Genomic DNA, 113694 nt, shown 5'->3' on the forward strand with positions numbered 1-113694 from the left:
GAATGCCGAGGCGGAACCGTATGCCGCCGTCATGCACGTGGCTGCCGATGGCCGCAAGACGGTGGTCGGCAGTGACTTGACGGGTGGCAAAGCCAATGTCGACGTGAGCACCTTGCCGGCCGGCGGCCGTTTCGAGGTCAGCCTGTCGTCGTCCGTGGGCGCACGCCTGATGAAGGTGCAGCGCCGCTAAGCTAGCGGGGCGGATGCAAAAAAGGCTTGCCGCGGCAAGCCTTTTTTTATGGCCATCGGGATGATGGCGCGGTGCAATCCGGTGAAGTCAGGCGCAGCGCTTGCCTTCGAGGGGGAAGCCCTTGATGAATTCGGCCGCAGGCAGGCGCTTGCCGCCCGGTTTTTGCAGTTCCGTCAGGCGCAGCGAGCCATTGCCGCAGGCCACGACGATGCCGTGCTGGGCGTCGGCCGCCAGCACCTGGCCCGGCGCTTCCTTGCTGTCCGCCTCGAGCACGTCGGCGGCCCAGATCTTGATGGTGGTGCCATCGACCTGGCCGCAGGCGCCGGGAAACGGATTGAAGGCGCGGATTTTCAGGCCCAGTTCCAGCGCCGGCAGGCTGAAATCGAGCGCCGCTTCTTCCTTGGCGATTTTTGCCGCATAGGTGACGCCCGCTTCAGGCTGGGGCACGGCTTCCAGCGCTTGCTGCTGCATCTTGCGCAGGGTCTCGACGATCATCTTGCCGCCCAGGGTGGCCAGCTTGTCGTGCAGGCTGGCGGTGGAATCGCCCGCCTCGATGGGCGTGCGCTCGATGGCCAGCATGGGGCCCGTATCGAGGCCTTCTTCCATCTGCATGATGGTCACGCCCGTTTCATCGTCGCCGGCTTCGATGGCGCGGTGGATGGGCGCGGCGCCGCGCCAGCGCGGTAGCAGGGAACCGTGGATATTGATGCAGGGTTTGATGTCGAGGGTGCTGCGCGGCAAGATCAAGCCGTAGGCCGCCACCACCATCACATCGTAGTCGGTGGCCAGCAGGCGCTCGTGCGCTGCTTTTGCCTCGGCGGCGCGCTGCGGGTCCTTGCTGTCCATGCGCAGCGACAAGGGCTGCAGCACCTCGATGCCGTGCTGCAGTGCATATTGCTTGACGGCCGAGGCGTGCAATTGCATGCCGCGTCCGGCAGGGCGGTCGGGCTGGGTCAGCACCAGCGGAATCTCGAATCCCGCTTCGTGCAAGTCTTTCAGGGCCGTGGCGGCAAATTCAGGCGTGCCTGCGAAGATCACTTTCATATGGTTCCTTGACGTGAGGTGCGCAGGCCCGCGCCGAAGGCGCCAGGCTGGCAGGGTGTTACGGTCAGTCTATCAGCAGTACTGCAAAAGCGGCTTAGAAACGGCGGTTCTGTGCGCGCAGGCTCGCTTCGCGTTCGAGACCACGGATTTCCTTGATCATCTTGGTCTTGATGCGGTTGCGCTTGAGCGGCGACAGGTATTCGACGAATACCTTGCCCAGCAAATGATCCATCTCATGCTGGATGCAGACGGCCAGCAAGCCATCGGCTTCCAGTTCGAACTGCTTGCCGTGGCGGTCCAGGGCGCGCACCTTGATGCGGGCAGGACGCTCGACGCCGTCGTAGACGCCAGGCACGGACAAACAGCCTTCGTCGTAGACCTGCTTTTCCTCGCTGGCCCAGGTGATTTCCGGGTTGATGAACACTTGTAGCTGGTTTTTTTCTTCGGTGATGTCGATCACCATCATCTGGATATGCGCGTCCACTTGCGACGCGGCCAGGCCGACGCCCGGGGCGTCGTACATGGTTTCAGCCATGTCGTCGATCAGGGTTTGCAGGCGCGCGTCAAATTCGGTGACAGGCTTGGCGATCGTGTGCAGGCGAGGATCGGGGTAACGCAGGATATTTAATATGGACATACGGATTCGACTGGTTAAGGTGGGCGCCGGTGCGCCGGATTATTCATGCCTGGGCCATGCGAACGATGGCAGGGCTATTTTCTGTTGGGTACGCCATGCTTGGGCGCGTATGGCACAACGGCGCGGCAGATGCGTTTGCCAGTGCGCTAATCGTTTTCTGCAAAGGGAAATTTTATCACAGACGCCCATGCTCCTGTGGATGGGAGGCCGTTTTGCACGCGCATTGCACGCATCCTTGCGCGCGTCGGTATCGCGTGCGCGCCATGGCGCTAGCATGGGAGGGCACAGTACACAGCGAGGTGATCATGCATGCACTTGCAACGACGGCAGACACGGCCACGGAATTGGCAGGCTGGCTGCGCCTGCAGCATCTGCCCGGCGTGGGGCCGGTGGCGGCGCGCGCCTTGCTGGCCCGCTTCGGCTTGCCGCCGGAGATCTTCGCCACGTCCTTCGAGTCCTTGCGCGAAGCGGTGCCGGCCAGCGTGGCGCGCGCCATCGTGCAGCCGCCCAAGCCCGTGGCCAACAGCCAGCTGGAACTCACCCTGCAGTGGCTGCAGCGGCCCGGCAACGCCGTGCTGACCCTGGCCGATGCCGCGTATCCGCCTCTGCTGCTGGAAATCGCCGATCCGCCGCTGTTGTTATATGTACGGGGGCGGGCGGAACTGCTGTCACGTCCCGGCGTGGCCATCATCGGCAGCCGCAATGCCAGCGCGCAAGGCATGCAGAATGCGGCCGCTTTCGCGCAAGCGCTGAGCATGGCGGGCCTGACCATCATTTCCGGGCTGGCGCTGGGCATCGATACGCACGCGCACGAGGGCGGCTTGCGCGGCGCGGGTGGCACGGTGGCCGTGATCGGCACGGGCGCCGATCTGGTGTATCCGCGACGTAACCTTGATCTAGCGCAAAGAATTGCCGAACAGGGTTGCATCGTCAGCGAGTACGCGCTGGGCTTGCCCGCCATGCCAGCTAACTTTCCGCGCCGCAACCGCCTGATCAGCGGCCTGGCGCGCGGCGTGCTGGTGATCGAGGCGGCCGCGCAATCGGGTTCATTGATCACGGCGCGCCTGGCCGGCGAGCAGGGGCGCGATGTGTATGCCTTGCCCGGTTCCATTCATGCGACCCTGGCCAAGGGCTGCCATGCATTGATCAAGCAGGGCGCCAAGCTGGTCGAGTCGGCCGATGACGTGCTGCAAGAGTTGCAATGGCTGGGCGGCGTGCCCCAGGTGCCGCCAGCGGTGGAAGACGAGCCGCCGCTGCTGGCCGCGCTGGGCCACGATCCCCTCGATGCGGATACCCTGGCCGCGCGCAGCGGCCTGGCCATGGGCGCGCTGATGGGCGAATTGCTGGCGCTGGAGCTGGCGGGCCGGGTGGAACGCTTGCCGGGAGGACTGTTTCAACGCTGTAAATGACAGCTTGTCACTTGTGTGGCGGCCTTGCCGCACGGGGGCGCTTTGTCGGCGCGCACCCTTGTGTCGCAGCGAACTTAGCTGATAGAGTAGAGCCATGTTCGATATCCTGGTGTACCTCTACGAGACTTACTATCGCCCCGATGCCTGCCCCGAGCCGGCAGTCCTGGCGCGCAAACTGTCGGCCGTCGGTTTCGACGACGTGGAGATTTCCGAAGCGCTCGTCTGGCTGACGGACTTGAACGCCATGGCCGGCGTCGAACAAAGCCTGACGGCCAGCTCCACGGGCACGCGCTTCTATGTACAGCAGGAAAGCGACGTGCTGGGCACGGCCGCCATCGGTTTCATCCAGTTCCTGGAAAGCGCCAAGGTGCTGTCGCCGCTGCAGCGCGAAATCGTCATCGAACGGGCGCTGGCGCTCGACGAGGCGCCCGTTTCGCTGGGCAAGCTGAAAGTCATCGTGCTGATGCTGCTGTGGAGCCAGGGCAAGGAACCGGACGCCCTGATGTTCGACGATCTGTTTGTCGACGACGAAGACCTCCCGCCGCGCTTATTGCACTAATATATAGACGTCGCTGGCGGCCGCTGTCGCTGCCGGCCTGACCCTGGCGCCGCTGTCGCGCCATCCCCATTACCATGTGCTGCACCAGCGCGCCCGCCAGCCTGTTGTGTTTGCGCTTGCGCATTCTTGCTTGCAGATAACTTGCCGAATTCTTCAATAGGCGCTTATCATTGGCCGCTTGACAAGACCACAAGTCACAAGGCCTTGCGCAGACAAAAGCGTCGGCGCCTGGCAATGCACTGTATGATGCGCATGCTGAAACTATCCTAGAGCATTTTTCGAGACTAAAAAATATGACAAAAACCCTCATCATCGCCGAGAAGCCTTCTGTCGCGAACGATATCGCGAAGACGCTTGGCGGCTTTACCAAGCACGATGAGTACTTTGAATCGGATGAATACGTCCTGTCGTCGGCGGTCGGCCACTTGCTGGAGATCGCCGTGCCGGAAGAATTCGACGTGAAGCGCGGCAAATGGAGTTTCGCGCACTTGCCGATGATTCCACCGTATTTCGCGCTGAACCCGATCGCCAAGACGGAAGCGCGCCTCAAAGTATTAAACAAGCTGATCAAACGCAAAGACGTCACCACCCTCATCAACGCATGCGATGCGGGGCGCGAAGGCGAGCTGATTTTCCGCCTGATCGCGCAAAACGCGAAAGCCAAGCAACCGGTCAAGCGCCTGTGGCTGCAGTCGATGACGCCGGGCGCCATCCGCGACGGTTTCTCGCACCTGCGCAGCGACGAAGAAATGCTGCCGCTGGCCGATGCGGCCCGCTGCCGTTCGGAAGCCGATTGGTTGATCGGTATCAATGGCACGCGCGCCATGACGGCGTTTAATTCGAAAGAAGGCGGTTTTTATCTGACCACCGTGGGCCGTGTGCAAACGCCGACCCTGTCCATCGTGGTCGAACGCGAAGACAAGATCAAGAAATTCGTGCCGCGCGACTTCTGGGAAGTGCGCGCCGAATTCGTTTGCGCGGCCGGTATCTATGAAGGCCGCTGGCTCGACACGAAGTTCAAGAAGGACGAGAACGACCCCGAGAAGCGCGCCGAGCGCCTGTGGAGCAAGACGGCTGCCGATTCGATCGCCACCGCCTGCCGCGGCCGCCAAGGCAATGTCACGGAAGAGTCGAAACCGACCACCTCGATGGCGCCGGGCCTGTTCGACCTGACCAGCCTGCAGCGCGAAGCGAACTCGCGTTTCGGCTTCTCGGCCAAGAACACGCTGGGCCTGGCCCAGGCGCTGTATGAAAAGCACAAGGTACTGACGTATCCGCGTACCGATTCGCGCCACCTGCCGGAAGACTACATGCCGACCGTGCTGCAGGCGCTGGAAACGGTCAAGGACAACAGCAACTACCACCAGTTCGCCAAGCAGATCATCGACAAGGGTTGGGTCAAGCCGAACAAGCGCATTTTCGACAACACCAAGATCTCGGATCACTTCGCGATCATCCCGACGACGATCGCGCCGAAGAACCTGTCCGAGCCGGAACAGAAGCTGTATGACCTCGTCACGCGCCGCTTCATGGCCGTGTTCTTCCCGCCTGCGGAATTCCAGGTCACCACGCGCTACACGGAAGTGTCCGGCCATCAGTTCAAGACTGAAGGCAAGGTCATGACCAATCCGGGCTGGCTGGCCATCTACGGCAAGGAAGCGTCGACGGACGCCGACAAGGAAAGCAATGGCAACGGCAACCTGGTGCCCGTCGCCAAGGGCGAGAAAGTGCAGACGGAAAGCGTCAACGCCAACGGCCTGGTGACGAAGCCGCCTGCGCGCTTCACGGAGGCGACCTTGCTGTCGGCCATGGAAGGCGCCGGCAAGCTGATCGACGACGACGAGTTGCGCGATGCGATGGCCGGCAAGGGGCTCGGCACGCCGGCGACGCGCGCGGCCACCATCGAGGGCTTGCTGACGGAACGCTACCTGATCCGCGAAGGCCGCGAATTGATTCCGACGGCCAAGGCATCGCAGCTGATGACTTTGCTCAAAGGCCTGGGCGTCAATGAATTGACGGCGCCGGAGCTGACGGGCGAGTGGGAATACAAGCTGTCGCAGATGGAAAAAGGCAAGATTTCGCGCGAAGAATTCATGCGCGAAATCGCGCAGATGACGCAGATCATCGTCAAGCGCGCCAAGGAATACGATAATGACACCATTCCCGGCGACTACGCGACCCTGGAAACGCCCTGCCCGAATTGCAGCGGCGTGGTGAAGGAAAACTACCGTCGTTTCGCCTGCACCAAGTGCGAATTCTCGATGAGCAAGACACCGGGTTCGCGCCAGTTCGAAATCGCCGAAGTGGAACAATTGCTGAAGGACCGCACCATCGGCCCGCTGCAAGGCTTCCGCTCGAAGATGGGCCGTCCGTTCGCCGCCATCCTGCGCATCGTGCGCGATGAAGAGATCAAGAATTTCAAGCTGGAATTCGATTTCGGCCAGAACGACGAGAGCGAAGATGGCGAAGGCGTCGATTTCACGGGCCAGACGCCCGTGGGACCGTGCCCCAAGTGCAACGCCGGCGTGTACGAAATGGGCCTGGCCTATGTGTGCGAACACAGCGTGGCCAAGCCGAAGACGTGCGACTTCCGCAGCGGCCGTATCATCTTGCAGCAGGAAATCTTGCCGGAACAAATGGCAAAACTGCTCAACGATGGCAAGACGGACTTGCTGCCGGGCTTTGTTTCGCAGCGTACCCGCCGTCCGTTCAAGGCATTCCTCGTGCGCGGCAAGGATGGCAAGGTGAGCTTCGAGTTTGAAGAGCGCAAGGCCAAGCCGGGCGCGAAGACGAAGGCAGCAGCGGCCGAGGCCGAAGGCGAAGAAGGCGCGGCACCAGCAAAGAAAACGGCCGTCAAGAAAGCGGCAGCCGTCAAAAAAGCGCCGGCCAAGAAAGCTGCGGCCGTGAAAAAGCCGGCCGCCAAGAAGGCGCCGGCGAAGAAGGCGGCAGCGGCGGAGTAATCCGGCGCCCGCCGGTCAGGCAAACAAAAGCCAGGGATTTCCCTGGCTTTTTTTACGTCCCGAGGCTGGCTAAGAGCCTGCCCCAGTAGATGAATACATCCCCCGCTGGCGCGCCTCAGAAGCGGGGACTGCGTTGATCGTCGTCGCGTGGCTCGCCACGCGTCCTCCTCACGCCTTGTCCGCGCTCCTGATGTGCTGCCAGCAGAAGACGCTCCCTACTGGGATAGGCTCTTAGTCCAGGTAGTCCGAATACTCGCGCTGCGCGTAGTTCTGCAAGTTGGCCCACGGCTGCGCCTTGCTGACGGTGGGCTGCAGCTTGACGTCGACCCGGCGATAGAAGGTATTCGCGCGGTCGCCGCTCTCGATGATCAGCGGAATCTGTTTTTGCTCATCCCACAGGATGCGCTGGAACACGCCATTCTTTTCCACTTCGCGCCAGCGCGCGCCCGTCACGTTCGATGCCTGTTTCGACAGCGGCATGGCGGCCACCAGTTTCGGGTCCAGCAGATAAAAACTGTTTTCCCAGGAACCGTCGAAATTGACGTTTTCGTACTCGGCCTTGGGGATGGCGACGACGATCTTGTCATGCGCATCGATGTATTCCACGCGTACGGTGTTCTTTTCCAGCATCACGTGGCGCGGTATCAGCACGGGATTGAAGTGCTTGTGCTCATGCTGCGTGGCCGCGGTCGACGTTTTCAATGCCACTTTCTTGTTTTCACCGTGGCTGTGGCCCGCATGCGCATCGGTCGACGGCGCCAGCACGCGCTCGACCCACACGTGGCCGGGGCGGCGCAGCATCTTTTCTTCGTAGCGGCTTTCGCGCGTCACGCCTTCGGGCGTCAGGACGCGGCTGTAATAGGTGATGCCCAGGTCCAGGTCGGCAGGCGTGGCAGGAGCGGCTTGCGCGCTGGCGGCAAAGCCGGCGGCGAGGAGGACGGCGATCAGGGACGATTTCATGGTGTTGCCTTTACGTGCAGAGGGGCGGAGGGCATACGCCATCCGCCCCGGTGGGGTTACCGTGTTGATGTGGATCAGAAGCCGAAGGCCGCCTTCAGCAGGTCAAACACCTTGGTGTTGTCCAGGGTGCCCTTGAAGGCCTTCGCGCCGGCGCCCGTGGCCAGCAGCTTGACGTCGCCGCCGCCGTGGGTTTCGCTGGCCAGGCGCACGCCTGTTTCTTGCAGGTAGTTGTCTTTCAGGGCCGTGGCGCTGTCGACGTTGCTGCGCAGGGCAGGACGGTTCGGGCCGTTGCCGAACACCAGGGTGGTGTAGGTATTGCCATCGGCATCCTTGCTCGGCTGGTTATCCTTGTAGCCGCGGTTGATGTCGAGGATGTGGTTGCCGCGCTTGCCGTAGCCGTTGAAGGCCAGGGTGTGGTCATGGTCGGCCGTGACGACGATCAGGGTATTTTCCAGCTTCGGATCGGTTTCCTTGATCTTGGCGATGGCCGCCTTGATGGCGTCGTCGAAGGCGATGGTGTCCGTCAGCGCGCGCTTGGCGTTGATGCCGTGCAAGGCGTGGTCGATACGGCCGCCTTCGACCATCAGGAAGTAGCCGTTCGCGTTTTTCGACAGCAAGTCGATGGCTTTCAGCGTCATTTCCGACAGGCTAGGCTGGGTCGCGCCTTCGCCCAGCGGCGGCGTGGCGGTGCGGTCCAGTTCATATTCCAGGTGGCTGCGGGTGCTGTACAGGCCGATGAATTTCTTGCCGCTCTGCGCCGCAGCCATTTCCGCCTTGTTGGCGGCCACGGTGTAGCCCTTGGCGGCAAATTCCGTCAACAGGTTGCGGCCATCGGCGCGGCCATACTTGTTGCTGGCCGACCAAGGCGTAAAGTGGTTGCGGCCGCCACCCATCAGCACGTCGACGCCGTCGCCCAGGGCCGTGTTGTAGCCCGCGCCGCCCGGTACCGTTTGTGCGGCGATCGCGTATTGCGCATTGCGGTTGCAGATGTGCGAGAAAGTCGTCGCCGGCGTGGCGTGCGTCAGTTCCGTGGTGGTGATGGCGCCCACGGCCTTGCCCTTGGCTTTCGCCAGTTCCAGGATGGTCGGCGCGCTCTTGCCGCCGGCCGGGCAATTGTCCACGCCCAGGTTGCCGTTGACGTCGCGGCTCGGTTCCTTGGCGATGGTGTCCTGCGCCATCGAGATGACTTCATTGTTCATCTTGACGCCGGTCATGTAGGCGGCCATCGATGGCGCGCTGTCCGTCGTTTGCGCATCGTTCGAGAACGTCTTGATGCGCGCCGTGCGCTCCAGCGTGTCCATCGTCAGGTTGCCGTCTTCCTGGTACTGGTAGATGCGCGCTGCCGTCACGACGGACGGGCCCATGCCGTCGCCGAGGAAGAAGATGACGTTCTTGGCGTCGGCGGCGTAGGCGCTGGCGACGCTGGCGGCCACGAGCGTGGTCAGCAAGGAGAGTTTCAGGGCCGATTTCAGTGCGGCGGGTGTCGATGCAAGTTTCATGTGCTTGTCCAATTCTTGTCTCTTGGGGATTACAGACCGCCGGCGGTCTTGACCAGGCCGAATACTTTGGTGTTTTCGATGGTGCCTAGGAAGGTTTCCGAACCCTTGCCGATGGCGCCCAGGAAGACGTCGGTGCCGCCGTGGGTTTCATTGCCGACCGCGGTGCGGATCACTGCTTCCTGGTGGTAATTATTGGCGCTGGTGACGGTTTCATCGAGGCTGGCCATGGCGGCGCGGCTCGACTGGGTGCGGTTTTCGCCATTGCCGAAGCCGATGATCGAATACGGTGCGCCATCCAGGTCTTTCTCGACCGCGCCGGTCACGTAGTTCTTCACCACGCCCAGCACGCCAGGGTTGCCGGCAGCCGTCTTGCCCGTGCGCTTGGCGTAGCCGTTCAGCACCAGCGTGTGGTCATGGTCGGCCGTGACGACGATCAGGGTATTGGCCAGGGTCGGATCGGTCAGCTTGGCTTTTTCGATGGCGGCCTTGATGGCGTTGTCGAACGCGACGGTGTCTTGCAGCGCTTTCTTGGCGGTCGTTTCGTGCAGCGCATGGTCGATGCGGCCGCCTTCGACCATCAGGAAGTAACCCTTCTTGTTCTTCGCCAGCACGTCCATGGCCTTGGTGGTCATTTCCGCCAGGCTAGGTTCCTTCGCTGCGTCGCGGTCCAGGTCGTAGCTCATGTGGCTGGACGTGAACACGCCGAACAAACGGTCCGTCTTGGCCGCATCGACGGCCTTGAAGTCGGTGGCGTTGTTGGCGACCGTGTAGCTTTTGGCTTTCAATTCGGCGATCAGGTCGCGGCCGTCGGAACGCTTGCCGCCATCCTTGAATTGCGTGAAGAATTGCGCGCCGCCACCGAGGACCACTTCCAGGCCGGTGGTGCCTAGGGCGCTGTTGTAGCCCGTGCCGCCCGGCACCAGGGCCGCGGCGATATCGTTTTCCAGGTCGCGGTGGCAGATGTGCGAGTAGGTTGCGGCCGGCGTGGCGTGCGTCACGCGCGCCGTGCTGACGACACCGGCGGCGAAGCCCTTGGCCTTGGCCAGTTCCAGCAAGGTGGTGGCGGGCGTGCCGTTGCCGGTGCCGCATTTGTTGACCAGCTTGTTGTTATTCGCATCCGTGCCCGGATCGATGGCGACCGTGTTGGCCGACATGGAAATGACTTCATTGTTCATCTTGACGCCGGTCATGTAGGCGGCCATCGATGGCGCGCTGTCCGTCACTTGCGCGTCGTTCGAGTACGTTTTCACGAAGGCCGTTTCCGGCAGGGTGTCCATGGTCAGCGCACCCTCTTCGCCCACGGAATAGATGCGCGCGGCCGTCATGGTGGTCAGGCCCATGCCATCGCCAAGGAAGAAGATGACGTTTTTCGGCGGCGCTTCAGCCACTGTCTCTTCTTTTTTTGCGTCGCTGCCGCAGGCGGCCAGCATCAGGGTGATGGCGACGCTGCAGCCAGCGACGGAAATTTTTCTGCGTGTCATGTGGTTCATCCGGCTAGGTTTGAAAGAGCTAGCAAGATAACAATCCAATGTGACACCCTCATGACGCTGTGACACATTTTGCGACGGCACTACGCCGCCGCAGTGGCGTGACTTTGGCACGCGCCGTCGTTGGAAAAATACGCCGTAGCGTGTTCGTCATCGCGTGATTGCATCGATATAAGCAACAAACTATTGCGCTTTACCTAGTTTTTCTACCGCTTTGAGCAACGTAAGATGCAGTCATCCCAATCATCTTGTGAAGGCGCATCATGTTCTCCAAATCCATCAGCAGCGTTCTTGTCTCCACCCTGTTTGCCGCCGGCGCCGCCTCGGCCGCCGCCAGCGCACCCCTGACCCTGGAAGTCTTCAATCCGGGCGAAGCGGCCATCTTTCCCGTCGCTTCCGTGCTGGTCGCGGGCAAGCATGACGCCGTGCTGATCGATGCGCAATTCTCGCGCGCCGAAGCGCAAAAACTGGTGGAAAAGATCCGCGCCAGCGGCAAGAAACTGACGACCGTGTACATCAGCCACAGCGATCCCGATTTTTACTTTGGCCTCGACGTGATCAAGGCTGCGTTCCCGCAGGCGAAAATCGTTGCCACGCCAGAAACCGTCGCGGAAATCCGCCGCAAGGCCGACGCCAAGGTCGCCTACTGGGGCCCGATCCTGAAAGACAACGCGCCGCACGGCATCGTCATCCCCGACGCGCTGAAGGGCAAGCGCATCAGCCTGGAAGGCCAGTCGCTGGACATCGCCGGCCCGACGCCAGCGCGCACCTATGTGTGGATTCCATCGATCAAGGCCGTCGTCGGTGGCGTGGTGCTGTTTGGCAACTTGCACGTGTGGACGGCCGATACGCAAAGCCTGCAATCGCGCCAGGACTGGCTCAAGACCCTGGACGGCATCGCCGCCCTGAAACCCGTCACCGTCGTACCGGGCCACTTCAAGGTCGGTTCGCCCCTGACGCCGGACAGCATCGGTTTTACGCGTGACTACCTGGTGACGTTCGAAGCGGAAACGGCCAAGGCCGCCAATTCGGCCGCCCTGATCGAAGCGATGAAACAGCATTATCCGAAGCTGGGCCTCGATGGCGCGCTGGAGACCAGCGCGAAGGTCGCCAAAGGCGAAATGAAATGGTAAGCGGCAACAAGGAGTCAAGCATGCCCACACTGCACTATATTTTCGACCCCCTGTGCGGCTGGTGCTACGGCGCCGCGCCGCTGGTCGAGGCGGCACGCGCCGTGCCCGGACTGACGCTGGCCTTCCACGCCGGCGGCATGATGACGGGCAGCAATCGCCGCCAGATCACGCCCGCCTGGCGCGGCTATGTGCTGCCGCACGACCGGCGCATCGAGCAATTGTCTGGCCAGCCCTTCGGCGACGCCTATATTAACGGCTTGCTGAACGACACCACGGCCATGATGGATTCCGAGCCGCCGATCACGGCCATCCTGGCGGCCGAATCGCTGGCTGGCAAGGGCCTGGACATGCTGCAACGCGTGCAGCGCGCCCATTACGTGGACGGCTTGCGCATCGCCGACCTGCCCGTGCTGGTGGCGCTGGCGCAAGAACTGGGCATGGACGGCGCCGCCTTCCAGGCCGCATATGCGCAACAGGCGGGCGCCGCCACGCAGCGGCATATCGAGGCCAGCCGCGCCTTGCTGGCGCAGGTGGGCGGACAGGGCTTTCCTACCTTCGTGCTCGACGATGGCAGCGGCAAGCTGTCCGTGATCGATATCGGCGGCTTCCTGGGCCAGCCGGCGAAACTGCAGGCACAACTGGGTGGCGTGTGCGATGCGCAAGGTTGTGCATTGTAAATATCTATCGGTTCGATAAAATCAATTAGCTTTTCCTTTGTTGTTGACCTCGTTACACTAGTTCTATTAGTCAACAACGAAGGAAAAGCAGCCATGAGCCAACAGCCGCCATTCAGTACCGCCTCGGGCATCCCCGTCGCCGACAACCAGAATTCCCTCAGCGCCGGCCCCCGTGGCCCCTTGCTGCTGCAAGACTTCCACCTGATCGAAAAACTCCAGCATTTCAACCGCGAGCGCATTCCCGAGCGCGTGGTGCACGCGAAAGGGTCGGGCGCCTACGGCACCTTTACCGTCACGCACGACATTTCACGCCATACCAAGGCCAAGCTGTTCAGTGAAGTGGGCAAGCAGACGGCCACCTTCGCGCGCTTTTCCACCGTCGGTGGCGAACGCGGCAGCGCCGACACGGAACGCGACCCGCGCGGTTTCGCCGTGCGCTTCTATACGGAAGAGGGCAACTGGGACCTCGTCGGCAACAACACGCCCATGTTCTTCATCAAGGACCCGATCAAGTTCCCCGACTTTGTCCACACGCAAAAGCGCGATCCGCAAAGCAACTTGAAATCGGCGGAAATGATGTTCGATTTCTGGAGCCATGCGCCGGAAAGCTTGCACCAGGTCACCATGCTGTTCTCGGACCGCGGCACGCCGGATGGCTACCGCCACATGGATGGTTTCGGCAGCCACACGTATAGCCTGATCAATGCCGACGGCCAGCGCGTGTACGTGAAATGGCACTTCAAGACGCGTCAGGGCATCAAGAACCTGCCTGCCGCGGAAGCGGGCCGCCTGGCTGGTGCCGACCCCGACTACGCCCAGCGCGACCTGTTCGGCGCCATCGAACGCGGCGATTTCCCCCAGTGGGAAGTCAAGCTGCAGGTGGCGACGCAGGAGCAACTCGATGCATGGGAGCAGCGCACGGGCTGGAACCCGTTCGATTTGACGAAAGTGTGGCCGCATGCGGACTTCCCGCTGCTGCCAGTCGGTATTTTCGAGCTGAACCGCAACCCGGACAATTACCACGCGGAAGTCGAGCAAGCGGCCTTTTCACCGGCCAACGCCGTGCCCGGCATGGGGTATTCACCGGACAAGATGCTGCAAGGCCGCTTGTTCGCCTACCATGACGCCCAGCTGTACCGGGTCGGCACCAACCACCAGCACTTGCCCGTGAATGCGGCCCGCTGCCCCTTCCACAACCAGCAGCGCGATGGCGGCATGGCGATCAACAATGGCGGCGCGGCGCGCAACTATGCGAACGTGGCGGCGGCCGGCACGCAGCCGCAAGGGCTGGGCCACGGCGAGCCGGCGCTGGACCTGGCCGGCGGCGCGGCGCGCTACGATGGCCGCGGCGTGGAAGATGATTACACGCAAGCCGGCAATCTGTTCCGTTTGATGTCGGTGCAGGCGAAGCAAAACCTGTTCGACAACCTGGCCGGTCCCTTGAGCCAGGTGCGGCCGGAAACCCTGCAGCGTCAGCTGGGCCACTTCGACCGTGCCGATGCCGCGTATGGCGCCGGCGTGCGGGCCGCCTTGCAGGCGCGTGGCGTGGTGCTGTAATTATGTGTTGCAGGCGGAACAAGCTTGTTCCGCCTGTTGTTGATACAGCACAAATTAGAGGGAGATACCAAATATTGCCGTATGGACATATTTGCCGCCCATGCGTAGACTTGTCGGTCTGATGATCGCGCGGCCTTCCTGGCAGCGTCCTGACTAGAAAGTCTTGTAATATGAATATGGCGAAGCTGTCGGTGCATGGGGACGACCCCACGCTCAAATCCATCCTCGAAGTCTTGCCCACGGATCCCGAACGGCAATGGCGCAAGGGCGAGGCGAAGGGCGCGGGCCGCGTGCATCTCGATTCCGGCTTCGAGGTGCTGATCGCGCAGGCATCCAAATCGCAAGTGTTGCCCTCGCGCATACGCAGCTACCTGGCCGAATGCCGCTCGCGCGGCGTCAGCTTCACCATGCCGCGTATCGTTGCCGAGCTGCAACTGGAGCTGAATGGCGACGACACGGTCGACTCTCCGCTGGATCTGACCCTGGCCGACATGCAGCACCTGACGGAAATGGGTATCAGCCTGAGCCTGGTGACGCGTTGCGCCGAGGCTTGAAAAGCGCCTGAGAGTAAAAAAATGGCCACCTTTCCAGGGTGGCCATTTTTTGTCATGGTTCGGCGATGTCGACGGTGACCATATTGTCATCGGGCTTGCGGTCGATCAGCTTGTTGTCCGGATCGATGCCCGCCTTGCCGGGACGGCTGCCCACGATGACGGTATAGCTCGCTTCGCGCGCCGTCATGCGCAGGCGTTCGCGCAGCAGCGGATGGCCATTCGCGTCGTCGACGCCGATCTCGATCCAGTCGTGCAGGGGCGCGTCGTGCTCCTCGCCCTGTTCGCCGGCCGTCAACTTGCTCGCCTGCACTTTCACGGTGACGGCGTACTTGCCGTCGCTGCGTTTCGTGGCCGTGGCCGACAGGGCACGGTTGTCGAACAGCACGATTTTCTCGAACAGGTCGTCGATCAGGTAAGCCTGCTCGGGCGGCGTGACCTGGCGCAAGCCGGCAATCAGTGCCGTCACGCTGGCATACGGCGGGCCTTTCTGGCCATGCGTCTTCAGCAACTCGCGCAGCACGCCGTTGACCTTGTCTTCGCCGATGATGTCTTGCAGCAAATACATGGCCAGGCTGCCCTTGTTGTAGTGGATGTAGGGCTGGTTTTCATTCTCGGCCAGCGGCAATTCCTTCTTGCGCTCTTCGCTGCGTCCCATCAGGTATTGATTCAGGTCATAGCGCAGGAAGCGGCGCATCTTGGCCGGCCCCACGGTTTTCTTCATCACCATCAGGGCCGAATATTCAGCCAGGGTTTCGCTGAGCACGGTAGCGCCCCGTGTATTGCCGCCCACCAATTGATGCGCCCACCACTGGTGCGCCACTTCATGCGCCGTCACGTAGAACGGATAATCGATATCCTTGGGATTCTTGTCATCGACCCTGGCGATGAAGCCCAGCCCTTCCGAGTACGGTATCGTGTTCGGGAACGATTGCGCAAACGTGGCGTAGCGGGGGAATTCGACGATGCGCAGGACCTTGTGCTGGTAGGGGCCGAAGTTCTTCGTGTAGTACTCGAGCGCTTCCTTGCTGCCGCGCACGAAGCGATCGAGGTTGTATTCATGGCCAGGGTGGTAATACACGTCGATGGCCACGTCTTGCCAGCGCTCGTGCTTGACGGCGTAGCGGGCCGACTGGAACGCGTAAAAATTCAGGATCGGCTGTTCCATCGTGTAATGGAAGTAATGGCGGCCCTTGGCGATCCAGTCGTTGTCCAGCATGCCCGGCGCGATGGCCGTCTGGCCGTCGACGGTACTGACGGTGGCGTCGAAGTTGATGCGGTCGGCGTCGTTGCTGATGTAATTGTCGGCCAGCCCCCGTGCATCGTCGCGCGGCAAGGCCCGTTCGCGCGCCGGCAAGCCGTGTTTCTTGCGGTCGCGCGGGTCCGTCAATTCCTGCTGCGGCTGGTAGCCGATGTGGGGCAGCACGGCATTCGTGAAGAAGGTGCCGTTGGCCACCACGGGCGTGTCCTGGCCCAGGCCGAAGATGCCGCGCGGCGCAAAGCGGACGTCGAAATCGAGGCCCAGGGTGGCGCCCGGCGCCAGCGGCGCGGCCAGGCGGTAGCTGTAAAAGCCCAGCTTGCCGTCATCGAGGCCGGGATGCACGCGCGCGTCAAAACGCAGGCGCATGGTGGAGCTCGGATCTTGCTGCACAAAAATGTGGCTGATCGGCAGGCTGGTCTTGTTTTGCAGCACATAGCGGCCCGTGACGGCCAGGGTGCGCTGCGCCGGGTAGATGGCCACGTCGAGTTTCACGTCGGTGATTCTCGGCTGCGGCGTGGCGGCAAACTTGCGGTACTGGCGCTCGACTGTGGCGCGGTCCGCATCGCGGGCGAATTCGGACTTGTAATCGTTGGCCACGTGGTAGACGTAGAACAGCACCGCGCCGGCGCCGACGAAGATCAGGGCGCCGCCGGCAAAGCTGGCCAGCACGCCCTGCGTCAGGCCGTGGCGCGCCAGGCGCAGGCGGATGCGCCAGCTGTCCTGCGCGCCGCGGGGCCAGAACAGCAGCGACAGCACCGTCAGCATGACGGCCGCGCCGCTCCAGTACAGCAAGTACCAGCGTTCGCGCAACAGATAGTGGCCGGCGCCGTTCATGGCCGAATACACGAAGTCCGGCGTGTTGCCGTACAGCAGCAGCGGATCGCCCAGGCCCAATGAGGAAAAGCTGATGCTGGCGATGTGGTACAGGATCATGGCGAAATACGCCAAATACTTGTGATTGATCAACACCTGCAAAAAGATGGCCAGCACGGCGATCAGCGCGTAGGACGGCAGGTGCGACAGGAACAGCGATTCCAGGTACAGGCCGGGGTCGAGGCGGTAATAACCCTTGAAGACCTGGATCGACATGCCGCACAGCATGATTACCAGGCTCAGCAAGGCCTGCAGGCCGATCAGCGCAAACAGTTTCGACAGCAGGGGCAGCCAGTTCGGCACGGGCAGGGCGTCGAGCATCAAGTGCGTGCCCGCCTCGCGTTCGCGCCACACCAGTTCGCCCGCATAGAAAGTGGTAATGATCAGCATGAACAGGGCGAACGAGGCGCTGACCATGTCCAGCACCCTTTCCGTCACGGGATACGTATTCGTGCCGTAGATGGAGCCCATGTCGAGCGCGCCGCCATACATGGTCAGCACGCCGGCCAGCACGATGACGACAAAATAGATGTTCTTGATGGTTTCGCGCAGATTCAGCCAGCTCATCTTGAGGAGCAGGGCGGCCAGGTTGCGCTGCGCGAAGTCCGGTGTTTCCTGCGTGGACAGCGACGCGTTCGACAGGCGCAGCGGGACGTCGCCCTCGCTGCGGCGCTTGCCGGCGCCCGCGTCCGTCGTGGCGTGGAACTGGAAGCGCCAGTAGCCGAGCAGCAATGCCACGAGGGCGAAGCCGGACCAGATGGCGCGGTTCAGCAAATACACGCCTTCCAGGGTCACCAGGCGCGTGTTGCGCTCCGCGTTCGGCCAGTATTCCGTCAGGCGTATCAGCGCCGTGGTGCCGAAGGGGTCGATCAGGGCGGCCAGGGTCTTGTAGTCGAGGTCGCGCGCCAGGGACGGGGCCACCAGGTAGCCGATCAGCATGACCACCGAGCTGATGTAGACGGGCAGCATGCGCCGCGTCAGGGCCGCGATGACGAAGAAGATGGCGCCAAAGATGAACAGGTTCGGCAGCAAGGTAAACACATACGGCATCAGGTAGGCCAGCGCCCGTTGCGGCCCCAGCCGTTCCGGGTCGATGCCGGGCAGCCAGGCGCCCAGCCAGGCACCGATGACGATGCTGGAAAACACGACGGCCAGCACCAGCCAGGCGCCGAGGAAGCGGCCGAACACGTACTGGTATTTCCGGATCGGCGCGCTGAAGAAGAAATGCTGCATGCCGTATTCGAAATCCTGCTGCACCGAACGGCCCATCATGGCGGCCACCACGACGGCGCCGAAACAGCCCAGCAGGCTGCACGTGAACGCCAGCGAGCGGGGCGCGTTGATCAGGAACTTGCCGCCGAAACTGATGCTCGCTTCCTTGAAGACGCCGCCGGCGGCGGCCATCCACAGCATGGCCAGCGCCAGGAACATGGCGAAATACACCCAGGTGGACAGCAGCTTGAGCCGCTGTCGCGCTTCAAAGCGGGCGATGGCAAACATGGCGCGCCCCTCAGTCGCACTGCGGGGCGACGCGGTGGCGCCCGGCAATGGTGGCGAAATACAGGTCTTCCAGGTCGCCGATGGCTTCCTCGAAGCCGTCGCCCGGGTCGTCGTCGCTGTAGACGTGGATCAAGGTACGGCCCGACAGCAAGCGCGTGGAAATGACGGCGTGGCGCTGCTGGAAGCTGGCCAGCTCTTTCTTCTCGACGAAGCGCGCCCAGATCTTGCAGCTGACTTCGTCGATCAGTTCCTGGGTCTTGCCGCACAGCAGCAAATGGCCCTTGTTGATGATGGCCATGTTGGCGCACAGGTCGGCCACGTCGGACACGATGTGGGTCGACAGGATCACCGTCTTGTCTTCGCCGATGTCGGACAGCAGATTATGGAAGCGGACTCTTTCCTGCGGGTCGAGGCCGGCCGTCGGCTCGTCGACGATGATCAGTTTCGGGTCGCCCAGCAGGGCTTGCGCGATGCCGAAGCGCTGGCGCATGCCGCCGGAAAAGCTGCCCAGGCGCTGGTGGCGCACGTCGAACAGGTTGGTTTGCTGCAACAGGCCATCGACGACCTCGCGCCGGCGCGCCCGCTGCGACAAGCCTTTCAAGGTGGCAAAGTGGTCGAGCAGCTCGTAGGCCGTCACTTTCGGGTACAGGCCGAAGTCCTGCGGCAGGTAGCCGAGCATGCGGCGGATCTCGTCCTTGTCGTCGAGCACGTCGTAGTCGCCGAAGAAAATGGAGCCGGAATCGCATTCCTGCAAGGTGGCCAGGGTGCGCATCAGGGTCGACTTGCCGGCGCCATTCGGGCCCAGCAAGCCAAACATCCCGGGCGGTATCGTCAGCGACACGTTATCCAGCGCCACCACGCCATTCGCGTAGGTCTTCGACAATTTGCGAATCTGCAATTCCATACAACTCCTAACTCATGCGTTGCAGCCCGATGGTGCAGGGCTTCTGTATGCTGGCATTGTATTGAATTTAAGACGTACTGGGCAGTTGCATGCGATACACGGCATTTTCGCGTGACCAGAGTGCAATTGGGCGGAGTGGACGGCGCGCCCGTATGGGACTTCCGTGGGGGCCTGTTTCGCCCCGCTGGCGCGCCGCGTGACTATCAATTACGGAATAGCACCGATTCGCGGTTAAACCACCAGCGGCACAGCATCAGCAGGGCGCCCGCGATCACCGTGGTCGAGGCGAGGATCACGCCGAACATGCGGTAATCCATGGTGCCCTTGACCAATTCCTTCATGGCCAGCGACACGTTGGTCAGCGGCACCATGGCCCACATCCAGTTCAGCTCGACGCCGGGCAGCATGGCCGCTACCGTGGGCAGGATGACGAACAGCATCAATGGCGTGATCATGCCGGCCGCTTCCTTGTAGCTTTTCGCGTAGATCGAGATCGACAGCAGCAGCGAGGCGAAGATGGCGGCCGTTGGCACCAGCATCAGGGTCACCATGGCCAGGTCGGGCAAGCCGATGCTGCGCACCATGACGGCCATGTTGCCTTCCAGCGAACTGCCGAAGATGGCCAGCAGGGCACCCATGCTGCCCACCATCAACACGGCCGACGTCATGCCCACCGTAAACAGCACGAGGAATTTGGCCAGCACGATGGCGCTGCGCGGCACGGGCGCTAGCAGCAGGGTTTCCAGCGTGCCCCGCTCCTTTTCGCCGGCGCCCAGGTCGATGGCCGGATACATGGCCGCCGTCAGGCATACCATCAGCAGCAAATAGGGCAGCATGCCGCCGACGATGGCGCCCATCTGCTCGCGCTCGTTGGCCGTCGACTGTTTGTCGAGCACGATGGGGTGCAGGGCAAAGGCCAGCTGGGCCGGACTCAGGTTCAGGGCCGACAGCGCGCTTTCGCGCAGGCTGGCGTTGTACGCCTCGACGATCTCGCGCACCCGCTGCTGGGTCACGTCGACCGTGCTGGCGCTGTTGTAGTGCAGCACTACCTTCGTTTGCTGCTGTTGCTGCAGCGATGCTTCAAAATGCGGCGGAATGACGACGGCGAACTTGATGGTGTCGTCGCCGATGGCGCGGCGGATGTCGCCCTCGCTGGCCAGCGGCACTTCGCGCAGGTTGTGCTGCTGGGCAAAACGCCCGCTCAAGCCGGGCGAATGGTCCTTGCCGAACAGGGCGTAGCGCATTTCCGCCGTTTTCGCGTTCTTGAACATATTGCTTGAAACATAAGCGAAGCCGCCAAAGATCAGCGGCATGGCAAAGATGGGGATGAGGATGGTGAAGATCAGCGTCTTGCGGTCGCGCGTGAGTTCCAGCAACTCTTTCACATAAATGGTCCACATGGCTCAGGCTCCCTGGTTGATGACGCTGACAAAGGCGTCGTACAGATCGGCACTGCCGCCCAGGTGGCGCAGTTCGCTGACCGTGCCATTGAAGGCGGTGGTGCCGCGGTTGATGATGCAGACGCGGTCGCACAGCTTTTCCACCTCGTGCAGGTGGTGCGTGGAAAAGATCAGCGGCACGCGCAGCGCCTTGTAGCTGGCGATGAAGTCGAGCAAGATCTTGGCCGACATCACGTCCAGGCCCGTCGTCGGCTCGTCGAGGATCACCACCTGCGGTTCGTGCACGACGGTGCGGGCGATCGCGCACTTCTGTTTCATGCCCGTCGACAATTGATCGGCCCGCTTACTACCGTATTCCTCCATTTGCAGCAGGGAAAACAGTTCGTCGCAGCGGCGTTTCAGCTTGTCGGCCGGCATGCCATGCAGGCGGCCGAAATATTCCACGTTCTCGCGCGCCGTCAGGCGGCCATACAAGCCTGTCGAGCCGGACAGGAAGCCGATGCTCTGGCGCGCCACCAGCGGCTGGCGCAGCACGTCGACGCCGTTGACGAGGGCGCTGCCCGCGTCCGCCTGCAAGGCCGTCGACAGCAGGCGCAGGGTGGTGGTCTTGCCGGCGCCATTCGGGCCCAGCAGGCCCAGCACTTCGCCGGGGGCGCAGCTGAAACTGACGTCGCGCACGGCGTGAAACCAGCCCTCGTGTTCGCGCGGATCGCTGACGTGCGCGGCCTTGCCCTTGTGGGGCGGCATGCGGAAACGTTTTGCCAGGTGCTTGACCTCAATCATGTGCTTCATCCATTTAACGGTGAAGAATGAGAGTAGCATGCAAAAAATGTAACTTGCAAGGTGGAAATATCGTTTGGTCTATTGAAAAAAACAGCATCTTCATGCAAGCTGGCCCGGTGGGCGCCGGCGGACGGCGCGGGAGAGCGCAATGCAAACGATCGATCAGGCGATGCAGGACAAGGTACTGGCCGTGGCGCGCGCCGGCATGACCAGTGCCGAAGCCATCGGTTTCTTCCGCGTCAGCCTCGGGCTGTACTACCTGGCGGGCCTGATGACGGAGGAAACCCTCGATTTCAAGCAGATCGACGCGAAGTACAACCGTTTTATCTACCACTCGATAGGTGGCGGGCACAGCATCGCCAGCGTGCTGCAATTCATGAGCGGCGAGAAAGTCTTGCGCGTGCTGCAAGCGGAGCGTTTTCGCGCCGCGTTTGCCGAACATTGCCCGGACATCCCCGTCGACAGCATTTCCTTCCTGATTTCACTGAACCTGGGCGTGGCGAAAAGCCTGTCCGGCCTGGACGCCGTCGGCCCCGTGGTGGACTGGATCGAGCGGGAAAAAGCGCGCACAAGTCAATAAAGCCCCGTTCACCCTGCGCGCGGCGTGGGTACGGCTGGCCCTGATCGTCCTATAATCCATGTTTTCCCTTACATGAATAGCCACGATGACCGCGAACCGCCACTTTGACCCCCTGGATCGTTTGATTGTTGGCGCCGACAAGGCCCTGCGCGTCATGGCGGGCGTGGCTTCGGCCTCGCGCCCCACGCCGGCCGTGCATGCGCCGGATGCGGAACTGAGCGCGGCCGAACAGCGCCACAGCGCCGGCTTGATGCGCGTCAACCATGTGGGCGAAGTGTGCGCGCAAGCCTTGTACAACTCGCAGGCGCGCTATGCGCACAGCCCGGCCATCCGCGCCCAGTTCGACGAAGCGGGACGCGAAGAGGAAGACCACCTGGCCTGGACGGCGCAGCGCCTGACGGAGCTGGGCTCGCGTCTGAGCCTGCTCAATCCCCTGTGGTATGCGGGTTCGTTTGCGCTGGGCACCATCGCCGCGCGCATGGGCGACGGCCGCAGCCTGGGTTTCGTGGTGGAAACGGAACGCCAGGTGGAAGCGCACCTGGCCAGCCACTTGCAGGAATTGCCGCCGCAGGACGCCAAGTCGCGCGCCATTGTGAAACAGATGGCCATCGATGAGGTGGAGCACGGCGCCGCCGCCCAGCGACTGGGCGCCATCGGCACCCCGGCGCCCGTGAAGGCGTTGATGGGCATTATGGGGAAAGTGATGACGAAAACCGCGTATTACATTTAAAACAAAGGCGCTCTGAAGAGCGCCTTTTTTATGCATGCCTGAGCCGTGAAACGCCTGACAAAACCGTAGCGAGCGGAAGGGAGAGGTGGTCGAGAAGCGCAACCGTGCTGGTGCACGGTGAGCATCGCAGGCCGCCTATACCGACGCGCAGTAGGTTTGGTCAGGCGCTTTCTTCGATGATCTCGAAGGAATGGGTGATCTCCGCCGTCTTGGCCAGCATGATCGATGCCGAGCAATATTTGTCATGCGACAAGGCTACGGCCCGTTCGACTGCGGTGGGTTTCAGGGCCTTGCCGCGCACGGTGAAGTGGAAGTGGATCTTGTTAAACACTTTCGGGTCGGTGTCGGCGCGGTCGGCCTTCAGGGTCACTTCGCAGCCGCTGACGGCTTCGCGCCCGCGTTTCAGGATCAGCACCACGTCATAGGCGGTGCAGCCGCCCGTGCCCAGCAAGACCATTTCCATGGGGCGCGGCGCCAGGTTGTGGCCGCCGCCGTCGGGCGCGCCATCCATGGTTACCAGGTGGCCGGAACCCGTTTCTGCCCGAAAACTCATGCCCGACGGGCCATTCCAGCTGACTTTGCATTCCATCGTACTCTCCGAAAATTGTAAGCGTTTTGTATTGTAATAGAGGAATGCCCATCCATGTGCCGCCCGCCGGGCCGCAGCCGGCCTCGATTGCAGCTTGACGCGGCAAGGCAAAGCCGCTTATACTTGTCGGCTTTCCGTTCGCTCAGGAAAAGTAAATAAGGCAGAGTCCGCATAGCAGCATCGGCGGAACCACCATTTGAGCGTGTAATCTATTAGGAAGTCAACATGAAAACATTTTCCGCTAAAGGACATGAAGTCCAGCGCGATTGGTTCGTGGTTGACGCGACGGACAAAGTCCTCGGACGTGTTGCCAGCGAAGTGGCACTCCGACTGCGCGGCAAACACAAACCAGAATTTACTCCTCACGTCGATACCGGCGACTTCATCGTCGTCATCAACGCAGGCAAACTGCGTGTGACCGGTACCAAAGCTACTGAGAAAATTTACTACCGTCACTCTGGCTACCCAGGCGGCATCTACGAAACCAACTTCCAGAAAATGCAACAGCGTTTTCCAGGTCGCGCGCTTGAGAAAGCGGTCAAAGGCATGCTGCCTAAAGGCCCACTCGGCTACGCAATGATCAAGAAGCTGAAAGTGTACGCGGAAGGTTCCCATCCGCACGCTGCTCAGCAACCTAAAGCACTTGTTCTCTAAGGAACTGACATGATCGGTAATTACAATTATGGAACCGGCCGTCGCAAAAGTGCAGTGGCTCGGGTTTTTATCAAAGTTGGCACAGGCTTGATCGTTGTTAACGGCAAACCAGCAAACGAATACTTTTCGCGCGAAACGGGTCTGATGGTCATCCGTCAACCACTGGAACTGACCGGCAATGTCGAGCGTTTCGACATCAAAGTCAACGTCCATGGCGGCGGTGAGTCGGGCCAGGCTGGTGCAGTTCGTCACGGCATCACCCGCGCTCTGATCGACTACGATGCAGCGTTGAAACCGGAACTGGCGAAAGCCGGCTTCGTGACCCGCGATGCACGTGAAGTCGAGCGTAAAAAAGTTGGTCTGCGCAAAGCACGTCGCGCAAAGCAATTCTCGAAGCGTTAATTTCTACGCTACAGCACCTTCCGGGGTGCTGGTCGAAAAGCCGCTGGACTTCGGTCTCGCGGCTTTTTTGCATTTCAGCGTGACTCGGCGTTGCGCTGTAAAATACGCGGAAATCCCGTGGGGACTGTCTCCCCTCCATCTCTATGCAATATATACACAAGGAAAGAACATGATCAAAGTTGGCATCGTCGGCGGCACTGGATACACGGGCGTGGAATTGCTGCGCTTGCTCGCTACCCATCCAGATGTCGAGTTGACGGCGATTACTTCGCGCAAGGAAGATGGCTTGCCCGTTGCTGACATGTATCCTTCCCTGCGTGGCCACGTGAAACTGGCGTTTTCCTCGCCCGACAAAGCCAATCTGGAGCAGTGCGACGTGGTCTTCTTTGCCACCCCGCACGGTGTTGCGATGGCGCAAGCTCCAGCCCTGCTGGCCGCCGGCGTGAAAGTCATCGACCTGGCCGCCGACTTCCGCCTGAAAGACCAGGCCAAGTTCGAGCAGTGGTACAAGATTCCCCACACGGCGCCCGAGCTGATCGAACAGGCCGTGTACGGCTTGCCGGAACTGAACCGCGAAGACATCAAGCAAGCGAAGCTGATCGCCAACCCCGGTTGCTACCCGACCACCATGCAGCTGGGCTTTTACCCGCTGCTCAAGGCGGGCCTGGTCAACGCGGGCGGCTTGATCGCCGATTGCAAGTCGGGCGTGTCCGGCGCCGGCCGCAAGGCGGAAATCGGCATCCTGTTCTCGGAGGCAAGCGACAGCTTCAAGGCCTACGGCGTGGCCGGCCACCGCCACTTGCCGGAAACGACGGCGCAATTGCAGCGTTTCACGGACGAGAAAGTGGCGCTGACCTTCACGCCGCACCTGGTGCCGATGATCCGCGGCATGCATTCGACCCTGTACGCGCAGCTGAACAAGGATGTCAGCAATGAAGAATTGCAATCCTTGTTCGAAGAGCAATACAAGGATGAGCCTTTCGTCGACGTGATGCCGTTCGGCTCGCACCCGGAAACCCGCTCCACGCGCGGCTCGAACATGCTGCGCCTGGCCTTGCACCGTCCCGAAGGCGGCAATACCGTCGTCGTGCTGGTGGTGCAGGACAACCTGGTCAAGGGTGCAGCGGGCCAGGCCGTGCAATGCATGAACTTGATGTTTGGCCTGAAAGAAACGGCTGGTTTGCAACATATCGCCGTGATGCCTTAAATATAGGCACAGGCGTTTGCGCAGGTCCGGCGCCTTTTTGCCGGACCTGTGATAAATTGGACTGCCACGTACCCCGACAGGATGACGTTCATGTTCGAGCGCAACGCGAAAAACCCCATCGATACCCTGATCGGCGCTTCCACGCGGATCGAGGGCGACTTGCTGTTTTGCGGCGGTCTGCGCATCGACGGCCATGTGCGCGGCAACGTCACGGGCGAGCCGGGCGACCCCACCTATGTGGTGCTGGGCGAGGCGGGCCGCATCGATGGCGAGGTGCGCTGCTCGAGCCTGGTCGTCAGCGGCGAGATCAACGGCCCCGTGTATGTGTCCGAAATGCTTGAAATCCAGCCAAAAGCCCGCATTGTAGGAGAGGTCTATTACAAGGTGCTGGAAATGCACAGCGGCGCGCAAGTGCAGGGCAAGCTCAGCCGCCACGACAGCGCCGACCCCGTGCTGCACCTGGCCGTGTCGGAAATGTGAGCAGGAACAACACCCGCCAGCCGCGCCAGCGGCGGCCGCAGCGTGACTTGCGCCAACAGTCTATAATGAGGCTATGTTTTCTGAGGAGTCTGAAATGAATGCAGTCGCTGAAATGCAAGATGTGATCCCTTCGCCTATCATCTTTACCGATAGCGCCGCCGAAAAAGTCGCGCAGCTGATCGAGGAAGAAGGCAATCCCGACCTGAAATTGCGCGTGTTCGTGCAGGGTGGCGGCTGTTCCGGCTTCCAGTACGGCTTCACCTTCGACGAAATCGTCAATGAAGATGACACCACCATGGTCAAGAACGGCGTCCAGCTGTTGATCGATTCCATGAGCTACCAGTACCTGGTCGGCGCGGAAATCGACTACAAGGATGACCTGGAAGGTGCGCAGTTCGTGATTAAAAACCCTACCGCGACGTCCACCTGCGGTTGCGGTTCGTCTTTCTCGGTATAAGCACACCCGAGAAAACGCCCATGGCGGCGTTGCATTGCCTCGCCGTACTATTCGTACTGTCTTCGGTAATGCGCCTTGCCCTGAACGTTTTTCATGCGCGCCGGTTTACAGGCGCAGCGTAAAAATAGCGGATCGATGATCCGCTATTTGTGTTTCTGGAATACTTGTTCCTGATCAACGCGGTATCAGCGCGGGTATAGCGCGCCCAGTACCCGCAAGCCCTGCGCACCCGTCACGGCCGGCAAGTTGCCCGGCTTGCGCTGCGTAAAGCGCCAGGCCAGCCACGCAAAGGCCAGCGCCTCGACCTGGCTGGGCGCCACGCCCAATGCTTGCGTGGACTCCACCGCCATGCCCGGCAATTCGGCGGCCAGCGCCGCCATCAGGCTGGCGTTCTGCGCCCCGCCGCCACACACATACACGGTTTCCGCCTGCGCCCCGTCGCGCAGGATGGCGCGCGCCAGGCTGACAGCCGTCAGCTGGGTCAATGTCGCCTGCACGTCGGCGGGCAGGGCGGTGGGGTAATTGGCCAGCTTGGCGCTGAGCCAGTCGGCATGGAACAGGTCACGGCCCGTGCTTTTCGGCGCCGGCAAGTCAAAATAGGGCTCATCGAGCAAATCCGCCAGCAGGGCGGGGATGACCTGGCCCGTGGCGGCCCAGGCGCCGTTGGCGTCGTAGGGCTGGCCCAGGTGCCGCAAGACCCAGCCATCCATCAGCGCATTGCCGGGACCCGTGTCGTAGCCCGTCACCGTGCCATCCGCATGCAGCACGCTGATATTGCTGATGCCGCCGATATTGGCCAGCACGCGCGTGTGGCCCGGCAGATTGAAAATGGCCTGGTGAAAGGCCGGCACCAGCGGCGCGCCCTGGCCGCCGGCCGCCACGTCGCGGCTGCGCAAGTCCGCGATGACGTCGATGCCCGTCAATTCGGCCAGCAGGGCCGGATTGTTCAACTGGCGCGTAAAACCCAGCTCGGGGCGGTGGCGGATGGTCTGGCCATGCGCGCCGATGGCGGCGATGGCGTCCGCGACGATGCCCGCGTTGCTTAAAAGCATGGCGACGCAATCGGCGTAGTGGCGCACGAGTTGATTGGCCGCCAGCGCTTCGCGTTCGATTTCATTCTGGCCGGCACTTTGCAAGGCCATCAGGTCGTCGCGCAGGCTGGCGGGGAAGGGAATGTACGCATCGCCCAGGCTGCGCGTGCCCTCGTCGGAAAAGTCGACCAGCGCGCCGTCGACGCCATCGAGGCTGGTACCCGACATTAAACCGATATACAGCATGGGGTTTTCCTTGAATACGTAAGTGGTGAGGTGCATTGTGCCGCATTTGTGCCGCACGCAAAAGCGCGCGGGGAAAACAAAAGCACGCGGGAAAAAACAAAGGCACCGGCCATCTGCATGGGCGGTGCCTCTATTGTTGCCCGAAGGCCGTGTTGCTTAACGCGACGCCAGGGCCGTGTCGTTCGGACGCAGCAGGGTGAAGCGGTGCATCATGTCAGCCGACACCATGCGGAAGCGGCTCAGCTCGGCGGCCGTCAATGGCGCCTGGGCTTGCACATTCAGCTTGCTTGGGTCTTGCGCCACGCCGCCAACGCGGAATTCATAGTGCAAATGGGCGCCCGTGGACCAGCCGGTGGTGCCGACATAGCCGATCACATCGCCCTGGCTCACTTTTTGACCTTTTTTCAGGCCCGAAGCGAAGCGGCTCATGTGCGCATAGGCGGTCGTGTAGTTGGCCCAATGTTTCAGAACAACAACATTGCCGTAGCCGTTTTGGCTGCCGACAGAATCGACCACGCCGTCGCCCGAAGCGCGGATAGGCGTGCCCGTTGCTGCGGCGAAATCGATGCCCTTGTGCGCTTTCCAGTTGCCGGAAATCGGGTGCACGCGCATGGAGAAGCCGGACGAGATGCGGGAGAATTCGAGGGGGGATTTCAGGAAGGCTTTTTTGAGGGACTTGCCGTCGAAACTGTAGTAACCGCCGCCTTGCTTGCTGGCTGGGTCTTCGAACCAAACGGACTGGTAAGTCGTGCCGCGGTTGGTGAATTCACCGGCCAGGATGCGGCCCGCTCGGACAAATTCGCCATCTTGCCAGAATGTTTCATAGACAACATTGAACGAGTCGCCGCGTTTCAGGTCGGAGCGGAAGTCGATATTGGTGGAGAACATTTCCACGATTTGCGCGGAAATCGAGTCTGGCAGGCGGGTGCCGTCCAGGCTGGAGTCGGTGGCGGCGAACAGGGTGGAGGTAATCTTGCGCGCGTGCATTTCAACGCGGCGTTCCAGCTGGGCTGCCACTTCCGTTGCCACGAACTTGTCGCCCTTGCGGGTGATCAGGATGTTCTTGACCGATTTGTCCGTGCCGTCGACGAGGGTGGCGCGCATCCAGTTGAGGTCGCCGTTTTCGGACGTTTGCGCTTGCACGCGCTTGCCCGATTTCAGCAACATCACGCCGCGCGCGATCTTGTCGGTTTTGATGAAATTGGCGGCCACCGGATCATCCACGCCGAGACGGGTCAGCAGGGTGGCGAGGGTATCGCCGGCGCGGACTTTTTCTTCGTGGGTGAAATTCTGGTCTACCTGTTCCATCGCGGAAATTTGCGAGGCGAGATCAGGCATTTCCAGGTTTTGGGCGATGGACGTCACCGGCAAATCGGATGCGTCGGGCGCCATGGGCGACACAGCGACCGCGCCGAAGGCGGCCACGGCGAGCAGCACTGCGGACACGCTGATAATGCGTGCCTTGCGTGTCGTCGCCAGCTGTGTGTACAAGCGTGAGCCTGTGATTTTATGTATAGGGTTCATGCAATCAGTTAAAATTTGCCCTTGAACGATTCGTGAACTAGTGCTCTTTGTTATTGTTATTTTGGTTCGTTTTCATACGGCAAGATTGATGGGATCGAGCATTATAGCAAACTCCGCAAACCTACTACCATTTTGAGATCTACAGTCAAATTTTATGGAAATCAACACCACCGCATCGCCTACAAAGGCTAACGCCGCTCAGACCGCGCTTCCGCTGTCGGACAGAGTACAAGAAGCCCTCGCGATTACCAAGCGTGGCGTCGACGAACTCTTGATCGAAAGCGAATTTGCGCAAAAATTAGCACGCTCCGAGAAAACCGGTGTTCCACTGCGCATCAAACTGGGCCTGGACCCGACTGCACCCGACTTGCATCTGGGCCATACCGTCGTGCTGAACAAGATGCGCCAGCTGCAAAACCTCGGCCATCAAGTCATTTTCCTCATCGGCGACTTCACATCCATGATCGGCGACCCTTCGGGCCGCAACGTCACGCGTCCGCCCCTGACCAAGGAACAGATCGAGATTAACGCGATGACGTATTTCGCGCAAGCATCTTTAGTGTTGGACGCCAGCAAGACCGAAATCCGCTATAACTCCGAGTGGTGCGATCCGCTGGGCGCGCGCGGCATCATCCAGCTCGCTTCCCACTACACGGTGGCGCGCATGATCGAGCGCGACGACTTCACCAAGCGCTTCCAGGGCGGCATTCCTATTTCCGTACATGAATTCCTGTACCCGCTGATGCAGGGCTACGACTCGGTGGCCCTGAAATCGGACCTGGAACTGGGCGGCACGGACCAGAAATTCAACCTGCTGGTGGGCCGCGAACTGCAAAAGCAGTACGGACAGGAGCAGCAGTGTATTTTGACCATGCCTCTGCTGGAAGGTTTGGACGGCGTGGAAAAAATGTCCAAGTCGAAGAATAACTACATCGGCATCACGGAACCGGGCAATACCATGTTCGCCAAGCTGATGAGCATTTCCGACGTCATGATGTGGCGCTACTACGAGCTGCTGTCGTGGCGCTCGATCGCCGAACTGGCGCAGCTGAGGCGCGAAGTCGAGGAAGGCCGCAATCCGCGCGATGCCAAGGTTGCGCTGGCGCAAGAGATCGTCGCCCGCTTCCACTCGCAGCAGGCGGCGGAAGATGCGCTGGCCGACTTCGTCAACCGCTCGAAGGGCGGCATCCCCGACGATATCCCGGAAGTGACCTTGGCTGGCGCCCCGCTGGGCATTCCGCAACTGCTGAAACAGGCGGGCCTGTGCCCATCGGCGTCGGAAGCCATGCGCAAGATCGACCAGGGCGGCGTGCGCATCGACGGCACCGTCATCAGCGACAAGGGCTTGCAAGTGGCAGCCGGTCAGTTCGTGTTGCAAGTTGGCAAGCGCAGCTTTGCGCGCGTCACCTTGACGGCATGATCGCGCTGCTGCAGCGCGTCACGCAGGCAAAGGTCGACGTGGCCGGCGCCACCATCGGCGCCATCGACGCGGGACTGATGGTGCTCGTGTGCGCGGAGCGGGGCGATACGGAGAAGGAAGCGGACGCCCTGCTGGCCAAGTTGCTCGGCTATCGCGTGTTTGCCGACGACGCGGGCAAGATGAACCGCAGTGTGACGGACGTGGCCGGCGGCTTGCTGCTGGTGCCCCAGTTCACCTTGGCGGCCGACACCAAGTCCGGCACGCGCCCGTCGTTTACGCCGGCGGCCGTGCCGCAGGACGGCTTGCGCCTGTTCACGTATTTCGTGGACCAGGCGCGCAGCCGCCATGCGACCGTGCAAACGGGACAGTTTGGCGCCGACATGCAAGTGTCGCTGACGAATGACGGCCCGGTGACCTTCTGGCTGCAAGTGAATGCCAAACAATAACTACAAGAGGAGCAAGCGATGAAATTGTGGAGCGAGACGTTTCGTGATGGCGGCCTGATGCCGGCCGATCATGCCTTTGCCGAGATCGATCCGGCCAGCCGCGTGCGCCTCGCCGGCAACCGCAATCCCCATCTGGCTTGGGACGAGGTGCCGAACGGCACCGAGTCGCTGGCCCTGTTCTGCATCGACCCCGATGCGCCGCAAGACGCCAGCCTGGTCAATGTTGAAGGCCAGGTCCTGCCGCTGACGGCGCCGCGCGGCGACTTTTATCACTGGAGCTTGCTCGACTTGCCGCCTGCCATGCGGGTTATTGCCGCCGGAGAATTTTCCAGCGGCATCACGCCGCGCGGCAAGGCTGCCGGGACTGCTACTGGGCTGCGCCAGGGCTTGAACGACTACACGGGCTGGTTTGCCGCCGACCCGGACATGGGCGGCGACTATTACGGCTACGATGGCCCATGCCCGCCGTGGAATGACGAGCGCATCCACCACTACATTTTCCGCCTGTATGCGCTCGACGTGCCGCAACTGGCCTTGCCCGAGCGTTTTACGGGGCAGCAGGCGCATGCCGCCCTGTACGGCCACATCCTCGACGAAGCCCAGCTCGTCGTCGCCTATTCGCTTCACCCCGAGTTGGCACTTACCCTGAAGAAATAAAGCATGAGCACCACGATTTTACTGATACGCCATGGCGAAACGGCCTGGAATGCGGGCCGCCGCCTGCAGGGCCATATCGACATCGCCCTGAACGAGGCGGGCCTGGCGCAAGCGGGGGCGCTGGGGCAGGCGCTGGCGGACGAACCGCTGGCCGCCATCATCGCCAGCGACTTGCAACGCGCGCAGCAGACGGCGCAAGCCGTTGCCGACGTGAAAGATTTACCCGTGCAAACGGATTCCTTGCTGCGCGAGCGCTGCTACGGCGCCTTCGAAGGCTTGCTGTATGCGGACATCGCCGCGCGCTATCCGCACGAGTATGCACAGTGGCAATCGCGCCAGATCGACGCCGTGATGCCGTCGGGCGAGCGCCAAGCCGAAAGCTTCCGCCAGTTCTATGCGCGCGCAAATGGCGCCATCGCCCGCTGGGCCCGGCAATATGACGGCCAGACGATCGCCATCGTGGCCCACGGCGGCGTGCTCGAGTGCGCTTACCGCGAGGCGGTCGGCATGACGCTCGACAGTCCGCGCGACTTCCAGGTCAAAAATGCCAGCGTCAACCGTTTTTCTTACGCCGACGGCAAGCTGCATTTGGTGCACTGGGGAAATATCGAACACTTGAGCGCGCCCGCGATGGACGAGCTGGGCTAAGCGGTCCCTCCTCACTCTGACGCACTGAACAAAAAAATAGTGCTTATTAATTAGGCAGGGAATCGGTTAAAATAGCAGGTTCCTCCGTCCATTCCAGGTTCTTCAGTGCAAATCGGCCCTCACATTCTGCGCAACAACGTTTTCGTCGCTCCCATGGCGGGCGTGACGGATCGGCCTTTCCGCCAGTTGTGCAAGCAGTTGGGCGCCGGTTACGCCGTGTCGGAGATGGCGGCGTCGAATCCGCGCCTGTGGGCGACGGAAAAAAGCTCGCGCCGCACGGACCATGCAGGCGAAATGGAGCCAAAGGCCGTGCAGATCGCCGGCGCCGATCCGCAAGACCTGGCCGACTGCGCCAAGTTCAACGTGGACCGGGGTGCGCAGATAATCGACATCAACATGGGTTGCCCCGTCAAAAAGGTGTGCAACAGCTGGTGCGGTTCGGCCTTGCTGCAAAACGAAAGCCTGGTCGAAAAGATATTGCACGCCGTCGTCAACGCCGTCGACGTGCCCGTCACCCTGAAATTTCGCACGGGCTGGAACCGCGAAAACAAGAATGCCCTGAAAATCGCCCGCATCGCCGAGCAAGCCGGCATCCAGATGCTGACCCTGCACGGCCGCACGCGCGCCGATGGCTACAAGGGTGATGCCGAATATGAAACTATTGCCGCCGTAAAAGCATCGGTGGGCATTCCCGTGGTGGCCAACGGCGACATTACCAGTCCTGAGAAGGCCCGCTTTGTGCTGGATCAAACGGGCGCCGATGCCGTCATGATCGGCCGCGCGGCGCAGGGCCGGCCGTGGATTTGCCGCGAGATCGACCATTTTTTGCGCACCGGCACCTTGTTGCCGGCGCCTTACGTGGATGAAGTCCGCACCCTGATGGATGAGCATTTGCGCGCCCATTACGCGTTTTATGGGGAATTTCTCGGCGTGCGCACGGCGCGCAAGCACATCGGCTGGTATGTCAAGGATCTGGAAGGCGGCGAAGCGTTCCGACAGCAAATGAACTTGCTGGAGTCGACGGAAGCGCAGTTGCTGGCCGTTGATCAATTTTTTGAGTCGCAATGGAAATTTGGCGAACGGTTACAATACCGCCTCTCCGAATCCAGTGAAAGTGGCCTGATCGATGTGATCGAACCTGCGGCCACGGCAGCATGAGCAGATAGCAGCAAGCAGCATAAATCAGTGACCAGCAGTACAAGGGCGAGCGCCTATATACAGAGCGTCATGCAATATTAATTACAACACCGAGGCAAGAGGGCAGCACGCGGACCGCATGAGCGACGCGGCACCGGATAGCCAGGTGTTCAGCCGGTTGAAGCATACAAATGAGCAAAGAAAGCATTCAGGAAGTCGTACAGAAAAGTCTAGAAGATTACTTCAATGACCTGGGCGAACAGCAAGCATCGAATATCTATGACATGGTCGTGCTGACCGTGGAAAAGCCCATCCTGGAAGTCGTGATGACACGCGCCGATGGCAACCAGTCGCACGCCGCGCAGATGCTGGGCATCAACCGCAATACCCTGCGCAAGAAATTGCAGGAGCACGGTTTGCTGTAATGCCGGCATGCAAGTGACGCCAAGATTTGAATCCGCCGCCGCCTCAGCCAGACGACTGAGCGGCGCCATTCGCCAAGAACACTTAACCACCTAGCCACAGCCATGATCAAACAAGCTCTCCTCTCCGTTTCCGACAAGACCGGCGTTCTCGAATTCGCCCGCGCCCTGTCCGCCCTCGGCGTCAACCTCCTGTCCACAGGCGGTACCGCAAAATTGCTGGCAGACAACGGTGTTCCCGTCACGGAAGTTGCCGATTACACGGGTTTCCCGGAGATGCTCGATGGCCGGGTGAAGACCCTGCACCCGAAAGTGCACGGCGGTATCCTGGCGCGCCGCGATTTCCCTGAGCACATGTCGAAACTGGTCGAGCACGACATGCCGACCATCGACATGGTGGTGGTCAACCTGTACCCGTTCCAGGGCACGGTCGCCAAGGCCGATTGCACCTTGGAAGACGCGATCGAAAACATCGATATCGGCGGCCCGACCATGCTGCGTTCGGCGGCCAAGAACCACAAGGACGTGGTCGTCATCTGCGACCCGAGCGACTACGACGCCGTGCTGGCGGAAATGCGCTCGGCCGACGGCAAGGCCGGCGACGTGAGCTATGACACCAAATTCATGCTGGCGAAAAAAGTCTTTGCGCACACGGCGCAATACGATGGCGCCATCACCAACTACCTGACCAGCCTGGGCCCGACGAAAGTGCACGCCGAGCGCGGCGCCTACCCGCAAATCCTCAACGTTGCATTTGAGAAAGTGCAAGACATGCGCTACGGTGAAAACCCGCACCAGAGCGCCGCCTTCTACCGCGACCTGGTCACCACCGATGGCGCCTTGGCCAACTACCGCCAGCTGCAAGGCAAGGAATTGTCGTACAACAACATCGCCGATGCGGATGCGGCCTGGGAATGCGTGAAGAGCATGGGCGGCTTCGAGCAAAGCGCCGCTTGCGTCATCGTCAAGCATGCGAACCCATGCGGCGTAGCGCTGGGCAAGAATGCGGCGGAAGCGTATGCGCGCGCCCTGCAGACGGACCCGACCTCGGCATTCGGCGGCATCATCGCGTTTAATACCGAACTCGACGGCGCCACCGCCGGCGAAATCGCCAAGCTGTTCGTCGAAGTGCTGATCGCTCCATCGTTCTCCGCCGAAGCGAAACAGATTCTGTCGAGCAAGCAAAACGTGCGCATGCTGGAAATCCCGCTGGGCGGCGGCGTGCACGCCATGGACTTCAAGCGCGTCGGTGGCGGCTTGCTGGTGCAATCGCCGGACGCGAAAAACGTCGGTATCGGCGACTTGCGCGTGGTCAGCAAGCTGCAGCCAACGCCGCAGCAACTGGCCGACCTGATGTTCGCCTGGAAAGTGGCGAAATTCGTCAAGTCGAACGCCATCGTCTTCTGCGGCAATAACATGACCCTGGGCGTGGGCGCAGGCCAGATGAGCCGTATCGACTCGGCCCGCATCGCTTCCATCAAGGCGCAAAACGCCGGCCTGAGCCTGACCGGCTCCGTGGTGGCGTCGGACGCCTTCTTCCCGTTCCGCGACGGCCTCGACGTCGTCGTCGACGCCGGCGCGACCTGCGTCATCCACCCGGGCGGCTCCATGCGCGACCAGGAAGTGATCGATGCGGCGGACGAGCGCGGCGTTGTCATGTTGTATACCGGAACCCGTCACTTCCGTCATTGATCTGGAACAGGCCGGGATTCAATACCCCGGCTGGCAGTAACTCAGCGGCAGGCACCGGTTATTCACCGGTGCCTGCCGTATTCATTATAGAATCTGGCGATGATTATTCTTGGCATCGATCCTGGCCTGCGCACGACCGGCTTTGGGGTCATTGAAAAACACGGCAACAAGCTGCGCTATATCGCGTCGGGTACCGTCAAGACGGGTTCCGAAGGGGAATTGCCGCCGCGCCTGAAGGTCATCTTGCAAGGCGTGGGCGAAATCGTCGGCACCTACCAGCCCGATTGCGCGGCCATCGAAAAAGTGTTTGTCAACGTCAATCCCCAATCGACCCTGCTGCTGGGTCAGGCGCGTGGCGCGGCCATCTGCGCGCTGGTCAACGCCGACCTGTCGGTGGCCGAATACACGGCGCTGCAAGTGAAGCAGGCCGTCACGGGCCACGGCAAGGCGGCCAAGGAACAGGTGCAGGAAATGGTGTCGCGCCTGCTGTCCTTGCCCGGCTTGCCCGGCACGGATGCGGCCGATGCCCTGGGCGTGGCCATTTGCCATGCCAACAGCATCGATGCGCTGGCCATGATAGGCGCGCTGGCGCCCCAGCTGCAGGGGCTGCGCATGAAGCGCGGCCGTTTAGTGGGATAGCTGCATGGCCCTCATATATATACACAACATTAGGAACACGCGATGATAGGCCGTCTCTCCGGTATTTTGCTTGAAAAGAATCCGCCACAATTGCTGGTCGATTGCCAGGGCGTCGGCTATGAAGTCGACGTGCCGATGAGCACTTTTTATAACTTGCCCCACGTGGGCGAAAAAGTCGTGCTGTTCACGCACCAGGCCATCCGCGAAGATGCGCATTTGCTGTTTGGTTTCGGCAATGCGGCCGAGCGTGCCGTATTCCGCCAGCTGATCAAGATCACGGGTGTGGGCGCGCGCATGGCCCTGTCGATTTTGTCCGGCATGACGATCGCCGACCTGGCGCAGGCGATTACCCTGCAGGATTCCGGCCGCCTCGTGAAAGTGCCGGGCATCGGCAAAAAGACGGCCGAACGTTTATTACTGGAATTGAAGGGCAAGATCGGTGCCGATCTTGGCCCGCTGGGCGCGCACGCGGCGCCCGATGCGCAGTCGGATATCCTCAACGCGCTGGTCGCGCTCGGCTATTCGGACAAGGAAGCGCTGGCGGCCGTGAAAAACGTGCCGGCAGGCAGCGGCGTGTCCGACGGCATCAAACTGGCGCTGAAAGCGCTGTCGAAAGGCTGATAGGGCATGAGCATCCAGACCGACAGCTTCACGGAACAGCGCATCATCGACGCGGCGCCCATTTCGCACAACGAAGAGGCCATCGAACGGGCCTTGCGCCCGAAGCAACTCGATGAATACGTAGGGCAGGAAAAGATCCGCGACCAACTGGAAATTTTTATTACGGCCGCGCGCCAGCGCAAGGAAGCGCTCGACCACACTTTATTGTTCGGCCCGCCGGGCCTGGGCAAGACGACCCTGGCGCACATCATCGCGCGCGAAATGGGCGTCAACCTGCGCCAGACCTCCGGCCCCGTGCTGGAGCGTCCGGGCGACCTGGCGGCGATCCTGACGAACCTGGAAGCGAACGATGTCCTGTTCATCGATGAAATCCACCGCCTGTCGCCCGTCGTGGAAGAGATTTTGTATCCGGCGCTTGAGGATTATCAAATCGATATCATGATCGGCGAAGGCCCGGCCGCCCGTTCCGTAAAACTCGATTTGCAGCCGTTTACATTAGTGGGCGCCACCACGCGCGCCGGCATGCTGACCAATCCGCTGCGCGACCGCTTCGGCATCGTGGCGCGCCTGGAGTTCTACAACACGGGAGAATTGACGAAGATCGTCACGCGCAGCGCCGCCTTGCTGAAGGCGCCCATCGATCCGGAAGGCGCGCATGAAATCGCCCAGCGCGCGCGCGGCACGCCCCGCATCGCCAACCGCCTGCTGCGCCGCGTGCGCGATTTTGCGGAAGTCAAAAGCAATGGCGAGATCACCAAGGTGGTGGCCGACCACGCGCTGGCCATGCTCGACGTCGATTCCGCCGGCTTTGATGTGATGGACCGCAAGCTGCTCGAAGCCGTGCTGTTCAAGTTCGGCGGCGGCCCCGTCGGCATCGGCAACCTGGCGGCGGCCATCGGCGAAGCGGCCGATACTATCGAAGACGTGCTGGAACCGTACCTGATACAGCAAGGTTTCCTGCAGCGCACGCCCCGTGGGCGTGTCGCCACGCCGGCCGCGTACCTGCACTTCGGCGTCAGCGCCCCGCGCATGGGTCCCGGCGGCGAAGCGTGGGAACTGTGATGGCGGAAGGCAGCCAACAGACCGCGCCGGGCATGCAGATCTGGATCGACGCCGATGCCTGTCCCGTCGTCATCAAGGAAATTTTGTACAGAGTCGCCGACCGCCTGGAGTTGCCGCTCACCCTGGTGGCCAACCAGGGCTTGCGCGTGCCGCCCTCGCGTTTCATCCGTACCGTGCAAGTGCCGTCCGGCGCCGACGTGGCGGACCAGGAAATCGTGCGCCTGCTCAATCCGGGCGACCTCGTCATCACGGGCGATATCCCGCTGGCCGCCGACGTGCTGACCAAGGGCGGTTTTGCGCTGAACCCCCGTGGCGAGTTTTACACGAAGGACAATATCGCCCAGCAACTGACGATGCGCGCCTTCATGGAAGAATTGCGCAGCGGCGGCGTCGACACGGGCGGCCCGGCCGCCTTCAGCCAGTCGGATCGGCAACAGTTCGCCAACAGCCTGGACCGGCATCTGAGCAAGCATCACCGCAAGCCGGCGTAAAGCGGCAGGCGAAAAAAAACCGGCGCAAGCCGGTTTTTTTACATGTGCGTGAAACTTAGCGTGAAACTTTTCGCGTGCCCACCACTTCCACCGTCACGCGGCGGTTCTTGGCGCGCCCGGCGGCGCTCGTGTTGTCGGCCACGGGCTGCGTTTCTCCCTTGCCTTCCGTGTAGACGCGGTTCGTTTCCACGCCTTGCGCCACCAGGTAAGCCTTGACGGCTTCGGCGCGGCGTTGCGACAGTTTCTGGTTGTAGGCATCCGGACCGACGGCATCCGTATGGCCGACCGTGACGATGACTTCCAGATCCATGCCATTCAACTGGCCCAGCAACTGGTCCAACGCCGCCTTGCCTTGCGGCTTGAGCGTCGATTGATCGAAATCAAACAGCGCTTCGGAAGCAAACGACACTTTTTCCGCTACTGGTGTTGGCGCCGGCGCGGCCACGATGACAGGTGCCGGCATGGCGACGACAGGGGCGACGTCGGGCGCTGGCTGGTAGGCGGGCGTGGCGCTGGCCGGGCGGCCCAGTTTATACACGAGGCTGACGGAATACAGGTCCGCATCGCCGCGGTTGCCCACGGCGTCGTTCAAGCGATAGCGCTCGACTTCGCCGCGCAGGGCCAGCGCTTCGCTGAACTTGTATTCCAGGCCCAGGCCCAGCTTGGCATTGAGCTTGCGCTCGCTGGCATGCGTATTGGTCGAACCCAGCAGGCGGTTGCCGCTGAACTCCGTATTCGTCTTGGTGTAGTGCATGCCGACCCGGCCCAGCAGGGATAGGCGCTGCGACAGCGGCAGCTGGCCCAGCAAGTCCAGGTTCACGCCGCGAAAGCCCGCTTGCCCGTTCAGCACGCCGTTGCCGCTGGTGGTCGACTGGAAATCGAACTTGCCCAGGTCAAAGTAGCCCGCTTCCACGGCGACATACTGGTTCAGTTGTCGGCCGACAAACAGTTTATAGCCCGTGTCGCGCTGGTCCTTGGCAAAACCGGTGACGGTCTCGCCATTGGCGGCCAGGCTGGCGCGCAGGCGCGGTTCGTCGATGGTGGCGCGCGACTGGCCCACGCCCGCGCCGAGGTACCAGGCGCTGTTGGCCCAGTCCGGGTTGATGAAAGTGTTGTCCTGCGCCTGCGCCGCTTGCGCCGCCAGCAAGGCGCCGGCCATCACGCTCAGGGCGCCCAGTGTGTGTGCGATAGTCATGGTCATGTCCCGGTTATTTGGTGATCTGGTTGTTGCGCAGGGTAACGGCGGCAGCCGTCAGCACGCGGCCGTTGAGCAGGGTCGTGTTGTCGCCCACCGTGATGGCGGCCGACTGGCCCAGGATATTGCCCTTGAAGACGCTGTTCGCGGCCAGGGTGGTGGGGCCGACGGGCAGCCAGCTGACGTTGTCGGCCGTGGCGCCATTGTTCAGGGCAACCACTGAATTGACGGTCGAATTCAAGGTCAGCGCCGTGCGGAAGATGTACACGCCGGGGCCGTTCAGGGTCAAGGTACCCGTAATGCTGATGGCGCCCGCATAGCAATACACGCCGGGGCCGAAGGTCTGGCCGCCCAGGTCGATGCCGCCGGCAAAGCTGACGTCGCAAGTGCGGCTGTTGCCGTCCGTGATCGCCGCTTGCAAATCCGTCATGGCGCCGGCCAGGATGGCACCCGATTTGTAGTTGGTAAAACCGGCCGCCTGGGTCGGGTCGACCGTTTGCGACGGCGCGCCGACGTCGCCCGTGATCAGGGTGGTGCCGCCCGAATTGTTGGTGATCGAAGTGCCGGCCAGCACGCCGAATGGCGCCGCGCGGCCCAGGATGATCGGGTTCAGGACGGGCGGGATGGCGACGGCGGTGACGGTCAGCAGCGCGCTGCCCGACTGGCCGCCGGCCGTGGCCGTGATATTGCTGGTGCCGATGGCGATGCCCGTGGCGACGCCCGTGTTCAATACCGTGGCATTGGCGACCGTAGCCGACGTCCAGACGGCGCTATTGGTGATGATGGCGTTCGAGCTGTCCGAATACGTTGCCGTGGCAACGAATTGCTGCGTGGCGCCGACAGCGATGCTGGCGGTGGCCGGCGTGACGGCGATGCTGACGATGGTGGCGGCAGGCACGGTGACGGTGGTGCTGGCCGTCTTGCCGTTGAAGCTGGCATTCATGACGCTGCTACCAAAGGCAACGCCGGTGACGAGGCCATTGCTGGCGACGCTGGCGAAAGCGGGCGTGGCGGCAACGAAGCTGCTGCCGGCCGTGACGTCGGCGGTGCTGCCATCCGAATACGTGGCAAGGACGGCCAGCTGGCGCGTCGCGGCGACGGGGATGATGGGGTTTTGCGGCGTGACTGCAATAGCCAGCAAGGTCGCTGGCGTGACGGTCAGCATGCTGCTGGCGCTCTTGCCGCCAAATGCGGCAGCGATAGCCGAGGTGCCGGCAGCAATGCCGGTGCTCAAGCCAGTGGCGCCATTGACTGTCGCGCTGGCCGGCGTGGCCGACGTCCAGGCCGCCTTGGCGCTGACGTCTTGCGCCGAGCCGTCGCTGTACGTGGCGATGGCCGTGAATTGCTGGTCCGCGCCGATGGCGATGGTGGCCGTGGCGGGCGTGACTGCCAGGCTGGACAGGGTGGCGCCCGGCAAGCCGAGGATGGGATCGCGCCCCTGGTCACCGCCGCCGCAGCCGGCGAGGGCGGTCATGGCCAACAAACCTGCCGAGACGAGCAGCGGGGTCAGATATCGCTTGAAGAGATTCATATAGTTCCTTTGTGCATGGCAGTCTTTGCCGGGCATCCGCGGATGGGGTCATCCGGCAGAGCCATGCCGCCTTTCGCTACAGGGCGATGGCGTCACAGGCATGCACTATTTCATTTAGGAAACTTCAAGTATGTTCGGTGGCGCGCATAGCTTGCCCGCACGTGGAAATACGCGGGAATGCGAGCAATTCGGCCTGGAAAACAACAGGTTTGCCGCAGGAAGGACGAAAAAAAGCCGGCGCAGGGCCGGCTTCATCAGGGCAGGGCGGGCGTTGATTACTCTTCGCGCACCCACGTTTGCGAGCGGCCAAACATCGGCACGCCGACATAGCCGCGCACTTGCAGCTTGGTGCCGCCTTCGATCAGCTCGGCCTTGCTCTTGTAGACCTTGCCGCTGGCCGGGTCCGTGATTTCGCCGCCCGTCCATTCCTTGCCGTCATATTTCAGGCCGGACAGGATCACCAGGCCGATGATGGGCTGGTCCTTGTTGGCGCCCGTGCACTTGTCGCACTTGGGATTTTGCTCTTCATTCGGGCCGCGGAACAGCTTTTCGATCTTGCCTTGCAAGACGCCGTTGCTTTCCGTGATGACGACGAGGGATTTCGGCTTGCCGCTGGCGTCGTCGATGGTTTTCCAGGTGCCGACGGGGGTGTAGTTGCCGTCGCGCGCGGCGGCGCTGCCGGCGATGGCCAGGGCGGCCATCATGATGCTTGCTGTGACGCTTGCTTTGAAAATTTTATGCATTGCTAGTCTCCAATGGTTTTTTTGATCGGGTCACGAACAGTGTATATACCAAGGCAAGACCAGCCATCCTGCGCGGCGTCACGGATGACGCCGCGCAATCTTTCCAAACTTGCCTTATGCGCTGGCTAGTTTAGCAAACTGTTCGCGCAGTTTTTCAATTGTCGCCGAAAAACTGAGCAAACGCTCGTTTTCTTGTGCAACGATGGCGGCAGGGGCGCGCGCGACGAAACTTTCATTGCCCAACTTGCTGTTGACCTTGGCAATTTCCGCTTCGATGCGGGCGATTTCCTTGCCCAGGCGCTCGCGTTCGGCGGCCACGTCGATTTCCACTTTCAGCATCAGCTTGGTGGTGCCGACGATGGCGACGGCCGCAGGCGAGTCCGGCAATGCATCGACAATCTGCACTTCGGCCAGCTTGCCCAGCGACTGGATGTACGGTGCGTACGACGCCAGCGCTTCTTTCTCGCTGGCATTGCCTGCCTCGACGATCAGCGGCACGCGCACGGACGGCGAGATTTGCATTTCGCCGCGCAGGTTGCGCGTCGCGTCCGTCAAGGCTTTCAGCTGCTGCATCCACGCTTCGGCCGACTCGTCGATCTTGTCGGTGTTGGCGATCGGATACGGCTGCATCATGATCGAATCGCCCTCTGGCTTGAGCGTCTTGCCGGCCAGTGGCGCCACTGTCTGCCACAGGGCTTCCGTGACGAAGGGGATGATCGGATGGGCCAGGCGCAGCACCACTTCCAGCACGCGCAGCAGGGTGTGGCGGGTGGCGCGCTGCTGGCCTTCCGTACCTTGCTGTACTTGCACCTTGGCTACTTCCAGGTACCAGTCGCAATACTCGTCCCACACGAATTTGTAGATCGATGCGGCGATATTGTCGAAACGGAAGTCTTCGAAGCCCTTGGCCACGTCCAGTTCCGCTTTTTGCAGCAGGGAAATAATCCACTTGTCCGCTTGCGACAGATCAACGTCGTTCGCCGTGCAATCCTTGCCTTCCGTGTTCATCATGACGAAACGGGTGGCGTTCCACATCTTGTTGCAGAAGTTGCGGTAGCCTTCGCAGCGGCCCAGGTCGAAATTGATGTTGCGGCCCAGCGATGCATAGCTGGCCATGGTGAAGCGCACGGCGTCCGTGCCGTAGGCCGAAATGCCTTCCGGGAATTCCTTGCGCGTGGCCTTGGTGATCTTTTCCGCGTCGCGCGGGTTCATCAGGCCCGTGGTGCGCTTGACGATCAAGCCTTCCAGGTCGATGCCGTCGATCAAGTCGATCGGGTCCAGCGTGTTGCCCTTCGACTTGGACATCTTTTGCCCCGTCGAATCGCGCACGAGGCCGTGCACGTAGACGGTTTCAAACGGCACTTTGCCCGTGAAGTGCGCCGTCATCATGACCATGCGCGCGACCCAGAAGAAGATGATGTCGAAACCCGTCACCAGCACGGACGACGGCAGGAAGGCCTTCATGTCCGGGGTTTCTTCAGGCCAACCCATGGTCGAGAACGGCACCAGGGCCGACGAGAACCACGTGTCGAGCACGTCGTCGTCGCGTTTCAGCGGGCCCGTGCTGCCGGCGGCCAGCGCCTTGGCTTCCGCTTCGGCTTGCGTTTTCGCAACAAAGATATTGCCGGCGTCGTCGTACCACGCCGGGATTTGATGGCCCCACCACAGCTGGCGCGAGATGCACCAGTCCTGGATGTTGTTGAGCCACTGGTTGTAGGTGGTGCTCCAGTTTTCCGGCACGAACTTGATTTCGCCATTGGCGACCTTGTCCAGCGCCGTTTCCGCGATCGACTTGCCTGGGAAGAAAGTACCTTCCGGGGCCGGCTTGCTCATGGCGACAAACCACTGGTCCGTCAGCATCGGCTCGATGACGACGCCCGTGCGGTCGCCGCGCGGCACCATCAGCTTGTGGGGCTTGACCTGTTCCAGCAAGCCTTGCGCATCGAGGTCGGCGACGATCTGCTTGCGCGCGGCGAAGCGGTCCATGCCGCGGTAGGCCTCGGGCGCATCGTCCGTGATCTTCGCGTCCAGGGTCAGGATGACGATTTGCGCCAGCTTGTGGCGTTGGCCCACGGCGTAATCGTTCATGTCGTGCGCAGGCGTAATCTTCACGCAGCCCGTGCCGAATTCCTTGTCGACGTATTCGTCGGCGATGATGGGGATTTCGCGGTCCGTCAGCGGCAGTTTCAGCATCTTGCCCACCAGCGCCGTGTAGCGCTCGTCCGTCGGATCGACGGCCACGGCCACGTCGCCCAGCATGGTTTCAGGACGGGTGGTGGCCACCGTCAGGAAACCGCTGCCGTCGGCCAGCGGGTACTTGATGTACCACATGGAGCCGTCTTCTTCCTCGGACACCACTTCCAGGTCCGAGACAGCCGTGCCCAGCACGGGGTCCCAGTTGACGAGGCGCTTGCCGCGGTAAATCAAGCCTTGTTCGAACAGGCGCACGAAGACGTCGGTGACGACTTTCGAGCGCGGTTCATCCATCGTGAAGTATTCGCGCTGCCAGTCGGCCGACGCGCCCAGGCGGCGCATCTGGCCGGTGATGATGGAACCGGATTTTTCTTTCCATTCCCACACTTTTTCCACGAATTTCTCGCGGCCCAGGTCATGGCGCGAAATCTTTTGCGCGTCCAGCTGGCGTTGCACGACGATTTGCGTGGCGATGCCCGCGTGGTCGGTGCCGGGAATCCAGGCCGTGTTGTGGCCCAGCATGCGGTGGTAGCGGGTCAGGCCATCCATGATGGTCTGGTTGAACGCATGGCCCATGTGCAGGGTGCCGGTGACGTTCGGCGGCGGCAACTGGATGCTGAAGGAAGGTTTTCCGGCATCGAGGGTGGCGGTGAAGTAACCGCGCTGTTCCCACTCGGTGCGCCAGAATTGTTCAATGTCGGCGGGCTCGAAAGACTTGGCTAATTCCATGATTTGGCGTGTGATTGGCAAAAGGAACCATTATAAGGGGTGCATAAAGCATGCGCAGCAAATAGCGGCCTTGGATGACCCGAAAAGCCGCGCACGATTGAGCAATATTGCTTCATTGTATTTTTTCTAAGCTATCATCTTTGCAATATTATTTGAAAGTCCAGAAGATCATGAAGAGATTGTGGCAATTGGCCGTGCTCGGCGCCGGATTGGCTGCCGGGGAAGCATGCGCCGGCGTACCTGAGGGAATGGCGGCTTTCCAGCGCGGGCGTTGCATCGATGCCGTGGCGCAATTGGGGGGACCGGCACAGGGCGGCAATATCAAGGCGCAAAAGGTTCTCGGCGATATCTACCTGGGTGAGGAGCGATGTGCGGACGTGGCGCGCAGCGATGCTGAAGCCGGGCGCTGGTATCTGCTGGCGGCCAAGGGCGGCGATCGCGTTGCGCAGGAGGCACTGGTTTCCCTGTATACGAGCCGGTCGGGCAGCCTGCGCAATCCGGCGCGCGCGCTGCCCTGGCTGCGCAGTCTGGCGTCGCAGGGCGCCGGCGAACCGATGGCGCAACTGGCGCAAATGTATGAACGGGGCGAAGGCGTGCCGGCCGACAAGGTGGTGTCGTATGCGCTCAGACTGCTGGCGCTGCAAGACAAGAAATGGAAGGGCGCGGCCGAGCTGGAGACGTATCTGCCGGCGCGCCGCCGCGCGATGTCGCCGGACCAGGTCGACGAGGCCGTGCGCCTGGCCGGCCGCTGGAAGCGCGGCGCGTCCCTGCCGGCGACGTCGCAGACGGGACGGCGCTCGCCGCAGGACTGGTACCGCCGCGCCGCCGAGGGCGGCGACATGGACGCCGCCTACCAGCTGGGCATGCTGTGCTGCAACGGGGCAGACGGCCTGGATGAAAAGGAGGCCGCCCGCTGGCTGCGCAAGGCGGCCGAAAGCGGCAACGCCAAGGCCCAGCTGCAGCTGGCCACGGTGTACGGCCTGGATCGGGGCGTGCCGCAGGACTATGTGCTTGCTTCCATGCTGAGCCAGCTGGCGGCGGCGGGCGGGGAAGCGGGGGCCGCCGCCGCCGTGGCCGGCTGGGCAAAGGCGATGAACGCGGCGCAAAACGCCGAGGCGGACCAGCTGGCGCGGGCGTGGAAGGTGGGCATGCCGCTGCCGCAGCTTACCGTGCACGGCATGGAACGGGTGATCCATTATGTGCGCGAGGCGCGCGACAAGCTGCCGCCGACGCCCGAGGTGCGAGCGCTGTTCGACGCCGCCAGCGAGGGCGATGAAGCCGCTTTCGGCAAGCTGCTGGCCGGCGTCGCCTCGCCGGGTGCCTACCGGAGCGGCGAGAATACCTTGCTGCATGTCTTGATCTTGCCCGCGTACAGCCTGGTCGAAGCGGAACAGGCGTGGCAGAAGGCGCAACCGCGTCTGGACGATGAGTTGCTGCAACAGATGCAGCGGCGGGCGCACCGCGAGGCGCAACGCGAGCGGCACGCCGCGCTGCTGCCGGCCAGGTTGCGCATGATGACGCTGCTGTTGCAGCGCGGCGTGCCGGTCGACGAAGGCACCGGGGGCAGGAGCGTCGCGCCCCTGCATCTGGCGGCCATGTATGGCAATGCCGCGATGGTGCGCCTGTTGCTGGTCCATGGCGCCGACGTCCGGCACTATGGCGCCGGAAACGACACGCTGGCGCCGCTGGAATACGCACTGCAGCAGGAAGCTGCGGACACTCTGCCGGAATTGCTCGACGCGGATGAGCGTACGGCGAACATGATCGCCTTGCTGGACGCGGGTTCCGGCCTGCCGTATCTGGTGGGCGACCAGCGCATGGCAGAGCTGCGCCAGGCACAGAAGACGAAAGACGGCGCGGCGCGGCCGGCCGAACGGCCGCAGGCCGATGACGTGCTGTGGAGCCGCTTGCTGGGCCTGACGCGCGGCACCGAAGTGCTCGATAAAATGCTGGCCACCGGCACCACGCCCGAGATCGACGACAAGGGCAAGTCGCTGTACGCCTACGCCGCCGAAGCGGGCAACGCCGGCGCGCTGGACTGGCTCAAGCAGCGCGTGCCCCGGCATGATGCAAAAGGCAATGACCGCTGGCTCGATGCCGCGATGCGCGCCATGTACCAGCACCAACCGGCGTCCGAGGACGTGCTGCGCCAGTTGGTGATGCCCGGCATGCCGTGGGTGCAAGTCGGCCCCGCAGCCGAAGGGTTGCACATGAGAAAACTGACGACGCTCGATACGCTGCACCTGGAAACGGAGACGCTGCTGTGGCATGCCGTGCGCAGCCAGCGGCCCGACTGGGTCGCCCGCCTGGCCGCGATGGGCGCGCCCGTCGTCAGCGACGGCTATCGTCCCCCCTTGCTCGCGGCCGTCGAAAATGGCGATGCGGCAATGGTCAAGCTGCTGCTGGACCTGGGCGCCGATCCGCTGGGCGGGGAATTCCCCGTCTTGAGGACGGCGCTGAAACTGAAGCCGACGCCGGAAAGCAATTCGGTGCTGACCTTGTTGCTGGCCGCTGTCGCGGCGCGCCAGCCGCCAGCAGACCTCAAGTGGTCGCCGCTGGACGAGGCGCTGCGTTCCGTGCGTGATGCGGCCGGCGTCGAACGGGTACGCCTGATGCTGGCGGCAGGCTTGCCGGCCAGCCAGTTGAGCAATAACGCCGCCATGCTCGCCGTGGCCTCGCCGCAGCGCGCACTGGCGCCACTGTTGCTGGAGCACGGCATGTTGCGGCGCGCCGACGGCGTGCGGCGCGCGCCGGGCGATGCGGCGGTGCTGCGCCAGGCGCTGCGGGCGCGGCGCGGCGATCTGCTGCCGCGTCTGCTGGACCTGGGACTGGACCCGAACTGGCGCGGCGCCAATCAGAAGAGTGCGCTGGAGCAAGCCATCGTCAGTGGCGAGACCGAGGCCGTGCGCCTGTTCATCGCGCGCGGCGCGCGGATCGATGACAGCACGGGGCACGCATGGGGCGGCGCGCTGGACCTGGCTGCCGCCAGCCTCGACGCCGATATGCTGGCCCTCGTCACGCGCGGCTCGACGCTGCCGCTGGACAAGGTGTGCCTGCCGGACACGTCGAACCTGGTCAACATCGTCATGAACGCATCCGACGCGTACTGGAACTTGCTGCTCCAGCAGGGTTTTGCCGCCGCGCCGCAACAGTGCGAGCACGCCATGGCGCCGCGCCTGATCACCGCCTTTGCCGACGAGCCGGGGGGCATACTGGCCGGCTGGCTGGGCCAGCGCTTTGCCGCGCGCCTGCCGCGCCTGGCCGGCGGCCTGCGGCAACTCTCGCCGCAGGACTGGAGCGCGCTGCGCGCCGCAGGGCGCGACGACATGCTGGCCATCCTGGCGGCCGGCGGCTGGCGGGTGCCGCCGGCCGCGGTTGCGGCCGCGCCCGTACACAAGGACAAGGCTGCCGACCAGGCGCTGCAACGGCGTTTGCCGGGGCGCTATGCGCTGGGGCGCAAGACCGAGGTCGCGTCGCAGATCGTCCTGCGCGCCGACGGGCGTTTCAGCTACGGGATGGTGTATGGCGTCGATGAGCAAGCTGCGCAGGGGCGCTGGTCGGTGCTGGACGGCGAGTTGCTGCTGCAGGGCGATGGGGCATCGCCCGATGCGCCATTTGCGTTGTTGCCGCCGCGCCCGGGCGACGCCACCACCGGCCCGGCCCGCATCATCGTCGAGTATCGCGACGAGGCCGTAGCCGATATCGGCCTGGCGGCGCTGGGCGATGCGCCCGCGTTTGCCAAAGGCGTCAGCGGCAAGCAGCCGTGGCAGGTGCCGTTTGGCGGGCCGCTACGGCATCTGGTGCTGTCCCATCCGGAAGCGGGCATCGCCACGGTGGCGCTGCCGGCCCGGCAAGGTCTGTTGCGTTTTGCGCTGTATCCGCCGCGCTCGGGCATGCGCGATTTCCACGCAGTCATCGGCATCGAGGAGGGCCAGCTGGCCTGGAATCGCGATGGGCAAATGCTGTCGTACGACAAGGTGAAGTAAGCGCGGCCGTCGCCTGGGCAGGGCGACCGTCCCGGCATCGGGAGGGGGTCGTAAGCCCGTGTTTTGGCGGCCTGGCGAGTCGTTTTACTGCAACAGAACGGGGATCAAGGCGCTGCCGATGCTATAATGCCGGCCTCGCGCCTCCTGCCTCATCCTTGCGGACGGCGCCTGCAGACGCGGTTGTATCAACGTTTTATATCCAACACGCGCCCGCGTCTCAAGGCCAGCGCATCCGCGATGCCAGCCACCTTCAGCGCGTCCCCTTCGGGCCGGGCGCCTGAGCCACGCGCACCGCCAGCGGTGCACCATTCACGGCGGAATACCGCGCGCCATCGTCTTTATCGGCCGCGCCGCCACAGCTTAGCCAGGAATGTTGTTATCTGGCCCGTCGTCTTTCGATACGGCATGTAACTACGGCGCGCCTTGACGCCTGTGGCCGCGCCATGGCCGCGCGCTTTCCCGGTTTTGCCTTTACAAGGAAACCAGCATGAAAAAACTCTCGATCAGTGTCGGCCTCGTTTCGACCATCGCCACCCTGGGCGCCTTGCCTGCCGCTCACGCCCAGTCGTCCGCCGGCCCGTCGTCAGTCACCCCGTCGTCAGTCACCATCTATGGCTTGATGGATGCGGGCCTGGTGCAGGAAGGCGGCGTCAGCAAGCTCACCAGCGGCGTATCGGCCGGCTCGCGCCTGGGCGTGCGCGGCACGGAATCCCTGGGCAATGGCTTGCACGCCGTGTTCACCCTGGAAGCGGGCGTCCTGAGCGACACGGGCCGCTCCGACCAGGCGGGGCAATTGTTCGGCCGCCAGGCGTTTGTCGGCATCGACAGCCCGCTGGGCATGCTGACCGTGGGCCGCCAGTACAACCTGCAAAGCCAGGCGCTGACCGACGTGGCCGATCCGTTCGAGGGCGGCCTGGCCGGCGCGGCGACCAACCTGGCCGGCTATTCGGCCACGCGCATCGACAATACCGTGCGCTACACCTCGCCGGAATGGCGCGGCGTGACGGGCACCGTCATGTATGGTGCCGGCGAGCACACGGGGATTGCGGCAGATCAACGTTCGCTGGGCCTGGCATTGGGTTATGTCAACGGCCCCCTGACCTTGCGCCTGGCGCGCCAGAGCCGTGCCGGCGAGCCGGGCAAGGCCGACGTGAATAACACCATTCTGGCCGGCAATTACAACTTTGGCGTGGCCACGGCGTTTGCCGGCTATGGCCGCAACACGGGCGATGGCAGCAGCATGTTCTTTGCGGAAAATCCGTACGGCGCGGCGCAGGCGCCGGCCCAGTCCACCGACAGCCGCGACGCCATCGTCGGCGTCTCCGTGCCGCTCGGCGCGACGACCCTGCTGGCCTCGTATGTGCGCAAGGATGACCGCGATGCGGCCAACCGCGACGCGCAGCAGCTGGCCATCGGCGCCACGTATGCCTTGTCCAAGCGCAGCAAGGTGTATGTTGCCTACGCGCATATCCGCAACCGCAACGACGCTGCCTACATGGTGGGCAATGCAATCGAAGTGGGCAGCGGCAACCGCGCCTTCAACATCGGCCTGCGCCACGCTTTTTAAGCGGGCAGCATGTTGCCTTCGAGCAGCAATGTCTCGAAAGCGGCGGCGGCCAGGGGGCGGCTGAACAAATAGCCCTGCATCTGGTCGCAGCCGTGCTGGCGCAGGAAGTCCAGCTGCTGCGCCGTTTCCACGCCTTCTGCGATCACTTTCAGGCGCAGGCTGTGCGCCAGTGAAATGATGGCGCGCACGATGGCCGCGTCGTCCATGCTGTGCGTGATGTCGCTGACGAAGGTTTTGTCGATTTTCAATACGTCGATGGGGAAGTGGCGCAGATAGGCCAGGCTGGAATAGCCGGTGCCGAAGTCATCGATGGACAGTTGCACGCCCAGTCCCTTCAGCTTGGCCATGATGACCGTGGCTTGTTCTACGTCATGCATGACCATGCTTTCCGTCAACTCCAGTTCCAGATGGGCCGCGGCGAGTCCCGTGTCCGCCAGCGCCTGCGCCACCGCGTGCAGCAGGTTCTTTTGCTTGAATTGCCTCGCCGACAGATTGACGGCCAGGCGCAGCGGGCCATGGCCGGCCAGCTGCCAGGCGCGCGCCTGGGCGCATGCCGTGCGCAGCACCCAGTCGCCGATGGGCGTGATCAAGCCCATTTCCTCGGCCAGGCCGATGAAGCTGGCCGGCGGAATCCGTCCCAGCTGCGGGTGGGTCCAGCGCAGCAGCGCTTCCATGCCCACCACCGTGCCGCTGGCCAGGTCCAGCTGGGGCTGGTATTCGAGGTGAAATTGCCCCCGCTCCAGGGCGTGGCGCAACTCGCTTTCCAGTCCCAGCCGTTCCAGGGTGCCCGTATTCATGCTCGCGGCATAGAATTGCCAGTGGCCCCGTCCTTGTTCCTTCGCGCGGTACATGGCGATGTCGGCGTGCTTGATCAGCGTGTCGGCATCGTCGCCATCGTCGGGATACACGGCCACGCCCATGCAGCAGCTGAGGAAAAATTCATATTCGCCCAGTTGCAGCGGTTGCGTCACGGCGTCCTGGATGCGCTGCAGGATGGCGACGCCCGGTTCGCCATTGCCATGCTGGGGCAACAGCAGCACGAATTCGTCGCCGCCCAGGCGCGCCACGGTGTCGACTTCGCGCGTCGCGTCGCGCAGGCGCTCGGCCACGCTTTTCAGCACCAGGTCGCCCGCATCGTGGCCCAGGGTATCGTTGACGAATTTAAAACGGTCGAGGTCGATGAAAACCACCCACAGGGGCAGGCCGCTGCGCCGCGTCACGGCCATCGCCTGCTCCAGCCGTTCGCGCAGCAGGGCCCGGTTGGCCAGGCCCGTCAGGATATCGTGCCTGGCCTGGAATTCCAGTTCCTGTTCGAAACGCATGACGGTGCTGATGTCGTATTGCGCTACGACAAAGTGGCTGACGGGGCCATCGCCATCGTCGCGCACGGGAGCGACGAACAGCTCGCTCCAGTAGCAGCTGCCATCCTTGCGGAAATTGCGCACGATGGCCTTGCCTTCGCGCTGTTCGCGCAGGGCCGCCGTAATGGCGTGCATGTCTTGCCGCCCTTGCTCGGGACCTTGCAAGTCTTCCAGGCGCTGGCCGATGACTTCGCCGGCCGCATAGCCGGTGATGCGTTCGAAGGCGGGGTTGACGTATTCGATCAGGTAGCCGGGCGCGTCGGCGCTGCACAGGATGATGGCATTGGCCGATACTTCGATGATGCGTTCGCGCAGCCGCAGCGACTTTTCATTGTGCATGCGCGCGGCGATGTCTTCGGACAGGCGCAAATTGGCAAACTGCAGCGCCGCCGTGCGTTCGCCCGTGATGCGGGCAATCACGGAATTGCGCGACACCAGCTGATACACATACGCGGCCGCCAGCAGGCTCGACAGCAAACCGCCCAGCAGCACATACAGCGAGCCGCGGTGGTTGGCGTCCAGGCCCATGCCTTTGGCCGGCAGCAGGGCGGCGCCCAGGGTATGCGCGCTGGCGTGGTACTGCAGCAGCAGCCGGGTGCTTTCCGACTCGATCTGGCGCGCCGAGGCGTAGCACAGGGCCGTCAGACACAGTCCGAACGCCAGGGTGAGCAGGGCCGAAGTGGAAACGGAAATGGAGATGCGCTTGAAGAATGATTGCATGGTGACGTCCCGTGGCAGCGCCGGTGCCGATCCATGATCAGGCAGGCCGGGCAGTGACTGACTGTAGGGCGGGCGGCGAAATACCGTCCGTTCGCTACCGAACGGACGGCCATGCCGGCAAGAAATATAGTCGGGGCACCGTGCCAGCGCTGTGTTACGCTGCACCACATGGCGGCCCTCGTTCGGACGCCTTTCATCGATCCCCTAGCTGACGACTGGAAACCAGGAAACCTGCCCGTGTCGAGTCCGCATGCCCAGTTGCACAACCCGAATCAAAACCATTTGCTTGCCGCCATGCTCGACGCCGATTTCGCGCGCCTGGCCCCGTACCTGGAGCAAGTGTCGATGCTGCTCGGCGACGTGATCTACGATTCGGGCGACAAGCTGCAGCATGTGTATTTCCCCACCACGGCCATCGTTTCCATTCATTACCTGTTGGAAAATGGCGGTTCGTCGGAAATTGCCGGTGTCGGCAATGAAGGCGTCGTGGGCGTGTCGCTGTTTATGGGCGGCAACTCGACACCGAGCCGCGCCGTCGTGCAGACGGGCGGCGTCGGCTACCGGCTGAAGGCGCATTTGCTGATGGAAGAGTTCGACCGCGCGGGGCCCGTCATGCGCTTGCTGCTGCGCTATACGCAGGCGCTGATCACGCAAATGTCGCAGACGGCCGTGTGCAACCGCCACCATACGGTGGAGCAGCAGCTGTGCCGCTGGCTGCTGCTGACCATGGACCGCTTGCCGAACCGCGAGCTGACGATGACGCAGGAGTTGATCGCCAACATGCTGGGCGTGCGCCGCGAAGGCGTGACGGAAGCGGCCGGGCGCCTGCAGCAGCGCGGCTTCATCAGCTACCGGCGCGGCCATATTTCCGTGCTGGACCGTGCCGGCCTCGAAGGCCATGTGTGCGAGTGCTATGGCGTGGTCAAAAAGGAATTTGCGCGCCTGCTGTCGGACGTGCGCCAGCGCCAGGCTTCCTGAAGACCGCACTGCCTCGTATTCTTATCGTTGTCATAGCCCGGGCTACCTCATGCAATCTGTCGAAAACATTCCCCCGCGCGCACCGTCGCGCTGGCCCATGGCGCTGGCGTTTTCCTTCAGCGCCGTCGCGCTGCTGGCCGTCGGCGTGCTGGCCTGGCGCGCGCCGTTCGAGACGGCTTGCGTCATCGACGCGCTGGTCTTCTTGCTGCTGATGCTGCTCGTGGCACTGTACCGGCGCACGGTGGCGGCCAGCCTGCCGCGCCAGCTGCTCAAGGCGGGCGCCTTGCAGGATGCGATCTTCAACAGCGCCAATTTCTCGTGCATCGCCACCGATGCGCAGGGCGTGATCCAGATTTTCAATGTGGGCGCCGAACGCATGCTCGGTTATGCGGCGAGCGACGTGGTCGACAAGCTGACGCCGGCCGGCATTTCCGATGCGCAAGAAATCGTCGCGCGCGCGGCCGCCCTCAGCGCCGAACTCGACACCGTCATCACGCCGGGCGTGGAAGCGCTCGTCTTCAAGGCCACGCGCGGCATCGAAGACATCTATGAACTGACCTACATCCGCAACGATGGCAGCCGCTTCCCCGCCATCGTTTCCGTGACGGCCTTGCGCGATGCGCAGAGCAAGGTCATCGGCTACTTGCTGATCGGCACGGACAATACGGCACGCAAGCAGGTCGAGGCGGAACAGGCGCTGCTGGACCAGCGCCTGCGCGAACAGCAGGCGTACACGCGCTCGCTCGTCGAGACCAACAATGCCGAGCTGAAGAAGGCGCGCCTGGTGGCGGAAAAGGCCAACCGCGCCAAGTCCGAATTCCTGTCGAGCATGAGCCACGAATTGCGCACGCCGTTGAATGCCGTGCTGGGCTTTGCGCAGCTGATGGCGTCCGACGTGCCGCCGCCCACCGTGCCGCAGCAGCGCTCGATCGAACAGATCCTCAAGGGCGGCTGGTACCTCTTGCGCTTGATCAATGAAATCCTCGACCTGGCCATGATCGAATCGGGCAAGGTGACGTTGTCGCAGGAAGCGATGTCCCTGCTCGACGTGCTGCAGGATTGCCAGGCGATGATCGCGCCGCAGGCGGAAAAACGGGGCATCAGCCTGCATTTCCCCCGCTGCGGCGAAGCCTACTTCGTGCATGCGGACCGCACGCGCGTGAAACAGGTGATGATCAACCTGTTGTCGAACGCCATCAAATACAACCAGGGCGGCGGTTCCGTCACCGTCGACTGCAGCCAGCGCGGCGCCAAGGTGCGCGTCAGCGTGCGCGACAGCGGCGCCGGCCTCGATGCGGGGCAGGTGGCGCAGCTGTTCCAGCCCTTCAACCGCCTGGGACAGGAAAACAGCACGGAAGAGGGCACGGGCATCGGCCTCGTCGTCACCAAGCAGCTGATTGAATTGATGGGCGGCACCATCGGCGTCGACAGCACGGTCGGCGTGGGCACCACCTTCTGGTTCGAGCTGGCCGCCACCAATGCGCCGGCACTGATGCTGGGCGACGGCGATGCGCTGCCGCAGGTGCAGGAAGCGCAGGAAAGCCAGCGCACCTTGCTGTACGTGGAAGACAATCCCGCCAACCTGGCGCTGGTCGAGCAATTGATCGCCCGCCGCAGCGACTTGAAGTTGCTCACGGCCATCGATGCGCACCTGGGCATCGACCTGGCGCGCACGTATCAGCCGGACGTGATCTTGATGGATATCAACCTGCCCGGCATCAGCGGCTATGGTGCCCTGCATATCCTGCACGACGATCCGCTCACGAAACATATTCCCGTGATGGCCCTGTCGGCCAACGCCGTGCCGCGCGACATCGAAAAGGGCCTGGAAGCGGGCTTCTTCCGCTACCTGACCAAGCCGATCAAGGTCGTCGAATTCATGGATGCGCTCGACGTGGCCCTGCACCACGCGGCCGCGCACGGCCTGGCCGACGACACTCATGCAGTACGCTAATTCAGCATTTATTTTTAGGAATACCGCCATGCTTCAAGCCACCGAGATCCTGAACGCCAGCATCCTCATCGTCGATGACCAGGAGGCCAACGTCATGCTGCTGGAACAGGTGCTGCGCAATGCCGGCTATACGCGCATCACCTCCACCATGGACCCGCAAGCCGTGCGCGCGCTGCACCAGCAGCACCGCTACGACCTGATCCTGCTCGACTTGCAGATGCCGGAAATGGATGGTTTTGAAGTCATGGAAGGCTTGCGCGACCTCGAGGCGGGCAGCTATCTGCCCGTGCTGGTGATCACGGCCCAGCCCGGCCACAAGCTGCGCGCGCTACAGGCGGGCGCCAAGGATTTCGTCAGCAAGCCCTTCGACCTGGTGGAAGTCAAGACGCGCATCCACAACATGCTGGAAGTGCGATTGCTGTACCAAAAGCTGGCCGAATACAACAAGTCGCTGGAACAGATGGTGGAAGTGCGCACGGCGGAGTTGCGCGAAAGCGAAGCGCGCTTCCAGCGCTTCACGGAACTGTCGTCCGACTGGTACTGGGAACAGGATGCGCAGGGCAACTTGACGCGCTTTTCCGGCCCCGTGGCTGAAATGCTGGGCATCGGCAGCGAGGAAGAGCCGCAACGCTGGAACGCGGCCGAACGCGCCTTGCTCGACGCCAAGATTGCCGCAAGGGAACCGTTTCTCGACTTTATCTACAGCCGCGCCAACCTCGACGGCAGCACGCAATACCTGCAGGTGAGCGGCGAACCGATGTTCGACACGGGCAGCCGCTTCATCGGCTACCGCGGCATCGGCCTCGATGTCACGGAGCGCCATCGCAGTGCCCGATTTATACTGGGCGCCATCGATACAGACCAGGAAAAATCATGACCGACAAATCTCCCTCCTACTGGTTCCCCGCCAAGACCTATGGCTGGGGCTGGGGCTTGCCCATCACCTGGCAAGGCTGGCTGGTGTTCCTGGCCGCGCTGGCGCTGTTCGCCTGCGGCGCCTTCCTGTTTCCCCCGCAAACCATGCTGGTCGGCTACATCGTCTATGAAGTGGCCATCGTTGCCGTGCTCATTTTCATCTGCCAGCTGAAGGGCGAACCGACCAGCTGGCGCTGGGGCAAGAAGAAATAAGCGCGCTGCCGTCTGTTGCAATGCAGCAGATGCGCAAAGACGACACCTGCAAGAAATCATCTGGCCACGCGGCGTGAACCGCGTATAATTGGCTCGCTGCCGCAAGGCGGCAAACGCTAGGGGTCCTGCCTTTCGCTGTGGAAACACGGTGCAAGCGCGGGTGAGAAATACCCTCCGAACCTGATCTGGATAATGCCAGCGAAGGGAAGCTTTAGGATGACTGCACCCCGCTTTTCCGCGTGCGCAATTCCGAACCTCCTTAGCTGGCTCCAGGCTTAAAAATAGTCTAGCCAAGGAGCCAAAATGAACGCCAACCCGAAATTCCTCTCCGCCACCGCCACGGTCGACGAAGCCGCCATCGCGCCGCTGCCCAATTCGCGCAAGATCTACGTGCAGGGCAGCCGCCCCGACATCCGCGTGCCCATGCGCGAAATCAGCCAGTCCGACACGGAAGCGTCGTTCGGCGGCGAAAAGAATCCGCCGATCTACGTCTATGACACATCCGGCCCGTACACGGACCCGGACGTGAATATCGACATCCGCTCCGGCCTCGATACGCCGCGCCTGCCATGGATCATGGAGCGTGCCGACACGGAAGAATTGCCCGGCCCCACCTCCGACTACGGCATCGCCCGCCTGGCGGACCCGAAACTGGCCGAGCTGCGTTTCAATTTGCACCGCAAGCCGCGCCGCGCCATTGCCGGCAAGAACGTGACGCAGATGCATTACGCGCGCCAAGGCATCATCACGCCGGAAATGGAATTCGTCGCCATCCGCGAAAACATGCGCCGCCAGGAGTATTTGCGCGAGCTCAAGGCTTCCGGCCCCATGGGCGAGCGCCTGGCCGACCTGATGGGCCGCCAGCACCCGGGCCAGTCCTTCGGCGCCAGCATCCCGGTCGAAATCACGCCGGAATTCGTGCGCGAGGAAATCGCCCGCGGCCGCGCCATCATCCCCGCCAATATCAATCACCCGGAAGTGGAGCCGATGATTATCGGCCGCAATTTCCTGGTGAAAATCAATGCGAATATCGGCAATTCCGCCGTAACCTCTTCCATCGGCGAGGAAGTGGAAAAGATGACCTGGGCCATCCGCTGGGGCGGCGATAACGTGATGGACTTGTCGACCGGCAAGCACATCCACGAGACGCGCGAATGGATCGTGCGCAACAGCCCCGTGCCCATCGGCACCGTGCCCATCTACCAGGCGCTGGAAAAGGTCAATGGCAAGGCGGAAGATCTGACGTGGGAAATCTTCCGCGACACCCTGATCGAGCAGGCCGAGCAGGGCGTCGATTACTTCACCATCCACGCGGGCGTGCTGCTGCGCTATGTGCCGATGACAGCCAAGCGCCTGACGGGCATCGTTTCGCGCGGCGGCTCCATCATGGCGAAATGGTGTCTGGCGCACCACCAGGAATCGTTCCTCTACACGCATTTCGAAGAAATTTGCGAAATCATGAAGGCGTATGACGTGTCGTTCTCGCTGGGCGACGGCTTGCGCCCCGGCTCCATCTACGACGCCAATGACGAGGCGCAGCTGGGCGAATTGAAAACCCTGGGCGAGCTGACGCAAGTTGCCTGGAAGCACGACGTGCAAGTGATGATCGAAGGTCCGGGCCACGTGCCCATGCAATTGATCAAGGAAAACATGGACTTGCAGCTGGAACAGTGCGGCGAGGCGCCGTTCTACACCTTGGGGCCGCTGACAACGGATATCGCGCCCGGCTACGACCACATCACCTCGGGCATCGGCGCAGCCATGATCGGCTGGTATGGCACGGCCATGCTGTGCTACGTGACGCCGAAGGAACACCTGGGCTTGCCGAACAAGGCGGACGTCAAGGACGGCATCATCACGTACAAGATCGCGGCGCACGCGGCCGACCTGGCGAAAGGCCATCCGGGCGCGCAAATCCGCGACAACGCGCTGTCGAAAGCCCGCTTCGAATTCCGCTGGGACGACCAGTTCAACATCGGCCTGGACCCGGACAAGGCGCGTGAATTCCACGATGAAACCTTGCCCAAGGATTCGGCCAAGGTGGCGCATTTCTGCTCCATGTGCGGCCCCCATTTCTGCTCGATGAAGATCACGCAGGAAGTGCGCGAATACGCGGCCGGCATGGGCATCGCGGAAGACAAGGCGCTGCAGCAGGGGATGGAGGTGAAAGCCATCGAATTCATCAAGAACGGCGCCGAGCTGTACCGCAAGGTCTGAAGGAGGGCGTGATGACTGCATTGATCGACATCACGCTCAACGGCGCGCCGCACCAGGTGCCGCCGGGGCAAACCCTGGACCAATTGATCGCCGCGCTGTCGCTGGAAAACCAGGCGCTGGCGCTGGCCGTCAACCGCAACGTCGTGCCGCGCAAGGCGTGGCACGACCGGGTCCTGGAAATTCAAGACCAGGTGGAAATCGTACGCGCGATTGGCGGCGGTTAAGTTGAGAATAGACAAGGAAACGCACATGCATACCGCAACAAACAACGACCTGCTGACCATCGCAGGCAAACAGTATCGATCGCGCCTGCTGGTGGGCAGCGGCAAGTACAAGGATTTGCCGCAGACGCGCGAAGCGACGGACGCGGCCGAGGCGCAGATCATCACGGTGGCGATCCGCAGGGTGAATATCGGGCAAGATCCGAACGCGCCCAGCCTGCTGGACTTCGTGCCGCCCGACCAGTACACGATTTTGCCGAACACGGCCGGCTGCTACAACGCGAAAGACGCCGTGTACACCCTGCAACTGGCGCGGGAGCTCCTGGGCGGGCGCAATCTGGTGAAACTGGAAGTGCTGGGCGATGAAAAGACGCTGTTTCCGCACATGCCGGAAACCCTGGTCGCGGCCGAAGCGCTGGTCAAGGATGGCTTCGACGTGATGGTCTACTGCAGCGACGATCCGATCCAGGCGAAGATTCTGGAAGACATCGGCTGTGTGGCCGTCATGCCGCTCGCGTCCCTGATCGGCTCGGGCATGGGCATCTTGAATCCGTGGAACTTGTCCTTGATCATAGACCAGGCGAAAGTGCCCGTACTCGTCGATGCGGGCGTGGGCACGGCGTCGGATGCGGCCATCGCCATGGAACTCGGTTGCGATGGCGTGCTGATGAATACGGCGATTGCCGGCGCGCGCGACCCCGTGCGCATGGCGCATGCGATGAAGCTGGCTGTGCGGGCCGGGCGCGAAGCGTTTTTGGCGGGGCGCATGCCGCGCAAGTTCGCCGCCTCGCCTTCGTCGCCGATGGCGGGCCGGCTGGTGTGATGGCGCGACGGCGTCCCACCGTGCTGGTGTTTGCCGGCGCCGACCCGTCGGGCGGCGCCGGCATCGCCGCCGATATTCTAGCGATTGCGGCGCAGGGCGCGCATGCCTTGCCCGTGATCACGGCGCTGACGGTGCAGGACAACGACCGCGTGTTTGCTGTCGAGCCTGTGGCCCCGGAATTGCTGCGCCGCCAGGCGCAGGCGTTGATCGCCAAGGTCGCCATCGATGCCGTGAAAATCGGCATTCCCGGCAGCGCGGCGAATGCGGCCGTCATCGCGCAACTGATCGCCCAATTGCGGCTGTCCCGGCCGAACTTGCCCGTCGTGCTCGATCCCGTGCTGGCCAGCGGCCATGGCGACGTGCTCAGCCGGGACGACGCCGTGCTGGCACTGGCGCCCTTGCTGCCGATGACTACCGTCATCGTACCGAACGGGCCGGAAGCGCTGGCCCTCGGTGGCGCAGATAACCTGCGCGCGCAAGGCTGTGGACACGTGCTGGTGACGGGCGGCCACGGCGACGGCGAGGAGATCGTCAACCGCTGGCTGGACGGTGACGGGCGCGCGCGCGAGTGGCGCTGGCCGCGCCTGCCCGGCGAATTCCACGGCAGCGGCTGCACGTTGGCGTCCGCCATTGCGGCCCGCCTGGCGCTGGGCCAGGCATTGCCCGAAGCGCTTGATGGCGCGCAAAACTATTGCCATGCGGCTCTGGCCGGCGCGTATGCGATTGCGCCAGGTCAACTCATGCCGCAACGATTCATTGAATAAGGAAAACATCATGCGTGGACTGTATCTGGTCACCCCGAACTGGGATGACACCGACCGCCTGCTCGATATCACGGAGCAGGCTTTGTACGGCGGCGTGGCCCTGCTGCAATACCGCCACAAGAGCGCCGACGCGGAGCAGCGGCGCGAACAGGCGGGCGCCTTGCTGGCCCTGGCCCGCAAGTATGGCGTGCCTTTCATCATCAACGATTTCATCGAACTGTGCGAAGAGCTGGACGCGGACGGCGTGCACGTGGGCGGCACGGACGCGTCCGTGGCGCAGGTACGCGCGCGCCTGGGTAGCGGCAAGATCGTCGGCGCTTCCTGCTATGGCGACATGGCCCTGGCGCGCACGGCAGCAGAGGGCGGCGCCAGCTACGTGGCCTTCGGCGGCTTTTATCCATCGCTGGTGAAAAAGTATCCGGTGACGACGCCCCTGGATATCGTGCTGCAGGCGAAACGCGAAATCGCCTTGCCCTGCGTGGTGATCGGCGGCATGACGCCGGAGAACGCGGCGCCGCTGGTGGCGCGCGGCGCCGACATGGTGGCGGCGATCAGCAGCGTATTTGGCAAGGGATCTCAGGCGGACGATGTGGATATTGCAGTGCAGCAATTCAATCTTCTGTTTGCGCAGGCTGGGGAGGCGTGAGGGGGCGGATTTGGCGAATAATCGGCATATAATAAGGGCATCATTCATTACCGAGGTCCCTTTACCCATGAGTCAGCCAGCCGCCGCGAAACGCCTTATCCTGATCGTTGACGATGACCAGCTCCTGTTGGAATTCCTTGGCGAAGTCCTGCGCCATGCCGGCTACGAGACGGCCCTGGCCCATTCGGCCGAAGTGGCGCTGCAGCTGATCGCCCAGCGCGAGCCTGACCTGGCCTTGCTCGACATCCACATGCCGGGCATGTCCGGCCTGGAACTGGCCAAGCGCCTGCACGGCGAAACGGCCGTGCCATTCATGTTCCTGTCCGGCAGCGGCGACAGCGAATCGGGCAAGCAGGCGGCCGCCTACGGCGCCGTCGGCTATGTCGTCAAACCCGTCGACGAAGGCCGCTTGATGCCGGCGTTCGAAGCGGGCCTGGCGCGCGCCGATGAAATCCGCCAGCTGCGCCGCACCGAGCTGAACCTGAACGCGGCCCTGGCCGCCGGCCGGGAAACGAGCCTGGCCGTCGGTTTGCTGATGGGCAAGTTCCAGACGGACCGCAACACGGCGTTCGAAGTGCTGCGCGACCACGCCCGCTCCAGCCGCCGCAAGATCAATGAAATCGCCAGCCAGCTGCTGCTGGCCGAGGAAACCCTGAACGGCTTGCACGGCGCGTTTTTGAACCGGGCGAAAACCAAGTAAGAGTTTCAAGTAAGAGTTTCAAGTAAGCGTTGCACCGGCGCCGGCGTGGCATGTCGGCGCCTGCCTTGTTATGATGTGACGATACGGCGCGCTGGCGCGCCTGGTTCAACCATACACAGGACACACATGAAAACCAAAGCAGCGATTGCATGGAAGGCGGGCGCGCCTTTGACCATCGAGGAAGTCGACCTGGCCGGCCCGCGCGAGGGCGAGGTACTGGTCGAGATCAAGGCTACGGGCATTTGCCACACCGATTACTACACCCTGTCGGGCGCCGATCCGGAAGGCATCTTCCCATCCATCCTCGGCCATGAAGGCGCCGGCATCGTCGTCGACGTGGGTCCTGGCGTGAAAAGCCTGAAGAAGGATGACCACGTCATCCCCCTGTACACGCCGGAATGCCGCCAGTGCAAATTCTGCCTGTCGCAAAAGACCAACCTGTGCCAGTCGATCCGCTCGACCCAGGGCCGCGGCCTGATGCCGGACGCGACGTCGCGCTTTTCCATCGACGGCAAGCCCATCTTCCACTACATGGGCACGTCCACCTTCTCGAACTACATCGTCGTGCCGGAAATCGCCCTGGCGAAGATCCGCGAAGACGCGCCTTTCGATAAAGTCTGCTACATCGGCTGCGGCGTGACGACGGGCGTGGGCGCCGTGCTGTTCACGGCCAAGGTCGAGGCGGGCGCCAACGTGGTCGTGTTCGGCCTGGGCGGCATCGGCTTGAACGTGATCCAGGCGGCCAAGATGGTCGGCGCCGACAAAATTATCGGCGTGGACATCAACCCGGCGCGCCAGGCCATCGCGCGCAAGTTCGGCATGACGCATTTCGTCAACGCCAACGAGGTGGAAAACGTTGTCGATACCATCGTGCAGCTGACGGACGGCGGCGCCGACTATTCGTTCGAATGCATCGGCAACACCACCACCATGCGCCAGTCGCTCGAGTGCTGCCACAAGGGCTGGGGCCAGTCCATCATCATCGGCGTGGCGGCGGCCGGCCAGGAAATTTCCACGCGTCCGTTCCAGCTGGTGACGGGGCGCGTGTGGAAAGGTTCCGCTTTCGGCGGCGCGCGCGGCCGCACGGACGTGCCGAAGATCGTCGACTGGTACATGGAAGGCAAGCTCAATATCGATGATTTGATCACACACAGGCTGAAGCTCGATGATATCAATCAAGGTTTCGACTTGATGAAGAGCGGTGAATCGATCCGCTCCGTCGTGCTGTATTAATTAATTGAAATTTAATTGAAATACGCCGTACCACGGCGTTTTTGCGGAGGCTGCGGCCTCCGTTTTTTTTTGCCCGGCATGCCATCCATCGCCGGTGTTTGCCATCCAGGCAGGTCTTTTTGCAGCCTGTCGCACGGCGCTGGAGGCCAGGTCCGCTTGCCGCTACAGTCAACGCTCCACTACTTTTGCGACGAGGCAGCCATGACCACTTCCCATCGTTTGATCCTCAGCCTGGCCGGTATCCTGCTTGGCGGCAGCGCGCTGGCCGTGCAGCCGCCGCAACCGCCCGCGCCACCGGCCCCGCCGGCCGCACCCAGCGTGCAGGTCAGCCGTTCGCTCGACAAGGGCGAAAGCTATGCGCTGGTCGATGGCACCAGGGATAGCGAGGGCGTCATCGTCATCGACAGCGATATTCACTCGGAGCAGGTGGAAAAACTCAAGCGCTCGATCAAGGGGCCGTTTCTGTGGTTCCGCGACCAGGGGCAGGCCTATGTGCTGCAGGATGCGGCCTTGCTGGGCAAGGTGCGCACGGCATGGGAACCCTCGAAACAGCTGGGCAAGGAGATGAGCGCGCTTGGCGATCAAATGGGCGCGCATGGCAAGGCCATGGGTGAAATGGGCCGCAAGATGGGCGCCCGCAGCCTGGAAAAGGGCAGCGCGCGCGAATCGGAACAGCTGCGCTTGCTGGGCCGCCAGCAGCAGGAACTGGGCCGCAAGCTCGGCGACGCCTCGCGCCGCCAGGCGCTGGCGACGAGCGACACGGCGCGCCGCGCGGCCGAGCGCGACGTGGAAGGCCTGCAGCAGCAGATGGAAGATGCGCAGGACAAAATGGAAGAGATCAACGACCGCATCGCCGACGTACACGAGCGCGAGGCCGAGAAAATGGAGCAAATGTCGCGCCAGATGGAGCAGCGCGGCAAGCCGATGGAAGCGCTGGGCAAGCAAATGGGCGACCTGGGCCGCCAGCAGGAAAAAGTCGTCAAGATCGCGGACAAGACCACGCGCCAGGTGATCGCCCAGGCGCTCAGCGAGGGCAAGGCCAAGCTGGTGCGCTGAAGGATGTGCTCAATTAGCAGGCCAGTGGCTTGCGCATCAGGCAGCGCAGCGCCGGATCGTGTCCGTCCTGCGCTTCGCGCGCCAGCTTGAGCGCGTGGCCTGCGCCCAGCGCCGCAGCCCCGATTTCGCTGAAACCATGGCGCGCATAGTAGGGTGCGTTCCATGGCAGGTGGCGATACGTGCTGAGCGTCAGGCAGGCGCAGCCCAGCGCCCGGGCATGGGCCGCTGCCGCGTCGAGCAAGCGCGCGCCCACGCCCTGCCGTTGATGCGGCAGGGCAACGGACAATTCCACGATGAACAGTTGCCCGTCGAGCGGTTCGGCGGCCAGGAAGCCTGCCGGCTCAGCGTGCCCATCGGCGGCCACCCATACGCCGCCCTCGCGCTGCAGCGCCTGTAAGGTGCTCAATGGTAAGGGTTCTCCCTGCGCCAGCCACGCCAGTCCGGGGCCGGCCTGCGCAAACAGGGCCGCGGCGCTGCGCTCGACCTGGGCCAGCAGGGGCAGGTCGGCGCTGCTGGCTGTGCGGATGGCGTACTTCACGGTGTATGCCACGCGGCAGCCACGGCGCGGTATTGCGCCGGCAACTGCCTGGCGTCGTCCTCGCTGGCATATGTGTCATCCTGCACCGTGTCCCAGCGCGCGTCGCAGCTGAAACGGTAGACTTGCGCTTCGTCCCCGTAGCGGCATACGGCCAGGCCGTGGATGGCGATGGGGGCGGCGCCATCTTCAGCGGCAACATGGCCGAAAGGCAAGTCGGACCAGGCCCAGGCCAGTACGCGGGCGCCGTCGAGGTGGCTGGGAGGTGTCATGAGCGTTGTTTTCATCAGCTGTGCAGTGATGCCGATTGTAGCGCGCACGCGGCGAATCCGGCGCGACCGCTGGACAAATGCACAGTATTTTTAGCCATGCCGGTATAATCACGGCATGCAAAATCTTCTTCACAACCTCAATCCCGAACAATTGGCTGCCGTCACCTTGCCGGCGCAGCATGCGCTGATCCTGGCGGGCGCCGGTTCGGGCAAGACCCGCGTGCTGACCACCCGCATCGCGTGGCTGATCCAGACCCAGCAGGTATCGCCGCCCGGCATCCTGGCCGTGACGTTTACCAACAAAGCCGCCAAGGAAATGCTCACGCGCCTGTCGGCCATGCTGCCGATTAACACGCGCGGCATGTGGATCGGCACCTTCCACGGCCTGTGCAACCGCTTGCTGCGCACGCACTACCGCGACGCGGCCTTGCCGCAAACGTTCCAGATCCTCGATTCGCAGGATCAATTGTCCGTGATCAAGCGTTTGTTGAAGGCAAACAACATCGATGATGAAAAATTCCCGCCGAAGACGGTGATGTATTTCATCAACAACGCCAAGGACCAGGGTTTGCGCGCCACGGATGTGGAAGCGTATGACGCGCACGAGCGCAAGATGGTCGAGCTGTACCAGCTGTACGACGACCAGTGCCAGCGCGAAGGCGTCGTCGATTTTGCCGAATTGCTGCTGCGCACGTATGAATTGTTGAGCCGCAACCAGCCCTTGCGCGAACACTACCAGGCGCGTTTCCGCCATATTTTGGTGGACGAGTTCCAGGATACGAACAACCTGCAATACAACTGGCTCAAATTGCTGGCCGGCCACGGCAGCCGCGATGGCGGCGCCCTGTTTGCCGTCGGCGACGATGACCAGAGCATCTATGCGTTCCGCGGCGCCAACGTGGGCAACATGAGTGCCTTCGAGCATGAGTTCCAGGTGAAGAACTTGATCAAGCTGGAGCAGAACTACCGCTCGCACGGCCACATCCTCGACAGCGCCAACGTATTGATCGCGAACAATAGCAAGCGCCTGGGCAAGAATCTGCGCACGGACGCGGGCCATGGCGAGCAGGTGCGCGTGTATGAAGCCAGTTCCGACTTGCAGGAAGCGCAATGGATCATCGAAGAGGCGAAAAGCCTGATCGCCGATGGCGCGTCGCGCAGTGAAATCGCCATCTTGTACCGCTCGAATGCGCAGTCGCGCGTGATCGAACACGCGCTGTTCTCGGCCGCGATTCCATATCACGTGTATGGCGGCCAGCGCTACTTCCAGCGCGCCGAGGTCAAGCACGCGATTGCCTATTTGCAATTGATGGACAATCCGCACAACGATTCGGCCTTCTTGCGCGTGGTCAATTTCCCCACGCGGGGCATCGGCATGCGCTCGATCGAGCAATTGCAGGCCGCGTCGGAACAGTACGGCATTTCGCTGTATGCGGCCGTGCCCTACGTGGCGGGCAAGGCGGGCAGCGTGCTGGCCGGCTTCGTCAAGCTGATCGAAGGCGTGCGTTTCGAAACGCAGCAATTGTCCTTGCCGGAAATGGTCAGAGTGGTGCTGGAAGCGAGTACCTTGCTGCAACATTATCAGAATGAAAAGGAAGGCGCCGACCGCATCGAGAACCTGGAGCAGATGGTCAGCGCGGCCAGCCAGTTCATTTCCGAAGAAGGTTTTGGCCAGGGCGCGCCCGCGCATTTGGGGCCAGCGGCCCAGGCGCAGTCGGGTGCGCCCGTCGTGAACCAGGACGGCATCGAAATCCTCGATGCCGACGCGCCGCTGCCGGCCGTGATGTCGCCGCTCTCCGCCTTCCTGTCGCACGCGTCGCTGGAAGCGGGCGATAACCAGGCGCAGGCGGGCCAGGATGCGCTGCAGATGATGACGGTGCACTCGGCCAAGGGCCTGGAATTCGACAACGTGTTCATTACCGGCCTGGAAGAGGGCCTGTTCCCGCACGAAAGCAGCTCGAAGGAAGACAACGGCGTGGAAGAGGAACGCCGGCTGATGTACGTGGCCATCACGCGCGCGCGCAAACGCTTATATATGAGCTTTTCGCAGACGCGCATGCTGCACGGCCAGACGCGCTACAACATGAAGTCGCGCTTCTTCGACGAATTGCCGGAAGAATCGCTGAAATGGCTGTCGCCGAAGGTGCAGGCGAACTGGTTCGGCAACCGCAAGTCGGCCTGGGACGAGGCGCCGAAGCTGGCCAGCCTGGGTTCGGACAATGCGATTGCGCAAAAGATCGCGCAAAAAGCCACGGGCGGCGGCTGGCGCATCGGCGAATCCGTGGCGCACGCCAAGTTCGGCGAAGGCGTGATCGTCAATATCGAAGGCGGCGGCGGCAATGCGCGCGCGCAAATCAATTTCGGCCAGCACGGCATGAAGGTGCTCGACCTGGGCATCGCCAAGCTGGAGCGATTGGGGCGTTGAGACACGAGCGGCCATAAAAAAGGGCAGCCTGCGCAGGCTGCCCTTTTTTCATGCGGCGTGAAAATCAGTCGTTGGGCTTGTCCAGCGACACCGTCTTGCTCTCATCGACGGGCAGGCCGAAGATCTGGCGGTAGGCGGCGTAGAACGAGCAATGCATGATGATGGTGAGAATCATCGACAGCGGCATCATCAGTTGCATCATCAGCGGCGTGCGGCCAAAGATGACGGCCAGCAACTGGCTGGTGACGACGCTGATGGCGAACCAGGTGGCGGCGAAGACGATGAAGGCCGACAGCGAACGCCAGACGGCGAAAAAGCTGAAGAACAGCGCCTTGCCCAGCCCGGTTTGTTTCCAGTAGATCAGCGGTGCGGCAAAGCAGAAGGCCATGGCGGCCGGCACGTACAGCACGATGGCCAGCAAGATGCCGAGGCCCAGGCGCGATTCGGGGATGGCGGTGCGCGCCGCTTCTTCCGTCAATTGCCCCGTGACCAGTTGCCACAGCAAGCCGTCGTCCACCAAAGTCGAGGCGCCGATGGCCACGATGGCCATCAGGATGTACAGCACGCCCAGGCCGAACAGGGAAGGAAAGGCCGGCTTGCGGAAGCCCGAGATCAACAGGCTGGGCAAGACGCGCTTGCCCTGGTCGATGTTCAGGCAGCCTTGCACGAAGGCGACGGAAAAGACGGGGACGAGGATGACGGGCAGCATCTGGCCGAGCACGGGCACGATGCTGACGGCCAGCATGCAGAACATATAGCCGAGAAACAGCATCGACATGCCGCCAGGTTGCTTGCGAAACAGGGCGAAGCCTTGTTTCACCCATTGCCAACCTGTACTTGCAGGTAATTTTTCCATGTTTAAAACAGTTCCGGAGCAGGTGTGGCGATACGTTCGCGCAGAATGCGTTCGAAATGCGTGGGATCGTGCGGGGTCAGCATTTCCGCTTCGCGCGGCTGGTAATAATCGTACAGGCGCGACAGCCAGAAGCGCAGCGCGGCGGCGCGCAGCATCGGTTGCCATGCCGTCTGTTCTTCATGCGTAAACGGACGCACGGCCTGGTAGGCGTCGAGCAGGGCGCGCACTCTTGCCGTGTCGAGCACGCCCGTGGCCAGGTCCACGCACCAGTCGTTGACGGTGACGGCCACGTCGAACAGCCAGGTGTCGCAGCCGGCAAAGTAAAAGTCGAAAAAGCCCGTCAGTTGTTCGCCGTCAAACATGACGTTGTTGCGGAACAAGTCGGCATGCACGGGACCGCGCGGGATGGCTTTATACGTATCGCAGGCAGCAAAGGCGTCCTGGAAGTGGATTTCCGCGCGCAGCAAATGGGCTTTGGCGTCGTCGAGGTGGTGCAGGACGAGGGGCGTGGTGGTGTTCCACCAGTCCAGGCCCCGCAGATTCGGCTGTTGCAGGGGGAAGTCCTGCGCCGCCAGGTGCATCTTCGCCAGCATGGCGCCCACGGCCGCGCAATGCACGGCTTGCGGCGCCATCTGCGAGCTGCCGTCGAGTTTGCTGACGATGGCGGCCGGCTTGCCTTGCAAGGCCGTCACCAGTTCGCCGTCCGCATTGGCGATCGGCGCCGGCACCAGTACGCCCCGGTCCGCCAAATGGCGCATCAGTTGCAGATAAAACGGCAATTGTTCGAAGCTGAGGTTTTCAAAGATCGTCAGCACATACTCGCCGCGCTCCGTGCTCAGGAAGAAATTGCTGTTCTCGATGCCGGACGCGATGCCCTTGAGCGCCAGAGGTTTGCCGAGTGGAAATTGCGTGATCCACTGGCCGATATCGTCCAGGTGTAGCGCGGTAAAAACTGCCATGGGAAAGAGAGGAATGGTCTAAAAGGTCAAAAAAAGCCGGCTGCCCCGCAGGTGGCCGGGGCAGGGCAGAAGAGAGTGGCTGCTTACTTCGCTGGTGCGGGCGGCGCTGGCGCGTCCGCGGCCTCTTCGTCGCGTTGTTTCTGTTTCTTCTTGCCCAGATCAAATTCCAGCACTTTCCATTGCGGGCCGCGCAGGGCGCCGCTGTGGGCCTGGTCGCCGCCGGCGGCCGGCTTCATGTAATAGGTGCTGCCGCCGCTCGTCACTTTCACTTCGGACGTCACGCCCGCTTCGCGTTTTTCGGTAATCTGCTGCTTGGCCGCGGCCGGCGCCACGGTGATGGGCGCTTCGCCCATTTCCTCGATGCGTTCCAGTTGTGGCGGCGCGTCGCTCGGTTTGGCCGGCGTCTGGGCGCTGGCGATGGCCGAACATGCCAGCAGGGGCAGGGCGAGGAATGTCCAGAGTGTCGATGTACGCATCATGATGGGTTCGCTTCCATGTGAGGGACTGCAGCGCGTGCAGTAGTGTAATGCCGTCAATTTATCTATAAGGCATTGTAACAAACTGGTAGGCAATGCTGTTTAATACGGCTGATTAATGTGCCGAAATGGCTGGCGGCGGCGGCCCGCGCGCCCGCACGGGGCCGCCAGGGTGGCAAAAACGCCGGAAACGGCAGGCGTTGCGGCCGGTGGCGCGGCCCTAAACTCTGCGATAATTGGGCGATATTCCGCCCGCCCGCCGCTGTTTCTTCCCGGCTGGCGCGGCTCACCTTATTTTATTGGCATTATGCAAAACACCCTGCTGTTAGTCGACGGTTCCAGTTACCTCTATCGTGCCTTCCATGCGCTGCCCGACCTGCGCAGCCCGGATGGCTATCCCACGGGCGCCATGCACGGCATGGTCAACATGCTGCGCCGCCTGCGCGCCGACTACCCGGCCGCCTATATCGCCTGCGTCTTCGACGCCAAAGGCAAAACTTTCCGCGATGACATGTATCCGGAATACAAGGCCACGCGCGCCTCGATGCCGGACGACCTGCGCCTGCAGATCGAACCGATCCACGAAGCCGTGCGCGCCATGGGCTGGCCGATATTGATGGTCGACGGCGTGGAAGCGGACGACGTGATCGGCACCCTGGCCGTGCAGGCGGCCGCCGCCGGCATGGACGTGGTGGTGTCGACGGGCGACAAGGACCTGGCGCAGCTGGTCAACAGCCAGGTGACCCTGATCAATACCATGAGCAATGAAAAGCTCGATGAAGCGGCCGTGCTGGTCAAGTTCGGCGTGCCGCCGAACCGCATCATCGATTATCTGTCGCTGATCGGCGATACGGTCGACAACGTGCCGGGCGTATCGAAATGCGGCCCGAAGACGGCCGTCAAATGGCTGACCTTGTACGACAGCCTGGAAGGCGTGATGGAAAACGCGGCCAAGGTGGGCGGCGCCGTGGGTGAAAACCTGCGCACGGCCCTGCCATGGCTGCCGCAGGCGCGCGCCTTGATCACCGTCAAGACCGATTGCGACCTGTCCGAACACATGACGACCATCGCCGACTCGCTGGTGGCGAAACACGAAGACAAGGAAGCGCTGCTGGCCTTCTTCCAGCGCTACGGCTTCAAGGCCCTGCTGCGCGAACTGGGCGCTACGCCGCCGCCGATGTCCCCCGTTGGCGCACCGGCAACTGGCGGCGCTGCCGCCAACACGACGGGCGACATGTTTGCCGATGCCGCTCCGGCAGTGGACGCCGTGTATGAAACCGTGCTGACGGACGAGCAGCTGGACAAATGGATCGCGCTGATCGATGCGGCGGCCTTGACGGCCGTCGATACGGAAACCACCTCGCTGGAACCGATGACGGCGCAAATGGTCGGCATTTCCCTCTCCGTGGCAGAGCACGCCGCCTGCTATATCCCGCTGGCCCACGATTACGCGGGCGCGCCGGAACAGTTGACGCGCGAACACGTGCTGGCGAAGCTGCGTCCATGGCTGGAGGATGCGAACAAGCCCAAGCTGGGCCAGAACCTCAAGTATGACAGCCACATCTTCGCCAACCACGGCGTGACGTTGCGCGGCATCGCCCACGATACCTTGCTGGAATCGTATGTGTTCGAATCGCACAAGAAGCACGATATGGACAGCCTGGCCCTGCGCCACTTGAACTACACGACCATCCCGTTCGAGGACGTGTGCGGCAAGGGCGCCAAGCAGATCACATTCAACCAGGTGGAAGTGGAGCAGGCGGCGAAATACGCGGCCGAGGATGCGGACGTCACCTTGCGCTTGCACAATGCCATGTGGGGCAATGTGGCGAATGATGAGAAGCTGACCTTCATCTATGAAAAGATCGAGATGCCGACGGCCGTGGTCTTGCAAAAGATCGAGCGCAACGGCGTGCTGATCGACGATGAATTGCTCAACATCCAGTCGGCCGAGCTGGCCGTCAAGATTCTCGAACTGGAAAAGAAGGCGTATGAACTGGCCGAGCAGCCGTTTAATCTAGGCTCGCCCAAGCAGATCGGTGAAATTTTCTTTGAAAAATTGAAACTGCCGGTGGTCAAGAAAACCCCGACAGGCGCGCCGTCGACGGATGAGGAAGTGCTGCAAAAGCTGGCCGAGGATTATCCGCTGCCCAAAGTGCTGCTCGAATACCGCGGCATGGCCAAGCTGAAATCGACGTATACCGATAAATTGCCGAAGATGATCAACGTCACGACGGGACGCGTGCACACGAACTATGCGCAAGCCGTGGCCGTGACGGGACGGTTGGCGTCGAATGACCCGAACTTGCAGAATATTCCCATCCGCAGCGCGGAAGGCCGCCGCATCCGCGAAGCCTTCATTGCGCCGCCGGGCAGCCACATCGTCTCGGCCGACTATTCGCAGATCGAATTGCGCATCATGGCGCACATCTCGGGCGATGAAGCCATGCTGCGCGCGTTTGCCGACGGCATCGACATTCACCGCGCCACGGCCGCTGAAATCTTTGGCGTGCCGGCCGCGGAAGTGCAGAGCGAACAGCGCCGCTACGCCAAGGTCATCAACTTTGGTTTGATCTACGGCATGAGCGCATTCGGCCTGGCCGGTAACCTGGGTGTGGACCGCACGGCCGCGCAAAGCTATATCGACCGCTACTTTGCCCGTTTTTCCGGCGTGAAACAGTACATGGAAGACACGCGCCAGCAAGCGAAGGCGCGCGGCTACGTGGAAACCGTGTTCGGCCGCCGTTTGTGGCTGCCGGAAATCAATTCGCCGAACGGCCCCCGCCGCCAGGGCGCGGAACGGGCGGCGATCAACGCGCCCATGCAAGGCACGGCGGCCGACCTGATCAAGCTGGCCATGATCGCCGTGCAAGGCTGGCTGGAAACGGATAACTTGCAGACGAAGATGATCATGCAGGTGCACGATGAACTGGTGCTGGAAGTGCCGGACGCCGAGCTGGAACTGGTCAAGCGCAAGCTGCCGGAACTGATGGCGGGCGTGGCCGCGCTGAAAGTACCGCTGACGGCCGAGGTGGGAATTGGTAAAAACTGGGACGAAGCGCATTAATTAAACACAACATTTTCAGGAGAAACGCATGAGCGACATGATCACCGATTGTGAAAGTTTGCTGGGCCAGAGCAGCTTGTCCGGGCCTGACGGCCGGCGTGGTTTCCTGAAGGTGGCGCTGGGCACGGGTTTTGCCGTGGCCGTGCTGCCCGTGGCGGCGCAAAACGTCGTCAAGACGGATTCCGCCGGACTCGTCACGGGCAGCATGTCGGTGATGGTCGATGGCCAGGCCGTTCCCGTGTATGCGGCCCAGCCGGAAGGCAAGACGGGTTTGCCCGTGGTATTGGTCATTTCGGAAATCTTTGGCCTGCATGAACATATCGCCGACATGGCGCGCCGCTTCGCCAAGCAGGGCTATCTGGCGCTGGCGCCGGATCTTTTCGTGCGCCAGGGCGATGCCACCAAGGTGGCCAGCATTGCCGATTTAATGAAGGGCATCATCGCCAAGACGCCGGACGCGCAAGTGATGGCGGACCTCGATGCGGTTGTTGCATGGGCGAAACAGAATGGCGGCGACACGAGCCGTTTGGGCATCACGGGTTTTTGCTGGGGCGGGCGCATCACCTGGCTGTACGCGGCGCACAATCCGGCCGTCAAGGCGGGCGTAGCCTGGTATGGCCGCCTCGTTGGCGAACCGACTGCCTTGCAGCCGAGCAATCCCATCGATATCGCCGCCAGCCTGAAAGTCCCCGTGCTGGGCTTGTATGGCGGCAAGGATACGGGCATCAGCCAGGAATCGATCGGCAAGATGAAGGATGCGCTGGCCAAGGGCGGCAACCAATCCGAGTTTGTCGTGTATCCCGATGCGGGCCACGCCTTCAATGCCGATTACCGCCCCAGCTATGTGGCGGCCGATGCGAAAGACGGTTATGCGCGTTGCCTGGCCTGGTTCAAAAAGCATGGCGTGGCGTGATGCCGCAACAGAAAAATACCGCATTTTCCAGAAATTGACGCGCAAGCTGCACCGGGCTGTAAAATGCCCGGTGCGCGCCAATGCAGTACAATTGCATCTTCATCGCGCGACGCTGCCGCCAAACGCGCAAAAAATTAAACAATAGATAACAACGCATTCATCAGGCCAGACGCCAGCATCGCGGGCGCCAGTGACCCGGCGCCATTTTGAGGTAAGAAAATCATCGATCCCGTCCTTATATCCATTTTGCTCGCGACCACGATCGCGGGCGTGTTCAGCATTACCGCGGCGGCGATCTTTTCGTTTGCATTCCTCTCCAAAGTGGTCGAGCGCATGGTCAGCTTGTCCGTCGGCATCATGTTGTCGACGTCCCTGCTGCACGCCTTGCCCGAAGCGTTCGAATCGCAGGCGGACCCGCGCAGCCTGTTCGCCACCTTGCTGGCGGGCTTGCTGGCCTTTTTCATGCTGGAAAAATTCGCGATTTTGCGCCATTCGCACCACCACGAAGGCGACGGCCACCACCACGCGCACGGCCACGACAAGCACGAAGCGGGCAAGTCCGGCTGGATGATTCTAGTGGGCGACGGCATGCACAACTTTACGGACGGCATTTTGATCGCCGCCGCCTTCCTGGCCGACCCGAAGCTGGGCCTGGTGACGGGCCTGGCCATCATCGCGCATGAAATTCCGCAGGAAATCGGCGACTTCATCGTGCTGCTCAATGCGGGTTTCTCGCGCCTGCGCGCCTACATCTTCAATCTGCTGTGCAGCCTGATGGCGGTGGCGGGCGGCTTGCTCGGCTATTTCACCCTGGACCGCGCCAGCAATCTGATTCCTTACGTGCTCGTGTTCGCCTCGTCCGGCTTCATCTACATCGCCTTGAGCGACCTGATGCCGCAGATGCAGCGCCGCGCCACCTTGCGCGAAACCATCCCGCAAGTGCTGCTGATCGCGCTGGGCGTGTGCATCGTGCTGTTTTTGACGCATAGGCGCCACGGCGGTTGATGTCCGGCACTGCCGGCGCAGTGTTACCTATGCTATATTGCCTTTCTGACTAACTTGCACAGAAAGGAGGAAAATATCATGGAAGAAAACTTGTTGCTCGCCGTATGGCGCGCACGCTCTTTAAGCGCATTTGCCAGCTCTTGCCCACGTTCTATCGCGCTGCGATAACCTGGCCAGAGCAAAGTCACCCTCCCAGACGAGTCCTTTCCTGGTACTCCGTTGTCGTTAGCGCTCCTGTTAACGCGGATGCTTGCATCCCGAACAAAGACAAGAGCCATGACTACCCTGATCTCGACACAAGCTTTACAACTGGATACCCACGACGGTTTCCTCTTCCATGAACTCGCCTTTACCTTGCGCCAGGGCGACCGCATCGGCCTGATCGGCCACAATGGCTGCGGCAAATCCACCTTGCTGGGCTTGCTCAGCGGCACGCGTGCAGCCACGTCCGGCAACATCCACTATGCCCGTGCCTGCCGCTTGCAGCACGTGGAGCAGCACTTGCCGCCGGAACTTGCCAAGCTGAGCCTGTACGACGCCTTGCTGGCGCCCGTGCTGGAGCAGCCGGAACTGCATTGGCGGGTCGACAGCCTGCTGGCCGAACTGGGTTTTGATGTTGATACGGCGCAAGTGCCCGTGCATTCCCTGTCCGGCGGCCAGCACACGCGACTGCTGCTGGGGCGTGCCCTGCTGCAGGAGCCGAACGTGCTGCTGCTCGACGAGCCGAGCAATCACCTGGACTTGCCGTCGCTGCTGTGGCTGGAGCAATTCCTGCTGGCCTGGCGCGGCGCCTTCATCCTCGTCTCGCACGACCAGCGATTGCTCGACAACGTGGCCACGCGCAGCTGGATCTTGCGCGATAGCCGTCTCTACGATTTCGACTTGCCGTGCGGCCCCGCGCTGGCGGCGCTGGCCGAGGCGGACGTGGCCGCCGCCGCTCGGCATGCGGCCGAACAGAAGGAAATCGACCGCCTGTCTGCCAGCAGCGCCCGCCTGGCCCTGTGGGGCCGCACCTATGACAATGAAGACCTGGCGCGCAAGGCCAAGACCATGCAGCGGCGCATCGACAAGTTGAAGGATGAGCAATCGTTCGTCAGCGATGGCGCGCCGTGGCGCTTGAGTCTGCGCGGCAAGGCGCTGGCGGCCGACCAGCTGCTGGCGCTCGATGGACTGGACGTGCGCGCCGTGCCCGCGTCTCCCGTGCTGTTCCACGTCGGCCAGCTGTGGCTGAAACCGGGCGACCGCATCGCCTTGCTGGGCGCCAACGGCAGCGGCAAGTCCTCGCTGCTGCGCCTGTGCTGGCAAGCGATCCAGGCGCAGGAGGAACGTGCGGACTTGCGCTACCACAAGGCGGCAAACATCGGCTATTACGACCAGTCGCTCAAGCAACTGGCCGATACGGCCGACCTGTCCGACGCCCTGTACCCGTTCGCCGTGCAAAACGAGGCTGCGCGCAGCCAGGTGGCGCGCAAGCAGGCGCTGATTGCGGCCGGTTTTCCGTATGCGCGCCATGGCCAGACGGTGGCCACCCTGAGCGGCGGCGAGCGGGCGCGGCTGCTGTTCCTGGGACTGTCGCTGGCCAGTTATCATTTATTGCTGCTGGACGAGCCCAGCAACCACCTGGACATGCAGGGCAAGGCGGAGCTGGGGCAAGCGCTGCGCGGCTTTGCGGGCGGCTGCCTGCTGGTGTCGCACGACCGCGACCTGATCGAGACGGCCTGCAACCGCTACTGGGTGGTGGCCGATGGCGGGCTGGAAGAGTGGCCCGATGCATCCAGCGCGTATGCACGGTTGAGTCTTGAGGATGGGCAAGCGCCGGCGTCCGCGCCGCGCGTGGAAACGGCTGCGCTTGCGCCAGCGCAAACCAATGTCGACGTCCAGCTGGAACGCTTGTGCGAACTGGAACAATTGCTGGCGGAAGACCTGGCGAGAAAACCGCGCCACCAGAAACCGGCCAGCCAGCAGGCGTGGCAGGCGGAACTGGAGCAGTTGAATCAAGCGCTGGGGATAACGTCGTAGTTACCCACAGAGCATAAAAAAGCGGACCGAGGTCCGCTTTTTTTTAGTTACCCGTCGCCACGGGCCGCGCCGGATCGGCGCACCATTCGCTCCACGAGCCCGGATACAGGGCTGCGCCAGGCAAGCCCGCCACTTCCAGGGCCAGCAAGTTGTGGCAAGCCGTCACGCCGGAGCCGCATTGCAGGATGGCCGCTTGTGGTGCATCAAACAATGCGTTGAAATCGCGCCGCAGTTCCTCGGCGCTTTTGAAACGGCCGTCTGCTTGTAAATTATCCTTGAAGAAACGGTTTTTCGCGCCGGGGATATGGCCGCCAACGGGGTCGATGGTTTCGTTTTCGCCCCGGTAGCGGTCGGGCGCGCGCGCGTCGATCACCGTCAAGGCCCGGGTTTCCAGGTTGGCGATGACGTCTTGCACGGTCACGGTGCGCGTCAGGCTGGCTTTTTCCGTGAGCTTGCCGGCAGGGCGGGGCGCCACGGGCGTGACCAGAGGCAAGCCTTGCGCTTGCCAGGCGGCCAGGCCGCCGTCGAGGACGGCCACGGCCGGGTGGCCGACCCAGCGCAGCAGCCACCACAAACGGGCGGCGAACATGCCGCCTTGCCCGTCATAGGCGACCACTTGCGTGTCGTCATTGATGCCCCAGCCGCGCAGGGTGGCCAGCAGGGCGTTGCGGTCGGGCAAGGGATGCCGGCCCGTGAAGGCCGCGCCGTGCGCCGTCTTGGGGCCGGACAGGGCCGTGTCGATATCGGCGAACTGGGCGTTCTGGATGTGGCCGGCGGCAAACGCGTCGCTGCCGGCCGTCGGGTTGAGCAAGTCGTGGCGGCAATCGAGGATGACCCAGTTGCTGTCATTCACGTGGCTGGACAAATCATTGCTGTTGATCAAGGTCGTATACAAGGTCATGACTCCTTACACTTCGCTGGCGATGGGATCCGTGCGCGCGATCGCGGCGCCACGGGCCGTGTTGCGGGTATTGTAATAGGTTGCCGCGATGCCGGAAGCGAGAATGATGCCGATGCCGGCCCAGCCATGCCAGTCGAACAGGTCGCCAAAGATCACCACGCCCCAGAAGCTGGAAAAGACGATGCCCGTGTATTGCAGATTGGCCACCACGAGGGTCTTGCCCAGGCGATAGGCGCGCGTCATGGCCATCTGCGCCATGGTGGCGCACAGGCCGATGGCGGCCAGCAAGCCGATGCCATAGCCGCTCGTGTGCGCATGCCAGACGACGGGGCCGCCGCCGGCGCTGGCCACGTGGCCGATCACGCCGGCGAGGAAATTGACGACCGAGAAATAGAATACGACCCGGTATTCGGGTTCGCCCAGCAAGCCCAGCTTGCGTACTTGCAGGTAGGCGAGGGCTGACAACATGCCGGAAATCAAGGCCGTGATGGCGCCAGCCGCCTGGTCCGTTTCGAACACGGGTTGCAGCAGCAGGGTCACGCCGACAAAGCTCATGGCAATCGCCGCCACCAGCGGCCACTCGACCTGCTGCGTTGCCTTCCACCAGCCGCCCGCCAGCAGGATCACGGCGATCCAGATGGGCGCCATGTAATTGAGCGTCATGGCCGTGGCCAGCGGCAGGATGGCGATCGCATAAAACCACAGCCACAGGGCGATCACGCCCACCACGCCGCGCCACAGATGCTGGCCCGGCATCGTGGTTTTAAAGCTGCCGCCCTGGTACAAAATCGTGCAGCTCATGACGGTCATGCCGATGATGCCGCGATACATGACGATTTCAGACGTCGAATACATGTCCGACGCCAATTTGACGCACACGCCCATGATGGCAAACATGAAACTTGCAAACAGCATCCAAAGAGATTGCATCTGATTCCTGAAAAACGCGGGGATAAAAAAAGGCCGCACGAGGCGGCCCTTGAGGGATTACAGTTCGATATTGTTGCGGTACCACTCGTGGAAATGCTGCATGCCATCTTCCATCGGCGACTGGTAAGGACCCACTTCGCTCACGCCGCGCGCCATCAGGGCCTTGCGGCCCGCATCCATGCGCTGGGCGATTTCATCGTCCTCGACGCAGGTTTCCATGTAGGCAGCCCGTTCCGCTTCGACGAAGTCGCGCTCGAACAACACAATTTCTTCTGGGTAATAAAACTCCACCACGTTGCGCGTCTTTTGCGGGCCGTCGGGCCACAGGGTCGAGACAACCAGCACGTGCGGATACCATTCGACCATGATGTTCGGATACAGGGTCAGCCAGATGGCGCCGTACGGCGGCACTTCGCCGCCACGGAATTGCAGCACCTGCTCTTGCCATTTCTTGTAGGCAGGCGAACCGGCTTGCTGCAGGCCGCGGTGCACGCCCACCGTCTGCACGCTGTAATCCTTGCCGAATTCCCAGCGCAGGTCGTCGCAGCTGACGAAGCTGCCCAGGCCCGGGTGAAACGGTTCCACGTGATAGTCTTCCAGATAGACTTCGATGAAAGTCTTCCAGTTGTAGTCGCACTCGTGGATTTCCACGTGGTCGAACATGTAGCCGGAAAAGTCGAGGTCTTTCGAGACGGACAAATCTTTCAATTTTTCCATCACGTTGTAGCCATTTTGCTCGAACAGCAAGCCATTCCAGCTTTGCAGCGGCGTTTTCGACAGGTTCAGGCACGGCGTCTCGGGGAAATGCGGCGCACCGATCAGTTCACCCTTGAGGTCGTAGGTCCAGCGGTGCAGCGGGCAGACGATATGGTTCGCATTGCCGCGGCCATTGAACATCAGCGCCTGCCGGTGGCGGCACACGTTGGACAGCACTTCGATGCCATTGGCGTTGCGCACGAGCATGCGCCCTTCGTTCTCAGACGCCAGGGTCGCAAAATCGCCGGTTTCCGGCACCATCAGCTCGTGCCCGACATAGCGCGGGCCGGCTTGGAACAATTGCTGCATTTCACGCTGCAACAGCGTTTCGTCAAAATAGACGTGGACCGGAAGTTGCGCGTTTGAGCGCGCCAGCTTGGCGTGAGTAGCCAGATCGGACATCCCAACCCCCCATAAATGTACAACGGTCAGCAGTGCCCCAGGCCATTCCCTGGGCAACCGCTACAGAGAGAAAGAATCCGCAAAGACCTGAATTCAAATTTGTTGAAACGGTATTCCGGACAGAACCGGCGATTATAGCGCGGATCGGCCTCGGCATTATCAAAACCCCCCCGGCAAATAGGCTTTTAATGAGAAACATTGTCATTTGGCGCGCAATTTCCGGCGCAGAGGGGCGATTCGGCTAAAATCTACTGACAAGCTGGCAACGCTATTGACTTTGAGCGCGTCGATTGCGCTTTAGTTTTCACTTAATAGTGTGGTTTGTTCTAAAATAACGCTTCTATGCTGGCCGGGAATCCCCGGCGTCTCCCTACAAGCCCCTCGTGCCACGAAGAGATCTGAGTCTATGTCGAAGAAATTAACTGCCGCTGCCGCAGTGCCGGCCTCGTTTGAAGAGGCAATGGCGGAACTGGCGCAGCTGGTAACGCAAATGGAAGCGGGCCAGTTGCCGCTGGAAGCATCGGTCGCGGCGTATCAGCGCGGCTCGGAACTGGTCAAGTATTGCGCGACCCAGCTCGACAGTGTCGAAGCGCAGGTGAAAGTACTCGAAGGCGACATGTTGAAACCGTTCACGGATGCCGGCGAGGCCGCCCAATGATGGCCAGCATGCAACAAGACAGCGTGACCTTCGGCGACTGGATGCAAAGCACCCAGTCCGGCGTGGAAGGCCGGCTCGACCAGTTCCTGCCGGCGGCGGACGCCGTGCCGCACAAGCTGCACGCTGCCATGCGCTATGCGCTGCTGGGCGGCGGCAAGCGCGTGCGCCCGCTGCTGGTGATGGCGGCTGGCGAACTGTTTGATGCCGATCAAGATACCCTCGCGCGCGCTGCTTGCGCACTGGAAATGATTCACGTGTATTCGCTCGTGCATGACGACATGCCCTGCATGGATGACGATGCCTTGCGCCGTGGCAAGCCCACCGTGCACATCGCCTACGACGAGGCGACGGCCCTGCTGGTCGGTGACGCGCTGCAATCGCAGGCGTTCATGCTGCTGGCCGACGGCGCGGCGATTCCTCCCGCGCGGCAAATGGCCATGATCAAGCTGCTGGCGCACGCCTCCGGTTCGGCCGGCATGTGCGGCGGCCAGGCGATCGACCTCGACAGCGTCGGCCTGGCCTTGACCTTGCCGCAGCTGGAACAGATGCATCAACTCAAGACGGGCGCCTTGCTGCGCGCGGCTGTGATTCTCGGCGCGCTGGCCGGCAAGGACTTGACGGCGGACGACATGACGGCGCTGAACGCGTATGCGCGCGCCGTGGGCCTGGCGTTCCAGGTGGTCGACGACGTGCTCGACGCAACGGCCGATTCGGCCACCCTGGGCAAGACGGCAGGCAAGGATGCGGCCGCCAACAAGCCCACCTACGTATCGATACTGGGGCTGGAACCATCGAAAGCCCTGGCAGAACAATTGCGGTGCGACGCCCATGCGGCGCTGGCGCCATTCGGGGACAAGGCACGCCGTTTGCGCGAGCTGGCGGACCTGGTCGTGCAGCGGAAGGCATAAATGAAACTGTTAGAAACCATCAATGAACCAGCGCAAGTGCGCAAGCTGGCCCGCTCGCAACTGGTGCCGCTGGCGCAGGAATTGCGCAGCTTCCTGCTCGATTCCGTTTCCAAGACGGGCGGCCACCTGTCGTCCAACCTGGGCACGGTCGAGCTGACCGTCGCGCTGCATTACGTCTTCAACACGCCGCACGACCGCATCGTCTGGGACGTGGGCCACCAGACCTATTCGCACAAGATCCTCACGGGCCGCCGCGAGCGCATGCACACCCTGCGCCAGAAAGACGGCATTTCCGGCTTCCCGAAGCGCGACGAAAGCGAATACGACACCTTCGGCACGGCGCACTCGTCGACGTCCATTTCCGCCGCGCTGGGCATGGCGCAAGCGGCCAAGATCAAGGGCGACCCGCTGCACGCAATCGCCGTGATCGGTGACGGCTCGATGACGGCCGGCATGGCCTTCGAGGCGATGAACAATGCGGGCGTGCAGGAAGACGTCAATCTGCTGGTAATTCTGAACGACAACGACATGTCGATCTCGCCGCCCGTGGGCGCGCTGAACCGCCACCTGGCGCGATTGATGTCGGGCCAGTTCTATGCGGCCGCGAAAAATGTCGGCAAGTCCGTCTTGCCCGGCCCCGTGCTGGAACTGGCGAAGCGCTTTGAAGAACACGCCAAGGGCATGGTCGTGCCCGCCACCATGTTCGAGGAATTCGGTTTTAACTATATCGGTCCCATCGACGGCCACGACCTCGATTCGCTGATCCCGACCTTGCAAAATATCAAGCAATTGAAGGGTCCGCAATTCCTGCACGTGGTGACCAAGAAGGGGCAGGGCTACAAGCTGGCCGAAGCGGAACCGATTTTGTACCACGGCACGGGCAAGTTCAACCCGGCCGAAGGCATCAAGCCGGCCACGGCGCCCGCCAAGATGACGTATACGGAAGTGTTCGGCAACTGGCTGTGCGACATGGCCGCGCACGACAAGCGCCTGGTGGGCATCACGCCGGCCATGCGCGAAGGCTCGGGCATGGTCAAGTTCGAACAGAAATTCCCGACCCGCTACTTCGACGTCGGCATTGCCGAGCAGCATTCCGTGACGTTCGGCGCAGGCCTGGCTTGCGAAGGCTTGAAACCCGTCGTGGCCATCTATTCGACCTTCCTGCAGCGCGCCTACGACCAGCTGATCCACGACGTGGCCCTGCAAAACCTGGACGTGACGTTCGCGCTGGACCGCGCCGGCCTCGTGGGCGCGGACGGCGCCACGCACGCGGGCAACTACGACATGGCGTTCCTGCGCTGCATCCCGAACATGGTCATCATGGCCGCGTCGGATGAAAACGAGTGCCGGCAAATGCTGACCACGGGCTACCACTACCCCGGCCCGGCCGCCATCCGCTATCCGCGCGGCGCCGGCGCGGGCGCGGCCATCGTGCCGGAACTGACCAGCATCGAGATCGGCAAGGGCGAGATCAAGCGCCTGGGCCAGCGCATCGCCATCCTGGCCTTCGGCTCGATGGTGGCGCCCGCTGTGGGAGCCGGCGAGAAGCTCGACGCGACGGTGGCCAACATGCGCTTCGTCAAGCCGCTCGACGTGGCATTGGTGAAACAACTGGCTGCCGAGCACGATTACCTGGTGACGGTGGAAGAGGGCTGCATCATGGGCGGCGCCGGCTCGGCCGTGGCCGAAGCGCTGGCGGCGGAGGGCATCGTCAAGCCTATCCTGATGCTGGGCTTGCCCGACACCTTCATCGACCATGGCGACCCCGTGCAGCTGCTGAAAAGCGTCGGCCTGGACGCCAGCGGCATCGCCGCTTCGATCGAACAGCGCTTTGGCGGCACGCAGCCGCCGCGCCTGGCAGCCGTCAGCTAAGCTGGCTTGCCTACGGAAAAGCGACACCGCGGTGTCGCTTTTTTTTCGCCCTCGGGGATTTTACGCTGCACTGCAACATTTTTCGCCCGGGAATGCTACGATGACGCTTTGATACCCTTTCAAAGTCCAACTTGTATCTCAGGAAACTTCACCGCCGTTCGCGCGCACTGGCCGGCCGCTGGCTGACGGGCGTGCACGCCTATACCGACACCCTGGCGCAGCGCCGTCCCCTGTGGATGGTCAGCCTGGCCATCGATGAAACGAATCTGTCCGAAGGCTTGCGCGCCGCGTGCGCCTCGAGCGCCATGCTGCTGCTGGGCCTGCTCTTCGACCACCCCGATTTTTCCTGGGCCGCCATCGGCGCCTTCTGGACGTGCCTGGCCGACGCGGCCGGCACGCGGCGCATGCGTTTCGTCTCGATGGTGGGTTTCGGCTTGCTGTCGACGGTGGCCGGCGGCCTGACGGCGCTGGCGGCCGGCCATGGCGTGGCGACGGCCGCCATCGCCGTGCTGCTGTTTTCCTGGGCCGGCGCGCTGGCGCGCATCTGGGGCGCGGCCACGGGGCAAGTGGCCATCCTGGCCGCCACGGCCTGCGTGGTGATGGTCACGCATCCGCTCGCATCGATGACTCAGACGGCGCCTTTCCTGGGTTTGTACATGTTCGGCTGCCTGTTCGCCACCGTGCTCAGTTTTACCGTCTGGCGCATCCACCCGTTCGGCCCGAGCCGGCGCGCCATCCGCGCCGCGTATTCGCGCCTGGCCGGCATCGCGCGCGACAATGCGCGTTTCCTCGCACATGATGCGGCGCAGGCGGACGTTGCCGCGCATGGCGCCAGCTACCGTTCGCAGGCGCGCGCCGCGCTGGAAGCGGCGCGCGTGGCGCTGGCCGCCGTACCGCCCGCGCGCGCGGGCCGCAGCGCCCTGTACGACAACCTGCTGCTGGCGCTCAGCGACGCCGAACGCATCTTCGCCTATCTGATCGCCGTCACGCATACGTGCGAGCGCGAGCAGCAGCGCCTGCGCCAGGACCCGCGCGCGCGGCGCAGCCTGGAAGTGATGGCCGTGCTGCTGCGCCGCCTGGGGCAAGCCGTGCAGCGCCAGCCGGAAACGCCGCCGCTGGAATTGCAGCGCCGCCTGGCTGGCTGCGGACGGCGCCTGGAAGCGGCGCTGGGCGCCTTGCTGCCGCTGCGCCTGAACGTGGACTTCATGGAGCTGGGCTTGCCGCGCGCGGCGCAGCTGCCGTGGCGCGAAGCGGCTTTCCTGGCGCTGGGGCAGGCGTGGCAGACGGCGAAAGTCAACGCCACGCCGCAGTCGCTGAGCTGGCGCCATGCGGCGCGCGTGTCGCTGGCGACGACGGCCGGCTTCCTGCTGGTCGAGGCCTTGCACATTCCGTTCGGCTACTGGGCCACCATGGCGACCTTATTGATACTGCAGCCGTCCGTGTCGACCACCTGGCCGCGCGGCATCGAGCGGGTGGCGGGCAGCGTGCTGGGCGCCGTGCTGGCCGTGCTGATCGGCCTGGTCATTTACACGCCGCTGGGCATCTCGCTCGTGGTGTTTCCCCTGATCGTCGCCACCATGGCCTTGCGCCGCGTCAGCTACAGCCTGCATGTGCTGTTCATGACGCCCGCCTTCGTGCTGGTGGCCGACTATGCGGCGCCGGCCAGCGAGATGGTGTATGCGATGAGTCGTCTGGGCAACAATGTGCTGGGCTGCGTGCTGGCCTTGCTGGCCACGTTTTTCCTGTGGCCCGACCGCGAGGCGGACGACCTGGACCAGCGCCTTGCGAAGGCAGTGTCGGCCAACCTGAAATACCTGCTGGCCGTGCTGGCGGCGGGCGGCAAATGGGACAGCGCCATCGCGCGCCTGCGCCGCGAGGCGGGGCTGGCCAGCAATAACGCGGAACAGGTCTTGCAGCGCTTGCGCATCGAGCGTCGCCTGGACCGCAGCAGCGGCGTGGGCCTGGCGGCGCTGCGCACCTTGCCGCTGCTGCGCCGCGTGGCGGGCAGCACGGCGCGCATCAGCCTGAGTCCCCAGGCCGAGCCGGCGCCGCCCGCACTGCAGCAGTGGATCGCCGGCGTCAGCGGGGAAATCGACGCCTTGCTGCGCGGCGCCGCCGACGCCAGCGCGCCTGGTCCCTGCGTTGCCGACAGCCTGACGCCGCTGCAGGCCGATGCCGTGGCGCAAGTGCAGCTGCTGCGCGGCTTGCTGCGCGAACATGTGCAGGCGCAGGCGGAGGAAACGCCGGGAAAATTGACGCAGATCGCCGAATAGACAAGCCCTGTCCCCTTTCGCTGTGCTGTTGCCATGTTGCTGGTTATCATTGGTCGAAGCCAGCGTACAAGAGAGGAATGAGCGACGTGTATAGATTTACAGCAGGAAAGACCGGATGGGTGGCCGCAGCGCTGCTGGCCATGACAGTGGGATTGCCTGCAGGAGGGGATGCGGCGGCGCGCGAAGCCACTACCACCGTTTGCGCCACGCCGGCGGGCTGGAATGCAGCCTGTCTGCGCCAGGCGTATGCCCGTCCCATTGCCGACTGGCCCCGTCCGCACCTGCCCGTCGGCGTGGCCGCCGCGGAAATGGCGCCCGTTTCGGCCATACCTGTGCCGCCCGTGGCACCGGCCGTCGCGGCGCTGGGGCAGCGCTTGTTCAACGACCCGCGCTTGTCGCGCGCGAACGCGGTGGCCTGCATCAGCTGCCACAGTCCCGCGCACAGCTTCGCCGACAGCAAGCGCGTTTCCGTGGGACACGAGGGGCGGCTGGGACAGCGCAATACGCCGGGCTTGCTGGGCGTGGCGCAGGTCAGGATGCTGTTCTGGGATGGCCGCGCCAGCACCCTGGAAGAGCAGGCGCTGGGCCCCTTGCAGCATCCGGATGAAATGGCGGCCGTGGCTGCGCAATTGCCCGCCAAGCTGGCCGCACAGGGCGACTACCCGGCGCAGTTCGACGCGGCTTTTGGCCAGGGCGCCGGCGTGACCTTGCCGCGCATCCTGACGGCGCTGGCCGACTACCAGCGCACCCTGCTGCCGCCCGTCACGCGTTTCGATACCTTCCTGGAGGGCGAACGCACGGCCTTGAACGACCGCGAGCTGCTGGGCCTGCACCTGTTCCGCACCAAGGCGCGCTGCATGACGTGCCACAGCGGCGCCTTGCTGACGGACCAGCAATTCCACAACCTCGGGCTGAGCAATTACGGTAGCCGCAAGTATGAAGACCTGGGGCGCTATCTGGTGACGGGCAAGAATGAGGACGTGGGCAAGTTCCGCACGCCGGGCTTGCGCGGCGTGGCGCAATCGGGGCCGTGGATGCACAATGGCGCGTTCGCGCAGATGGTGGGCATGTTGAACATGTATAACGCGGGCATGTCGCGCCCCGTGCCGCAGAACGCACAGCAGGCGGCCGATCTGAAGTTTCCCGTCACGTCGCCCCTGTTGCAGCGCTTGCAGCTGACGTCCGATGAAATCATCGCGTTGAAGAGTTTTCTGGAAGTGCTGTAGCCGCTCGGCCGGCTGCGCCCGCAGCCGGCCTTTACTTGCTTGCGGCGCCGATATTGTATAGACGTTTGGCGCCTCCCAATCTCTCCAAATTCCACATTCAAGAGGCTTTCCCGATATATTTTCTAAATTGGAAATTTATCGAAAGGAAACGTTGACTCTAAAATAAGTGCGGTCTATATTCGATTTTGTACGATATAAATTCTATAAGGTAATAAGCAGTTAAGCGCAAGTGGCATTGTTTTTCCACGTCAATCGAAAGGTAGAAAATGTTTAAGAAGATCGCACTTTTCCTGTTCGCCGTCGGTGTCAGCGCGTCCTATTCGGTGGGAGCAGCCGGCAATGGTTTGAGCGACTGCCAGCGCGAGTGCTATGGCAGCTTTACCGATTGCCTCGACTCTGGCCATTCCAGCAACACGTGCAAGGATTTGTTAAATGCATGCAAGGCCGATTGCGCCTTGAATTAAGAAAACCAGGTGTGCCGGGGCGCAAGCATTGCTCCGGCTTGGAAGTAACGACGTCAAGGTGGCTTCATGATGCAAAAGAAAATTAAAACCATTGCCATGTATTGCGTGATTCTGGCCGCCGGCCTGGGCAGCGGTTATGGCCTGTCTTTATTGCCTGGTTTATTCAAATCGACTTACACGGAAGGCAATTACGCCGCGTATTTCCCGAATGCCCAGGCGAAGGTGGTGTTGTACGGCACGGACTGGTGCGGCTATTGCGCCAAGACGCGCGCGTACTTCAAGGAAAACAAGATCGACTTTGTCGATCTCGATATCGAAAAATCGCCGGAAGCGAAAAAAGCCCATGAAGAACTCGGCGGCGGCGGCGTGCCCGTGGTGTTGATCGGCAACCGCAAGATCCAGGGTTTCAATACGGGCGCGCTGGAAGCGGCGCTGAAGAAAATCTGATTGCCGGATGGCGCGTAAGAGACGGCGCGCCATGGATGTTGCCCCTCGTCTGACATTTCTGCAAAGGAGTACCGATGTTTAAAAAACTGGGTTTCTTTTTGTTTGCCATGGGCGTCAGCGCCTCGTACGCGATCGCCGGCGGCGAACCGGAATGCTATTCGCAATGCGATGAAGGGCTGGACCAGTGCATGACCGACCATCCAAGGTCGCCAGGCGCCTGCACCAAGATTCATCAGATGTGCTACAACAGCTGCGCGCAAGAGTAGCATTCAATAAAGTTTGCCGGCAGGCCAGTACGCTGGCCAGGCCGGCTGCATCACTTCATCCATCCTGCCGTCCCTTATTGCCGCAAAGGAGTGCTTATGTTCAAAAAGCTGGGTTTCTTTCTGTTCGCCACGGGCGTCAGCGCCTCGTATGCCATGGCCAGCAGTACCGCCGATATATCGGAATGCCAATCCGAGTGCTATATGGCGCTCGATGCCTGCGTCATGGAGTTCAGTGTTCCCTCATGCGTCCGTGCCAATAAAGCGTGTCTTCAGGCCTGCGGCTGAGTAACACCCGGTCAGCCGGATAAAGCATGGCGATGCGGTTTGACAGGCATCGCCGTTTTTTATTTCATCCCCGCGTGCGGTCATGCCGCCACAGCACGTCGCTGCCGCCGGCAAAGCGGTTCAGCACGCGCGACAGTACGAACAGCAGGTCCGACAGGCGGTTCACGTACTGGCGCGGATGTTCGTGCAGCGGTTCCGCATTGGCCAGCGCGACGATGCTGCGCTCGGCGCGGCGGCACACGGTGCGGCACACATGCGCCAGCGAGGCGGCGCGCGAACCGGCCGGCAGGATGAATTCGCTCAAGGCCGGCAAGTCCGCATTGTATTTCGCCAGCAGGTCGTCGAGGCGCAGTACGTGCTCTTCCTTGATCAGCTGGTAGCCGGGGATGCAGATTTCTCCGCCCAGGTCGAACAGATCGTGCTGGATGGCCACCAGTTCGTCGCGCAAGGCGTCGGGCATGGCTTCGCACAGCAGCAATCCCAGATTCGAATTGAGTTCGTCCACGTCGCCCATGGCGTGGATGCGGACACTGTCCTTGCTGGTGCGGCTGCCGTCGCCCAGGCCGGTGCTGCCATTGTCGCCCGTGCGCGTGGCGATTTTCGAAAGTCGGTTGCCCATGATGTCGATCCTGTAAAGAAGAATGGGGGCAGCATACGACACCGCGCGCCGCCTGGCCCCGGATTTGCCCGCAAATAGGACAAAAAATGCGCTGCGCGCCGCTTTTGTGCTTACAATCGTTGCACGCCCATGCACTTTTGCTCACATCCTATGCTCAATGCCGCCCCTGAATCCGGATTGACCGCCGCGCGCCAGCAAGCCGTCGTCGCGGCCCTGCTGGCCGTGCTGCCGGCCCGTTGCGTGCTGTCCGACGCCGAAGATACGCGCCCGTACGAATGCGATGGCCTGGCCGCCTACCGCCAGCTGCCGATGGTGGTGACGTTGCCGGATACGGAAGAACAGGTCATCGCCATCCTCGGCGTCTGCCGCGCGTTGAAGGTGCCGATCGTGCCGCGCGGCGCGGGCACGGGCCTGTCGGGCGGCGCCTTGCCCATCGCCGACGGCGTGGTGCTGTCGACGGCGCGTTTGAACCGCATCGTGCGCCTTGATGCGTATGCGCGCACGGCCGTGGTGCAGCCGGGCGTGCGCAACCTGGCCATTTCCGAAGCGGCGGCGCAATATGCCTTGTACTACGCGCCCGACCCGTCCTCGCAAATCGCCTGCAGCATCGGCGGCAACGTGGCGGAAAACTCGGGCGGCGTGCATTGCCTGAAATACGGCTTGACCGTGCACAATGTGCTGCGCGTGCGGGTTGTTACCATTGACGGTGACGTGCTGGAACTGGGCGGCGAATGCCTGGACTCGCCCGGCCTCGACTTGCTGGCCGTCTTCATCGGCTCCGAAGGCATGCTGGGCATCGTCACGGAAGTGACGGTCAAGCTGATCCCGAAGCCGGCCACGGCGAGGGTCATCATGGCATCCTTTGACGACGTCGTCACGGGCGGCAATGCCGTGGCCAATGTGATCGCGGCCGGCATCATCCCGGCCGGCCTGGAAATGATGGACCGGACCTCGTCGCGCATGGTCGAACCGTTCGTCAAGGCCGGCTACGACATCGACGCGGCCGCCATCTTGCTGTGCGAAGCGGACGGCACGCACGAGGAAGTGGAAGAGGAAATCGCCCGCATGACGGCCGTGCTGGAAGGGGCGGGCGCCAGCGCCATCGCCGTGTCGCAGTCGGAAGCGGAGCGCATGAAATTCTGGTCCGGCCGCAAGAACGCCTTTCCCGCGGCGGGACGCATCTCGCCCGACTACTACTGCATGGACGGCACGATCCCGCGCAAGCGCCTGGCCGAAGTCCTGACGGGCATCGCCGGCATGGAAACGACGCATGGCTTGCGCTGCGCCAACGTGTTCCACGCGGGCGACGGCAATTTGCACCCCTTGATCCTGTTCGACGCCAACATGCCCGGCGAATTCGAGCGCGCCGAAGCGTTTGGCGCGGACATCCTGGCCCTGTGCGTGGCCGTGGGCGGCACCATCACGGGCGAACATGGCGTGGGCATGGAAAAGATCAATTCCATGTGCGTGCAATTTACGCGCGCCGAACTCGATGCCTTCTTTGCCGTCAAGCGCGCCTTCGATCCCCACGCCTTGCTGAACCCGGACAAGGCGATTCCCACCTTGAACCGCTGCGCCGAATTCGGCAAGATGCATGTGACGGCGGGACGCCTGCCGTTCGCCAACCTGCCCCGTTTTTAATTTTCCGGAGACTCTTTTGCAAGCGATAGCGGAACAATTCAGGCAGCAGATCCTGGCGGCCAGCGCGGCAGGCCGCCCCTTGCGCCTGCGCGGCGGCGGCACGAAAGACTGGTATGGCCAGCAGCTGGCAGGCGAGGTGCTCGATACGCGCGCGTATGCGGGCATCATCGACTATGAACCGACGGAACTGGTGATCACGGCCCGCTGCGGCACGCCGCTGGCGGACATTGAAGCGGCGCTGGCCGCGCGCAACCAGATGCTGGCCTTCGAGCCGCCCCATTTCGGGCCGGGCGCCACGGTGGGCGGCGTCGTCGCCAGCGCCCTGTCCGGGCCGCGCCGCGCCAGCGCGGGAGCCTTGCGCGACTTTGTGCTGGGCGCCGTGCTGATGGATGGCCATGGCGAGCGCCTGGCCTTCGGCGGGCAGGTGATGAAGAACGTGGCCGGTTACGATGTCTCGCGCCTGCTGGCGGGGTCCCTGGGTACCCTGGGCCTGATCCTGGAAGTGTCGCTGAAAGTGCTGCCCTTGCCGCTGCGCGAAGCGACCTTGCGCCTGGAATGCGCTGAAATTGCCGCCTTGCGCATGCTCAATGAATGGGCGGGCAAGCCGCTGCCCATTTCCGCCAGTTGCTGGCATGACGGCGTCTTGAGCGTGCGCCTGTCCGGCGCCGAGGCGGCCGTGTCGGCGGCCCTGACATCCTTGAATGGCGAGCTGCTGGTGCAGGAAGACGCGGCCGCCTTCTGGCTGTCCGTGCGCGAACAGACGCACGATTTCTTCGCGGGCGCGGGCAGCCTGTGGCGCCTGTCGCTGCCGCCGCACGCCAGCGCCGTGATTTTAAAGGGGCGCCAGCTGATCGAATGGGGCGGGGCGCAGCGCTGGCTCAAGCTCGACGGCGACGCCGATGCGGCAGGCAGCCAGCACATCCGCCAGGCCGTGGCCGCGCTTGGGGGCCACGCCACCCTGTTCCGCGGCGGCGACAAGGCCGTGGGCGTGTTCCACCCGCTGGCGCCGGCCATTGAAAAAATCCACCAGCGCCTGCGGCACGCTTTCGACCCGGCCGGCATCTTCAACCCGCACAGAATGACTTGAGCGCATGCAAACCAATCTCGCCGATTTCATCAAGAACACGCCGGCAGGCGACGAAGCCGAAGCCATCCTGCGCGCCTGCGTGCATTGCGGCTTTTGCACGGCCACCTGTCCCACCTACCAGTTGCTGGGCGATGAACTCGATGGCCCCCGTGGACGCATCTACCTGATCAAGCAAGTGCTCGAAGGCGCGCCCGTCACGGCCAAGACGCAGACGCATCTGGACCGCTGTCTGACCTGCCGCAACTGCGAATCGACCTGTCCCTCGGGGGTGCAGTACGGGCGCCTGGTCGACATCGGCCGCAACGTCGTCGAACAGCGCGTGCAGCGCCCCTTGCGCGAACGGGCGCTGCGCTTCGCCCTGAAGGAAGCCTTGCCGCGCCGCTGGCTGTTCACGCCCGTGTACAAGGCGGGGCAGGCGCTGCGGCCCTTGCTGTCGAAAGGTTTGCAGGACAAGCTGCGTCCCGGAGAAAAGGCAGGTGCATGGCCCGCGCGCCGGCATGTGCGCACCATGCTGCTGCTCGACGGCTGCGTGCAGCCGGCCATGTCGCCGAACATCAACGCGGCCACGGCGCGCGTGCTCGACGCCCTGGGCGTGCAATTGATCGTCGCGCCCAGGGCGGGCTGCTGCGGCGCGCTGCGCCATCACTTGAACGACCAGGAAGCGGCGCTGGACGACATGCGCCGCAATATCGACGCCTGGTGGCCCTACGTAGATTGCGTGGACAGCGCGGAAGCCATCGTCATGACGGCCTCCGGCTGCGGCGCCACGGTGAAGGAATATGGCCATCTGCTGGCGCACGACGCCCGCTATGCGGACAAGGCGCGGCGCATCGCGGCATTGACGCGCGACTTGTCCGAGATCATGCCCGCGTTTGAAGCGGAACTGGTTGCGCTGCTGCAAGGGCGCATCGGCAAGCGGGTGGCGTACCACCCGCCGTGCACGCTGCAGCACGGCCAGCAGGTGCGCGGCAAGGTGGAGCAGGTGCTGCGCGCCGTCGGCGTCGACGTGCGCCTGTGCGCCGACAGCCATCTGTGCTGCGGTTCGGCGGGCACGTATTCGATCCTGCAGCCGGCACTGTCGCAACAGTTGCGCGACAACAAGGTGGCGAACCTGGAAGCGTGCGAGCCGGAGATGATCGTGTCGGCGAATATCGGCTGCCTGAGCCACCTGCAGTCGGGCACGGAGACGCCCGTGCGGCACTGGATCGAATTGATCGATTCCGCCTTGACCCCGGTCAAATAGACACTTCGTTGTACTGCGCGATGCGCCATTGCGGCGCCGGGATGAAATTGTTGGCCCATTCCAGCACGGCGTCGGCCGGCATGGGGCGGGCGATGCCGTAGCCTTGCGCCAGGTCGCAGCCCAGCTGGATCAATCGCGCGCCATGCTCGACGCTTTCCACGCCTTCGGCGATCACCGTCAAGCTGAAGGAGCGGGCCAGGCCGATGACGGCGCGCACCAGGTGCAGGTCGTCGCGGTCGTTGAGCATGTTGCGCACGAAGCTCTGGTCAATCTTGACGATATTCGCCGGCAGGCGTTTCAGGTATGACATCGACGAGTAGCCGGTGCCGAAATCGTCGAGCGCAAACGTGATGCCCAGCGCCTGGCAGGCGCGGATGATGCGGCGCACGTCTTCGATGTCGTGCAGGGCCGACGATTCGAGGATTTCCAGTTCCAGCATGCTGGCGCGCACGCCGGGAAATTCGCCGAGGATGGTTTCCAGGCGCGAGACGAAGTCCGGTTGCTGGAAGTGGCGCGCCGCGATATTCACGCTGACCACCCAGTGCTTGCCGCAAGCGACCCAGCGCTGCATCTGCCACAGGGCCTGGCGCAGCACCCATTCGCCGATGTCGATGATCAAATCCGTCTGTTCCACCAGCGGCAGGAATTGCGCGGGCGCCAGCACGCCGCGGCGCGGGTGCTGCCAGCGCAGCAGCGCTTCCATGCCCACCACCGTGCCGGCGCGCATGTTCACCTTGGGCTGGTAGTACAGCCGCAGTTCGCCATTGATCAGGGCCTGGCGCACTTCCGTGCGCTGGTTGTGGTGGGTGCGCACTTCTTCATCGAGGTTGGTGTCGAAGAAGTGGTACTGGTTGCGCCCCGTCAGTTTTGCCTGGTAGACGGCGTGGTCGGCGTGGCGCAGCAGGCTTTCCGTATTCAAGTCCTTGCCCGCGTAGACGGCGATGCCGACGCTGGCCGTCACGTGCAGCGCCTGCTGGTCGCCCTGGTAGGGGCGGCTCAGTTCCTGCAGCAATTGCGTGATGTTCTGTTCGATGCTGGCGATGCTGGCCTGGCCGCACAGCAGCAGGACGAATTCATCGCCGCCCAGGCGCGCCGCGTAGTGGATCTGGCCCGTAAAGCCGTGCAGGCGGCCGGCCACCTGCTTGAGGATTTCATCGCCCGCTTCGGCGCCGTAGCGGTCGTTGATGGCCTGGAAATGGTCGAGGTCGAACAGGCAGACGGCCAGCAGGCGCTGGCGTTCGCGCGCCAGGAACAGCTCCTGTTCGAAGCGGGCGGCCAGCGCGGCGCGGTTGGGCAAGCCCGTCAGCACGTCATTGTAGTTTTGCCATGACAGCTTTTGCAGCGCCTGCTGCATGTGCACGGTTTCGTTCAACTGCTCGCCCAGCTGGCGCTGGCTGGTCTTCAGCGAGGTCAGCAATTCTTCGATATCGCCGGCCATGCCGTTGAACGACTGCGACACGGCTTGCGCTTCGGGCGTGGCGCCGGCCGCCAGGCGCACGGCGAAGTTGCCATCGCGGAAGCGGTCCGTCGCCTGCACGAGCCGCGCCAGCAGCTTGCGGTGCGACGCCAGGATCAAGCCCAGCAGGAGGAAGACGAGGACGATGTTGATGGTGCTGAGGACGGCCTGCCCGCGCACCCGTTGCCACACCTGCGCCAGGGGCAGGCCGGGCGTGTAATGCACGTCGAGGATGCCGTCGCCGCCATCCGGCAGTGCCACCGTCAGGCGGCTGCGGATGGCCGCCATGCCCGCCAGGCGTGCAAACCAGGCCGGCACGCCGTCGGCCAGCGTGTCGGTCAGCTTGTTGTCGGCCAGCACTTCGACATGCGCGCCAGCCGTATCCCAGCGCATGGCGGCGAGGCTGCGGTTCAGCGGCAGGGCGCTGCGCAGCACTTGCCGCACGCTGTCGTGCATCGCATGCCGGTCCGTATGCACGGCCAGCGGCAGCACGCTATTGGCCAGGAACAGGTCGAGTTGCCGGGCTTCGCTCTGGTAGCGGGCATTGGCCAGCGCCGTTTCCGTCCCGAGCAGGGCGTGATAGCGAAAGGCGGAAACGGCGAGTATCAGGAAGGTAATAGGGATGAAGAGGCGGGAATAACTGCCCATCCGCATCCATGAAGATAATATTTTCCCAAAGACTGGCATCGTTTTATGATCGATATCTGCGAATAATTATGTAAACATTATCACCGATATTTGCTATTTGAAACACAATATTGATATCAAGCATGAAATAAATACAGTTTTATTGATTTCACATGATTGTTGTCTTAAGTCAAAGTATTGCGCTTCTACTCTTGTAGCAATTGCCGTATGTCGTCCGCCAGGCTGGCCGGCTTGCTGGCCGTCGCATAGCGGCGAAATACGCTGCCATCCTTGCGCACCAAAAACTTGGTGAAATTCCATTTGATCGATTGCGTGCCCAATATGCCGGGCGCCGCCTGTTTTAATTGCGCAAAGACGGGATGGGTATGCGGGCCATTCACGTCGACCTTGGCAAACAGGGGAAAGGTGACGCCGAAGTTTTTTTCGCAAAAGGCGCCAATTTCCTCGTTCGAGCCCGGTTCCTGCTGGCGGAATTGATTGCAGGGAAAACCCAGCACGACCAGGCCCTGGTCGTGGAATTCGCGGTACAGCGTTTCGAGCCCCTGGTATTGCGGCGTGAAGCCGCATGCGCTGGCCGTATTGACGATCAGCAATACCTTGCCCTTGTAGCGCGCCAGGTCGATCGGCGTGCCGTCCAGCGCCTCGGCCTGGAAATCGTGGATGCTGGTCATGTCAGAGGAGTCCCAGTTTGGTGGCGCCCGCCTGCGGGGCCGGTTCCGGCGCCGTTGCGCCCTTGAGCTTGATCGTCAGGCGCAGGTCGTTGACGGAGTCCGCATTGCGCAGCGCGTCTTCATAGCTGATGGCGCCCGTCTCGTGCAGGTCGAACAGGGCCTGGTCGAAAGTCTGCATGCCATGCTCGCGCGATTTTTTCATCAATTCCTTGATCTCGTGCACCTGGCCCTTGAAGATCAGGTCGCTCATCAGCGGCGAATTGAGCAGGATTTCCAGCGCCGCCTGGCGCCCGCCGCCATCCTTGTTGGGGATCAGCCGCTGCGAAATCATGCCCTTCAAATTCAGCGACAGGTCCATCAGCAACTGCTGGCGCCGCTCTTCGGGGAAGAAATTGATGATGCGGTCCAGCGCCTGGTTGGCGTTGTTCGCGTGCAAGGTCGCCAGGCACAGATGGCCCGTCTCGGCAAACGCGATGGCGTGGTCCATGGTGTCGCGGTCGCGGATTTCGCCGATCTGTATCACGTCGGGCGCCTGGCGCAGGGTGTTTTTCAGGGCCGTGGCCCAGTCGTCCGTATCGACGCCCACTTCGCGCTGGGTGACGATACAGTTGCCGTGCGGATGGATGAATTCCACGGGGTCTTCGATGGTGATGATGTGGCCGTGGCTGTGGGCGTTGCGGTGGCCCACCATGGCCGCCAGGGTGGTCGACTTGCCGCAGCCCGTGGCGCCCACCATGATGACGAGGCCCCGCTTGCTCATCACGATGTCTTGCAGGATGGCGGGCAAACCCAGCCCAGCGAGGCTGGGGATGGCGGTATTGATCAATCGCAAGACCATGCCTGCCTGGCCCATCTGCACGAAGGCGGATACGCGGAAGCGTCCGAGCCCCTCCGGGCTGATGGCGAAATTGGCTTCGCGGCTGGACTCGAACTCGGCCGCCTGGCGCGCGTTCATGACGGCGCGCACGTAGCCGGCCGCCTGTGCCGCGTCAAGCGCGCCGCCAGCCAGCGGCGTCAGCTTGCCGTCGAGCTTGATGGCGGCGGGAAAGCCGGCCGTGATGAACAGGTCGGAGCCGCCCCGTGCGCGCATCTGCGCCAGCAGCGCGTGCATGGCGCCATAGTGTTCGTGCGTCGTCTGCATGGCTTATCCGGGGAAGTTTTCAGGGGACTTGGCGGCCGAGCGGGCCGTTTCCGCCGAGATCGTGCCGCGCCGCACCAGGTCGGTGAGGCACTGGTCCAGGGTTTGCATGCCCACGTTGCTGCCCGTCTGGATGGCCGAATACATTTGCGCCACTTTCGCTTCGCGGATCAGGTTGCGCACGGCCGGCGTGGCCAGCATGATTTCATGCGCGGCCACGCGGCCCGCGCCGTCTTTGGTTTTCAGCAAGTTTTGCGAAATGACGGCTTGCAAGGATTCGGACAGCATGGCGCGCACCATTTCCTTTTCCTCGGCGGGGAAGACGTCGATGATGCGGTCGATCGACTTCGCCGCCGACGAGGTGTGCAGGGTGCCGAACACCAGGTGGCCCGTCTCGGCCGCCGTCAGCGCCAGGCGGATGGTTTCCAGGTCGCGCAATTCGCCCACCAAAATCACGTCCGGGTCTTCGCGCAGGGCCGAGCGCAGCGCATTGCTGAACGAATGCGTGTGCGAGCCCACTTCGCGCTGGTTGATCAGGCATTTCTTCGGTTTATGCACGAACTCGATCGGGTCTTCGATGGTCAATATATGGTGGTTCAGGCGCTCGTTGACGTGGTTCACCATGGCCGCCAGGGTGGTCGACTTGCCGGAACCCGTCGGGCCCGTCACCAGCACGAGTCCCCGCGGACGCATGGCCAGCTCGCCGAAGATGCGGGGGGCATTGAGTTCTTCCAGCGTCAGCACCTTGGAGGGAATCGTGCGCAGCACGGCCGAGGCACCGCGTTCCTGGTTGTAGGCGTTGACGCGGAAGCGCGCCAGACCGGGAATCTCGAACGAAAAATCGCATTCCAGCGCTTCTTCATACGCCTTGCGCTGGCTGTCGTTCATGATGTCGTAGATCATGCTGTGCACTTCCTTGTGCTCGAGCGGCGCCACGTTCAGGCGGCGCACGTCGCCATTGACCCGTATCATCGGCGGCAGGCCGGAAGACAGGTGCAGGTCGGAAGCCTTGTTGCTGACGGAGAAAGCGAGTAGTTCGGAGATGTCCATTTATAATCCCTGTGCCTGCATTGATGGGCTGGCGCACCGTGCCGCCGCCCCTATACACTAGAAAATGATTATGTCCACAATCGAACAGAACTTGCAAGCCGTGCGCGACAGTATTGCGCAGGCCGCCTTGGAGGCGCAGCGCGCCCCTGGTGACGTGACCCTGCTGGCCGTGTCGAAAACCTTCGGCGCGGACGCCGTGCTGGCAGCCATGCACGCGGGCCAGGCGGCGTTTGGCGAAAATTACCTGCAGGAAGCGCTCGACAAGATTAGCGCCGTCAAGCTTGCGCTGCCGCAAGGCGCACCCGTCTGGCATTTCATCGGCCCCATCCAGAGCAACAAGACGCGCCCCATCGCCGAACATTTTGACTGGGTGCATACGGTGGAACGGGAAAAGATCGCCGCGCGCCTGTCCGAGCAGCGCCCGGCCGGCTTGCCGGACTTGAATATCTGCCTGCAAGTCAATATCAGCGGCGAAGCCAGCAAGAGCGGCGTGACGCCGGCTGACTTGCCGGCGCTGGCGCATGCCGTGGCGCAACTGCCCCGTTTGCGCCTGCGCGGCCTGATGGCCATCCCCGAGCCGGAAACGGATGTCAACCTGCAGCGCGCCGCCTTTGCGCAATTGCGCGCGCTGTACGACCAATTGAAGGCGGACGGCCTCGCGCTCGATACCTTGTCGATGGGCATGTCGGCCGACTTGCGCGCCGCCGTGCTGGAAGGCGCCACCATCGTGCGCGTGGGCAGCGCCATTTTCGGTTCCCGCACTTACTCTTAACTGATTGATAGAAAGCATAGCCATGACGACAGAATTGAATATCGCCTTTGTAGGCGGCGGCAATATGGCTGCGGCCCTGATCGCCGGCCTGGCGGGTAAATTGACCCTGGGCGGCAACATCCACGTGATCGACCCGCATGCGCCCGCGCTGGAAAAATTGCAGGCGCAATTCGGCGTGACGACGGCTTCCGCCGCCGGCGACGCGCTGCGGGGCGTGGACGTGATCGTGCTGGCCGTGAAACCGCAAAGCATGCGCGACGTGGCGGCGCAGTTGCTGCCCTTCCTCGACGGAAACAAGGCGCCATTGATCCTGTCGATCGCGGCCGGTATCCGCGCGGCCGACCTGTCGCGCTGGCTCGGCGATTACCGCGCCATCGTGCGATGCATGCCGAACACGCCGGCCCTGATCGGCATGGGCATCACGGGCATGGTGGCCAGCAGCGGCGTCAGCGATGAGCAAAAGAAGACGGCGGACGCCATCCTGCGCGCCGTCGGCCAGACCGTCTGGCTCGATGATGAAGCAAAGATCGACCCTGTGACGGCCGTGTCCGGCAGCGGTCCCGCCTATGTGTTTTACTTTATCGAAGCGATGCAGCAGGCGGCCGCCGAGCTGGGCTTGACGCCGGAGCAGGGCACGCAGCTGGCCATCGCCACGTTTACGGGCGCGGCGCAGCTGGCGGCGAACTCCAGCGAACCCGTGTCCTTGCTGCGCGAGCGGGTCACGTCGAAGGGCGGCACGACGTATGCGGCGCTCACCAGCATGGAAGAGAGCGGCGTGAAGGCGGCCATCGTCAAGGGCATCAAGGCGGCTGCGCAGCGCGGACGCGAGATGGGAGACGAGCTGGGAAAATAAGTGGTCAAGTAATTACATGACCTTGACGGCGCGGCCGATGTATAAAACCGGCCCCGTCGGCCGGCCCGTGGGCGAGCCCGTTGCCGGTTCCAGGGTGATTTCAAACAGTTGCTCCGGCTGCAGCGGCGGCAGCTTGTCCAATGTCAACTTGAGGCTTTGCCCCGGCTTGACCAGGCCCAGCGAGACGGGCGCACCCCAGTCCTTGCCCTTGGTCCAGAATTGCAGGGCCTTTTGCTGCGGCACGGCCGTCGGCCCCAGCGGGATCAGGCTCAGGTCGCGGTTCTTGCCGCCGCGTCCGCCTGCCTGCACGATCCAGCCCGGCGATTTATCCTGCGGCGCCACCAGCACCACCAGGTAGCCGGGTCCGCTGGGTGTTTGCAGTTGCACGCTGACCAGCACGGCCAGCGCGGCCGTGGCCGCCAAGCCGCCGCCCGCCAGCATTCTCCAGAACGCCAGGCTGTTCCACCACGCTTGCCAGCCGCCCGCCTGCCGCACGGCTGAAGGCGTCAACAGGCTGGCGCTGATGCGCGGCCACAGTTGCGCGGAGGGCGTTTCGGGCGGCGCCAGGGTCGTCAAGGGCAGCAGGCGCCGTTCCCAGGCTTCGACGGCGTCGCGCAAGGCTTCGTCGCGCGGCAAGCGCTGTTCCACGTCCGCCCGTTCGACCAGCTCCAGGGTGCCCAGCACGTATTCGCTGGCCAGCCTGTGCAATTCCTCGTCGCCGTTGATCATCCCATGCACTCCCGCAAGGCGGCCAGGCCCCGCTTGACCCATGCCTTGACGGTGCCCAGCGGCGCTTGCAGGCGCTGCGCGATTTCGCTGTGGGAACAGCCATCGACGTAGGCGTACAGGATGCTGTTGCGCTTCGATTCGTCCAGGTGGCCGAGGCAATCGTGCAGCTTGCCCAGGTTCGCCTGGTCGGCATAGGTCTCGCCCGCATCGTGGCTGTGGCGTTCGTGCAGCAGGTTTTCCACGGTATCCTCGTCGGCCGGTACTTCATGGGCGCGGGCGCGCGCCACGTCCAGCGCCTGGTGCCGCACCACCACATAGATCCAGCCCTTGCCGCTGCCGCGCGTGGCGTCGAAACTGCCGGCGCGGCGCCAGATATTCAGGAAGGCGTCGTGCAGCACGTCTTCGGCCAGGGCCCGCTGGCGCACGATGCGCAGGGCCACGCCCAGCAGGTAGCGGCTTTCCTGCTGGTACAGGCCATGCAATGCCTGCTGCTCGCCCCTGGCGCAGGCGCGCAGGGCGGCATCGTAATCGTAGGTGGCGGCTTGGGCTGGCAAGGTTGGCGCAATCGTCAAGAGTAAACGGTTAGCAAGTTTTCAAGGCCGAGTATAGGCCAGAAACCCGCTTGCCAACCGTTGTTTTCCTGTTTTACAACGCCTAACAAAACCGTAGCGAGCGGAAGGGAGAGGTGGCTAAGAAGCGCAACCGTACTTTAGTACGGTGAGCATCGCAGGCCGCCTATCACGACGCGCAGCAGGTTTTGATAGGTGTGCTCATGCGGCTTTCCAGAAGATGTAGTCGGCTTGATAGGGCACCCATTGCTTGGCGCCGATGCTTTCCATGCCGCAGGGGCTGCTTGGCGCCACGCCGCCGCTGGTGGCCACGCGCTGGATGTAGCTGACGCCCTGCATGGCGCCGCTGCCCGTGGCCGGATTGGCCTTCACCAGCTGGTACGGGATATTGCCCGCGCCGGCCGGCGCCACGGCCACTTGCGTCGCCGTCACTTTCGAGCCGTCCAGGTTGGCCCAGGTGGCCGGTGGACCGACATACGTGCCCACCTGCATGCCGCTGCGGTCGTTCAAGGCCGCGTCCGGTCCCACGAAAACCCATTCATGGCCCGTCATGTCTTTCTTGGCCTTGCATTCGTAGGCGATCTTGCCTACGCCCACGGTCTGCATGGCCACCTGGTGGCCATCGGGCACCTTGACGGCGTTCGGTAATTGTTCCTGCGAATAGCGCGCGCTCATGGGGGCGCAAGCGCTCAGCAGCAGGGCGGCGCCCAGCACAGCGAGGGCGGGAACGGCGTGGCGTGGGGCGGTGAAGGCAAGCATGGCGAACTCCTGGTAGTTGGCTCAACCGGCTGGTTGATACCATTACTACGCATGGGTCTGCCATTTGGATGCAGCCGGGTCAAAATATTTTATGACGGCGTTTCTTTCTTGCTGAAACGCTGCGCCAGCGCCAGCAGGACGGGCATGGCGGTGGTGGCGTGCTTGAGCAGCGCGCCGCTGGCCCGCAGCAGCGGCAGGATGCGGCGCGGACGCACCAATGCCAGGCCCAGCACGGCGCCGCCCACCATCAGGGGAATTTTAAAGCGCGTGGCCAGGGTGTGGCGCAGATTGCCGCCCGTCAGCGGTTCCAGCAACTGGCGCGTCTGCACGCCCAGGGCCAGGCGCTGCAGCGCGCATTCGGCCAGCAGCGCGTCGCGCCGCTGCGCCAGGCTGGCGGCCGTGTGGACGCTGGACAATTTGGTGGGGTGCGTGGTCATGGCCGCTCCGATCCCCGGCGCGCCAGCAATTGCAGCTCGTCCAGGTCTTTGTTCAGTTCGGAAAGTGTAAAAGAAAGCAGTTTCGGCTTGCTGCGGAAACTGGCGCGCACGCCCAGCAGGGTGGCGATGGCGGCGACGATGAAGACGGCGGCCGTGATGGCGATGGCGGCGATGCGGTGCGTATCCCAGAACAGCACGATGACGAGGAACACGATCAAGACGAGGCCGACAAACAGGCACAACAGTGCCAGCATGGCCAGCGCCAGATAGGACAGGAAGCGCAGCGACTCTTCTTCCATTTCCACGGCCGCCAGGGCCAGACGGGTCTGGACGATGGCGGCGAGGGTCGCTGCGACTTGGGCGACATGGTGCAAGATAGCCATATGCTGCCTTTCGCGTCAGGTGACGGCCTGCGCCGTCGGTACCGCGTCGTTACAATCTAGCGGCGCGACGAGGAAAGCAGCAGACCGAACAGCACGCCGACGACGGCGCCCGCGCCCACGGCTTTCCAGGGATTGTCCTGCACGTATTCGTCGGTGGCCTTGGCCGCCTTCTTGGTGCGTTCGAGCAAGTCTTCTTCCAGCTTGATCAAGTCTTTCTTGGCCGTTTCCAGGGTGGCGATGAACTTGTCCTTGACGGCTTTGACATTCTCGCCCGTCTGATCCTTGGCGCCATCGAGCCAGCCTTCCGCTTCATCGATGACGGTCTTCAAGTCGCCGACCAGTTTGTCGCGGGCCTTGTCGGCGTCGGCGAGGATGCTGTCGCTGCTGGATTTTCCGGTATGTATCGAGCTCATGTATTACCTCATGGAAGTGAAACTGCACAGTGAAATACCAGTGTAGGCAGCTGCGGCCAGGCTTGTCTTGCGCCGCCTCAAGGGCTACCGCGGCGCAAGGGTCATTGCTTAACGGAAAGCAAAGTCCAGTACCACGCCCGCAAATACCGCCGCTCCTAGCCAGTTATTATGCCGGAATGCCGCAAAACACGGCATACGCTCGCGTGCGCGGATCAAGGTGTAGTGATAAACGGCGCAGCCGGCCGCCACCAGCAAGCCCGCGACGAACCAGTAACGCAAGCCCAGATACCAGCCGCATGCCAGCCACAGCAGCAGGAAAACGGCATAGCAGGCCATGACGATGGCCACGTCGTAGCGGCCAAAGGTGATGGCCGAGGTCTTGATGCCGATCTTCAAGTCATCGTCGCGGTCGACCATCGCGTATTCCGTATCGTAGGCCACGGCCCAGAAGACATTGCCCAGCAGCAGCAGCCAGGCGACGATGGGCACGGAACCCGTGATGGCGGCAAAGCCCATGGGAATGCCGAAGCCGAAGGCGATGCCGAGATACGCTTGCGGAATCGCAAAGAATCGCTTGAAATAGGGATAGGTGCCGGCGATGATGACGGCGGCCACGGACAGCTGCTTGGTCAGCGCGTTGAGGGGCAGGATCAGGCAAAAGGCCAGCACGGTCAGCACGCCGGCCACGGCCAGCGCTTCCTTACCGCTGATGCGTCCACTGGTGATGGGACGCTCGGCCGTGCGCTTGACGAATTTGTCGATATCCTGGTCGGCGTAGTCATTGATGGCGCAGCCTGCCGAGCGCATCAGGAAAGTGCCGAGGGTAAAGATGAGCAGCAGCCGCCAGTCCGGCACGCCCTGCTGCGCCAGCCACAGCGCGCACAGGGTAGGCCACAGCAGCAATACGGTACCGATAGGCTTGTCCAGCCGTATCAGGCGGAAATACAGCGCCAGCTTGTTCATGGAAGACTCGATCTTGTTGAAGAGAAAGGTCGATTATCGCAAATAGTATGTAAATGTACTATTTTGCGCCTGGGGCGCTAGTCTTCGTCCTCGCACAGCGGCGTAATGCCCGGCAAGTTGCAGCTGGCGATGGCCGCGCACAGGGCGTCGATGGCGGCCTTGCGCGTGAAACTCTTGCGCCACAGCATGACCACGCGGCGCGAGGGCACGGGGGCGGCGAAGGGCCGGTATTCGAGCATGCCGTCGGTGGCGTGCATATTGGCGACGGAGGCGCGCGGCAAGACCGTCAGGCCGATGCCGCTGGCCACCATGTGGCGGATGGTTTCCAGCGAGGAACCCTCAAACGTGCGCTGCATGCCGTTGCCGGGCGAGGAAAAACGCGCCATTTCGGGGCACACTTCCAGCACCTGGTCGCGGAAACAGTGGCCATTGCCCAGCAGCAGCATGGTTTCCGATTTCAAGTCTTGCGCGGCGATTTTCTCGCGCGCCGTCCATGGATGCTGGCGCGGCATGGCGACGACGAACGGTTCGTCATACAGTTCCTGCATGGCCATGCCGTGTTCGGGCAGGGGCAGGGCCATGATGGCCACGTCCAGTTCGCCCTGGCGCAGCAGTTCGAGCAGGCGAACCGTGAAGTTTTCCTGCAAGATCAAGGGCATCTGCGGTACCTGGTCTATCATGGCCTTGACCAGGGGCGGCAGCAGGTAGGGGCCGATCGTGTAGATCACGCCCAGGCGCAGGGGGCCGGCCAGCGGGTCCTTGTTTTGCTTGGCGAGTTCCTTGATGGCGGCCGTCTGTTCCAGCACGCGCTCGGCTTGCGCAATGATCTGCGCGCCCAGGGGCGTGACGGAGATTTCCGCGCCGCCCCGTTCGAACAGGACCACGCCCAATTCGTCTTCGAGTTTCTTGATGGCCACTGACAGGGTGGGCTGGGCAACGAAGCAGGCTTCGGCGGCGTGGCCGAAGTGCTTCGCTCGCGCGACTGCAACGATATATTTCAGTTCAGTCAGTGTCATAGGTTGATTGAAACACAGGAAGTACTTACTTGCAATGAATGAAAGGTGGCGCAAACGTGAAACTGTGGCGCCGATGGCGTATTGTAGCGGATCGCCCCCTATAATGCGGGACCGGGCGTCGAAGGGAGATGGCGATGGAACTGCGGATGCAGGCGCTGGAAGCGGCGATCAATTACTGGCGTGCCAGGCAACCGGCGCGCGGCAACGAATATGCGCTGTCGCCGCCCGTCAGCCGCCTGGCCGGCGTGTATGCGCTGATGATTTACTACCGGCAAGATCGCATCGCCGAAGAGACCCTGGAACCGGCCGTCGTGGCCCTGATCGATGCCTGGCGCCGGGATGCCGGCGGCATCCAAGGCGATAGCCACGCCTGAGTGCGACCATGGCGTGACCCCATTTAACCCAACCAGAGATATCCATGCCTGATTTTGAAAACAAACTGTGCGGCCGCGACGAATTGCGCGCCCGCGCCGCGGCCCTGCCGAAACCGGTGGTAGTGACGAACGGCGTGTTCGACATTTTGCACCGCGGCCACGTGACCTACCTGGCGCAGGCGCGCGCGCTGGGCGCCTCGCTGATCGTTGCCGTGAATACCGATGCCTCGGTGAAACGCCTGGGCAAGGGCGATGACCGTCCCCTGAACAGCTGCGAAGACCGCATGGCCGTGCTGGCCGCGCTGGAAGCGGTGAGCCTGGTCGTGCCGTTCTCGGAAGACAGCGCCCTGGAAGTGGTGCAGGATATCGAACCGGAAATCTATGCCAAGGGCGGCGACTATGACATGGCGGCCATTCCCGAAGGCAAGGCCGTGCTGGCGTATGGCGGCCAGGCCGTGGCCATCGATTTCGAGCATGACCGCTCGACCACCAAGCTGTTGACGAAAGTGCGGACGCAGCAAGGCTGAGGAGGCTCGTCAATGTTTCCATACAGATAAAAAGACGTTACTATGAGAACTGCCAGGGCTGCGACTTCGTTTCGTCAGCCCCAGCACGTTACACCGTCTGAATGCATTGCTAGTCATAGAAAATAAATGGATCATAAAACTTCTGGGGATTGGCCACTGCCTTCCGGCGCCTGGCACGTGGATGACGAGGGCGCGTGGACCATGCAGCGCAGCGCGGACGGTCAGAACGTCTCGCCCTTGGTGAGCCATGCCGATATCGGCAAGCTGATGCATGCGCGGCGCCTGCCCGCAGCCGCCGGTGCGCCCGTGCGCCAGTTTCCGCCTGAATTTGCGTTCGACCCCGCCTCGGGCGCGGCCTTGCAAGTGCCGCCTGCTACCTCCGCCACGCCGCCCTGGGTGCCGCCCTACGGCGCATCTCCCGTCAGCGACGTGCCGCCAACGGGCCCGGCCGGCCTGCGCCAGGCCAGCGCGCCCCTGAAACTGGCGGACCAGCGCGCGCGCGAAGAGCATGCGCAGGCCGATGTCTCGCTGCCCATGCCGCCGCCCGGCGAATACGAATTCTTTTCCGCCCAGTTCGGCACCAGCGCGCCCGCGCTGCTGGCGCTCGACCCGCGCAAGGCCGTCTTGCACGCCTGGCTTCCCGCCTCGAAACGCTGGCTGGCGCTGGACCCCGACTATGGCAGCTTGCTGGCCGAATCGGACCTGGCCCACGGCGCCTGGCGCGCCGAGCTGGTGCCGGAGTTCAACAGCGTGCTGGTCTTGCCGACCAGCCATGGCCTGGCCTGCATCCGTCCCGACGTGCCGTCGCTGACCTATGTGGTCGAGCATGTGGGCGGCGCGCCGTGCGCGGCCGCGCCAGTCTGGTTCCAGAGCCGTCTGTGGGCGCCGCTGCGCGACGACGATGGCCGCCTCCGCTTCGTCAATCTTGATGCGCAACAAAAGCCGGGCAGCGACGTGCTGCTCGACGGCGTGGTTGACCTGGGCACCGTCAGCGCGCCCGTCGCCTACAACCGCATGGCCGTGTGGCCGTGCGCCAACGGCCAGCTGCGCCTGCAATTGCAGCCGGACGGCAACGTGGCCGCCTCGTTTACGCCCTGGCCAGAAGGACTGGTGCCGCATTTCGAATTCGGCAGCCCCTACGTGTCGCGCGACGGCGGCCTGTGGCAGCTGTGCTTCGAGCGCAGCCGTGGCACCTATGTCTACGTGAAACTGGGCGCGCAGTCCGAACGGGCCGACGCGCTGGCGCCGCGCCTGTGCTCGGGCAGCTTCAATTACCGCTTCGCCACCAAGCTGAAAACGGCGCCGTGGGAAGAGCCGGAACATGGCGACGACGGCGGCAAGAACCAGGCCGTCATGCCGCTGCTGGAATCGAGTGTGGGCAACAGCGTCTTCGGCGTGAAGTTTGCCACCAGCGCCGGCCTGTCGAGCGTGCTGCGCTCGAACGATCGCCTGGCGGCCCAGTTGGTGCAGGACGACGAATTGCGCGAAAACGTGTTCCATACCTTTGCCGTCAGCGAACCGTGGCGCGTGCGCCTGTTTGTGCATGAAGGTACGCTGTGGGCTTACCACCCGCTGCTGTCGCGTATCGATGGCTGGGCCTTGCAGGCATGAAAGCGCGCGTCCTGATCGCGGCCGGCGCCGCCTTCCTCGCCTTCGCCAGCGCCAGCGTGCAGGCCGCCGGCATCCAGCAAGCGTTCCTCGTGCAGAATTCGGGCTGGATGGAGCCGTTTTACACGGATGAACACTCGCAGCTGAAAGCCCTGGTGGGCGCCGTGGCGCAGGCTGCCACAAACCCGTCCGATAAAGTGTATACCCTGGCCTTCAGCCAGAGCAGCGGCGCGCACGTGTCGCCGTCGCTGCTGGGACAAGGGCAGGGCGGCGCCGGCGTGGCGGGCCAGCTGGCCAGCCTGGGCCTGGCGCGCAAGGGCGCCGGCGGCGCGCTGGCCGACACGGATTTCCAGGAAGCCGTGACAAAAACCATCACGGGCCCGTTCCAGTCCGCGTCCGGCATCGTGTGGATCTTTACCAATAACAAGAACAGCCCGAACAACGACAGCCAGACGGCCGAGCGCAACCGCGATTTTTACCGCCTGCTGCACCTGGAACCGTCGATCACCAAGACGGTGGTGTTTCCGCTGCGCATGCCCGTGCAGGGCAAGCTGTACAGCGCCAAGGGCTTGATGGTGTATGCGCTCGCGTATGGCCAGCCGGCATCCGAGGCCTTGACCCGCATCCTGGCCGAAGGGCGGCTGTCGCAAGTGCTGACGCGTCCGCCCGCGCGATTGAAACCGGTGGACCAGGATGCCGTGCGCATCGTGCCCCAGTCCGTCAAGAACAGCGCCAACGTACACGCCAGCCTGGGCCGCGACGGGCGCACCATCGTGCTCGACGTCGATGCGGCGAACCTGGTGCCGCAAGTGGTGCTGCAGGCATCCTTGCAAAACATGTTTTTCCCGTACGTGATCGACAGCGCCAGGGTGCACGCCAGCCTGGCCGGGCAGAACGCGCCGCTGCACGTTGCGCCAGATCAAATCCGCCAGCTGCAGCCGGGCGCCAGCCAGTCCGTGCAAGTGCAGTTCGCGCTGCCGATGGCGCAAATTCCGTCGCCGTGGTCGGCGCAGGCGATCGCCGCCATGGGCAAGCAGGTGCTGCTGCCGATGCAGGCGCAGGTGGGCCTGTCGGAACAGCGGCTGGCGCTGGCGTCCAGCTTCGGCAAGGATTTGCAGGAACTGTTCCCTGGCGACCCGATTTCCGGCATGTTTACGCCGCCCGACAGCGTGCGCGCGTCGCAGGCGACGATACCGCTGCTGGTGCGCATCCAGTATCCGCTGCTGCCCGTGCTGGTGATACTGGGCGGCGTGCTGGCGCTCGTGCTGGGCTTGCTGGCGCTGGGCCTGGTCAGCACGCGCGCCACGCGCTACAAGGTGATGGCCGACGGCGTGCAGCGGCAAGTGTTATTAAAGCCATTTAAAAGCGTGCAGATCCGCGACGATGACGGCCGCGACATTGGCGAACTCAAGCGTGGCTTGGGCAAGCCGTCCGTCGTGCGCGTGGCCGAAGGCCATGCCTTGACCCTGGCCTGAACACAGATTCCTTAAAAATTCCTTCCATTTAACAGAGGCATACCATGGCGCAAGACACTCCGAAAGACAATGCAGGTTTCACCTTGCCGGCCCCGGTAACGGCCCCGGCGTCGGCGCCGCCCGCCGCGGCCAGCGCCGCCACCGCAACGACCGAAGCTGCGCCCGCGTTTGACGCTGCCGGCACGACCGATACCTCGTCGCGCGACACCCTGGTCGGCGGCGTGGTGCTGTTGTTGCTGTTCATCGCCTTTTTCTTTGCCAAGAATGCCTATGCGAATGGCCTGGTGGCCAAGCGCGTGCCGCCGAACAAGGCCAACGCCTCGGGCTGGTGGCTGTTCATCTTCCTGGCCAGCCTGGCGACGGGTGTCGTGCTGGCCGCCGTGAATGCGCATAAATTCCTTGCGCCACTGTTCATGGGCCCGCTGGTGCTGGTGGGCCTCGTTGCACTCTTGTTGACCTTTACTTCCAGCCGCCGCTAAGAACACGCCGTTGCACGCATCATCGAAGGAATCACCATGGCAGAGAACCTGAACCAAACCATCACCGGCGGCGCCAGCGAGCGCAAGCAGGACAAGATCATCGAACTGCGCCCGACCCTGTTCATCGGCATCGGCGGCACGGGCATGCAGGTGCTGATGCGCGTGCGTCGGCGCATCCTCAACACCCTGTGGGGCGGCGCGGGCAACCGCACGCGCATCGAGGGCTTGGCGGACTTTCCCATCGCGCAATTCATCCATTTCGACCTCGACAATGGCGCCGTGATCGAAAGCGGCGAGTCGCAGGCGAAGGACTTGCAGTTCGACCAGGTGAAGTTCACGGATGACGACAAGGTGGTCGAATCGTTCGACATGGACAAGTACAGCCGTGATGAGGATTCTCTGGAGAAATATCCGCACATCAAGGAATGGCTGCCCTTGACGCCGCAGCGCATCCGTGAATTGCGTTTCGACATGAGCAGCGGCGCCGGCCAGATCCGCGCCGTGTCGCGCCTGTATTTCTTTGACAAGTACGCGAAGATCCGCGACAAGATCCGCTTGAAACTGAAAGCCCTGAAGGCGGGCCTGTCGCATGAGCGCCAGCTGGCCGAACTGGGTTTGCGCATGGAAACGAACCGTTTCCGCATCGTCATCGTCGGTTCCGTCGCGGGCGGCACGGGTTCCGGTTCCTTCCTCGACATGGGCTTGCTGGCGCGCTGGCTGGCGCGCAGCGAAGTGGGCGCGGCCGACGTGGAGCTGATGCTGTTCTTGCCTACCGGCTACACCAAGGCCAACAAGGACCGGGTCGAGGCCAACGGCTACGCGGCGCTGATGGAGCTGGAATCGGCGATGATGGGCAACAAGGGCTATGTGGGCCGCTGGGATGCGTATGACCGCCCGGAATTGACGCGCGAGCCGTACAGCGAGGTTTACCTGATCGATTCGGGCAATCTTGCCCAGCAGCACACCAAGGATGTCAGCGACGTCTACCACATGGTGGCCGATTCGCTGTTCGAGGATTTTGCCTCGGCCGACTTCGCGCGCGCCAAGCGCTCGATCGCCGTCAACCAGGCGCAGCACAAGAATTCGCTGTACAACGCGCCCGTGCCGCAAGACCGCTTCGGCGACATGCGCCTGTATTTTTCGAAACGCTTTTCCTCGTTCGGCATGGCCGTGCTCGATACGCGCCAGGAAGCGGCGCGCGACGAGCGGGCCCACCGCTGGGCCGGCGCCATGCTGCAAGCGTTCTTTGGCGTGGGCGGCACGGATGCGGGCGCCAACCGGGCCACGGATACGCAACGCGATAATTTCCTCGCCGCTAATATGTTCCTGAAGGGCACGCCGTTCAGCGATTTCCCCGAGTTTTCCGACAAGAGCATCGAACTGAAGCGCTCCAGCGGCGACTTCATCGATTTCCGCGTCGTCGACGAATTGCTGGAAGACCGCCACGGCCACTTGCTGGCCGGCGTGGAAAACCGCGTCAATACGCGCATCAACGATATCCGCACGGGTTTCGACCGCAGCGAATGGCCGGCGCAGGTGCGCGACGCCATGAAGCATCTGGAACGCGACGCCGTGCGCGACCAGGATTCCACGGCCGACACGACGGAAGACCGCATCAGCAAGCGGCGCCGCGAAGTGCTGGAAGACGTCAAGAAAGTCGTGCGCGACCAGCTATATGGCTATCTTGATAATAAAGAATTCGGCGGCCTGGAATACGTGCTGTCGCTGGTGGAACAGATCAAGGACCGCATCGAGGCGCCGGGCAGCGGCTTGACGGCGCAAATCGGCAACAATGCCGAGCGCTACCGTGAAATCAAGGAAGCCGTGCGCTCGCGCGAATACGAGCGCCTGTTGAACAACCTGGAACAGACGCGCAGCACCTTCGGTTTCCTCAGCAATGGCGAAAAGCAGGCGGGCGTGGTGATGGACCATTTACGCACGGAAATGGCGAATGCGCTGAAATTCCATTTGCGCGCCAAGGCGGCAGACGAGTCCGTCCTCCTGCTGGGCGAGCTGTCGCGCTGGCTGGGCAACCGGGTCGGCGTCGATGCGCAAGGCCGCGCCCAGTGGAATGGCCTGGTGGGCGAGCTGCAATCGGGCCGCGAAGGCGTGCTGGCCATGCTGACGGAGTTGAAAACGGCCAATACCATCCTGCAAAAGGACCTGGACAAGGAACACGCGACCCTGATCGTCATTCCCGTCACGGAAAAAGACATCGCGCTGCCGTCGGCGGCCACCTTGCGCCAGTGGGCCGATGAAGCGTTCAAGGACATGGGCGGCTCGAAAGCGCTGTTCCCCATGTTGGGCGAACCGGCGCAACGGGCCTTGATCCTGGCCAAGGTTACGCGCATGGCGGAAAACATGATCGCTACTGCCGGCCTGGCGGAAGGGGCGACGAGCACGCCCGACCCGTTGTTCGAGGCGCTGGAACAGATGGATGTGTCCGAACGCCTGGACCGCTTCCGCAAGCTGCTGGCCTGCTCCATGCCGTGGATCGACGCCAATATGGCGGGCGACTTCACGGTCGTGTCGGACCAGTTCAAGTGCGTGATCGGCGTGGCCAATGCGGCCGCCTTCAAGGCGAAGTTCGGCGCCGAGCTCGAATCGTGCGTGCCGACCCAGGTGGGCATCACGGTGAGCCAGCTGGAAATTGTCGAAACGGGCATCCGCGGGCGCGCCGTCTGCTATTGCGAACTGGCCGGCGTGCCGATGACGGTGCTGCGCGGCCTGGAAGGCTGGCGCACCAGTTACCGCAAGGAAGGCGACAACGACAAGGCGCCGACCCACACGCACATTGATCCAACGCAATTCACGCACCCGATCGCGCCGAACACGGACGAGATGAAGCGCCTGGCGGAAGACTTCGGCGAATTCCTGCAAGCGATCATGCTGGGCGTGCTGACGCGCCACACGGGCCGCGTCGTGCCGCCGGGCCAGTACCAGTTTGCCGTCGAGCCGGGTGACTTGCGCCGCATCGGCAACGAACGGGCCATCCGCCAGAACGGCATGCCCGCTTCGTACGAGAAAAATATCGCCTTGCGCATCGAAGAAAAATTGACGGCGCTTGACGCCGTGCAGACGGCGGCCATGGCGGCGCTGGCAAAATACTACGAGCGGGGCGTGTATGCGCCCAAGCTGGTGGCGCAGGCCGATGGCTCGCAGCTGCCCTACATCGGCTTTGGCAGCGCCATTTCCGCGGAAGTGGGCACGCGCCTGCGCGAGTCGGCGCGCCGCAAGGGCATGGCCAGCGATGAGCTCGACCGCACGGTGCAAGCCTTGCTGGGACGGCTGAAGGAGTGGGCCAACGTCATCGGCGACTCCGATAGCGATGCCTACGACTGGGAAGTGCGCGAACCGGAAGCGGACGGCCAGCCACGCCTGAAGTATGCGATCAAGCCTGAAATGCTGGAAGCGGGGCGCCTGGAGCAATTGCTGCGTCCGGCCGGCGCGGCGGCTGCGCCGGCGGCGGCCGCGTTCGGCATGGCGCCGCCACCACTGGGCGGCATGCCGCCGCCGCTGGTGGAATACCAGTACTTCCTGGGCATCAACGGCCAGCAGCAGGGACCGTTCACGGCCCAGCAGATCGTGCAGTACGTGCAGGCGGGACAAGTGGTGCCAGCCACGACCAAGGTGTGGCGCGCCGGTTTGCCGGCCTGGGCCGACCTGGCCCAGTTCCCCGAACTGGCGCCCTTGTTCCTCGGCGCGCCGCCACCGTTGATGCCGCCGCCCTTGTGAACGCTGGAATGACGTTGGAATGAAGGATTAGTTTTGGATATCTGCAACAAATGCAAGACGGGCCTGTGGACCGTTGTCAGCCATTGCCCGTACTGCGGTCACGCCATGGCGGGCGCTGCCAAGCCAGCCGCGGCCGTGCCGCCGCCGCTGGCCGCCCCCACGCCTATGCCCGCGCCTGCGCCGGTAGCGCCGCCAGTGGCACCCAAGCCGCCGCCCGTGCCGGTGACGCCTGCGCCTGCGCCGAAAGCGCCGCCGAAGCCGGTGCCAGTACCGCCAGCCAAGCCGGTACCGCCGCAAGCGGCGCCGAAGCCCGTGCCCGCGCCTGTGCTTCCACCGGCGCCTGCCCCGGCAACACCGGTGCCGCCGCCACCGCCGCGCAAATGGTTGCGCTGGCTGGGCGCCGCCGCTGTGCTGGCGGCCGTCATCGTCTACATGAATGGCAAGCCGGGCGGCAAGAATGAATCGGCTTGCAACGACGCCATCGACAGCGGCTTGAAGCTGGTGGCAAATGGCAGCCTGGACGGCGCCCGGCAAAAGCTGGCGACGGCCAAGAATGTATGCACGGGCAAGTCCAGCGCCAAGGCGGACGATTTGCAGGCGGCGATCGGCAAGGCCGGCGCCGCATCGGGCAGTTGCCAGCGGGGCGTGCGCGCCATCGAACGCCATATTGATGGCCATCAATTGCAAAGCGCGGCCAGGGGCATCGCCGCGCTCGACGCCGATTGCGCGGGCGCTGCCAGCGTGGATTCCCTGCGCAAGCAGCTGGCGCGCCAGCAGGCGGCTGCCGCGTCCGTGCTGGTGGGCGTGCGCCAGGCGCTGGACGGCAAGGATGCGACGGCGGCCGGCAATGGCATTGCCAGGCTGGAAGCC

105 protein-coding genes and 1 riboswitch (2 of these 106 only partly in view) are annotated in these 113694 nt (G+C 63.0%); of the genes, 67 read left to right on the forward strand and 38 right to left on the reverse strand.

Annotated features, from left to right (window positions below; all coding sequences use genetic code 11):
* Positions 1-190 carry the 3' end of an IPT/TIG domain-containing protein gene (locus NCG91_RS20435; RefSeq protein ID WP_251350984.1) on the forward strand. Its footprint begins 2288 nt before the window's first position, so 190 of the gene's 2478 nt are visible here — the last part of the coding sequence; the start codon falls outside the window, past its left edge; its stop codon occupies positions 188-190.
* Positions 191-277: 87 nt separating this feature from the next.
* Here the strand turns inward: NCG91_RS20435 and fmt are convergent, their stop codons facing one another.
* A complete protein-coding gene (gene fmt / locus NCG91_RS20440) occupies positions 278-1234 on the reverse strand; it encodes a methionyl-tRNA formyltransferase (protein ID WP_251350985.1) in 957 nt (318 codons plus the stop codon).
* A 94-nt stretch (positions 1235-1328) separates the two neighbouring features.
* Complete coding sequence (gene def / locus NCG91_RS20445; RefSeq protein WP_099665527.1) at positions 1329-1871, reverse strand: peptide deformylase; 543 nt, start codon at positions 1869-1871, stop codon at positions 1329-1331.
* Between the two features lie 305 nt (positions 1872-2176).
* On the opposite strand from def, the gene dprA reads away from it, so the two are divergent.
* The 3 genes from dprA to NCG91_RS20460 all read left to right on the forward strand — a co-directional run bounded on the left by dprA (position 2177) and on the right by NCG91_RS20460 (position 6799).
* Positions 2177-3280, forward strand: coding sequence for a DNA-processing protein DprA (gene dprA / locus NCG91_RS20450; RefSeq protein ID WP_251350986.1), 1104 nt, complete (start codon positions 2177-2179; stop codon positions 3278-3280).
* A 94-nt stretch (positions 3281-3374) separates the two neighbouring features.
* A complete protein-coding gene (locus NCG91_RS20455) occupies positions 3375-3839 on the forward strand; it encodes a Smg family protein (RefSeq protein ID WP_251350987.1) in 465 nt (154 codons plus the stop codon).
* Positions 3840-4132: 293 nt separating this feature from the next.
* On the forward strand, positions 4133-6799 hold the full coding sequence (locus NCG91_RS20460) for a DNA topoisomerase III (protein WP_077399489.1): 2667 nt from the start codon (positions 4133-4135) through the stop codon (positions 6797-6799).
* A 231-nt stretch (positions 6800-7030) separates the two neighbouring features.
* Here NCG91_RS20460 and NCG91_RS20465 read toward each other — a convergent pair whose 3' ends face one another.
* The 3 genes from NCG91_RS20465 to NCG91_RS20475 form a co-directional block, all read right to left on the reverse strand.
* On the reverse strand, positions 7031-7759 hold the full coding sequence (locus tag NCG91_RS20465) for a hypothetical protein (protein ID WP_251350988.1): 729 nt from the start codon (positions 7757-7759) through the stop codon (positions 7031-7033).
* Between the two features lie 74 nt (positions 7760-7833).
* A complete protein-coding gene (locus NCG91_RS20470) occupies positions 7834-9258 on the reverse strand; it encodes an alkaline phosphatase (protein ID WP_251350989.1) in 1425 nt (474 codons plus the stop codon).
* Positions 9259-9287: 29 nt separating this feature from the next.
* Complete coding sequence (locus tag NCG91_RS20475) at positions 9288-10739, reverse strand: alkaline phosphatase (RefSeq protein WP_369812240.1); 1452 nt, start codon at positions 10737-10739, stop codon at positions 9288-9290.
* Between the two features lie 269 nt (positions 10740-11008).
* Between NCG91_RS20475 and NCG91_RS20480 the strand changes: the two genes are divergently transcribed.
* From NCG91_RS20480 to NCG91_RS20495, 4 genes are all read left to right on the forward strand, one after another.
* Positions 11009-11878: an MBL fold metallo-hydrolase gene (locus NCG91_RS20480; RefSeq protein WP_077399502.1), complete on the forward strand. Its 870-nt coding sequence runs from the start codon at positions 11009-11011 to the stop codon at positions 11876-11878.
* Between the two features lie 20 nt (positions 11879-11898).
* Entirely contained in the window at positions 11899-12555 is a 657-nt protein-coding gene (locus tag NCG91_RS20485; protein ID WP_251350990.1) for a DsbA family protein, read from the forward strand.
* A 93-nt stretch (positions 12556-12648) separates the two neighbouring features.
* Positions 12649-14112 carry a catalase gene (locus tag NCG91_RS20490; RefSeq protein ID WP_251350991.1) on the forward strand — a complete coding sequence of 488 codons (1464 nt, stop codon included), beginning with the start codon at positions 12649-12651 and terminating at the stop codon, positions 14110-14112.
* A gap of 170 nt (positions 14113-14282) precedes the next feature.
* Complete coding sequence (locus tag NCG91_RS20495) at positions 14283-14666, forward strand: hypothetical protein (RefSeq protein WP_251350992.1); 384 nt, start codon at positions 14283-14285, stop codon at positions 14664-14666.
* A gap of 52 nt (positions 14667-14718) precedes the next feature.
* On the opposite strand, the gene NCG91_RS20500 is transcribed toward NCG91_RS20495, so the two are convergent.
* From NCG91_RS20500 to NCG91_RS20515, 4 genes are all read right to left on the reverse strand, one after another.
* Entirely contained in the window at positions 14719-18297 is a 3579-nt protein-coding gene (locus NCG91_RS20500; RefSeq protein WP_251350993.1) for an ABC transporter permease/M1 family aminopeptidase, read from the reverse strand.
* Positions 18298-18307: 10 nt separating this feature from the next.
* On the reverse strand, positions 18308-19201 hold the full coding sequence (locus NCG91_RS20505; RefSeq protein WP_035824559.1) for an ABC transporter ATP-binding protein: 894 nt from the start codon (positions 19199-19201) through the stop codon (positions 18308-18310).
* A gap of 203 nt (positions 19202-19404) precedes the next feature.
* The gene (locus NCG91_RS20510) at positions 19405-20601 is read right to left on the reverse strand and encodes an ABC transporter permease (RefSeq protein WP_077399518.1); all 1197 of its coding nucleotides are present in this window, start codon (positions 20599-20601) and stop codon (positions 19405-19407) included.
* A gap of 3 nt (positions 20602-20604) precedes the next feature.
* A complete protein-coding gene (locus NCG91_RS20515) occupies positions 20605-21384 on the reverse strand; it encodes an ABC transporter ATP-binding protein (protein WP_251350994.1) in 780 nt (259 codons plus the stop codon).
* 148 nt (positions 21385-21532) lie between these two features.
* On the opposite strand from NCG91_RS20515, the gene NCG91_RS20520 reads away from it, so the two are divergent.
* Together NCG91_RS20520 and coq7 are read left to right on the forward strand one after the other, a co-directional pair.
* Positions 21533-21964, forward strand: a complete 432-nt coding sequence (locus tag NCG91_RS20520; RefSeq protein WP_077399521.1) for a hypothetical protein — start codon at positions 21533-21535, stop codon at positions 21962-21964.
* Positions 21965-22049: 85 nt separating this feature from the next.
* Entirely contained in the window at positions 22050-22694 is a 645-nt protein-coding gene (gene coq7 / locus NCG91_RS20525) for a 2-polyprenyl-3-methyl-6-methoxy-1,4-benzoquinone monooxygenase (RefSeq protein ID WP_251350995.1), read from the forward strand.
* Positions 22695-22854: 160 nt separating this feature from the next.
* Here coq7 and NCG91_RS20530 read toward each other — a convergent pair whose 3' ends face one another.
* Positions 22855-23283 carry an OsmC family protein gene (locus tag NCG91_RS20530; RefSeq protein ID WP_251350996.1) on the reverse strand — a complete coding sequence of 143 codons (429 nt, stop codon included), beginning with the start codon at positions 23281-23283 and terminating at the stop codon, positions 22855-22857.
* A 225-nt stretch (positions 23284-23508) separates the two neighbouring features.
* Here NCG91_RS20530 and rplM point away from each other — a divergent pair, with 225 nt between their 5' ends.
* The 5 genes from rplM to erpA all read left to right on the forward strand — a co-directional run bounded on the left by rplM (position 23509) and on the right by erpA (position 26483).
* Positions 23509-23937 (forward strand): 50S ribosomal protein L13, encoded by a 429-nt coding sequence (gene rplM, locus NCG91_RS20535; protein ID WP_010393282.1) that lies wholly within the window; start codon positions 23509-23511, stop codon positions 23935-23937.
* Between the two features lie 9 nt (positions 23938-23946).
* Positions 23947-24339, forward strand: a complete 393-nt coding sequence (gene rpsI, locus NCG91_RS20540; RefSeq protein WP_010393285.1) for a 30S ribosomal protein S9 — start codon at positions 23947-23949, stop codon at positions 24337-24339.
* Positions 24340-24508: 169 nt separating this feature from the next.
* On the forward strand, positions 24509-25546 hold the full coding sequence (gene argC, locus NCG91_RS20545) for an N-acetyl-gamma-glutamyl-phosphate reductase (protein ID WP_251350997.1): 1038 nt from the start codon (positions 24509-24511) through the stop codon (positions 25544-25546).
* Positions 25547-25636: 90 nt separating this feature from the next.
* Entirely contained in the window at positions 25637-26026 is a 390-nt protein-coding gene (locus NCG91_RS20550) for a bactofilin family protein (RefSeq protein ID WP_077408960.1), read from the forward strand.
* A 94-nt stretch (positions 26027-26120) separates the two neighbouring features.
* Positions 26121-26483: an iron-sulfur cluster insertion protein ErpA gene (gene erpA, locus NCG91_RS20555; RefSeq protein WP_029496047.1), complete on the forward strand. Its 363-nt coding sequence runs from the start codon at positions 26121-26123 to the stop codon at positions 26481-26483.
* 185 nt (positions 26484-26668) lie between these two features.
* Here erpA and NCG91_RS20560 read toward each other — a convergent pair whose 3' ends face one another.
* Both NCG91_RS20560 and NCG91_RS20565 read right to left on the reverse strand, forming a co-directional pair.
* A complete protein-coding gene (locus NCG91_RS20560; RefSeq protein WP_251350998.1) occupies positions 26669-27760 on the reverse strand; it encodes an anhydro-N-acetylmuramic acid kinase in 1092 nt (363 codons plus the stop codon).
* Between the two features lie 156 nt (positions 27761-27916).
* Positions 27917-29284: a M23 family metallopeptidase gene (locus NCG91_RS20565; protein ID WP_077399536.1), complete on the reverse strand. Its 1368-nt coding sequence runs from the start codon at positions 29282-29284 to the stop codon at positions 27917-27919.
* 154 nt (positions 29285-29438) lie between these two features.
* Here NCG91_RS20565 and tyrS point away from each other — a divergent pair, with 154 nt between their 5' ends.
* From tyrS to NCG91_RS20620, 11 genes are all read left to right on the forward strand, one after another.
* A complete protein-coding gene (gene tyrS / locus NCG91_RS20570) occupies positions 29439-30704 on the forward strand; it encodes a tyrosine--tRNA ligase (RefSeq protein ID WP_251350999.1) in 1266 nt (421 codons plus the stop codon).
* Positions 30701-31150, forward strand: a complete 450-nt coding sequence (gene dtd / locus NCG91_RS20575; protein ID WP_251351000.1) for a D-aminoacyl-tRNA deacylase — start codon at positions 30701-30703, stop codon at positions 31148-31150. The genes tyrS and dtd overlap by 4 nt, the downstream gene beginning before the upstream one ends.
* A gap of 18 nt (positions 31151-31168) precedes the next feature.
* The gene (locus NCG91_RS20580) at positions 31169-31807 is read left to right on the forward strand and encodes a YbhB/YbcL family Raf kinase inhibitor-like protein (protein WP_251351001.1); all 639 of its coding nucleotides are present in this window, start codon (positions 31169-31171) and stop codon (positions 31805-31807) included.
* Positions 31808-31810: 3 nt separating this feature from the next.
* Positions 31811-32455, forward strand: coding sequence for a histidine phosphatase family protein (locus NCG91_RS20585; RefSeq protein ID WP_099665513.1), 645 nt, complete (start codon positions 31811-31813; stop codon positions 32453-32455).
* Positions 32456-32560: 105 nt separating this feature from the next.
* Positions 32561-33613, forward strand: a complete 1053-nt coding sequence (gene dusB / locus NCG91_RS20590) for a tRNA dihydrouridine synthase DusB (RefSeq protein ID WP_251351002.1) — start codon at positions 32561-32563, stop codon at positions 33611-33613.
* 170 nt (positions 33614-33783) lie between these two features.
* Positions 33784-34017, forward strand: a complete 234-nt coding sequence (locus NCG91_RS20595; protein WP_008445162.1) for a helix-turn-helix domain-containing protein — start codon at positions 33784-33786, stop codon at positions 34015-34017.
* 102 nt (positions 34018-34119) lie between these two features.
* Complete coding sequence (gene purH / locus NCG91_RS20600; protein WP_077399554.1) at positions 34120-35706, forward strand: bifunctional phosphoribosylaminoimidazolecarboxamide formyltransferase/IMP cyclohydrolase; 1587 nt, start codon at positions 34120-34122, stop codon at positions 35704-35706.
* A gap of 99 nt (positions 35707-35805) precedes the next feature.
* The gene (gene ruvC, locus NCG91_RS20605) at positions 35806-36345 is read left to right on the forward strand and encodes a crossover junction endodeoxyribonuclease RuvC (protein WP_251351003.1); all 540 of its coding nucleotides are present in this window, start codon (positions 35806-35808) and stop codon (positions 36343-36345) included.
* A gap of 42 nt (positions 36346-36387) precedes the next feature.
* Positions 36388-36966, forward strand: a complete 579-nt coding sequence (gene ruvA, locus NCG91_RS20610; RefSeq protein ID WP_034784779.1) for a Holliday junction branch migration protein RuvA — start codon at positions 36388-36390, stop codon at positions 36964-36966.
* A gap of 6 nt (positions 36967-36972) precedes the next feature.
* Positions 36973-38028: a Holliday junction branch migration DNA helicase RuvB gene (ruvB, locus tag NCG91_RS20615; RefSeq protein WP_251351004.1), complete on the forward strand. Its 1056-nt coding sequence runs from the start codon at positions 36973-36975 to the stop codon at positions 38026-38028.
* Positions 38029-38060: 32 nt separating this feature from the next.
* Complete coding sequence (locus NCG91_RS20620; RefSeq protein WP_099668247.1) at positions 38061-38519, forward strand: YaiI/YqxD family protein; 459 nt, start codon at positions 38061-38063, stop codon at positions 38517-38519.
* Positions 38520-38574: 55 nt separating this feature from the next.
* Here NCG91_RS20620 and NCG91_RS20625 read toward each other — a convergent pair whose 3' ends face one another.
* From NCG91_RS20625 to NCG91_RS20640, 4 genes are all read right to left on the reverse strand, one after another.
* Positions 38575-39714: an OmpA family protein gene (locus tag NCG91_RS20625; protein WP_251351005.1), complete on the reverse strand. Its 1140-nt coding sequence runs from the start codon at positions 39712-39714 to the stop codon at positions 38575-38577.
* A 13-nt stretch (positions 39715-39727) separates the two neighbouring features.
* The gene (locus NCG91_RS20630) at positions 39728-41245 is read right to left on the reverse strand and encodes an ice-binding family protein (RefSeq protein WP_251351006.1); all 1518 of its coding nucleotides are present in this window, start codon (positions 41243-41245) and stop codon (positions 39728-39730) included.
* A 275-nt stretch (positions 41246-41520) separates the two neighbouring features.
* Positions 41521-41988 carry a DUF2147 domain-containing protein gene (locus tag NCG91_RS20635; RefSeq protein WP_099665508.1) on the reverse strand — a complete coding sequence of 156 codons (468 nt, stop codon included), beginning with the start codon at positions 41986-41988 and terminating at the stop codon, positions 41521-41523.
* Between the two features lie 114 nt (positions 41989-42102).
* Positions 42103-44910, reverse strand: a complete 2808-nt coding sequence (locus tag NCG91_RS20640; protein WP_251351007.1) for a valine--tRNA ligase — start codon at positions 44908-44910, stop codon at positions 42103-42105.
* Positions 44911-45080: 170 nt separating this feature from the next.
* Between NCG91_RS20640 and NCG91_RS20645 the strand changes: the two genes are divergently transcribed.
* Positions 45081-48896, forward strand: coding sequence for an ankyrin repeat domain-containing protein (locus NCG91_RS20645; protein ID WP_251351008.1), 3816 nt, complete (start codon positions 45081-45083; stop codon positions 48894-48896).
* Positions 48897-49383: 487 nt separating this feature from the next.
* Entirely contained in the window at positions 49384-50463 is a 1080-nt protein-coding gene (locus NCG91_RS20650; RefSeq protein ID WP_251351009.1) for a porin, read from the forward strand.
* Here NCG91_RS20650 and NCG91_RS20655 read toward each other — a convergent pair.
* A complete protein-coding gene (locus tag NCG91_RS20655) occupies positions 50460-52544 on the reverse strand; it encodes a putative bifunctional diguanylate cyclase/phosphodiesterase (protein WP_251351010.1) in 2085 nt (694 codons plus the stop codon). The genes NCG91_RS20650 and NCG91_RS20655 overlap by 4 nt on opposite strands.
* 294 nt (positions 52545-52838) lie before the next feature.
* Between NCG91_RS20655 and NCG91_RS20660 the strand changes: the two genes are divergently transcribed.
* From NCG91_RS20660 to NCG91_RS20715, 12 genes are all read left to right on the forward strand, one after another.
* Positions 52839-53522, forward strand: a complete 684-nt coding sequence (locus NCG91_RS20660; protein ID WP_251351108.1) for a Crp/Fnr family transcriptional regulator — start codon at positions 52839-52841, stop codon at positions 53520-53522.
* A gap of 49 nt (positions 53523-53571) precedes the next feature.
* Positions 53572-55476 (forward strand): hybrid sensor histidine kinase/response regulator, encoded by a 1905-nt coding sequence (locus NCG91_RS20665; protein WP_251351011.1) that lies wholly within the window; start codon positions 53572-53574, stop codon positions 55474-55476.
* 28 nt (positions 55477-55504) lie between these two features.
* Positions 55505-56353: a response regulator gene (locus NCG91_RS20670; protein WP_251351012.1), complete on the forward strand. Its 849-nt coding sequence runs from the start codon at positions 55505-55507 to the stop codon at positions 56351-56353.
* Positions 56350-56604: a hypothetical protein gene (locus NCG91_RS20675; protein WP_077399591.1), complete on the forward strand. Its 255-nt coding sequence runs from the start codon at positions 56350-56352 to the stop codon at positions 56602-56604. The genes NCG91_RS20670 and NCG91_RS20675 overlap by 4 nt, the downstream gene beginning before the upstream one ends.
* A 108-nt stretch (positions 56605-56712) precedes the next feature.
* A riboswitch (TPP riboswitch) is annotated at positions 56713-56828 on the forward strand.
* Between the two features lie 79 nt (positions 56829-56907).
* The gene (gene thiC / locus NCG91_RS20680) at positions 56908-58821 is read left to right on the forward strand and encodes a phosphomethylpyrimidine synthase ThiC (RefSeq protein WP_099665500.1); all 1914 of its coding nucleotides are present in this window, start codon (positions 56908-56910) and stop codon (positions 58819-58821) included.
* A gap of 20 nt (positions 58822-58841) precedes the next feature.
* Entirely contained in the window at positions 58842-59045 is a 204-nt protein-coding gene (gene thiS, locus NCG91_RS20685; RefSeq protein ID WP_285817193.1) for a sulfur carrier protein ThiS, read from the forward strand.
* 25 nt (positions 59046-59070) lie between these two features.
* Entirely contained in the window at positions 59071-59865 is a 795-nt protein-coding gene (locus NCG91_RS20690) for a thiazole synthase (protein WP_251351014.1), read from the forward strand.
* Positions 59865-60629, forward strand: coding sequence for a bifunctional hydroxymethylpyrimidine kinase/phosphomethylpyrimidine kinase (thiD, locus tag NCG91_RS20695; protein ID WP_251351015.1), 765 nt, complete (start codon positions 59865-59867; stop codon positions 60627-60629). The genes NCG91_RS20690 and thiD overlap by 1 nt, the downstream gene beginning before the upstream one ends.
* Positions 60630-60639: 10 nt before the next feature.
* Positions 60640-61275 (forward strand): thiamine phosphate synthase, encoded by a 636-nt coding sequence (gene thiE, locus NCG91_RS20700; RefSeq protein WP_251351016.1) that lies wholly within the window; start codon positions 60640-60642, stop codon positions 61273-61275.
* Between the two features lie 67 nt (positions 61276-61342).
* Positions 61343-61975: an ANTAR domain-containing response regulator gene (locus NCG91_RS20705; RefSeq protein ID WP_034749164.1), complete on the forward strand. Its 633-nt coding sequence runs from the start codon at positions 61343-61345 to the stop codon at positions 61973-61975.
* Positions 61976-62101: 126 nt separating this feature from the next.
* The gene (locus tag NCG91_RS20710) at positions 62102-63208 is read left to right on the forward strand and encodes an S-(hydroxymethyl)glutathione dehydrogenase/class III alcohol dehydrogenase (protein WP_034749160.1); all 1107 of its coding nucleotides are present in this window, start codon (positions 62102-62104) and stop codon (positions 63206-63208) included.
* 201 nt (positions 63209-63409) lie between these two features.
* Positions 63410-64264: a hypothetical protein gene (locus NCG91_RS20715; protein ID WP_143451388.1), complete on the forward strand. Its 855-nt coding sequence runs from the start codon at positions 63410-63412 to the stop codon at positions 64262-64264.
* Between the two features lie 13 nt (positions 64265-64277).
* On the opposite strand, the gene NCG91_RS20720 is transcribed toward NCG91_RS20715, so the two are convergent.
* Positions 64278-64814 carry a GNAT family N-acetyltransferase gene (locus NCG91_RS20720; RefSeq protein ID WP_251351017.1) on the reverse strand — a complete coding sequence of 179 codons (537 nt, stop codon included), beginning with the start codon at positions 64812-64814 and terminating at the stop codon, positions 64278-64280.
* Positions 64799-65086 carry a hypothetical protein gene (locus tag NCG91_RS20725; RefSeq protein WP_251351018.1) on the reverse strand — a complete coding sequence of 96 codons (288 nt, stop codon included), beginning with the start codon at positions 65084-65086 and terminating at the stop codon, positions 64799-64801. Before NCG91_RS20725 ends, NCG91_RS20720 begins: the two co-directional genes overlap by 16 nt.
* Before the next feature lie 100 nt (positions 65087-65186).
* Here NCG91_RS20725 and NCG91_RS20730 point away from each other — a divergent pair, with 100 nt between their 5' ends.
* A complete protein-coding gene (locus tag NCG91_RS20730) occupies positions 65187-67496 on the forward strand; it encodes a UvrD-helicase domain-containing protein (RefSeq protein ID WP_099665494.1) in 2310 nt (769 codons plus the stop codon).
* Positions 67497-67560: 64 nt separating this feature from the next.
* On the opposite strand, the gene NCG91_RS20735 is transcribed toward NCG91_RS20730, so the two are convergent.
* From NCG91_RS20735 to NCG91_RS20745, 3 genes are all read right to left on the reverse strand, one after another.
* Positions 67561-68352 carry a BPSS1780 family membrane protein gene (locus tag NCG91_RS20735; protein ID WP_034784808.1) on the reverse strand — a complete coding sequence of 264 codons (792 nt, stop codon included), beginning with the start codon at positions 68350-68352 and terminating at the stop codon, positions 67561-67563.
* 2 nt (positions 68353-68354) lie between these two features.
* On the reverse strand, positions 68355-69311 hold the full coding sequence (locus NCG91_RS20740; RefSeq protein WP_251351019.1) for a homoserine kinase: 957 nt from the start codon (positions 69309-69311) through the stop codon (positions 68355-68357).
* A gap of 83 nt (positions 69312-69394) precedes the next feature.
* Positions 69395-69790 carry a hypothetical protein gene (locus tag NCG91_RS20745; protein WP_070278239.1) on the reverse strand — a complete coding sequence of 132 codons (396 nt, stop codon included), beginning with the start codon at positions 69788-69790 and terminating at the stop codon, positions 69395-69397.
* A gap of 304 nt (positions 69791-70094) precedes the next feature.
* Here NCG91_RS20745 and polA point away from each other — a divergent pair, with 304 nt between their 5' ends.
* The 5 genes from polA to NCG91_RS20770 all read left to right on the forward strand — a co-directional run bounded on the left by polA (position 70095) and on the right by NCG91_RS20770 (position 76791).
* A complete protein-coding gene (gene polA, locus NCG91_RS20750) occupies positions 70095-72854 on the forward strand; it encodes a DNA polymerase I (protein ID WP_251351020.1) in 2760 nt (919 codons plus the stop codon).
* 28 nt (positions 72855-72882) lie between these two features.
* Positions 72883-73767, forward strand: coding sequence for a dienelactone hydrolase family protein (locus tag NCG91_RS20755; protein ID WP_251351021.1), 885 nt, complete (start codon positions 72883-72885; stop codon positions 73765-73767).
* On the forward strand, positions 73754-73912 hold the full coding sequence (locus tag NCG91_RS20760; protein WP_251351022.1) for a hypothetical protein: 159 nt from the start codon (positions 73754-73756) through the stop codon (positions 73910-73912). The genes NCG91_RS20755 and NCG91_RS20760 overlap by 14 nt, the downstream gene beginning before the upstream one ends.
* Positions 73913-74013: 101 nt before the next feature.
* The gene (locus NCG91_RS20765; protein WP_251351023.1) at positions 74014-74772 is read left to right on the forward strand and encodes a ZIP family metal transporter; all 759 of its coding nucleotides are present in this window, start codon (positions 74014-74016) and stop codon (positions 74770-74772) included.
* Between the two features lie 276 nt (positions 74773-75048).
* The gene (locus NCG91_RS20770; protein ID WP_251351024.1) at positions 75049-76791 is read left to right on the forward strand and encodes an ABC-F family ATP-binding cassette domain-containing protein; all 1743 of its coding nucleotides are present in this window, start codon (positions 75049-75051) and stop codon (positions 76789-76791) included.
* Between the two features lie 43 nt (positions 76792-76834).
* Here the strand turns inward: NCG91_RS20770 and NCG91_RS20775 are convergent, their stop codons facing one another.
* From NCG91_RS20775 to NCG91_RS20785, 3 genes are read right to left on the reverse strand one after another with little or no spacing between them, the layout of a single operon-like run.
* Positions 76835-77686: a sulfurtransferase gene (locus NCG91_RS20775; RefSeq protein ID WP_251351109.1), complete on the reverse strand. Its 852-nt coding sequence runs from the start codon at positions 77684-77686 to the stop codon at positions 76835-76837.
* A 12-nt stretch (positions 77687-77698) separates the two neighbouring features.
* Complete coding sequence (locus NCG91_RS28155) at positions 77699-78622, reverse strand: DMT family transporter (protein ID WP_034784818.1); 924 nt, start codon at positions 78620-78622, stop codon at positions 77699-77701.
* Positions 78623-78679: 57 nt separating this feature from the next.
* A complete protein-coding gene (locus NCG91_RS20785) occupies positions 78680-79780 on the reverse strand; it encodes an aromatic ring-hydroxylating oxygenase subunit alpha (RefSeq protein ID WP_251351025.1) in 1101 nt (366 codons plus the stop codon).
* A gap of 406 nt (positions 79781-80186) precedes the next feature.
* Here NCG91_RS20785 and NCG91_RS20790 point away from each other — a divergent pair, with 406 nt between their 5' ends.
* The 9 genes from NCG91_RS20790 (at position 80187) to NCG91_RS20830 (ending at position 88179) form a co-directional block, all read left to right on the forward strand.
* Entirely contained in the window at positions 80187-80438 is a 252-nt protein-coding gene (locus NCG91_RS20790; RefSeq protein WP_251351026.1) for an exodeoxyribonuclease VII small subunit, read from the forward strand.
* 8 nt (positions 80439-80446) lie between these two features.
* Entirely contained in the window at positions 80447-81346 is a 900-nt protein-coding gene (locus NCG91_RS20795) for a polyprenyl synthetase family protein (protein WP_180278625.1), read from the forward strand.
* Positions 81347-83218 (forward strand): 1-deoxy-D-xylulose-5-phosphate synthase, encoded by a 1872-nt coding sequence (gene dxs / locus NCG91_RS20800; RefSeq protein ID WP_251351027.1) that lies wholly within the window; start codon positions 81347-81349, stop codon positions 83216-83218.
* 131 nt (positions 83219-83349) lie between these two features.
* Complete coding sequence (locus NCG91_RS20805; RefSeq protein ID WP_251351028.1) at positions 83350-85491, forward strand: FUSC family protein; 2142 nt, start codon at positions 83350-83352, stop codon at positions 85489-85491.
* Positions 85492-85577: 86 nt separating this feature from the next.
* Positions 85578-86717: a cytochrome-c peroxidase gene (locus tag NCG91_RS20810; protein ID WP_251351029.1), complete on the forward strand. Its 1140-nt coding sequence runs from the start codon at positions 85578-85580 to the stop codon at positions 86715-86717.
* A 266-nt stretch (positions 86718-86983) separates the two neighbouring features.
* Positions 86984-87181 (forward strand): hypothetical protein, encoded by a 198-nt coding sequence (locus NCG91_RS20815; RefSeq protein ID WP_099665485.1) that lies wholly within the window; start codon positions 86984-86986, stop codon positions 87179-87181.
* Positions 87182-87247: 66 nt separating this feature from the next.
* A complete protein-coding gene (locus tag NCG91_RS20820; RefSeq protein ID WP_251351030.1) occupies positions 87248-87628 on the forward strand; it encodes a glutaredoxin family protein in 381 nt (126 codons plus the stop codon).
* 74 nt (positions 87629-87702) lie between these two features.
* Positions 87703-87894: a hypothetical protein gene (locus NCG91_RS20825; RefSeq protein WP_251351031.1), complete on the forward strand. Its 192-nt coding sequence runs from the start codon at positions 87703-87705 to the stop codon at positions 87892-87894.
* A 96-nt stretch (positions 87895-87990) separates the two neighbouring features.
* Entirely contained in the window at positions 87991-88179 is a 189-nt protein-coding gene (locus NCG91_RS20830) for a hypothetical protein (protein ID WP_099665483.1), read from the forward strand.
* 64 nt (positions 88180-88243) lie between these two features.
* Here NCG91_RS20830 and NCG91_RS20835 read toward each other — a convergent pair whose 3' ends face one another.
* Positions 88244-88798: a cob(I)yrinic acid a,c-diamide adenosyltransferase gene (locus tag NCG91_RS20835; RefSeq protein ID WP_099665482.1), complete on the reverse strand. Its 555-nt coding sequence runs from the start codon at positions 88796-88798 to the stop codon at positions 88244-88246.
* Between the two features lie 150 nt (positions 88799-88948).
* Here NCG91_RS20835 and NCG91_RS20840 point away from each other — a divergent pair, with 150 nt between their 5' ends.
* Genes NCG91_RS20840 through glcF form a run of 3 tightly spaced genes read left to right on the forward strand, consistent with a single transcriptional unit; the run spans position 88949 to position 92769 of the window.
* Positions 88949-90439, forward strand: coding sequence for an FAD-linked oxidase C-terminal domain-containing protein (locus NCG91_RS20840; protein WP_251351032.1), 1491 nt, complete (start codon positions 88949-88951; stop codon positions 90437-90439).
* A gap of 16 nt (positions 90440-90455) precedes the next feature.
* Positions 90456-91526 (forward strand): glycolate oxidase subunit GlcE, encoded by a 1071-nt coding sequence (glcE, locus tag NCG91_RS20845; RefSeq protein WP_251351033.1) that lies wholly within the window; start codon positions 90456-90458, stop codon positions 91524-91526.
* A 4-nt stretch (positions 91527-91530) separates the two neighbouring features.
* Complete coding sequence (glcF, locus tag NCG91_RS20850; protein WP_251351034.1) at positions 91531-92769, forward strand: glycolate oxidase subunit GlcF; 1239 nt, start codon at positions 91531-91533, stop codon at positions 92767-92769.
* Here the strand turns inward: glcF and NCG91_RS20855 are convergent.
* The 4 genes from NCG91_RS20855 to NCG91_RS20870 all read right to left on the reverse strand — a co-directional run bounded on the left by NCG91_RS20855 (position 92762) and on the right by NCG91_RS20870 (position 97732).
* Positions 92762-94873 (reverse strand): putative bifunctional diguanylate cyclase/phosphodiesterase, encoded by a 2112-nt coding sequence (locus NCG91_RS20855; RefSeq protein ID WP_251351035.1) that lies wholly within the window; start codon positions 94871-94873, stop codon positions 92762-92764. The genes glcF and NCG91_RS20855 overlap by 8 nt on opposite strands.
* A 185-nt stretch (positions 94874-95058) precedes the next feature.
* Positions 95059-95544 carry a glutathione peroxidase gene (locus NCG91_RS20860; RefSeq protein WP_251351036.1) on the reverse strand — a complete coding sequence of 162 codons (486 nt, stop codon included), beginning with the start codon at positions 95542-95544 and terminating at the stop codon, positions 95059-95061.
* A 1-nt stretch (position 95545) separates the two neighbouring features.
* Positions 95546-96685 carry a PilT/PilU family type 4a pilus ATPase gene (locus NCG91_RS20865; RefSeq protein WP_285817188.1) on the reverse strand — a complete coding sequence of 380 codons (1140 nt, stop codon included), beginning with the start codon at positions 96683-96685 and terminating at the stop codon, positions 95546-95548.
* A 3-nt stretch (positions 96686-96688) separates the two neighbouring features.
* Positions 96689-97732, reverse strand: coding sequence for a type IV pilus twitching motility protein PilT (locus tag NCG91_RS20870; RefSeq protein WP_251351037.1), 1044 nt, complete (start codon positions 97730-97732; stop codon positions 96689-96691).
* A gap of 70 nt (positions 97733-97802) precedes the next feature.
* On the opposite strand from NCG91_RS20870, the gene NCG91_RS20875 reads away from it, so the two are divergent.
* Together NCG91_RS20875 and proC are read left to right on the forward strand one after the other, a co-directional pair.
* Complete coding sequence (locus NCG91_RS20875; RefSeq protein ID WP_251351038.1) at positions 97803-98504, forward strand: YggS family pyridoxal phosphate-dependent enzyme; 702 nt, start codon at positions 97803-97805, stop codon at positions 98502-98504.
* A 22-nt stretch (positions 98505-98526) separates the two neighbouring features.
* Positions 98527-99357, forward strand: a complete 831-nt coding sequence (proC, locus tag NCG91_RS20880; RefSeq protein WP_251351039.1) for a pyrroline-5-carboxylate reductase — start codon at positions 98527-98529, stop codon at positions 99355-99357.
* Between the two features lie 12 nt (positions 99358-99369).
* On the opposite strand, the gene NCG91_RS20885 is transcribed toward proC, so the two are convergent.
* From NCG91_RS20885 to NCG91_RS20920, 8 genes are all read right to left on the reverse strand, one after another.
* A complete protein-coding gene (locus NCG91_RS20885) occupies positions 99370-100086 on the reverse strand; it encodes an anti-sigma factor (protein ID WP_251351040.1) in 717 nt (238 codons plus the stop codon).
* Positions 100083-100640, reverse strand: a complete 558-nt coding sequence (locus NCG91_RS20890; protein WP_251351041.1) for a sigma-70 family RNA polymerase sigma factor — start codon at positions 100638-100640, stop codon at positions 100083-100085. The genes NCG91_RS20885 and NCG91_RS20890 overlap by 4 nt, the downstream gene beginning before the upstream one ends.
* Before the next feature lie 216 nt (positions 100641-100856).
* Entirely contained in the window at positions 100857-101414 is a 558-nt protein-coding gene (locus tag NCG91_RS20895) for a DUF3455 domain-containing protein (protein WP_099665472.1), read from the reverse strand.
* An 89-nt stretch (positions 101415-101503) separates the two neighbouring features.
* Positions 101504-101851: a hypothetical protein gene (locus NCG91_RS20900; RefSeq protein WP_077399688.1), complete on the reverse strand. Its 348-nt coding sequence runs from the start codon at positions 101849-101851 to the stop codon at positions 101504-101506.
* Complete coding sequence (locus NCG91_RS20905) at positions 101848-102234, reverse strand: phage holin family protein (protein ID WP_251351042.1); 387 nt, start codon at positions 102232-102234, stop codon at positions 101848-101850. The genes NCG91_RS20900 and NCG91_RS20905 overlap by 4 nt, the downstream gene beginning before the upstream one ends.
* Before the next feature lie 56 nt (positions 102235-102290).
* Complete coding sequence (locus NCG91_RS20910; RefSeq protein WP_099665471.1) at positions 102291-102647, reverse strand: ElaB/YgaM/YqjD family protein; 357 nt, start codon at positions 102645-102647, stop codon at positions 102291-102293.
* A gap of 108 nt (positions 102648-102755) precedes the next feature.
* On the reverse strand, positions 102756-103610 hold the full coding sequence (ubiA, locus tag NCG91_RS20915) for a 4-hydroxybenzoate octaprenyltransferase (RefSeq protein WP_251351043.1): 855 nt from the start codon (positions 103608-103610) through the stop codon (positions 102756-102758).
* Positions 103611-103687: 77 nt separating this feature from the next.
* On the reverse strand, positions 103688-104626 hold the full coding sequence (locus NCG91_RS20920; protein ID WP_099665470.1) for a hydrogen peroxide-inducible genes activator: 939 nt from the start codon (positions 104624-104626) through the stop codon (positions 103688-103690).
* 134 nt (positions 104627-104760) lie between these two features.
* On the opposite strand from NCG91_RS20920, the gene NCG91_RS20925 reads away from it, so the two are divergent.
* The 7 genes from NCG91_RS20925 to NCG91_RS20955 all read left to right on the forward strand — a co-directional run.
* A complete protein-coding gene (locus NCG91_RS20925; RefSeq protein ID WP_077399697.1) occupies positions 104761-105000 on the forward strand; it encodes a DUF3717 domain-containing protein in 240 nt (79 codons plus the stop codon).
* Positions 105001-105044: 44 nt separating this feature from the next.
* On the forward strand, positions 105045-105527 hold the full coding sequence (gene rfaE2, locus NCG91_RS20930; protein WP_251351044.1) for a D-glycero-beta-D-manno-heptose 1-phosphate adenylyltransferase: 483 nt from the start codon (positions 105045-105047) through the stop codon (positions 105525-105527).
* A 126-nt stretch (positions 105528-105653) separates the two neighbouring features.
* Positions 105654-107138, forward strand: coding sequence for a hypothetical protein (locus NCG91_RS20935; protein ID WP_251351045.1), 1485 nt, complete (start codon positions 105654-105656; stop codon positions 107136-107138).
* Complete coding sequence (locus NCG91_RS20940) at positions 107135-108610, forward strand: hypothetical protein (RefSeq protein WP_251351046.1); 1476 nt, start codon at positions 107135-107137, stop codon at positions 108608-108610. The genes NCG91_RS20935 and NCG91_RS20940 overlap by 4 nt, the downstream gene beginning before the upstream one ends.
* Before the next feature lie 44 nt (positions 108611-108654).
* Positions 108655-109089, forward strand: a complete 435-nt coding sequence (locus NCG91_RS20945; protein ID WP_251351047.1) for a hypothetical protein — start codon at positions 108655-108657, stop codon at positions 109087-109089.
* 36 nt (positions 109090-109125) lie between these two features.
* The gene (locus NCG91_RS20950; protein ID WP_251351048.1) at positions 109126-112824 is read left to right on the forward strand and encodes a tubulin-like doman-containing protein; all 3699 of its coding nucleotides are present in this window, start codon (positions 109126-109128) and stop codon (positions 112822-112824) included.
* Between the two features lie 33 nt (positions 112825-112857).
* Positions 112858-113694, forward strand: the 5' portion of a protein-coding gene (locus NCG91_RS20955; RefSeq protein WP_251351049.1) for an NADH-quinone oxidoreductase subunit E. The gene runs 408 nt beyond the window's last position; the window shows 837 of its 1245 coding nt (coding positions 1-837); the start codon lies at positions 112858-112860; its stop codon lies off the right edge, out of view.

The sequence above is a fragment of the Janthinobacterium kumbetense genome, from assembly GCF_023703445.1.
GTDB lineage: Bacteria > Pseudomonadota > Gammaproteobacteria > Burkholderiales > Burkholderiaceae_D > Janthinobacterium > Janthinobacterium kumbetense.

Excerpts from the sequence above, each read along its gene's own strand:
- NCG91_RS20670 (WP_251351012.1), top strand. The coding sequence starts at position 55,505 with ATGCTTCAAGCCACCGAGATCCTGAACGCCAGCATCCTCATCGTCGAT.
- NCG91_RS20495 (WP_251350992.1), top strand. The coding sequence starts at position 14,283 with ATGAATATGGCGAAGCTGTCGGTGCATGGGGACGACCCCACGCTCAAA.
- NCG91_RS20835 (WP_099665482.1), bottom strand. The coding sequence starts at position 88,798 with ATGGGCAACCGACTTTCGAAAATCGCCACGCGCACGGGCGACAATGGC.
- ruvA (WP_034784779.1), top strand. The coding sequence starts at position 36,388 with ATGATAGGCCGTCTCTCCGGTATTTTGCTTGAAAAGAATCCGCCACAA.
- argC (WP_251350997.1), top strand. The coding sequence starts at position 24,509 with ATGATCAAAGTTGGCATCGTCGGCGGCACTGGATACACGGGCGTGGAA.
- rplM (WP_010393282.1), top strand. The coding sequence starts at position 23,509 with ATGAAAACATTTTCCGCTAAAGGACATGAAGTCCAGCGCGATTGGTTC.
- thiC (WP_099665500.1), top strand. The coding sequence starts at position 56,908 with ATGAACGCCAACCCGAAATTCCTCTCCGCCACCGCCACGGTCGACGAA.
- ubiA (WP_251351043.1), bottom strand. The coding sequence starts at position 103,610 with ATGAACAAGCTGGCGCTGTATTTCCGCCTGATACGGCTGGACAAGCCT.
- NCG91_RS28155 (WP_034784818.1), bottom strand. The coding sequence starts at position 78,622 with ATGCAATCTCTTTGGATGCTGTTTGCAAGTTTCATGTTTGCCATCATG.
- NCG91_RS20455 (WP_251350987.1), top strand. The coding sequence starts at position 3,375 with ATGTTCGATATCCTGGTGTACCTCTACGAGACTTACTATCGCCCCGAT.
- NCG91_RS20530 (WP_251350996.1), bottom strand. The coding sequence starts at position 23,283 with ATGGAATGCAAAGTCAGCTGGAATGGCCCGTCGGGCATGAGTTTTCGG.
- rfaE2 (WP_251351044.1), top strand. The coding sequence starts at position 105,045 with ATGCCTGATTTTGAAAACAAACTGTGCGGCCGCGACGAATTGCGCGCC.
- NCG91_RS20855 (WP_251351035.1), bottom strand. The coding sequence starts at position 94,873 with ATGGGCAGTTATTCCCGCCTCTTCATCCCTATTACCTTCCTGATACTC.
- NCG91_RS20790 (WP_251351026.1), top strand. The coding sequence starts at position 80,187 with ATGTCGAAGAAATTAACTGCCGCTGCCGCAGTGCCGGCCTCGTTTGAA.
- NCG91_RS20560 (WP_251350998.1), bottom strand. The coding sequence starts at position 27,760 with ATGCTGTATATCGGTTTAATGTCGGGTACCAGCCTCGATGGCGTCGAC.
- NCG91_RS20470 (WP_251350989.1), bottom strand. The coding sequence starts at position 9,258 with ATGAAACTTGCATCGACACCCGCCGCACTGAAATCGGCCCTGAAACTC.
- NCG91_RS20735 (WP_034784808.1), bottom strand. The coding sequence starts at position 68,352 with ATGGAAAAATTACCTGCAAGTACAGGTTGGCAATGGGTGAAACAAGGC.
- glcF (WP_251351034.1), top strand. The coding sequence starts at position 91,531 with ATGCAAACCAATCTCGCCGATTTCATCAAGAACACGCCGGCAGGCGAC.
- NCG91_RS20690 (WP_251351014.1), top strand. The coding sequence starts at position 59,071 with ATGCATACCGCAACAAACAACGACCTGCTGACCATCGCAGGCAAACAG.
- NCG91_RS20660 (WP_251351108.1), top strand. The coding sequence starts at position 52,839 with ATGCTCGACGCCGATTTCGCGCGCCTGGCCCCGTACCTGGAGCAAGTG.
- NCG91_RS20935 (WP_251351045.1), top strand. The coding sequence starts at position 105,654 with ATGGATCATAAAACTTCTGGGGATTGGCCACTGCCTTCCGGCGCCTGG.
- polA (WP_251351020.1), top strand. The coding sequence starts at position 70,095 with ATGCAAAACACCCTGCTGTTAGTCGACGGTTCCAGTTACCTCTATCGT.
- dtd (WP_251351000.1), top strand. The coding sequence starts at position 30,701 with ATGATCGCGCTGCTGCAGCGCGTCACGCAGGCAAAGGTCGACGTGGCC.
- NCG91_RS20710 (WP_034749160.1), top strand. The coding sequence starts at position 62,102 with ATGAAAACCAAAGCAGCGATTGCATGGAAGGCGGGCGCGCCTTTGACC.
- NCG91_RS20665 (WP_251351011.1), top strand. The coding sequence starts at position 53,572 with ATGCAATCTGTCGAAAACATTCCCCCGCGCGCACCGTCGCGCTGGCCC.
- NCG91_RS20550 (WP_077408960.1), top strand. The coding sequence starts at position 25,637 with ATGTTCGAGCGCAACGCGAAAAACCCCATCGATACCCTGATCGGCGCT.
- NCG91_RS20585 (WP_099665513.1), top strand. The coding sequence starts at position 31,811 with ATGAGCACCACGATTTTACTGATACGCCATGGCGAAACGGCCTGGAAT.
- NCG91_RS20620 (WP_099668247.1), top strand. The coding sequence starts at position 38,061 with ATGCAGATCTGGATCGACGCCGATGCCTGTCCCGTCGTCATCAAGGAA.
- proC (WP_251351039.1), top strand. The coding sequence starts at position 98,527 with ATGACGACAGAATTGAATATCGCCTTTGTAGGCGGCGGCAATATGGCT.
- coq7 (WP_251350995.1), top strand. The coding sequence starts at position 22,050 with ATGACCGCGAACCGCCACTTTGACCCCCTGGATCGTTTGATTGTTGGC.
- NCG91_RS20875 (WP_251351038.1), top strand. The coding sequence starts at position 97,803 with ATGTCCACAATCGAACAGAACTTGCAAGCCGTGCGCGACAGTATTGCG.
- NCG91_RS20515 (WP_251350994.1), bottom strand. The coding sequence starts at position 21,384 with ATGATTGAGGTCAAGCACCTGGCAAAACGTTTCCGCATGCCGCCCCAC.
- NCG91_RS20640 (WP_251351007.1), bottom strand. The coding sequence starts at position 44,910 with ATGGAATTAGCCAAGTCTTTCGAGCCCGCCGACATTGAACAATTCTGG.
- NCG91_RS20475 (WP_369812240.1), bottom strand. The coding sequence starts at position 10,739 with ATGACACGCAGAAAAATTTCCGTCGCTGGCTGCAGCGTCGCCATCACC.
- NCG91_RS20925 (WP_077399697.1), top strand. The coding sequence starts at position 104,761 with ATGGAACTGCGGATGCAGGCGCTGGAAGCGGCGATCAATTACTGGCGT.
- NCG91_RS20920 (WP_099665470.1), bottom strand. The coding sequence starts at position 104,626 with ATGACACTGACTGAACTGAAATATATCGTTGCAGTCGCGCGAGCGAAG.
- NCG91_RS20625 (WP_251351005.1), bottom strand. The coding sequence starts at position 39,714 with ATGACTATCGCACACACACTGGGCGCCCTGAGCGTGATGGCCGGCGCC.
- NCG91_RS20895 (WP_099665472.1), bottom strand. The coding sequence starts at position 101,414 with ATGCTTGCCTTCACCGCCCCACGCCACGCCGTTCCCGCCCTCGCTGTG.
- NCG91_RS20500 (WP_251350993.1), bottom strand. The coding sequence starts at position 18,297 with ATGTTTGCCATCGCCCGCTTTGAAGCGCGACAGCGGCTCAAGCTGCTG.
- purH (WP_077399554.1), top strand. The coding sequence starts at position 34,120 with ATGATCAAACAAGCTCTCCTCTCCGTTTCCGACAAGACCGGCGTTCTC.
- NCG91_RS20755 (WP_251351021.1), top strand. The coding sequence starts at position 72,883 with ATGAGCGACATGATCACCGATTGTGAAAGTTTGCTGGGCCAGAGCAGC.
- NCG91_RS20910 (WP_099665471.1), bottom strand. The coding sequence starts at position 102,647 with ATGAGCTCGATACATACCGGAAAATCCAGCAGCGACAGCATCCTCGCC.
- NCG91_RS20830 (WP_099665483.1), top strand. The coding sequence starts at position 87,991 with ATGTTCAAAAAGCTGGGTTTCTTTCTGTTCGCCACGGGCGTCAGCGCC.
- NCG91_RS20740 (WP_251351019.1), bottom strand. The coding sequence starts at position 69,311 with ATGGCAGTTTTTACCGCGCTACACCTGGACGATATCGGCCAGTGGATC.
- NCG91_RS20860 (WP_251351036.1), bottom strand. The coding sequence starts at position 95,544 with ATGACCAGCATCCACGATTTCCAGGCCGAGGCGCTGGACGGCACGCCG.
- NCG91_RS20645 (WP_251351008.1), top strand. The coding sequence starts at position 45,081 with ATGAAGAGATTGTGGCAATTGGCCGTGCTCGGCGCCGGATTGGCTGCC.
- NCG91_RS20730 (WP_099665494.1), top strand. The coding sequence starts at position 65,187 with ATGCAAAATCTTCTTCACAACCTCAATCCCGAACAATTGGCTGCCGTC.
- NCG91_RS20815 (WP_099665485.1), top strand. The coding sequence starts at position 86,984 with ATGTTTAAGAAGATCGCACTTTTCCTGTTCGCCGTCGGTGTCAGCGCG.
- NCG91_RS20885 (WP_251351040.1), bottom strand. The coding sequence starts at position 100,086 with ATGATCAACGGCGACGAGGAATTGCACAGGCTGGCCAGCGAATACGTG.
- NCG91_RS20865 (WP_285817188.1), bottom strand. The coding sequence starts at position 96,685 with ATGCAGACGACGCACGAACACTATGGCGCCATGCACGCGCTGCTGGCG.
- dxs (WP_251351027.1), top strand. The coding sequence starts at position 81,347 with ATGAAACTGTTAGAAACCATCAATGAACCAGCGCAAGTGCGCAAGCTG.
- ruvC (WP_251351003.1), top strand. The coding sequence starts at position 35,806 with ATGATTATTCTTGGCATCGATCCTGGCCTGCGCACGACCGGCTTTGGG.
- NCG91_RS20825 (WP_251351031.1), top strand. The coding sequence starts at position 87,703 with ATGTTTAAAAAACTGGGTTTCTTTTTGTTTGCCATGGGCGTCAGCGCC.
- NCG91_RS20760 (WP_251351022.1), top strand. The coding sequence starts at position 73,754 with ATGGCGTGGCGTGATGCCGCAACAGAAAAATACCGCATTTTCCAGAAA.
- NCG91_RS20870 (WP_251351037.1), bottom strand. The coding sequence starts at position 97,732 with ATGGACATCTCCGAACTACTCGCTTTCTCCGTCAGCAACAAGGCTTCC.
- tyrS (WP_251350999.1), top strand. The coding sequence starts at position 29,439 with ATGGAAATCAACACCACCGCATCGCCTACAAAGGCTAACGCCGCTCAG.
- NCG91_RS20595 (WP_008445162.1), top strand. The coding sequence starts at position 33,784 with ATGAGCAAAGAAAGCATTCAGGAAGTCGTACAGAAAAGTCTAGAAGAT.
- NCG91_RS20675 (WP_077399591.1), top strand. The coding sequence starts at position 56,350 with ATGACCGACAAATCTCCCTCCTACTGGTTCCCCGCCAAGACCTATGGC.
- NCG91_RS20490 (WP_251350991.1), top strand. The coding sequence starts at position 12,649 with ATGAGCCAACAGCCGCCATTCAGTACCGCCTCGGGCATCCCCGTCGCC.
- NCG91_RS20650 (WP_251351009.1), top strand. The coding sequence starts at position 49,384 with ATGAAAAAACTCTCGATCAGTGTCGGCCTCGTTTCGACCATCGCCACC.
- NCG91_RS20485 (WP_251350990.1), top strand. The coding sequence starts at position 11,899 with ATGCCCACACTGCACTATATTTTCGACCCCCTGTGCGGCTGGTGCTAC.
- NCG91_RS20905 (WP_251351042.1), bottom strand. The coding sequence starts at position 102,234 with ATGGCTATCTTGCACCATGTCGCCCAAGTCGCAGCGACCCTCGCCGCC.
- NCG91_RS20725 (WP_251351018.1), bottom strand. The coding sequence starts at position 65,086 with ATGAAAACAACGCTCATGACACCTCCCAGCCACCTCGACGGCGCCCGC.
- fmt (WP_251350985.1), bottom strand. The coding sequence starts at position 1,234 with ATGAAAGTGATCTTCGCAGGCACGCCTGAATTTGCCGCCACGGCCCTG.
- thiD (WP_251351015.1), top strand. The coding sequence starts at position 59,865 with ATGGCGCGACGGCGTCCCACCGTGCTGGTGTTTGCCGGCGCCGACCCG.
- NCG91_RS20510 (WP_077399518.1), bottom strand. The coding sequence starts at position 20,601 with ATGTGGACCATTTATGTGAAAGAGTTGCTGGAACTCACGCGCGACCGC.
- rpsI (WP_010393285.1), top strand. The coding sequence starts at position 23,947 with ATGATCGGTAATTACAATTATGGAACCGGCCGTCGCAAAAGTGCAGTG.
- NCG91_RS20655 (WP_251351010.1), bottom strand. The coding sequence starts at position 52,544 with ATGCAATCATTCTTCAAGCGCATCTCCATTTCCGTTTCCACTTCGGCC.
- NCG91_RS20465 (WP_251350988.1), bottom strand. The coding sequence starts at position 7,759 with ATGAAATCGTCCCTGATCGCCGTCCTCCTCGCCGCCGGCTTTGCCGCC.
- NCG91_RS20630 (WP_251351006.1), bottom strand. The coding sequence starts at position 41,245 with ATGAATCTCTTCAAGCGATATCTGACCCCGCTGCTCGTCTCGGCAGGT.
- NCG91_RS20795 (WP_180278625.1), top strand. The coding sequence starts at position 80,447 with ATGCAACAAGACAGCGTGACCTTCGGCGACTGGATGCAAAGCACCCAG.
- NCG91_RS20785 (WP_251351025.1), bottom strand. The coding sequence starts at position 79,780 with ATGTCCGATCTGGCTACTCACGCCAAGCTGGCGCGCTCAAACGCGCAA.
- def (WP_099665527.1), bottom strand. The coding sequence starts at position 1,871 with ATGTCCATATTAAATATCCTGCGTTACCCCGATCCTCGCCTGCACACG.
- NCG91_RS20635 (WP_099665508.1), bottom strand. The coding sequence starts at position 41,988 with ATGCATAAAATTTTCAAAGCAAGCGTCACAGCAAGCATCATGATGGCC.
- NCG91_RS20945 (WP_251351047.1), top strand. The coding sequence starts at position 108,655 with ATGGCGCAAGACACTCCGAAAGACAATGCAGGTTTCACCTTGCCGGCC.
- NCG91_RS20900 (WP_077399688.1), bottom strand. The coding sequence starts at position 101,851 with ATGACCACGCACCCCACCAAATTGTCCAGCGTCCACACGGCCGCCAGC.
- erpA (WP_029496047.1), top strand. The coding sequence starts at position 26,121 with ATGAATGCAGTCGCTGAAATGCAAGATGTGATCCCTTCGCCTATCATC.
- NCG91_RS20505 (WP_035824559.1), bottom strand. The coding sequence starts at position 19,201 with ATGGAATTGCAGATTCGCAAATTGTCGAAGACCTACGCGAATGGCGTG.
- NCG91_RS20840 (WP_251351032.1), top strand. The coding sequence starts at position 88,949 with ATGCTCAATGCCGCCCCTGAATCCGGATTGACCGCCGCGCGCCAGCAA.
- NCG91_RS20745 (WP_070278239.1), bottom strand. The coding sequence starts at position 69,790 with ATGATGCGTACATCGACACTCTGGACATTCCTCGCCCTGCCCCTGCTG.
- NCG91_RS20705 (WP_034749164.1), top strand. The coding sequence starts at position 61,343 with ATGAGTCAGCCAGCCGCCGCGAAACGCCTTATCCTGATCGTTGACGAT.
- dprA (WP_251350986.1), top strand. The coding sequence starts at position 2,177 with ATGCATGCACTTGCAACGACGGCAGACACGGCCACGGAATTGGCAGGC.
- NCG91_RS20520 (WP_077399521.1), top strand. The coding sequence starts at position 21,533 with ATGCAAACGATCGATCAGGCGATGCAGGACAAGGTACTGGCCGTGGCG.
- NCG91_RS20770 (WP_251351024.1), top strand. The coding sequence starts at position 75,049 with ATGACTACCCTGATCTCGACACAAGCTTTACAACTGGATACCCACGAC.
- NCG91_RS20580 (WP_251351001.1), top strand. The coding sequence starts at position 31,169 with ATGAAATTGTGGAGCGAGACGTTTCGTGATGGCGGCCTGATGCCGGCC.
- NCG91_RS20950 (WP_251351048.1), top strand. The coding sequence starts at position 109,126 with ATGGCAGAGAACCTGAACCAAACCATCACCGGCGGCGCCAGCGAGCGC.
- ruvB (WP_251351004.1), top strand. The coding sequence starts at position 36,973 with ATGAGCATCCAGACCGACAGCTTCACGGAACAGCGCATCATCGACGCG.
- NCG91_RS20940 (WP_251351046.1), top strand. The coding sequence starts at position 107,135 with ATGAAAGCGCGCGTCCTGATCGCGGCCGGCGCCGCCTTCCTCGCCTTC.
- thiE (WP_251351016.1), top strand. The coding sequence starts at position 60,640 with ATGCGTGGACTGTATCTGGTCACCCCGAACTGGGATGACACCGACCGC.
- NCG91_RS20565 (WP_077399536.1), bottom strand. The coding sequence starts at position 29,284 with ATGAACCCTATACATAAAATCACAGGCTCACGCTTGTACACACAGCTG.
- NCG91_RS20820 (WP_251351030.1), top strand. The coding sequence starts at position 87,248 with ATGATGCAAAAGAAAATTAAAACCATTGCCATGTATTGCGTGATTCTG.
- NCG91_RS20715 (WP_143451388.1), top strand. The coding sequence starts at position 63,410 with ATGACCACTTCCCATCGTTTGATCCTCAGCCTGGCCGGTATCCTGCTT.
- NCG91_RS20460 (WP_077399489.1), top strand. The coding sequence starts at position 4,133 with ATGACAAAAACCCTCATCATCGCCGAGAAGCCTTCTGTCGCGAACGAT.
- NCG91_RS20480 (WP_077399502.1), top strand. The coding sequence starts at position 11,009 with ATGTTCTCCAAATCCATCAGCAGCGTTCTTGTCTCCACCCTGTTTGCC.